This is a genomic window from Kouleothrix sp. 19917, from assembly GCF_057073505.1.
On record NZ_CP097099.1, the window covers coordinates 6,975,808 to 7,091,150 of the forward strand.

General features: G+C 56.5%; 95 protein-coding genes and 1 pseudogene (1 of these 96 running past the window's edge). 59 read left to right on the forward strand and 37 right to left on the reverse strand.

Going from position 1 to position 115,343, the window contains the following annotated elements:
- The 7 genes from M1P90_RS28185 to M1P90_RS28215 all read right to left on the reverse strand — a co-directional run.
- Window positions 1-273 carry the start of a c-type cytochrome gene (locus M1P90_RS28185; RefSeq protein ID WP_483699022.1) on the reverse strand. The gene continues 1,464 nt to the left of window position 1, outside the view, so 273 of the gene's 1,737 nt are visible here — the first part of the coding sequence; it begins with the start codon at window positions 271-273; its stop codon lies off the left edge, out of view.
- Window positions 274-563: 290 nt separating this feature from the next.
- Window positions 564-1,319 (reverse strand): gamma-glutamyl-gamma-aminobutyrate hydrolase family protein, encoded by a 756-nt coding sequence (locus M1P90_RS28190; protein WP_483699023.1) that lies wholly within the window; start codon window positions 1,317-1,319, stop codon window positions 564-566.
- Between the two features lie 144 nt (window positions 1,320-1,463).
- Window positions 1,464-2,207 (reverse strand): gamma-glutamyl-gamma-aminobutyrate hydrolase family protein, encoded by a 744-nt coding sequence (locus tag M1P90_RS28195; RefSeq protein ID WP_483699025.1) that lies wholly within the window; start codon window positions 2,205-2,207, stop codon window positions 1,464-1,466.
- Window positions 2,208-2,313: 106 nt separating this feature from the next.
- On the reverse strand, window positions 2,314-3,345 hold the full coding sequence (locus M1P90_RS28200; protein ID WP_483699026.1) for a fatty acid desaturase: 1,032 nt from the start codon (window positions 3,343-3,345) through the stop codon (window positions 2,314-2,316).
- A 148-nt stretch (window positions 3,346-3,493) separates the two neighbouring features.
- On the reverse strand, window positions 3,494-4,669 hold the full coding sequence (locus M1P90_RS28205) for a hypothetical protein (protein WP_483699027.1): 1,176 nt from the start codon (window positions 4,667-4,669) through the stop codon (window positions 3,494-3,496).
- Window position 4,670: 1 nt separating this feature from the next.
- Window positions 4,671-6,479, reverse strand: coding sequence for a recombinase family protein (locus M1P90_RS28210; protein ID WP_483699028.1), 1,809 nt, complete (start codon window positions 6,477-6,479; stop codon window positions 4,671-4,673).
- A gap of 906 nt (window positions 6,480-7,385) precedes the next feature.
- Complete coding sequence (locus M1P90_RS28215) at window positions 7,386-8,438, reverse strand: hypothetical protein (RefSeq protein ID WP_483699030.1); 1,053 nt, start codon at window positions 8,436-8,438, stop codon at window positions 7,386-7,388.
- A gap of 190 nt (window positions 8,439-8,628) precedes the next feature.
- On the opposite strand from M1P90_RS28215, the gene M1P90_RS28220 reads away from it, so the two are divergent.
- The 4 genes from M1P90_RS28220 (at window position 8,629) to M1P90_RS28235 (ending at window position 13,843) form a co-directional block, all read left to right on the forward strand.
- Window positions 8,629-8,862: a helix-turn-helix domain-containing protein gene (locus tag M1P90_RS28220; RefSeq protein WP_483699031.1), complete on the forward strand. Its 234-nt coding sequence runs from the start codon at window positions 8,629-8,631 to the stop codon at window positions 8,860-8,862.
- A 589-nt stretch (window positions 8,863-9,451) separates the two neighbouring features.
- Entirely contained in the window at window positions 9,452-11,323 is a 1,872-nt protein-coding gene (locus M1P90_RS28225; RefSeq protein WP_483699033.1) for a type I restriction-modification system subunit M, read from the forward strand.
- Window positions 11,320-12,513 (forward strand): restriction endonuclease subunit S domain-containing protein, encoded by a 1,194-nt coding sequence (locus M1P90_RS28230; RefSeq protein ID WP_483699034.1) that lies wholly within the window; start codon window positions 11,320-11,322, stop codon window positions 12,511-12,513. The genes M1P90_RS28225 and M1P90_RS28230 overlap by 4 nt, the downstream gene beginning before the upstream one ends.
- 616 nt (window positions 12,514-13,129) lie before the next feature.
- Entirely contained in the window at window positions 13,130-13,843 is a 714-nt protein-coding gene (locus M1P90_RS28235) for a hypothetical protein (RefSeq protein WP_483699036.1), read from the forward strand.
- Between the two features lie 68 nt (window positions 13,844-13,911).
- Here the strand turns inward: M1P90_RS28235 and M1P90_RS28240 are convergent, their stop codons facing one another.
- Window positions 13,912-14,241, reverse strand: coding sequence for a hypothetical protein (locus M1P90_RS28240; RefSeq protein ID WP_483699038.1), 330 nt, complete (start codon window positions 14,239-14,241; stop codon window positions 13,912-13,914).
- Between the two features lie 289 nt (window positions 14,242-14,530).
- Between M1P90_RS28240 and M1P90_RS28245 the strand changes: the two genes are divergently transcribed.
- The 3 genes from M1P90_RS28245 to M1P90_RS28255 all read left to right on the forward strand — a co-directional run bounded on the left by M1P90_RS28245 (window position 14,531) and on the right by M1P90_RS28255 (window position 17,920).
- On the forward strand, window positions 14,531-15,907 hold the full coding sequence (locus M1P90_RS28245) for a hypothetical protein (RefSeq protein ID WP_483699039.1): 1,377 nt from the start codon (window positions 14,531-14,533) through the stop codon (window positions 15,905-15,907).
- Between the two features lie 35 nt (window positions 15,908-15,942).
- A complete protein-coding gene (locus M1P90_RS28250; protein WP_483699040.1) occupies window positions 15,943-16,788 on the forward strand; it encodes a macro domain-containing protein in 846 nt (281 codons plus the stop codon).
- A gap of 229 nt (window positions 16,789-17,017) precedes the next feature.
- Complete coding sequence (locus M1P90_RS28255) at window positions 17,018-17,920, forward strand: tyrosine-type recombinase/integrase (protein ID WP_483699041.1); 903 nt, start codon at window positions 17,018-17,020, stop codon at window positions 17,918-17,920.
- Window positions 17,921-18,305: 385 nt separating this feature from the next.
- Here the strand turns inward: M1P90_RS28255 and M1P90_RS28260 are convergent, their stop codons facing one another.
- Both M1P90_RS28260 and M1P90_RS28265 read right to left on the reverse strand, forming a co-directional pair.
- Window positions 18,306-20,750, reverse strand: coding sequence for a hypothetical protein (locus M1P90_RS28260; protein WP_483699042.1), 2,445 nt, complete (start codon window positions 20,748-20,750; stop codon window positions 18,306-18,308).
- 602 nt (window positions 20,751-21,352) lie between these two features.
- Window positions 21,353-22,081: a hypothetical protein gene (locus M1P90_RS28265; protein ID WP_483699044.1), complete on the reverse strand. Its 729-nt coding sequence runs from the start codon at window positions 22,079-22,081 to the stop codon at window positions 21,353-21,355.
- A 187-nt stretch (window positions 22,082-22,268) separates the two neighbouring features.
- On the opposite strand from M1P90_RS28265, the gene M1P90_RS28270 reads away from it, so the two are divergent.
- Both M1P90_RS28270 and M1P90_RS28275 read left to right on the forward strand, forming a co-directional pair.
- A complete protein-coding gene (locus tag M1P90_RS28270) occupies window positions 22,269-22,640 on the forward strand; it encodes a hypothetical protein (RefSeq protein ID WP_483704699.1) in 372 nt (123 codons plus the stop codon).
- The gene (locus M1P90_RS28275) at window positions 22,531-25,014 is read left to right on the forward strand and encodes a hypothetical protein (RefSeq protein ID WP_483699045.1); all 2,484 of its coding nucleotides are present in this window, start codon (window positions 22,531-22,533) and stop codon (window positions 25,012-25,014) included. Before M1P90_RS28270 ends, M1P90_RS28275 begins: the two co-directional genes overlap by 110 nt.
- Before the next feature lie 8 nt (window positions 25,015-25,022).
- Here the strand turns inward: M1P90_RS28275 and M1P90_RS28280 are convergent, their stop codons facing one another.
- A complete protein-coding gene (locus M1P90_RS28280; protein WP_483696970.1) occupies window positions 25,023-26,237 on the reverse strand; it encodes an IS701 family transposase in 1,215 nt (404 codons plus the stop codon).
- A 750-nt stretch (window positions 26,238-26,987) separates the two neighbouring features.
- Between M1P90_RS28280 and M1P90_RS28285 the strand changes: the two genes are divergently transcribed.
- A complete protein-coding gene (locus M1P90_RS28285; RefSeq protein ID WP_483699046.1) occupies window positions 26,988-27,497 on the forward strand; it encodes a DUF2726 domain-containing protein in 510 nt (169 codons plus the stop codon).
- 172 nt (window positions 27,498-27,669) lie between these two features.
- Here the strand turns inward: M1P90_RS28285 and M1P90_RS28290 are convergent, their stop codons facing one another.
- The 6 genes from M1P90_RS28290 to M1P90_RS28315 all read right to left on the reverse strand — a co-directional run bounded on the left by M1P90_RS28290 (window position 27,670) and on the right by M1P90_RS28315 (window position 33,592).
- Window positions 27,670-28,395: a hypothetical protein gene (locus M1P90_RS28290; RefSeq protein WP_483699048.1), complete on the reverse strand. Its 726-nt coding sequence runs from the start codon at window positions 28,393-28,395 to the stop codon at window positions 27,670-27,672.
- Window positions 28,396-28,519: 124 nt separating this feature from the next.
- Complete coding sequence (locus tag M1P90_RS28295; RefSeq protein WP_483699049.1) at window positions 28,520-28,702, reverse strand: short coiled-coil protein; 183 nt, start codon at window positions 28,700-28,702, stop codon at window positions 28,520-28,522.
- A gap of 78 nt (window positions 28,703-28,780) precedes the next feature.
- On the reverse strand, window positions 28,781-29,335 hold the full coding sequence (locus M1P90_RS28300) for a hypothetical protein (protein ID WP_483699050.1): 555 nt from the start codon (window positions 29,333-29,335) through the stop codon (window positions 28,781-28,783).
- Window positions 29,336-29,492: 157 nt separating this feature from the next.
- Window positions 29,493-30,398: an IS982 family transposase gene (locus M1P90_RS28305; protein WP_483699052.1), complete on the reverse strand. Its 906-nt coding sequence runs from the start codon at window positions 30,396-30,398 to the stop codon at window positions 29,493-29,495.
- Between the two features lie 851 nt (window positions 30,399-31,249).
- On the reverse strand, window positions 31,250-31,615 hold the full coding sequence (locus M1P90_RS28310) for a hypothetical protein (RefSeq protein WP_483699054.1): 366 nt from the start codon (window positions 31,613-31,615) through the stop codon (window positions 31,250-31,252).
- A 15-nt stretch (window positions 31,616-31,630) separates the two neighbouring features.
- On the reverse strand, window positions 31,631-33,592 hold the full coding sequence (locus M1P90_RS28315) for a PA14 domain-containing protein (protein WP_483699055.1): 1,962 nt from the start codon (window positions 33,590-33,592) through the stop codon (window positions 31,631-31,633).
- 331 nt (window positions 33,593-33,923) lie between these two features.
- On the opposite strand from M1P90_RS28315, the gene M1P90_RS28320 reads away from it, so the two are divergent.
- The 5 genes and pseudogenes from M1P90_RS28320 (at window position 33,924) to M1P90_RS28340 (ending at window position 37,588) form a co-directional block, all read left to right on the forward strand.
- Window positions 33,924-34,325 (forward strand): transposase, encoded by a 402-nt coding sequence (locus tag M1P90_RS28320; protein ID WP_483699057.1) that lies wholly within the window; start codon window positions 33,924-33,926, stop codon window positions 34,323-34,325.
- The gene (locus M1P90_RS28325; RefSeq protein ID WP_483699058.1) at window positions 34,264-34,704 is read left to right on the forward strand and encodes a transposase; all 441 of its coding nucleotides are present in this window, start codon (window positions 34,264-34,266) and stop codon (window positions 34,702-34,704) included. The genes M1P90_RS28320 and M1P90_RS28325 overlap by 62 nt, the downstream gene beginning before the upstream one ends.
- A 381-nt stretch (window positions 34,705-35,085) precedes the next feature.
- A pseudogene (locus M1P90_RS28330) lies at window positions 35,086-35,304 on the forward strand (tyrosine-type recombinase/integrase); the annotation flags it as partial.
- Between the two features lie 132 nt (window positions 35,305-35,436).
- On the forward strand, window positions 35,437-36,324 hold the full coding sequence (locus M1P90_RS28335) for a hypothetical protein (protein WP_483699059.1): 888 nt from the start codon (window positions 35,437-35,439) through the stop codon (window positions 36,322-36,324).
- A 733-nt stretch (window positions 36,325-37,057) separates the two neighbouring features.
- Window positions 37,058-37,588, forward strand: a complete 531-nt coding sequence (locus tag M1P90_RS28340) for a DUF2726 domain-containing protein (protein WP_483699060.1) — start codon at window positions 37,058-37,060, stop codon at window positions 37,586-37,588.
- Between the two features lie 8 nt (window positions 37,589-37,596).
- On the opposite strand, the gene M1P90_RS28345 is transcribed toward M1P90_RS28340, so the two are convergent.
- The 3 genes from M1P90_RS28345 to M1P90_RS28355 form a co-directional block, all read right to left on the reverse strand.
- Window positions 37,597-38,247: a JAB domain-containing protein gene (locus tag M1P90_RS28345; RefSeq protein ID WP_483699061.1), complete on the reverse strand. Its 651-nt coding sequence runs from the start codon at window positions 38,245-38,247 to the stop codon at window positions 37,597-37,599.
- 67 nt (window positions 38,248-38,314) lie between these two features.
- The gene (locus M1P90_RS28350; RefSeq protein ID WP_483699062.1) at window positions 38,315-38,818 is read right to left on the reverse strand and encodes a type II toxin-antitoxin system VapC family toxin; all 504 of its coding nucleotides are present in this window, start codon (window positions 38,816-38,818) and stop codon (window positions 38,315-38,317) included.
- Window positions 38,784-39,032 carry a ribbon-helix-helix domain-containing protein gene (locus M1P90_RS28355; protein WP_483699063.1) on the reverse strand — a complete coding sequence of 83 codons (249 nt, stop codon included), beginning with the start codon at window positions 39,030-39,032 and terminating at the stop codon, window positions 38,784-38,786. The genes M1P90_RS28350 and M1P90_RS28355 overlap by 35 nt, the downstream gene beginning before the upstream one ends.
- Before the next feature lie 175 nt (window positions 39,033-39,207).
- On the opposite strand from M1P90_RS28355, the gene M1P90_RS28360 reads away from it, so the two are divergent.
- On the forward strand, window positions 39,208-39,681 hold the full coding sequence (locus M1P90_RS28360; protein WP_483699064.1) for a hypothetical protein: 474 nt from the start codon (window positions 39,208-39,210) through the stop codon (window positions 39,679-39,681).
- A 54-nt stretch (window positions 39,682-39,735) separates the two neighbouring features.
- Here M1P90_RS28360 and M1P90_RS28365 read toward each other — a convergent pair whose 3' ends face one another.
- The 6 genes from M1P90_RS28365 to M1P90_RS28390 form a co-directional block, all read right to left on the reverse strand.
- Window positions 39,736-41,241: a M48 family metalloprotease gene (locus tag M1P90_RS28365; RefSeq protein ID WP_483699065.1), complete on the reverse strand. Its 1,506-nt coding sequence runs from the start codon at window positions 41,239-41,241 to the stop codon at window positions 39,736-39,738.
- A 217-nt stretch (window positions 41,242-41,458) separates the two neighbouring features.
- The gene (locus M1P90_RS28370) at window positions 41,459-42,406 is read right to left on the reverse strand and encodes a replication-relaxation family protein (RefSeq protein ID WP_483699066.1); all 948 of its coding nucleotides are present in this window, start codon (window positions 42,404-42,406) and stop codon (window positions 41,459-41,461) included.
- A 3-nt stretch (window positions 42,407-42,409) separates the two neighbouring features.
- Entirely contained in the window at window positions 42,410-44,677 is a 2,268-nt protein-coding gene (locus M1P90_RS28375; RefSeq protein ID WP_483699067.1) for a type IV secretory system conjugative DNA transfer family protein, read from the reverse strand.
- Between the two features lie 1,460 nt (window positions 44,678-46,137).
- Entirely contained in the window at window positions 46,138-46,551 is a 414-nt protein-coding gene (locus M1P90_RS28380; protein ID WP_483699068.1) for a JAB domain-containing protein, read from the reverse strand.
- Window positions 46,548-47,015 carry a hypothetical protein gene (locus tag M1P90_RS28385; RefSeq protein ID WP_483699069.1) on the reverse strand — a complete coding sequence of 156 codons (468 nt, stop codon included), beginning with the start codon at window positions 47,013-47,015 and terminating at the stop codon, window positions 46,548-46,550. The genes M1P90_RS28380 and M1P90_RS28385 overlap by 4 nt, the downstream gene beginning before the upstream one ends.
- Before the next feature lie 749 nt (window positions 47,016-47,764).
- On the reverse strand, window positions 47,765-48,661 hold the full coding sequence (locus M1P90_RS28390) for a helix-turn-helix domain-containing protein (protein WP_483699070.1): 897 nt from the start codon (window positions 48,659-48,661) through the stop codon (window positions 47,765-47,767).
- A 315-nt stretch (window positions 48,662-48,976) separates the two neighbouring features.
- Here M1P90_RS28390 and tnpC point away from each other — a divergent pair, with 315 nt between their 5' ends.
- Both tnpC and M1P90_RS28400 read left to right on the forward strand, forming a co-directional pair.
- On the forward strand, window positions 48,977-50,365 hold the full coding sequence (gene tnpC / locus M1P90_RS28395) for an IS66 family transposase (RefSeq protein WP_409569855.1): 1,389 nt from the start codon (window positions 48,977-48,979) through the stop codon (window positions 50,363-50,365).
- Between the two features lie 244 nt (window positions 50,366-50,609).
- Window positions 50,610-50,879 carry a hypothetical protein gene (locus M1P90_RS28400; RefSeq protein WP_483699071.1) on the forward strand — a complete coding sequence of 90 codons (270 nt, stop codon included), beginning with the start codon at window positions 50,610-50,612 and terminating at the stop codon, window positions 50,877-50,879.
- A 141-nt stretch (window positions 50,880-51,020) separates the two neighbouring features.
- On the opposite strand, the gene M1P90_RS28405 is transcribed toward M1P90_RS28400, so the two are convergent.
- The gene (locus M1P90_RS28405) at window positions 51,021-51,485 is read right to left on the reverse strand and encodes a hypothetical protein (protein WP_483699073.1); all 465 of its coding nucleotides are present in this window, start codon (window positions 51,483-51,485) and stop codon (window positions 51,021-51,023) included.
- Window positions 51,466-52,230 (reverse strand): ParA family protein, encoded by a 765-nt coding sequence (locus M1P90_RS28410; RefSeq protein ID WP_483699074.1) that lies wholly within the window; start codon window positions 52,228-52,230, stop codon window positions 51,466-51,468. The genes M1P90_RS28405 and M1P90_RS28410 overlap by 20 nt, the downstream gene beginning before the upstream one ends.
- 274 nt (window positions 52,231-52,504) lie before the next feature.
- Between M1P90_RS28410 and M1P90_RS28415 the strand changes: the two genes are divergently transcribed.
- The 17 genes from M1P90_RS28415 to M1P90_RS28495 all read left to right on the forward strand — a co-directional run bounded on the left by M1P90_RS28415 (window position 52,505) and on the right by M1P90_RS28495 (window position 76,195).
- Window positions 52,505-53,284 carry a double zinc ribbon domain-containing protein gene (locus M1P90_RS28415; protein WP_483699076.1) on the forward strand — a complete coding sequence of 260 codons (780 nt, stop codon included), beginning with the start codon at window positions 52,505-52,507 and terminating at the stop codon, window positions 53,282-53,284.
- A gap of 72 nt (window positions 53,285-53,356) precedes the next feature.
- Window positions 53,357-54,886, forward strand: a complete 1,530-nt coding sequence (locus M1P90_RS28420) for a DnaJ domain-containing protein (RefSeq protein WP_483699077.1) — start codon at window positions 53,357-53,359, stop codon at window positions 54,884-54,886.
- 360 nt (window positions 54,887-55,246) lie between these two features.
- Complete coding sequence (locus tag M1P90_RS28425; protein ID WP_483699078.1) at window positions 55,247-56,725, forward strand: VanW family protein; 1,479 nt, start codon at window positions 55,247-55,249, stop codon at window positions 56,723-56,725.
- Window positions 56,726-56,904: 179 nt separating this feature from the next.
- Window positions 56,905-57,510, forward strand: a complete 606-nt coding sequence (locus M1P90_RS28430; RefSeq protein WP_483699079.1) for a Yip1 family protein — start codon at window positions 56,905-56,907, stop codon at window positions 57,508-57,510.
- A gap of 303 nt (window positions 57,511-57,813) precedes the next feature.
- Window positions 57,814-60,891: a preprotein translocase subunit SecA gene (gene secA / locus M1P90_RS28435; protein ID WP_483699080.1), complete on the forward strand. Its 3,078-nt coding sequence runs from the start codon at window positions 57,814-57,816 to the stop codon at window positions 60,889-60,891.
- 297 nt (window positions 60,892-61,188) lie between these two features.
- Window positions 61,189-62,415, forward strand: coding sequence for a S8 family peptidase (locus M1P90_RS28440; RefSeq protein ID WP_483699081.1), 1,227 nt, complete (start codon window positions 61,189-61,191; stop codon window positions 62,413-62,415).
- 520 nt (window positions 62,416-62,935) lie between these two features.
- The gene (locus tag M1P90_RS28445) at window positions 62,936-63,223 is read left to right on the forward strand and encodes a hypothetical protein (RefSeq protein WP_483699082.1); all 288 of its coding nucleotides are present in this window, start codon (window positions 62,936-62,938) and stop codon (window positions 63,221-63,223) included.
- 238 nt (window positions 63,224-63,461) lie between these two features.
- On the forward strand, window positions 63,462-65,003 hold the full coding sequence (gpmI, locus tag M1P90_RS28450; RefSeq protein WP_483704701.1) for a 2,3-bisphosphoglycerate-independent phosphoglycerate mutase: 1,542 nt from the start codon (window positions 63,462-63,464) through the stop codon (window positions 65,001-65,003).
- A gap of 57 nt (window positions 65,004-65,060) precedes the next feature.
- A complete protein-coding gene (locus M1P90_RS28455; RefSeq protein WP_483699083.1) occupies window positions 65,061-65,651 on the forward strand; it encodes a YdeI/OmpD-associated family protein in 591 nt (196 codons plus the stop codon).
- Between the two features lie 724 nt (window positions 65,652-66,375).
- Window positions 66,376-67,053: a hypothetical protein gene (locus M1P90_RS28460; protein ID WP_483699085.1), complete on the forward strand. Its 678-nt coding sequence runs from the start codon at window positions 66,376-66,378 to the stop codon at window positions 67,051-67,053.
- A gap of 744 nt (window positions 67,054-67,797) precedes the next feature.
- Entirely contained in the window at window positions 67,798-68,451 is a 654-nt protein-coding gene (locus M1P90_RS28465) for an N-6 DNA methylase (RefSeq protein WP_483699086.1), read from the forward strand.
- Between the two features lie 341 nt (window positions 68,452-68,792).
- Window positions 68,793-69,854 carry an Eco57I restriction-modification methylase domain-containing protein gene (locus M1P90_RS28470; protein WP_483699087.1) on the forward strand — a complete coding sequence of 354 codons (1,062 nt, stop codon included), beginning with the start codon at window positions 68,793-68,795 and terminating at the stop codon, window positions 69,852-69,854.
- On the forward strand, window positions 69,781-70,995 hold the full coding sequence (locus M1P90_RS28475; RefSeq protein ID WP_483699088.1) for an IS701 family transposase: 1,215 nt from the start codon (window positions 69,781-69,783) through the stop codon (window positions 70,993-70,995). Before M1P90_RS28470 ends, M1P90_RS28475 begins: the two co-directional genes overlap by 74 nt.
- A 68-nt stretch (window positions 70,996-71,063) precedes the next feature.
- Window positions 71,064-71,711 carry a hypothetical protein gene (locus tag M1P90_RS28480; RefSeq protein WP_483699089.1) on the forward strand — a complete coding sequence of 216 codons (648 nt, stop codon included), beginning with the start codon at window positions 71,064-71,066 and terminating at the stop codon, window positions 71,709-71,711.
- Window positions 71,704-74,241 carry a DEAD/DEAH box helicase family protein gene (locus M1P90_RS28485; RefSeq protein ID WP_483699090.1) on the forward strand — a complete coding sequence of 846 codons (2,538 nt, stop codon included), beginning with the start codon at window positions 71,704-71,706 and terminating at the stop codon, window positions 74,239-74,241. Before M1P90_RS28480 ends, M1P90_RS28485 begins: the two co-directional genes overlap by 8 nt.
- Window positions 74,242-74,607: 366 nt before the next feature.
- The gene (locus M1P90_RS28490) at window positions 74,608-75,336 is read left to right on the forward strand and encodes a hypothetical protein (protein WP_483699091.1); all 729 of its coding nucleotides are present in this window, start codon (window positions 74,608-74,610) and stop codon (window positions 75,334-75,336) included.
- A 259-nt stretch (window positions 75,337-75,595) separates the two neighbouring features.
- Entirely contained in the window at window positions 75,596-76,195 is a 600-nt protein-coding gene (locus M1P90_RS28495; RefSeq protein WP_483699092.1) for a nucleotidyltransferase domain-containing protein, read from the forward strand.
- Window positions 76,196-76,312: 117 nt separating this feature from the next.
- Here M1P90_RS28495 and M1P90_RS28500 read toward each other — a convergent pair whose 3' ends face one another.
- Window positions 76,313-76,906 carry a DinB family protein gene (locus M1P90_RS28500; protein ID WP_483699093.1) on the reverse strand — a complete coding sequence of 198 codons (594 nt, stop codon included), beginning with the start codon at window positions 76,904-76,906 and terminating at the stop codon, window positions 76,313-76,315.
- Window positions 76,907-77,345: 439 nt separating this feature from the next.
- On the opposite strand from M1P90_RS28500, the gene M1P90_RS28505 reads away from it, so the two are divergent.
- From M1P90_RS28505 to M1P90_RS28555, 11 genes are all read left to right on the forward strand, one after another.
- The gene (locus tag M1P90_RS28505) at window positions 77,346-78,059 is read left to right on the forward strand and encodes a hypothetical protein (RefSeq protein ID WP_483699094.1); all 714 of its coding nucleotides are present in this window, start codon (window positions 77,346-77,348) and stop codon (window positions 78,057-78,059) included.
- A 391-nt stretch (window positions 78,060-78,450) separates the two neighbouring features.
- Complete coding sequence (locus tag M1P90_RS28510; RefSeq protein ID WP_483699095.1) at window positions 78,451-79,455, forward strand: NHL repeat-containing protein; 1,005 nt, start codon at window positions 78,451-78,453, stop codon at window positions 79,453-79,455.
- A 347-nt stretch (window positions 79,456-79,802) separates the two neighbouring features.
- Window positions 79,803-80,654: an SDR family NAD(P)-dependent oxidoreductase gene (locus M1P90_RS28515; protein WP_483699096.1), complete on the forward strand. Its 852-nt coding sequence runs from the start codon at window positions 79,803-79,805 to the stop codon at window positions 80,652-80,654.
- Window positions 80,651-82,162: a flavin-containing monooxygenase gene (locus M1P90_RS28520; protein ID WP_483699097.1), complete on the forward strand. Its 1,512-nt coding sequence runs from the start codon at window positions 80,651-80,653 to the stop codon at window positions 82,160-82,162. Before M1P90_RS28515 ends, M1P90_RS28520 begins: the two co-directional genes overlap by 4 nt.
- A 36-nt stretch (window positions 82,163-82,198) precedes the next feature.
- On the forward strand, window positions 82,199-83,254 hold the full coding sequence (locus M1P90_RS28525; RefSeq protein WP_483699098.1) for an NAD(P)/FAD-dependent oxidoreductase: 1,056 nt from the start codon (window positions 82,199-82,201) through the stop codon (window positions 83,252-83,254).
- A gap of 112 nt (window positions 83,255-83,366) precedes the next feature.
- Window positions 83,367-84,287, forward strand: coding sequence for a cytochrome c biogenesis CcdA family protein (locus M1P90_RS28530; protein WP_483699099.1), 921 nt, complete (start codon window positions 83,367-83,369; stop codon window positions 84,285-84,287).
- 296 nt (window positions 84,288-84,583) lie between these two features.
- The gene (locus M1P90_RS28535; protein WP_483699100.1) at window positions 84,584-85,663 is read left to right on the forward strand and encodes an NAD(P)-binding domain-containing protein; all 1,080 of its coding nucleotides are present in this window, start codon (window positions 84,584-84,586) and stop codon (window positions 85,661-85,663) included.
- Window positions 85,664-85,706: 43 nt separating this feature from the next.
- The gene (locus M1P90_RS28540; RefSeq protein ID WP_483699101.1) at window positions 85,707-86,144 is read left to right on the forward strand and encodes an NUDIX hydrolase; all 438 of its coding nucleotides are present in this window, start codon (window positions 85,707-85,709) and stop codon (window positions 86,142-86,144) included.
- 389 nt (window positions 86,145-86,533) lie between these two features.
- Complete coding sequence (locus M1P90_RS28545) at window positions 86,534-87,016, forward strand: hypothetical protein (protein ID WP_483699102.1); 483 nt, start codon at window positions 86,534-86,536, stop codon at window positions 87,014-87,016.
- Between the two features lie 2 nt (window positions 87,017-87,018).
- Window positions 87,019-87,432 carry a phage holin family protein gene (locus M1P90_RS28550; RefSeq protein ID WP_483699103.1) on the forward strand — a complete coding sequence of 138 codons (414 nt, stop codon included), beginning with the start codon at window positions 87,019-87,021 and terminating at the stop codon, window positions 87,430-87,432.
- The gene (locus M1P90_RS28555) at window positions 87,396-88,034 is read left to right on the forward strand and encodes a hypothetical protein (RefSeq protein ID WP_483699104.1); all 639 of its coding nucleotides are present in this window, start codon (window positions 87,396-87,398) and stop codon (window positions 88,032-88,034) included. Before M1P90_RS28550 ends, M1P90_RS28555 begins: the two co-directional genes overlap by 37 nt.
- Window positions 88,035-88,197: 163 nt before the next feature.
- Here M1P90_RS28555 and M1P90_RS28560 read toward each other — a convergent pair whose 3' ends face one another.
- Window positions 88,198-91,092: a hypothetical protein gene (locus M1P90_RS28560; RefSeq protein ID WP_483699105.1), complete on the reverse strand. Its 2,895-nt coding sequence runs from the start codon at window positions 91,090-91,092 to the stop codon at window positions 88,198-88,200.
- A gap of 259 nt (window positions 91,093-91,351) precedes the next feature.
- Here M1P90_RS28560 and M1P90_RS28565 point away from each other — a divergent pair, with 259 nt between their 5' ends.
- From M1P90_RS28565 to menD, 3 genes are all read left to right on the forward strand, one after another.
- Complete coding sequence (locus M1P90_RS28565) at window positions 91,352-91,876, forward strand: GNAT family N-acetyltransferase (RefSeq protein WP_483699106.1); 525 nt, start codon at window positions 91,352-91,354, stop codon at window positions 91,874-91,876.
- Window positions 91,877-91,979: 103 nt separating this feature from the next.
- Entirely contained in the window at window positions 91,980-93,398 is a 1,419-nt protein-coding gene (locus M1P90_RS28570) for an isochorismate synthase (RefSeq protein ID WP_483699107.1), read from the forward strand.
- A 109-nt stretch (window positions 93,399-93,507) separates the two neighbouring features.
- A complete protein-coding gene (menD, locus tag M1P90_RS28575) occupies window positions 93,508-95,271 on the forward strand; it encodes a 2-succinyl-5-enolpyruvyl-6-hydroxy-3-cyclohexene-1-carboxylic-acid synthase (protein WP_483699108.1) in 1,764 nt (587 codons plus the stop codon).
- A gap of 177 nt (window positions 95,272-95,448) precedes the next feature.
- On the opposite strand, the gene M1P90_RS28580 is transcribed toward menD, so the two are convergent.
- On the reverse strand, window positions 95,449-95,787 hold the full coding sequence (locus M1P90_RS28580; RefSeq protein ID WP_483699109.1) for a hypothetical protein: 339 nt from the start codon (window positions 95,785-95,787) through the stop codon (window positions 95,449-95,451).
- 70 nt (window positions 95,788-95,857) lie between these two features.
- Between M1P90_RS28580 and menH the strand changes: the two genes are divergently transcribed.
- The 7 genes from menH to M1P90_RS28615 all read left to right on the forward strand — a co-directional run bounded on the left by menH (window position 95,858) and on the right by M1P90_RS28615 (window position 104,031).
- Window positions 95,858-96,691, forward strand: a complete 834-nt coding sequence (gene menH / locus M1P90_RS28585; protein ID WP_483699110.1) for a 2-succinyl-6-hydroxy-2,4-cyclohexadiene-1-carboxylate synthase — start codon at window positions 95,858-95,860, stop codon at window positions 96,689-96,691.
- Between the two features lie 173 nt (window positions 96,692-96,864).
- On the forward strand, window positions 96,865-97,692 hold the full coding sequence (gene menB, locus M1P90_RS28590; RefSeq protein ID WP_483699111.1) for a 1,4-dihydroxy-2-naphthoyl-CoA synthase: 828 nt from the start codon (window positions 96,865-96,867) through the stop codon (window positions 97,690-97,692).
- A gap of 183 nt (window positions 97,693-97,875) precedes the next feature.
- Complete coding sequence (locus tag M1P90_RS28595) at window positions 97,876-98,781, forward strand: 1,4-dihydroxy-2-naphthoate polyprenyltransferase (RefSeq protein WP_483699112.1); 906 nt, start codon at window positions 97,876-97,878, stop codon at window positions 98,779-98,781.
- A gap of 216 nt (window positions 98,782-98,997) precedes the next feature.
- Window positions 98,998-100,152, forward strand: a complete 1,155-nt coding sequence (locus tag M1P90_RS28600) for a mandelate racemase/muconate lactonizing enzyme family protein (RefSeq protein ID WP_483699113.1) — start codon at window positions 98,998-99,000, stop codon at window positions 100,150-100,152.
- Window positions 100,153-100,231: 79 nt separating this feature from the next.
- Window positions 100,232-101,653, forward strand: a complete 1,422-nt coding sequence (locus tag M1P90_RS28605) for a glutamine synthetase family protein (protein WP_483699114.1) — start codon at window positions 100,232-100,234, stop codon at window positions 101,651-101,653.
- Between the two features lie 791 nt (window positions 101,654-102,444).
- On the forward strand, window positions 102,445-103,761 hold the full coding sequence (gene aspS / locus M1P90_RS28610; RefSeq protein ID WP_483699115.1) for an aspartate--tRNA(Asn) ligase: 1,317 nt from the start codon (window positions 102,445-102,447) through the stop codon (window positions 103,759-103,761).
- A 114-nt stretch (window positions 103,762-103,875) separates the two neighbouring features.
- On the forward strand, window positions 103,876-104,031 hold the full coding sequence (locus M1P90_RS28615; RefSeq protein WP_483699116.1) for a hypothetical protein: 156 nt from the start codon (window positions 103,876-103,878) through the stop codon (window positions 104,029-104,031).
- Here M1P90_RS28615 and M1P90_RS28620 read toward each other — a convergent pair.
- The 5 genes from M1P90_RS28620 to M1P90_RS28640 form a co-directional block, all read right to left on the reverse strand.
- On the reverse strand, window positions 104,028-104,282 hold the full coding sequence (locus tag M1P90_RS28620; RefSeq protein WP_483699117.1) for a hypothetical protein: 255 nt from the start codon (window positions 104,280-104,282) through the stop codon (window positions 104,028-104,030). The genes M1P90_RS28615 and M1P90_RS28620 overlap by 4 nt on opposite strands.
- A gap of 206 nt (window positions 104,283-104,488) precedes the next feature.
- Window positions 104,489-105,973, reverse strand: coding sequence for an o-succinylbenzoate--CoA ligase (locus tag M1P90_RS28625; RefSeq protein WP_483699118.1), 1,485 nt, complete (start codon window positions 105,971-105,973; stop codon window positions 104,489-104,491).
- Window positions 105,970-106,995 carry an MraY family glycosyltransferase gene (locus M1P90_RS28630; protein WP_483699119.1) on the reverse strand — a complete coding sequence of 342 codons (1,026 nt, stop codon included), beginning with the start codon at window positions 106,993-106,995 and terminating at the stop codon, window positions 105,970-105,972. Before M1P90_RS28630 ends, M1P90_RS28625 begins: the two co-directional genes overlap by 4 nt.
- Window positions 106,996-107,071: 76 nt before the next feature.
- Window positions 107,072-107,731, reverse strand: a complete 660-nt coding sequence (locus M1P90_RS28635) for a uracil-DNA glycosylase (protein ID WP_483699120.1) — start codon at window positions 107,729-107,731, stop codon at window positions 107,072-107,074.
- 122 nt (window positions 107,732-107,853) lie between these two features.
- A complete protein-coding gene (locus tag M1P90_RS28640) occupies window positions 107,854-107,934 on the reverse strand; it encodes a hypothetical protein (RefSeq protein ID WP_483704703.1) in 81 nt (26 codons plus the stop codon).
- Between the two features lie 233 nt (window positions 107,935-108,167).
- On the opposite strand from M1P90_RS28640, the gene M1P90_RS28645 reads away from it, so the two are divergent.
- Both M1P90_RS28645 and M1P90_RS28650 read left to right on the forward strand, forming a co-directional pair.
- A complete protein-coding gene (locus M1P90_RS28645; protein WP_483699121.1) occupies window positions 108,168-108,608 on the forward strand; it encodes a Fur family transcriptional regulator in 441 nt (146 codons plus the stop codon).
- A 162-nt stretch (window positions 108,609-108,770) separates the two neighbouring features.
- Complete coding sequence (locus M1P90_RS28650) at window positions 108,771-110,819, forward strand: heavy metal translocating P-type ATPase (RefSeq protein ID WP_483699122.1); 2,049 nt, start codon at window positions 108,771-108,773, stop codon at window positions 110,817-110,819.
- A gap of 207 nt (window positions 110,820-111,026) precedes the next feature.
- Here the strand turns inward: M1P90_RS28650 and M1P90_RS28655 are convergent, their stop codons facing one another.
- Complete coding sequence (locus M1P90_RS28655) at window positions 111,027-113,495, reverse strand: helix-turn-helix domain-containing protein (RefSeq protein ID WP_483699123.1); 2,469 nt, start codon at window positions 113,493-113,495, stop codon at window positions 111,027-111,029.
- Between the two features lie 255 nt (window positions 113,496-113,750).
- Between M1P90_RS28655 and M1P90_RS28660 the strand changes: the two genes are divergently transcribed.
- Entirely contained in the window at window positions 113,751-115,028 is a 1,278-nt protein-coding gene (locus tag M1P90_RS28660) for a glycoside hydrolase family 16 protein (protein ID WP_483699124.1), read from the forward strand.
- The last annotated feature ends 315 nt before the right edge of the window (window positions 115,029-115,343 follow it).

Genomic DNA, 115,343 nt, shown 5'->3' on the forward strand with positions numbered 1-115,343 from the left:
AACTTCGCTGATGCCCATATCCATATCCACCATCGAGAAGCGCAGGCGCAGGTCGGTGATGTCGGTGGGCTGGCCGGCTTCGTCGGTGACGGTCACATTCAGCACGCGCTGGCCAATCGACTGCTCGTCAATACGCAGCGTGACAGTGAGCCCATCGGTTTGCACGGTTTGCGTGCTGCCCGCCACAGGCTGCGACCGATCCGCCAGCCAGCCGCTGATGGCGATGCCGGCAATGACAATGGCGGCGATTGCGAAAAGGTGCCAGGAGCGCATGAACTTCCTCTTGGGTTTACGAGTTTACACGTTGCAGGTTGCAGCCGGGGCGTATCGCATACGCCTGCGTGTTGCAGGTTGCAGGTTTGCAGGTTTACAAGTTGTAGGTTTACAGGTTTACAGGTTGCACTCTGGACCCATAGGGTAGCCCGGCCGTATCGAAGGGTGCGGGTCTTGGTTCTGTGGTTCTTTGAAAGTTGCGGTTTATTGCCCAATCCCAAGACCCTAGACCCTAAACCCCTATGCTGTTGCAGGGTTTGAGTCCGCCCAACCTGTAACTTTCGAACATTTCAACTTTCTAACCAATACTCAGCTGCCAATGTAACAAAGCGAGCGAACACGCGGCCCCAGCGCGGGTCGGCCTGTTCCCACAGCTCCTCGGGGTGGCACTGCACGCCCAGCACAAAGCCGCGCCCGGTGCCTTCCACGGCCTCGACAATGCCGTCGGGCGCGCGCCCAACCACGCGCAGGCCCGGCGCGATGTCGCGCAGCGCCTGGTGGTGCAGCGTGTTGACGGTCAGATCGGCGGCGCCCAGGCACTCGGCCAGCCACGAATCCTCGGCCAGAGCAAGCGGGTGCGCAAGAAAACTCATGTCGCGCTGGTCGGTGGAAAGGCTGTGATTGAGCGTGTTTGGGCACTCGCTTGGGATGTCTTGAAACAGCGTGCCGCCCAGCGCGACATTCAGCAGCTGCACACCGCGGCAGATTCCAAACACCGGCTTGCCTTCGGCCACGGCGCGGCGCGCCAGCGCGATTTCGTTTTCATCCTGTATTGGGTTGGTCGGGCCGAGCTTGGGGTGCGGCGCGGCGCCATAGTGCTGCGGCCCAACGTCTTCACCGCCCGCGAACAGAAGCGCGTCGCAGTGCTCGTAGTGCGCCGCCAGCACCGCCGCGTCACGCGTCTGGTGGATCAGCGCGGGGATTGCGCCGGCCGCCTCAAGCGCGCGCAGGTAGCTGATCGCATTGCCGTTGGCGGGGGTGAACCACGAATCGGGGTAGCTGCTGCACGGAATGCCGACAATCGGGCGTGGGTTGGGCTGTGCCATTGCGCACCTCGGAAGTTGAGAGGATATGGCTCATGATACCATAGACATAGATACCCGCCCACCAACGCACGCGAGCCGTCGATATCGACGGCTCGCGCAGCGCATGAAGCACCCATCAGCGGGTTCTGAACTTGTTGGGTGGCGCTAGAGTGCTGGCGCGCCTACGGTGCAGCTTTCCACAAAATCGCGGAACAGCGCCTGCCAGCGTGTGTCGGCCGCGCCTTGTAGCGCCTCGGGGTGGCACTGCACGCCCACCAGGAAGCCCTCGCCCGCGCCCTCAATCGCCTCGACGACACCGTCGGGCGCCCAGCCCACCGCGCGCAGCCCGGGAGCAAGGTCTTTCAGCGACTGGTGGTGCAGCGAGTTGGTCATGATGCAGTTCGAGCCGAACAGATTTGCCAGCTTCGAGTCTGGCTCGAGCCGCAGCTCATGCGCCATGTACGTCCAGTCCTGGCGGGTGAACGAGCTGTCGTGCACAAGCTGTGTGTGGATCTGCGAAGGAATGTCCTGGAACAGCGTGCCGCCCATCGCCACGTTAATTACCTGCGAGCCACGGCAGATGCCCAGCAGCGGCTTGCCTTCCTCGATCGCCCAGCGCGCCAGCGGCAGCTCGATCTCGTCGCGCATCGGGTCGGTTGGGCCAAGGCCGGCCTGCGGCTGCTCGTTGTAGAAGCGCGGGTCGATGTCGCCGCCGCCCGAGATCAGAATGCCGTCCATGCGATCATAGAGTGCGCGCAGCACCTCAATGTCTTCGAGCACCGGGATGATCAGCGGCAGGCCGCCAGCGGTGATAATGGCGTCGGTGTAGTTTTTCCGCAGGAAATTCGCGGGTGGGCACCAGTCGCGGTCGCGAAATGCGCCGCACGAAATACCGATGTAGGGCTTCATGCACCCTCCTCGTCCAATACGATTTGCCCCGGCCCGATGGGCCAGGGCAATGTTTGTGATATATTATACCACGCGTCTTTCTTCACAGAATGACAATGCCGTCACCTCATGCGATGCGCTGCTGAGCAACCTGCTTCAGCGCGCCAAAGCTCACCAGCTGGCGCTGTTCTTCGTCCCACAGGTTCAGCCGCAACGACTTAAAGCTCGACCACAGCGTGATCGTCGTAACGTCCATAAACTCGGGGTTTTCCTGCATGCAGCGTTGCAGCGCGTAGTTCGGGATGCGCGAGCTGAGGTGGTGAATGTGGTGGAAGCCGATATTGCCGGTGAACCACTGCAGCACCTTGGGCAGCTTGAAGTAGGAGCTGCCACGCAGCGCGGCGGTGGCGTAATCCCATTCTTCGTGCTCGGCCCAGTAGGTGCCTTCGAACTGATGCTGGATGTAGAACATCCAGATGCCACCCAGGCCGGCGAAAAACGCCACTGGCAGCTGAATCATCAGGTAGGCCGGGATGCCGATTGTGGCCCACATCACCAGCAGAATCACGAGGATCGCCAGGTTCGAGAAGTACACGCTCAGGCGCTCGCGGCGGCGCGAGATCGGGTTGACAAAGCGCTGTGAGATCAGGAAGGTGTACCACGGGCCAATGCCCAGCATCACCACCGGGCTGCGGTACAGGCGGTATTTCAGGCGGTCCCAGCGCGACAGCTCAAGGTATTCGCGCACGGTCAGCGTGTAGATATCGCCAACCCCGCGCCGGTCGAGGTCGCCCGAGGTGGCATGATGCACGGCGTGCTCGAAGCGCCACTGGTAGTAGGGTGTGAACACGCACAGCCCACAGATGATGCCAAGAATATTGTTTGCGCGCTGGCTCTTGAAGAACGAGCCGTGGCCGCAATCGTGGAACAGAATAAAGATGCGGGTGAGCAGGCCGCCGGCCGGCACCGCCAGCAGCAGCGTCAGCCAGTACGACACGCCAAGCGACAAGTACATGACGTAGAGAAGCACTACGTAGGGAATAAACGTGTTCGCGACCTGCCAGAGGCTGCGGCTCAGCTTGGGTTGCTGATACGGCGCGACGACTTCCTGCCAATTCTTTTTACGTGTGGGGGGGCTAGCGTCTGCGGAACTATGCATGTTTCCTCCACTATACTTGGGACATTGCATCATCAATTGAATGCAGGCGCATTGTACTATAGTTATGCCCAGACGATTTGTTCAGTGTGTGGGCAATCGATTGGCGCTTGCGGCGCGCGGCTGGCAACCCATCTCACGCAGGCCACGCTCAGGGAATAGTCGTTCCTGGCGCGACAAAACCCGATTCCTGAATGGTCGGGTGGCGCCGGAGAATGCTGGCGATCTCGTTGTGCTGCTCGGCGCTCAACCGTAGTGCGTTCCCTTCGCCGGGCTTCTCGCGGGCTAAAAACGTCCCTGCCTGCGAATCCCGCGCAAACACGCCGAGCGTTTCCTTCACCTTTGCGGGGGATAAGCCGCAGTAGGCGAAAATGCTGGTGAGAACTTCTTCGCGGTGGGCGTTCAGGTCGACATAGCGCGCGGCGAGCACGGGGTAGCCTTGCGCATGTTTTGCCAGATACCACTCCATCGTCGCAAGCCACCAGAGCGCAAGGAACTGCACCATCGTAATTTCGGTCGTGCCCGGCTCAAGCAGATCAATCAAGTGCGTGCCGTCGTAGGCATACAGCACCTCAAATGCCCAGCGCAGTTCTTCGATTGGAATGAGGCTTGGTGGCCCATTCTGCGTGAAGACGCGGTAGAACGAGGTGACCCACCCAACGGCATCGCGGTAGAGAAAGAGGTTGCGCACCTGTGGAAAGGTTACCTGGAACAGATCGAGTATCTGCGTGCCTTCGCTGCGGAGTTTCAAGGCAGCAGTTGCGGGCGTCTTCCGTGCAGTGGGCTTGAACAGAACGCGCACCGTACAATCCAACAGCTCGCGCAGCGTACTCTCGTCATAGACACCTCGCAAATGCACAAACTGCGTCGCCACGTCCGGCTCCGATAGGCTGAGCAAGCTATCAAGTTCGTTTAAAACATGGCTCAGCAGAGTCGAGCCGCAGCGCCCAGTCATGGAGATCATGATCAAGTTCTCGACTTTTGGCAGGTCGTGCGCGAGGTGGATGAAGCTGTCGTAGGGCACGGCAATCAGGCGCTGGGCCTGTTCGTACTGGGTCTGGTAGACGAACGGAACCCGGGAGAGGTCAACGTCTGGCGGTAGCTCAGCAAAGATTGCGCGCTTTGATGCATCGTCAAGGCAATACAGGCTGATATTTGGGCTGGCGCGCACCGCTTCTGGGCTGACCTCATCGCCTTCTGAAACGCTGAAATCCGCCAGACTGGCAAGGAAACCCGCGCCGCGCCGCTCGCGCTTCTCGATGGTGAGGGAGTGTGCGGTCATATGTACCTCTGCTATCTCATCGCTGCGCCTCATGATACGGAACATGTCAACGCGCTTCGCAACAAGCGCGCATTATTTGGCGTATAATTTGGGTAGCTTCTGGATCGAGTGCGAACGATAAGAAAGGTGCCTGGCATGCCTTTTTGCCCGCAGAATGGGGATATCTCTTAACTCCGTTCCCATTGCTCCCATTGGGTTCCACTGGCTTCGGCCCTGAGTCCGGTCCCTGCCCATCTGGTGTATCATCCTCAAGAGCAAGCGGTGTATCTATTCCCCACCAGTGCAAGGTAGCCTTCGGTTTTCCCGCATCGCCATGAACACTCACTGTAACGTTAAGCGCGTCAATCACCCTGCGCTTCTTCTCGACGGTATCGGCATTTTGTAAGCCTTCCCGAACCTGGTCTCGGTACTCCCAGAATATTACAAGTGACTCGTCATCGGGAACGGGTAAGAGCGTTGAACTTAAAACCCTGACCTTCTCGACACCTTCCGCAATGGCCTCGTCCAAGCGAGCCAAGACGTTGTGTAGCGCCGTCTTCGCGCTCGTTGCTTCCTTTGGCAGACTGGCCATCTCTAACCACAGATTTTCCTGCTTGGTGCGCTGGTCGGCAAGAGTGTGCTCCAGATCGGCAATCTTAGCCTCTGTTGCCGCGTTCTCGCGTCGGCGCTCTGCTTGTGCTTCTTGGAAGCTTGCTAGAATTGCATCAGGGTTCTCGTAAAGTGCCTCGACAAAGCGCCAGACCGCGTTATCCAGCTTATCTCGGGGAACCGATGGTAACGGGCATCGTTCCTCTTTTGCTAGATAGCTAAGGATGCTCTTTGAACAGATATAATAGGCAAAAGGACGCCCTTTTGAGCTGCGCATCGAGGGGGTGACAATATTATTTCCGGGTCGCCCTCGATTGGCGCAATGCTCACATCGTATGATGCCGGCCATAAGGAAGGTTTGCCGATACGCTCCACCGTCACGAAGTACCGAGACATGACCGGCAAGAGCTTCTTGCGCTGCATCAAAGAGAGCGCGGTCAACAATCGCAGGCAGGGGAACGGGTATCCATTTCTCGCGGGGATTGTACTGGAGATCTTTGCCGTGCGTTCCGGTCGTGCGATTTAGCCAAAGTGTGCCGGCATACGCTTCATTCTTTAAGATGCGGTGAAGGATTTTTGGTGTCCAGATGCCGTAATCTTTTCGTTTGCCCTTCTGCATATTAGCTGCTTGGGATGGGGTAGGAACACCCTCTTTCGTAAGGTCACGGGCAATAGCAAGGATTGCGCACCCATCAGCTACTTCTTTGAAGATGCGGCGGATAGTGACCGCTGCCTCCTCGACAATATGATAGCGGGTCTCCTTGCGGTCTCCGCTTTTAACATAGCCGTAGAGAGTCGGACCCTGGCCCGGCTTGATACCGTCTTGAACCAAGGCTCGCCGCCCGTTTTTCATAACTTCCTTGGCTTTGGTCCCCCAATATTGATTGCCCACAGCCTCCATGAGCATAATAAACTCGCCCTCGGGGGAGTCATAGTCAACCCGGCCACGGCTGACAAAGTGCAGGTTAACCCGATAGCGCCGCAGTAACTCACTGCTTATCCGGCCGACCACGAAGACGGTACGTGCAAGCCGGTCGCCCGAGAGGCAGACAAGGGTATCAGCCTCTCTATTGGCGATCATCTGGCGGACTTTGTCAAAGCCTGGGCGCTCGAACTCATAGCCGGTGTAATCGTCACGTATTTCCGCAACGACCGTAAACCCTTGCGTCCTTGCGTACTCGGCGCAGCGGCGTATCTGGTCGTCGGGGGATGACCCCTTGTTCTGCTCGTCAGATGAAACCCTGGCATAGAGAATAGCTCGCGTCATGAGTTTCCCTCCATAGATGCACGCATTAGACGTATCGTGCGACACGGTAGTTGCTTATGACGAATGGCTTTTCGTCTCCTGATGCGCGTGAAAAGAGCGGAGCGCCGGCGCTATACAGGTTTTTCGCCGCGAACGCTTTTATCCATAGTGGGGAGTCTCTTGAAGATGGGCGGCGAAAGCCGTGACGCGAAGTCCCGCTTATGCGGGATCTGAGCGGCATATTCACCCTTCTCAAGAGGGGGACCCGCTATAGTAGCGTGAAGCGAAAGCGAAAAACCCTAAAAGCCAAGCGAAGCGACAGTGCTCCTTAGCGTGTCACAGTCGCCTTGAGTGCTTGTGCTGTAGCTTGTCCGTTGGTGTTGACCTCGTCCATTGCAGCATCAGCCAGTGCATCGGCATCTGCCTGTGTTGAGGCACACTGATAGACACGGCCATAGAGCGAACTTCGCTCGGCACAGAATGTGAGTACTGGTGGCGGCGGAGGAAGCGGAGTTGGTAACGGCACTGCGTCTGTGGGAACTTCTGTAGGCCGCGGCGTGGCTGTTGGTTCAATGGTCGGCGATGGGGTGCTGGTTGCACTCGCTGCGGCAGTTGCCGTCTGAGTTGTGGTAGCAGCTAGCATAGGCGCTCCCCTTGGCGCTGGTTGTGTTCTTCCTGCTAAGAGGACAAGCGCAATCGCCCAAGCCGTAACGACAACCGCCCCGACGACAATTCGCAAAAGGGATGGCGGCTTGAAATCACGCTTAGGATTAGTTGCAGGATGGGGCGCTTCCTCGACGCTACTTGGTGCACCAACCGCTTTCATAGATGCGTCAAGCGTGGCTTGTACGGGGTCAGGCTCATTCTCGTCCCGAAGGCCAATGATTTTTCCGGCCAAGTCGCGGATTGGTATTGAACGGCTCATAGCTACCTCACTTCGGTAAACCGGTAGTGCCACTTTGGGTCGTCAACTGACACAACAAGCCCGGCTGCCTTCCATTCCCTGATGCGCTCTGAGGCTTCGCTGTGCTGGCATGAAAGGGCCGTCTCAAGGTCTCGGCGCATCCAAGCACCCTCTCCCAAAACATTGCGCGCGGCGATATAGTTCTGGCGAGCAGGCGTAGAGAGGCGAGTAAGAGCTGATTGGCTACCTGCTTCAACTCCTGCTTTTACCTGGGCTCTGGATTGCACAGCTACAGGCTCTGGCTGTGGCAAAGCAGCTTGTGATAAGTTGGGTATTTCGTTGTATGCTGCGATCAGTTGATTAACCGTGCCTCGGTAGCGTTCCTCAATCTCAGGCTCACTCTCAAGCCCAAGCCTAAGTTCTGCGTTGTACATCGCACTGTAGCCTTGGGACACTTGATAGAGTGCCTGGTGCGTAAGCTTCTCAGAGGTCATCAGAAGCCCTGCAAGCTCTGGAATACGCGAGACCGCACTACCAGCTAGTTCCGCGTTGAGAATGGCCCTTGCGCGGGCGATCATCGCCTTATACGACAAATCTTCAAGCTGTTGCATCCGCTCGATTTTCCTCACCTCCCGTGCTTGATGAATCTGGATAAGCCATCGCTCGGGCGTTACGACCGTCCAGGCAAGGGATGGAACGAGGATGAAGCCGATCAGACAAAAGACAGTGACAGGGCCTGCAAGGCCGTTATCTGCAACAACTGTTTGACTTGCCCACCATGAACCTATCCAGAGCCTGGCGTACCACGTCATATAGAGCGCAGCCCCGAGTATGAACCAGAAGCCGACAGTACCCCATTGGGTTTTTTGAAGAAGTTGGCCAGCTGGTGTTGTCGGAACGAGGATCGACCAGAAAAGTGGAATGATAAGCGCACTCATCACAGTAAGTGCGAGGGCCACAAAGGTCTGCGGCGCAAGCTGTGGAAGGGGAGGAGCTATTAGGCTGAAGTACAGGACACCCCAAAACACTAGGGACGCTCCCAGACAAAAAAGCGCAATCCAGTCAAGGATGCTCATTGACGTTGTGCGCCGACGTGTATCACTCCAGTTTGGAACCTGCGATACCACATGTCACCTCCGCTGCCCACATACGAGGTTTCATTAATGAGGGTTTATTAGCGGTTAATTCTACCACCACTTGTAGAGAAGATCAAATATTAGTGAGACTTCGCTAATGAGCGTTTGGTATTATGCTAAGATTGGGGTTATGAGCGTGCGGCTTCGTGTGCGTGAACTAGCAGAAGAACGCGGAATGAACCTTGCGACATTTCAGCGCGAGGCTAAGCTTGGTGTATCTACGGCGCGTCGGTTGTGGCATAACACGAGTGATGGGAACCCAAAGGGGCCGCCGCTTCGGCGATTAGACTACGATTCACTCGAAGCCCTGTGCCGCTTTTTTGAAGTTACTCCAAGCGAACTTATAGAAATCGCCGACGACTAGGTCAGCGCACGCGCCGACGTAGGTATCTGCGCTCCACCCACGGGCCTCCCCCTGACTGCTCTAGGCGGCGCGCGTTAAATGCCCTCCAGACATCTTCTGGTAGCTCTACAGTTTCGCCGGAAGCGAGGGCCTGGTCTATGCGTTCCCTGAGCGGCTCTGATGGTTGCTGCCCCAAGACCAGGATGTACCAGTCCATAGCCGGCATGAGGGCTGTACGGTACAAAGAAAGTTCGCATGGTTCGGTATGGATAATATCGCGGGTGGTTTCATAGGCGATGTTCGAGGTCAGTTCATTGGGGAAGCGAGCAGCCTTACGATACTCAGGTAGCTGCGTTTGTTTCTCTTTCGGACGGTCTGAGTCTCTCCCTCGAGGGCGTTCGGACATATCTTTTGAGTATATCACTCCCGAACAGCGCGTTGCCAATCTACCACTACCCGCGTGGGGATCCTGCTTTTTCTTTCTGTTGTATCTGATAGCGAATTGCACCACACCTCATGATTTTGTTGTAGAATTCGGGCGTTAGCGAAATGACATCTCTTCGTTGAGCCTCCAAGTTATCTAAGGCCTCGCCACTACAAAAGGTAATACATGCCACGCGTCACCAAGCTTAGCTCAGAAGAAATGGTTGATGAGAAGGTTCAGTCTCCCGTAAATGGCCCGGAAGAGGGTGACCAGCCGACGGGGTACATACGGGACTATATTACAGGTCGGCAAGTACGTGCGACTCCTGAAGAGGTCGAGGCGGTTCAAGTGTTTGCACGGCGTCTGGTTGAGGATTTTGGATATCCGAAAGAAAACATCATTACACGACCACAATATCGTGTACGCCGAAGACCGTCAGAGACAAAGAAATCATACCCTGTTGATATTGCTGTCTTTAGCAATTCGGGCAGGCATGATGACGACCTACTTATGGTGGTTGAATGTAAAGCAGAGTCTGTGAAAGAGGGTAGAAAGCAACTAGAGCTTTACTTGAGTATGAGTGAGGCTCAGATTGGGGTGTGGTTTAATGGTGATGAACACTTATATCTTAGGAAAGATTATGTGCAGGGCGGCAAGATAGTATTCACTATCCTTCCTACACTCCCGCGCTTTGGGCAGAGAGTAGAGGATATTGGTCGTTATCTCCGCAGCCAGCTTGCCAAGACCGAACAACTCAAATCTGTTCTAAAAGACCTACGAAACCACTTATCCCAAAGTGTTAAGGGTATAACTAAGGATGAGCGCCTTGCGGAACAGATTATCAATCTTCTTTTCTGTAAAGTCTTTGATGAAGTGCGTAAGGGTCCTGATGAATTCATGGATTTTCGGGCCGGGATCAATGAACGACCGGAATCGGTCCGTGAGCGTATCCTGGATTTATTCGCAAGTGTGAAAAGACGTTATCCGGATGTGTTTGAACCATCTGACAGCTTAGAGTTGGACGATGATAGCATCGCTTATGCTGTGGGAGAACTTCAAACATATTCTATAACTGATGCTAAACGAGACGTTATTGGCGATGCTTTCGAGGTATTCATGGGACCAGCGTTACGTGGAGAAGAGGGTCAGTTCTTCACACCACGTAACGTTATCCATATGATTGTTGATATCCTTGACCCAGACCCTGAAGAAACAATAATCGATCCTGCCTGTGGTAGTGGTGGGTTTCTTTTGGCAGCTTTGGATTATGTGTGGAGGAAAATAGAGGCATACGGAAAGGATAAAAAGTGGAGTGATCAACGTATCAGAGAGGAGCAATCGCATGTAGCTTCTCAGTATTTTCGAGGTATAGACAAAGACAGATTTCTTGCCAAAGTCACTAAGGCTTATATGGCTATTCTCGGTGACGGACGTGGAGGTATCTTCTGTGATAACAGCCTCGTTGCCCCTGCCAAATGGGACCCAGTTTTGAGGTCAAAGGTAGCACTTGGGTCATTTGACGTAGTCATGACGAATCCTCCTTTTGGCACAAAAATACCTGTGAAAGGGCAAGAAATCCTGTCCCAATTCAAATTGGGTCATAGGGAAAAATTGAACAAACAGACAGGGCAGTATGAATGGACCGACGCGCTCCACGAAAAACAGCCACCTCAACTTCTATTTATTGAGCGTTGCTTACAACTTTTGAAGCCAGGTGGCCGTATGGGTATAGTTATTCCCGAGAGCATCCTCGGGATGCCTACCTATACACACATTGTACAGTTCCTTCGTGCACGGGTTAGGATTGTGGGCGTAATTTCGATGCCTGAAGAACTATTCCAACCACATACACATGCGAAAGTCGCTGTATTGTTCGTGAAGAACGTTCCCCCACAAGCTGACAATGACATATTTATGAGTGTGGTTGATTGGTGTGGCCATGACTCTCGTGGCAATCCGACTATACGAACCAATCCAGACGGTTCCGAGGAGCTTCTAGACGATGTTCCAAGGGTTGCCCCTGCCTTTCATAGTTTGATTAAGGATTTTAAGAAATGATTGCGGCACGTAATCAAGGATTTCTGCTCGATATTTCAGATATACAGCGAGATATACTAATTCCTCGCTATTATGACCCTCGGCTTAAGTCTTCGTTGGAGGCACTAGCAGATGCCTGTGATTTCGTCACACTGGATGATTTAACAAAGGCAGGTGAACTAAGCCACGACCATGGAAGTTATGTACCGAAGATATACTACGGTACAGGGCCATATCCTTATATCAGAACAAGTGATCTTGCTAATTGGGAAATAAAGGCGTCACCTAAGCATGGTGTTCCGGAGAGTGTTTATCAAGAGTATGTAGAAAAACAGGGTGTGCAACCGGGCGATATATTTTTTGTGCATGAGGGAACATACCTCATTGGTACGACTGCAATGGTAACGCCATATGATGGACCACTGTTGTACCAGCATCACCTGGCCAAGTTTCGTATGAACCAAGGAGCAATTTTCAATTCATTCTTCCTATTAGCAGCACTAGAAAATAGTATTATCCATTCACAAATTCGTTCCAAGCAATTTTCGGCAGATATTATCGATTCGGTTGTAGGCAGATTGGACGAGGTTGTTATTCCTTACCACAAAAGCACTACACAGTTACGGAAAATCGAGAAGCAAGTTGAGAAGATAGTGCTTCGAAGGGCGGAAATCCGTGAGACTCTGTCTTTTATCATACATGAAATAGACCTCTTTCTTCGCAATGAAAGCACCTTCAATCTTGCAGAATTGTTTAAGTGGAAACCTTCTATTGATGAATATCGGGGAAGACCTGCGTTTCTTGGCGGCAGAAAGAGCTTTTTGGCGTTTAATCAACGCTCCACCGATATTGTTAAGGATGTCTTACTTCCAAAATACTATGATCCATCTGTTGATAATACAGCAAAGCTGTATAACGAAGTTTGTAGAGTAGTGTCTGTTGGCGAGTTAGTGAAAGAGGGGGTATTACAGCTCGACACAGGAGATGAGATTGGCCGTCTTAATTACGGTACAGGGCAAATACCCTTTGTTCGAACGTCCGACTTTGGTAGCTGGGAAGTAAAGCGAGAAGCCAAACAGGGGGTTAGCGAAGAGGTCTATGATATATGGAGCAAAAAGCAAGATGTTAAACCCAATAGAGATTATCACGATTTAAGTATAAAATGGCATCAGAGAGCCTTAAACGGCTTGCCTGAGAAACGCTTGTGCTAATGCCTTTTCTGGCGTCCTAAAGAGCCAGATAGTATTTGCGAATTTAAATCGTGATGATCTCTAATGATATCCTCTTAGTACGAGACGGAACCTATCTTGTGGGTACTTCGGTTTTAGTACAAGAGCAAGATTTGCCGCTTCTATATTGTGGCGGTATTATAAAGATTCGTTCTTTGAAGCCTGATATATTACCTCCAAGTCTTCTCTTTACGCTACTTAACACGCCGTTTGCGCGCAGGCAGATGCGTAATAAACAATTCACGCGTGATGTTATTGACACACTCGGCAGGAGAATTACAGAAATTTTGTTGCCGATACCAGTCGATAACAATATCCAGTCACAAATAGCGGTTAGCATGAGTAAGTTGCTAAGCGAGCGGATCTCTCTTCGGGTGAGTTTGCAGAATATTAGTCAGAATCTTTATTCGGTCCCGATACATATACCAAACGATTGCTAAAGGAATTTATTAAATCCATATTAGTACGGTCGTATCTTTACGATTACCTCAACCCGCCTCCCCTTGATAGTACGTGGCCACTTCGATATAAAACAAAAGGTAGCAAGTTTGAGGAAAACACCTGTTGAACCTGCACTTTGTAGCCAAGGACAAGCGATATGGCGCTTAATCATTTATGGTGGGAAGGTTATTTTGAGCGTGTCTTTGGCGCGCAGGTGAGGACATTCGTTTCTGCTGTGCAGCACAAATTGTTGCCAGCTTTTGACGATATCAACAAGGAGGCGGACAAGGTTGCTGAGGAGGAGTACGAGCGGCTCGGTAGTATGCCGGCCGATGAATACTCAGGCTATGATTTGGCCGATGCCGCCGACAGTGCCTTTAATGCCGGTCTTGTGTATTATGAGCTTATGTCGGGTGTGAAGCAAGGAATAGTGAATGTTCTTGCTGTGTCCTTATATCACCTGTTTGAGCAGCAAATATATTCCTTCCATCGGAAGGAACTTCTCAATATCTACGAAGAGCATGACGCAAAGTTATTTACATGGAAGATAGTACAACAACGGCTGCAAGAACACGCCATAGATATCACAGCCTTTTCGTCATGGACGAAGATACAAGAATTGCGACTGGCCGCCAATACGGTGAAACATGCCGAGGGACCTTCAAGTAAGGATCTGCAAGCATTGCGTCCCGATATGTTCCTTCATCCTGACCTTGACCCGAATTTCATGAACACCATCAATAACCCCGGGCCTGTGTACAACCCGCTTGCGGGAGATGACTTCTATGTGACCATGAAGGACTTCATTGCCTACGCTGATATTATTCTTTTGTTCTGGAAAGAGCTTAGTGAAGCAATGGGAAGAGCCTAACATTTACGCTAAGCAGTTGCCATATTCTCAATTTCATTCTCGTTGTGGCAATCCTTAAACTGCGCACCTCAGATATAGCGATCCAATTGCTTTAAGAAGGAAATAATCGCGCCTCCGCTAAAGTCAGCTTTGTTCAAGCCTTGCTTATCCCATAATTCAATAACCGTCTGTTCTTGTGTCGTTGCTGGTCGCCCACCTCCACCACTTCTCGCACATGTCGGCGTAATAAACCCGACATTGATAGCTCCGTGATTGACGGTTACGCGGACACATACTGTCTCTCCAGCTGCACGCCGTCGGTTGACTTGCTGAGTAATCCAACTTTCCTCAACCTCACGTAGGGTATTCCAGTGTTGCTCAGCACCGCCACTACTACTTTCGACACGAACAGTGATCATGGCTATCCTCCTCGTAGTGGTTCTTCTTCCTATGAACGCAAGTCAGCTCATGTCGAATTTCGTATACCACGAATGTGTGACATCTACTGTCACAATTAGTGGCTGTGCAAGTAATATGCACCAAAATTCTTTACACTCCCATCTAACGAAAAGAGCCCTATGCTCAACAGACATCACGAGGGTGTGCTATAATCTTTCGTCAAATGTTTATCTGGTTATGTCGTAACGAGCACAGTAGCGTCACTGAAAGGCCGCAGGTAATAAAAGACCTTTGGCGGCGAACACTGTAATGCCACAAGTAGAGCAGCTTAAAATTTTTCTAGCATCTCCGAGTGATGTCTCCGTTGAGCGTCGCTATGTGGAAGATGTTGTAGCGGAAATTAATAGGACTGTTGGCAAGGCTATGGGAATAGTTCTTGTGGTTGTCAGTTCAAGGAATGCTATTCCAGGTCACGGCAAGGACGGCCAAACCGTGATTAACAAGCAAATTGCCAGGATGAAGGATTATGTTCTTTTTGTCGGTATTATGTGGAATCGCATTGGTACGCCTACAGCGCGTGCCAAGTCGGGAACAGTAGAAGAATATAATCGAGCTGTCCGGGCGTTCAATTTTCATGGCAATCCAGAAATTTGGTTTTACTTTCGTGATACTTCAGCTCACCCTGTTTCACAAGACCTGCTAAACCAACGCAAAGCAGTATCAGCATTTAGGAAGAGGGTTCAACGCAAATCATTTAGTCCGAGTTACAAGAATTCTGCCGACTTTCGTAATAAATTTCGCGAACATTTAACCATCTGGTTACATAAGCGCAAGAAAACGCGATCAAATTCTACTGAGAAGAAACCGGAGAACAAGACCCAAACATCAAGTAGCGAGTTGTTGTCACTAGCCAGTACCAAAAAAGGCACGAAGGCTCCTCTCAAGAATTTAGCGCGCAAAAGCAGAGTGGCCGGCAATACTGGTATTGTGAAGGACCCAGGTACTTGGATAATGCTTGATGAAAAGTATTTTCAAACCAAGTCTGCTATAACTCAGTCGGATCAAAGTCTCGTTCTTCGAATTTCGCCAAGGAATATGGAAGAGGCCGCCGACTTACGCGCTTTCAGTCCTGATATGTACCATAACAGAAAGCAAATAGCCTATGCAGATAACCATTATGCCGGTGTGATGCAGGTCACATCTGTGTTGCCCGAATTGATTGCTGGAAAAACAAGCTTCAACGTTACATTGACACCAATTCAGCGGTCACAAGGTGGTGGATATACAATGAATATGTATTCTAACAACTATAGCTCGAATGATATTGCCGAGTTATATGCCCGACAAATATTATTGGGACAACCACTTCCTACTGAACTTGCCCGTTATACTACTACAGTTCAGTTCGGCAACTCATTCAAGCGAACAAGCAGTATTGAAAGAGGGACTTTTTCAGAGCTATGGTCGCGTTTAAATACATCAGCAACCTCATTTTTGCCAAAAGCATGGTTGACTGCGGCGTATTATTTGAAGATGACGCAAATAGTCGAGGATATATTAGAATTAGAACTTGGTCCAGTCAAGAATAAAGTGATGTCCGTGAGATTTCGAGGTCGTAGAAGGGTTCAATCTGCTCAAGAAGCGAGCATTATAAAAGTTATTGGCAATTGTGATCTCAATACGTGATCAGTTCCCACCTAGCTTGTTACGAGAGTAATCTGATGTTCTTTGAACTCTTAGCATCCATCAGTATCAGAAAAATTATCTTGAGCTTCGTAAGCATTTTTGGCGTTATCTGGTTGTTTATTGAACCAGGTGGCCTTTTCTTTCCAGAATGGTTGAATTGGGGATGGCGTGGATATATAGGACTTGCTATTTTCTCTTTACTATTAGCACTTCTATTAAATCGTCCACGAAGGTCTGTTTCTAGGTCTTTGTCTTCACCTGATTCAATTGTAGAAATTAAGATTGGGGATTTGTTTGATGAGCCTGAGCATTTAGTAATCGGTGCCAACGATGTTTTTGATACTGAATTAGGAGAAGTGATCAAGCCATCAAGTGTTCAGGGGCAATTCTTAAATCGTATCTACCATAGTGACCAAAGGCAATTAGATGCTGATATCGATTCAGCATTAGAGCCTCTGAAAAATAAACGGAAACAGGAAATTAATAAGCGTAAAGGGAAAAATTGGCGATATCCAATTGGCACAACTATTGTATTAGGCTCTTCACAGAGAAGATATTTCTTAACCGCCTATGGCTTTATGAGTAATGATTTAAGAGTTAAGTCGACAGCTGATTATATTTGGCTTTCGCTTAGTTGCCTATGGGAACAGGTGCGATTAAAAGGTCACGGTTTATCAATTGCTATTCCAGTTGTAGGTTCAGATCTTGCTCGTACTAATCTTCCGCGCATGGCTCTTATTAAGCTAATAATAATTTCGTTTATTGCTGCATCGAAGCAGGGATTTGTTTCAAAAAAACTAACCGTAGTTGTTTATCCAAAAGATTCACATACTATAGATCTGTATGCGTTGGAAGATTTTTTAGATTCCACTTGCTTTTAATATAAAATTTTCAAGTATTCTTATTTTATAGGTTCCCATAATCCCTCTTCTCGGTCCCACCTCTGACCAATCCGTGCTCGGCCTCCCTCTATTATGGTTCCAGATAATTTGCTACACTACACGTTATCGGAACCAGATTTAACGAAGCTAGTTGGCTTGTAAGGGATGTCAGGCAAAGAGTAGCATAGGGGCATATCAGCAACGTTTGTGGAAAAGTTAGGAGGTGTCTATGGATACAGCACAGTTTGGAAGTAAGGAACCGATTGTTCAAAGCATTGATGCGTTTCTGCGCTGCCTCGAAGGGAAAAACCGCAGTGAAGCAACACGCCATGCCTATGAGACTGACCTCTTACAGTTCTATCTCTGGCTCAAAGACAATAACAGTTACGCGACCTCTCCTGAAAAGATTGCCAAGACTGATGTCACCGAATTCCTGACGGCATGTGCTCGCCGTGGCCTCTCCGGCGTCTCACGAGCGCGCAAGCTCGCCGCCATACGCGAGTACTACCGCTTCCTCGTTGACCATGAATTCATCGTCAAGTCGCCGACGGCCGGCGTTGCTACTCCCAAGCGAGAGCAGAATATTAGAAAGCACCTCGCGCCACACGAGTACCATAGTATGCTCGTGGCCGCCGCTGGCAACAGCCGCGACTATGCTATCTTGCAGGTATTCTTGCAAACAGGTCTGCGGGTCTCGGAGCTATGCGCCTTGCGTCTTTCAGATTTAGAAATGATCGCTCGTCCATACCCCTTGTTGCATGTGCGTCTCGGCAAAGGGATGCGCGCTCGTACAATAGCCCTTGAGAAGAAAGTCGCCCAGGCACTCAAAAACTACCTGGCACAGCGCCCAGACAGCTTGAGTGATGCTGTATTCCTCAACTACTACGGCGAACCCATTGGAGAGCGGGGGGTGAGAAAGATTGTGGCCAAGTATGTCCGGGTATCGGGTATCACAAAGCGGATAAGCCCCCACAGTCTGCGCCACACCTTCGCCACACAGAAAGCTGAGAAGGGTGTCAGCACCTACCAGCTGCAAGAGTGGCTCGGCCACGCCAATCTCAATACAACACAAGTGTATGTTCACCTTGCCAAACAAAGCGGGGGAAAGGTTATGGAGCAGACGAGTTTATAGCAGTGGTCAGATGCAACCGGAGCCTTTGAAGAGTTACTAGGATAGTCTGCTTAAAAAACTGCGATCTTTACTGTATACTGCAAGAATGACAAACAATCTCCAGAGAAAGAAGCAACTGGATGTAAGACTGCTCGCAATTGCACTGACTGCATTATGCTTCATCGGCACAATGTATTATCTTCAATATCAAGAACAAGAATGCCAAGCCCAAGTTGAACGAACACATAGTTCGCTTAATCTTTGCTCAATAAATACTCAATGGGGCTTGCCAACAGCACTAATTTTTTACGGCATCATAATAACCGCAGTGCTAATTATTATTAAATACACGAACAAGGAATGATTAGATAGGTAGAACATGAATGCCATCCTTAGCTACATCTATCTACCGAGATAGCTTTTGAGCGGCAAGATCTACATAATACGCATATTGCTGCGCACCCTTATCGTTTGGGTGGAAGCAATCACCCTTCCAGTCAACGAGTATCAAGTTATATGGTGCCGGAATAGGAGGATTAGAGTTTGCATATTCCAAGGAAGGGGATTCGACCCATGTATCATTCTCAGAAGGGCCTGTAAAGCCACAGGTTCGAATTGGTCCGGGAATTCCGTTTGTAACACCAGGCGAGGGGTGTTTGAGAAAATTCTTGTAGAGATCATCCGATATTGCGACTACTCGCTTAGAAGATCCCACTAATGATACCGACTTCTTGATCGCCTTGTTTAGTTCCGTGACGATAAGATTAGTTCTATCATAACAGTTCATTTCTCCCTTCTTATCGCGGCAAGTAAGACGTGTTGGGTATGCCTGCCATAGTACACTTTTTGGATTAAAAGGGTTATGGTATTGTGTAACAACAATTCGCACGTTGGGATGAGCCGCCAATAATTTGTTAATGTCAGCCACGAGACTTGTCTGTACATTTCCCGTTATACTTTTCACAAGTGACTTAAGGTTTACTGTGCTCATATCGAACAGTTTAACCATTGTGGAGTAATCCGCCCATCCAAAGTTATTTGCGCCGATAGAAATACTCACAAGAATCTGGTGTGAATTTGTTAATAGTTTAACCCTATTCACAGTTTCGGTAACTTGTTCGTTAAACTGCTTGTACAATGAACCTGTAGGCTGTTGCAAACCAAGTAACGGGTCAGGTAATCCAATAATTGCACCTGAACATGCCAAGAAATTATCAACAGATGTACGGCCAAACACATCCCCAGGAAGCACGACAAAGTTAACTGCACCTAGACCGTATCGCTGTTCTAGTTTAGATGCTATTTGAAATGGATAAGAGGGGTGAGCGCTTGTTCGTGCTTGTCTACAAGCAGTACCATTATCACTTAAACCGTGCCCAGAGGCAATAGAATCACCAAGAGCAAAGTAGTCAATGGTTAAAGTCGAAGGGATATAGACAGTGAAATCCGGAGCAGTTGCATCCGCAGTTGATATGGTTACAGTTTGCTCGTTGGGTAGAAATCTGACAGTGGTGTTTGTAGTAGATGGAGCAAGAGTATAAATATCAGCAGGTAGATTTGATATCTTATAGTTTCCAGCTCTATCGGTTGTTGCACTCCCTGTGATAAGTCGAGAAATGGAGACCGCGGTAATTGTAATACCGCTCAAATCGGTAATAGTGGTACTGCCAGAAACAACGCGCCCGGAGATAGAGTAGGTTGCAGTAGTTCCTTCTCGAACTTGCACTACTGAAACAGAGCGAGGTGTCAATCCGTTGACTATATGGTCAATGAAATAGGCTCGACCTGTTACTGTATTGAATACGAACTCCTGTTTCGGTATGAATTGGCCAGCCGTAGGCAGGTAATCTGAAAGAGACGCAGTAACGCTGTAGTCGTGAGTAGCGGCATTTGCATTTCTGATTTCAAAAGTCTGGTAAACTACATTGTCCGGTGGATTACTGTTTGGTGTAAATGTTTCGTTCGTTGTGCCAACAAGCAGTTTGTTGGTCGTACTGTCAAATGCAATATCATTTGGCAAACTTCTTTGATACTTGCCCGTTGCAGTATCTAAGCCATACGGGTACGTAATTGTGTCTATTATGTGGTTGTCCGAACCGTCTATCACATAGATTACATTTGTGTCGGTATTTGCTACGTAGACAATGTTATTCTGTGTATCTACCGCTCCCTTTAAATATCCATCATTGTACGGCAATATACCTAACGGTCCTGAAACTTCCACCGGAGTAACCGGCGTGATATCAAAAACGCGAAGCCTATCAACCCCTGTGCCATCATTGTATGCGGCATACAGCTTCATGCTTTTAGTGTTAATCGCGGAAATATATGAAGCAAATCCAACACTCACCGGGTCGGAAATTACTGTGTGTGTATTAGCATCGAGCACTTTGAGCAACTCGTTATCTAGCACATATATACGATTGTTGTCTGGATTTACCGCTATAGTTTTTGGCCTAGTCATGCCAATTGTATCAACAATAGCACCAGTTTGTCCGTCACGAACGTAAAGACCACCAAATCCATTTGATACATAAACTTGATTGGTAGCCTCATTGACGGCCATTGCTTCAAATCCAGTTCCAATATCAATGGTCACAATGCTATTAGTATTGCCGTTAATAATACTTAGTGTCTCGTTCGTGGTGCCATCAGCAGGCGATTGGGCAACATAGAGTGTATTCGTTTTAGTGTTAATGGCGACTTGTCGAGGTATCCCGCTTAATGCAATAGAAGGGAGAGCACTTGGGGAGAGTGCAGCCTGTGCCTTCACCGAAGGTACAACGGCGAGCGCCGCCAACTGAGAAAACAGTATTACCACAACCAGGATAAGACCAAAACGTGATTTCATCCTGTCTCTCCCAAGCTATGTATGTGAGTGGCAACCTTGTGATAAGGGAAGAAGCTTCACCTGAAGCAGCTTTCGAACTCTACCATAGTGACTGCTACCGAGTATGAGAGCTATTGGTCTGATAGGCTACGTGGTAGCGCACTCTATTTACACCTAGAGCAGCTTTATCATCCTGATACTGAGCGGGTGTCTTTACTATACCAGCGTTGTCAATTAAAAATCTGTCATAGTCAAAAAAGCTAAGATGTTGAAGCGTGTAAGGGCCTACAATAAACAAGGCTGGTCATTCAGCCCTCTTTTGGGGGGAGCGGAATAACCTCGCCCGGCAGAGGCGCAGGAAGACCCTCCATAAGCGGCTGTGACGAGACAAGAGCTGAGCCGGGAGTTGGCTTCTCAAGGGCAATACGAATGGCTTCAGCGACCTCGTTGATACGCCGACGCTCGCCCGGCGATAACACCACTTCGGCTCCAAGAGCGCCGTATCGCTCTGCGACTGCTCCAAGGTCTTCACTGGCAGCAAGCAATCCCTCATGAAGTGATGGTCTCTGTCCCTCAGTCATAGGGACAGCATAGACTATCTGGCGTCCAATGCGCAAGAAGTCCTATTCTTTAGAAAAGCTTACATCTTCAATAATTACAGTATGTTGTCCGGCAACATAGTTCGTGTTTGCTTGAAATCCTACTTGTTTTATACTGCCGGCAGATAGATTCTCAAATTTTGATAATGGTATAAGAATGGTTCGTATAGAGCCATTATCAACCACCTTAATTTGGTCGTCGGTATAATGCCCATCGAGCCTAAAGTTACGAACAACCCCGTTAAAATCTGTAAGGAAAACCTCGCATTTGGCTTCAGGATCGTTGAAGGCAACCACAACTCGTAGATAGCGATAGTCCGAGACGTTTTCAGGATTATCACTTTCAAGAAGAAAACCTGAAAAAAGGTTAGCTTCATTTGTAGGGAGGTTATACTCAAAGACGTAAGACACCTTGTTAGTCGCTATATCTAAACGGGTCACACGTGGAGCTAATTCATTTCTGGATTGAAATGGGCCATATGAATTGAAGAGGAAATTGGGCCTGTAATAAGTATCCGTAGCAAGAGCTTCTAGTCGTTGGAAACGAGTATAGGTCAACCAGACGAAACCTAACAGTACTATAGCAATTATGATAATCCGTACTCTTCGCCTCGCGATAAATCTTTTAAGAGAATTAGCCGAAGTGTTCCAGTTCAAAGTAAATTCAAAGACATCTCTCAGAAGAGCCAGGAGAGCTATAAATACACCGGTGACTGCTAATATATCCAGCCAGGATACTCTGTTGATATTCATAGCTGTGACTCTCTTGGCTAGTAGTCCGGTTTCCGTGCAACTGACATGCCCGAGCACCTTGCTAGTAAGAGCCGTACTTCTATGTTGGACATCAGCCTGGATACACTTGTACTCACCATGATAAACGTGCAAGATCTAATTTCTGGTACATGGCGAGGATCATTGGAGCACACTTCAGGCGCTCGCACTGTGCCATGCCTTTGCCATATACAAAGCAGAGAAGGGTGTGAGCACCTACCAGCTCCAGGAATGGTTAGGACACGCCAATTTGAACACCACCCAAGTCTATGTTCACTTGGCCAAGCAGAGCGGGGGGAAAAGTCATGGAGCAGACAAGTTTATAGGGCAGCATATTACGGCTCTTGTCGCTTCTTTAGTTGACAACAATGCTATACTCTTGACCATCAGCATCAGGTATATTGCGAAATACACGGCACAAAGGAAGCAGTATGTTCCGCATTGCCCGCGCGATTCTCTTTCTGGTAACGGTCATCGGAGTTGTCAACTTGCTTGTACCCGCCTCGCACGTCGCGGCACAGTCCCCGTCACTTCCTACTAGTCTCCCATCTCTATTAGTACCGACTAATAGCAGCGCTGCATTAGGCTTAACCGTCGATGCCGAGAGCAGTCGTCTGTATACCACTGACAGCCAGTCTATTTGGATGTTCAACACCATAAATGGCAAACTACTCAAGACCAATGATGTAACCGGACAGACAGAATCAGGTGTCGGCAAACTGGTGGTAAATCCAGCTACACACAACCTGTATGCCTCAGTAAGTGCAGGACTCCCACCATCAGGCCACCTCGTCATAATAGATAGCACCACTAACACGACCACGGATAAGCAGATAAGTGGTCTTAGCGGTGGGCTTATTGGAGATATTCAATTAAATCCGAAAAGCAAAAGAATATATCTCACTTCGTCACCCATATTTGACGGATTTACTGATACTATGCTTACTCCGAGCCGGATTGATGTTGTCGATGAAGCCTCCTTGAAGGCGATAAAGAGCATTGACTTTAACAATGATGTCATCGGAAGCATTGCAGTCAATAGTAAGGCGGAAACCATTTATGCAACCAATATAGCAGAAGCCGGAACATATACATCGAAAATCTGGTCAATCAATGAAACCTCATTCGCGGTTGAAAAACCGCGACAAATCAAAATGGCTGTGTTTGGGATGAAATATAGTGAGAAGGCTGACAAAATATTCGTTATCGGCATCAAGGAAGACACAAGTTTGTGGATGCAAGCTCTAAACGCGTCACTTGTTCCTGAGCCTGAAGTGCTGGTCGCCAAGACCTCTGAGCCGTATACATACATTGGGATCGACATGGAATTAAGTCCATTGATAGACAGAATGTATGCAAGTAACGGCAAAGAACTTTTTGTAGTCGATACATCGAATAATACTGTGCTTGGTTCCCTCAATGTCACAGCAGGCAATATTGCTGTAGATACGCTAACGGGCAAAATTTATGTACCCAAAGGGAATACAAACGAGATAGCTGTTTTTCAAGACGTACTACCCGACTCTGATGGTGATGGCTTACCTGATTTATGGGAAATCAGAGGGGTTACTATTAATCCGGGCAACGGTTTACCTCCGCAATTCATTGATTTACCAAAGATGGGAGCTAACCCAAATAAGCCAGACATTTTTATACAGGCTGATTGGATGGAGAACTCCACCTTGGGCATCACTCGACGACCTTCTCCTGAAGGGCTCAAAATAGTGTACGACGCCTTCGCGAGTTCTCCGTATAAGAGCCCGACTGGCTCTATCGGTATTGAAGTTCATATTGATAATGGAGCGGACAGTATTCTGAACTACAGCACAGGAGCTAAATGGGGAAACTTGAGCCAAGCGCAAAAGCGCTCTTATGTGCATGTGCTTACGGCTGACGAGCTCAACAAAAATTACTTGCCTGATTTTATGAAAACCGGTAGAGCAACTATTTTCCACTATGTATTGTTTGCTGATAGTATTCCTAATGGATCGACGGGTTCATCTCCCACACCAGGAACACTCATGATTGTAAGCCTGGGTGTTGTCCGAGATGCGGTACGTAATGCTTTTGGGATAAGCTATGCTCGTCAGGAGGGCGGGACGCTTATGCATGAGCTTGGGCATAATTTAGGCTTAGATCACGGTGGTGATGAGGATGTAAGGTGGAAGCCAAATTATCTTAGTGTCATGAATTACGCTTTTCAACTTAGTGGTTTAACACGGAATGGAAAGTCAGGTATATATGATTACTCGCGTTCAGAATTGCCGCCCCTTAGGGAAAACGATCTCGATGAAGTAAAAGGTATTATCGGAGGCGCAGCTAGTGAAGAGTACGGCACAGTGCATTATTGTAAGAGAGGTGGTATTTTTGATTTTCGCAGCGAGAGTGATTTGCATGCTGCTGTACCTCATGCGAATGGCCCAATAGATTGGAATTGCACGGCGATACCTTTAGTTAATGATGGTATTGATAAAGGTATTACTGTGCGGGCCGATGTAAATGGCGATGAAGATTTCGGTATACTACACGGATATAATGATTGGGAGCACATTTCATTTACCAAGAACGGAGTAATTGGCAAAAATGGCGTTACGATAAATTTATCCATGGATTTTAGCCATACAGACATGACGCTTGAAGATGCTCTTCAAGCTCCACCGTTAGAATGGGTCGAGCAGCGCCACACACAAGATGTATCTACTGCAACTGCCGCAGCCATTCCTACCACTATAGCCCAGATAACCCCCACTGTGGCTAATGCAAACGCTACTATTCCAACACAAATTGAACCAACCACTACTGAACTCAGCAGTAGTCCTCCAACCGAGTCTTCTCAGAACGATTCTCGATTCCGTAGTTATCTTCTAATTTCAGGTGGGATACTAGCCATATTAACTAAGGTTTTGCAGAAATAGGCGAAAGCTCAGGGTAAAGCCAAACGGAGCTTGATATCGGACAGAGTCATGCCTTGGTGCGATTGTTCGATGGCCCAAGCAAGCGTTTTGCCCAAGGTCTCGCGAGCGATGGTGCGACAGGACTCGCCAATGGTCATCAGGCGTGTGTGAGCCCATTCGAAGGCACGATCATGCTTCAATTGGCGCATCAGAGCCGTGTACGCCAGGACGACGAGGTGCATGTGCCTGGTCTGGCCCATCCCGTCCCTGAGCTGACACTCGCCCATGCCCAAATGCTGCTTCCCGTCCCGATGAAAGGTCTCCGTCCCTGTCCAGCGCTTTTTGTAGACCTTCAAAATGCGATGAGCTTCCCACTGGGTTCGGTTGCTGATCAGGATCTTGCGTGGCGTCGCAGCTTCTGCTTCTGACCACAACACCAGAATACGCACTGGGTGGTTGACATTGGGCAGACGAACGGACTTGGTGAAGTACCATTGCGTGTGACCGCCGACCGTAAACTTGGTGCGAACAAGCGGCGTGAGCGTTTTGACCCACTCAGTCACGCTGGTCTGCTTCCCGCTGACTACAATCACTCGGTTGGCTTTCAAATCACCGATGTAGCTGCGACCTTTGGCGTGGAGGGTGTTCATAATTGGCGCGTTGGTGAAGTAACTGTCGAAGGTGAAGTCGCCCGGTATGTCCTCAGCGACAACCCAATCGATCAGTTCCTTAGCGAGGTCGGTGTGATTCTTGAACGGGCGCTCGTCGTCGCACTGCTCGCGCTTGCGGAAGCGCCGGAAATCGAGCGGATAATGCTTCCCACTCGGGTTGACGTAGTTGGCAAACAGGTAATCGTGGGCGATCAGGTGGCGTTTGTCGGCATGGTCCCAGAAATAGCCGACATCCTCTATCAGTTTGCCGTCATGATCTATCAAAGTGTTATCGATCGCGATAACGCCGTCGTGACGATAGCGCGTTGCAGCGTCCTGTTGAAGCCATTCGAGCCGGTGCGCGTTGATGCGCTGGACATCCCAGGGCGCTTCAGTCAACCATCGATTGAGAGTGGATTGGTCGGGTGGGGCGGCAAACTCTCGCGTGATACCGCTCACGGTCTTGTGCTCCGCTACAAACAGCCCGGTCAGGTATTCGGCAAAGTGGCGGCGTGAAGGCTCATTTGGAAACAGGTCGGCGAACTGGACCAGCAGTTCCTCGACCACCTGTGGTATCGCGACAATTGCTGGCACCTGTGCCTCCCAACTGGTAGACCAACGCTCGCCTGATCATATGCTCAGAAGCTTGTTGCCGCAAATCTGCAAAAGTCCAGATATTAATTGCCCTTGCATTATTAATAATGTTGAGAAAATCAAGCAGCAGATAGAACTGCCCGAATGGAACACCACCATACTGCAACCAAGGTTTACAAGTATCGGAATTATCTCTATTATGTTCTATATGAACTTTATTGGAAGAGGTAAATTATTACCCGCTACTTTGCTTTTAGTTGTCATCTTGTGTGTACCTGCTATATACGACGTTTTCAATCTCTTACATAAATGTACCACCAATATCTTTGTGCCGTGTGTTCAAATACAAGGGGTGTTGGTCTCAAAATGGATAACCTACTACGGTTTACTCTTGGCACTTAACATTGCCGCGTACTTGATATTGAGTATAGCATTTCATAAGTATAATTCGTTCAGTTGGTTGGTTTTCTTTGGCTTATTCCTCGTTATAATAAGTTCTACAGCCTATTGGCATGTTGTAAAACCTTCAATGATAGGGCATTTTTGTGATGATACTGTCGGAAAAGGGATAAATGATGAGTGGAAAAGATGGGAAGCTGACAGCACCTGCTTTAACTGGTATATAGAGTAGATAACAGCTAATCATTGAGCAATGCGGGCACCAAGCATCTTCAAAACCGTACAATATTGCAATTCACAAGTACATCTCTCGGATTGGGAGCGAAAACCTAACCCTGATACACTATAGGAATGGACCCCCTCACTATCATTATCTCGACCAGCTTTTTCATCCTTGTCCTCGGCGGCGGCCTTCTCCTCTTCTTCCTCTCAAAGTTCTACCAAGCGAAGCCGCAGCTCTCGCCTTATGTAGCTGTGCCGCTTCTAACTGACGCTGAGCGCCGATTTTTCCAGGTGCTGATAGATATTCTCCCCAACGATTGCTACCTTCTGGCGCAGGTTCGCCTTGCTAACTTGGTCCAAGTAAAGTCAGGAAGTGGGCCATTTTGGAAGAACTTTAGTCCTATCGGGATGAAGTGCGTGGATTTCGCTGTCGTAAGACGCGACACGATGAGGCTCTTGCTTGTTATCGAACTGGATGACCGGACGCATGCCAGAACGGAACGGCGGCAGCGGGATCACTTCCTAGACCAGGTGCTTACCACTGTAGATATCGTGGTTCTTCATTGGCCGGTGTCAGCCTCCTACAATAGAACAGAGCTATCACAAGCCATCCGTTCTAAGCTGAACACTAGGGAGTGATATGGTTCCCCGACAGGCGGCACAAGAAAGCGGAAAAGAGACCAGTCCCAAGAGTGGCTCGGCCACGCCAATCTCAACACGGCACACCTCTATATCCACCTTGCTAAGCAGAGCGCGGGGAAGGTCATGGAGCAGACAAGTTTATAATATCCTAGTTGAGAACAGCTCCTACTTACCTTTGTAATCGTATAGACCGCCTAATCAGCGAGATTACCCAAGAAGCCAATGGCAGAACACTCAGTAGAAAAGCTAAGTCAGGTATATCTCTTCCAAAAATCGATTCCGCCACACTCAACCATATCCCTTGCCACAATGATCGTGTGAGATCTAAAGTGATCCATATCGCTAGAGAAAGAAAAGCGGCACCAATAAAATCTATGACTACCCCTCCGATTATACGCCACAGTGCAGGAGCTAATAGAAGCGCAAGTATAGCAATCATCCATTTGACTAAACCAGATTGCTGGTACCACCAAATCCTCAATGAAATAAAAATATTCGGCTTCGGTTGAGATGTTGAGCTGCCTTGCCCGGTATTAGGACCTGTCCCTTGGCTAGGTGCAACGCCATTGCTGCAATCCTTATCAGTTTGATCTTCGGTTACCCACCCTGTTCCACCACTCGGATCTCCTGCGGCTCGTCGGCTTGTATCCCACCATGTATGTCCATTAGCCACACGAGGACCATCGATGACCTTTACTGCCCAATCGTTTTCTGGTACGCGAGTATGTGCTCGATAACCTAGACCTGGCCCCTCGCGTATGCATGTTCCAGCTCGAAGACCTACAATCTTTCCTCGCTCCCACTCGGCCTGCGCAAAAACAGAAGTGACAGATGTCAAACAAGTAATAGTTACATAGGCAATAGCCATTGTAATTATTTTTCTATTAGTGGACATCGTGAGATTCCTATAAACTGTTTTCGGAGAGAATTCTTAATCAGTTAGCGTGATTATAGGTTCTATAATCACGCTAACTGATTGTGGTAGGAATATATTCGATCATCGTGTAAAAACAGTTTGACTACTTACTGAAAACTCCCAGGAAAAATAAACAGGCACATATCATCACGAAGAGGAAGACGGCGCCCGCAACCAGGTACATCTTTCCAAGCATCTTGAAACCTTCTTTGGCCTGCGTCTTCAGCCGAATACGTTCCTCTTCCGCAATACGTTCTCGGTCTTCTGGAGTCAATCCTTGAGACATAGCTGTCCTCCTTTTGCCAAAAGATTATATAAAATGCACACGTTTAATGCATATTCAGACAACTTCTTATTATTCCTTTCATCTCTCTGGGCAATCTAACTTATAGATATCCCAATGCTTATTATCTTCATCGTAGAGAATGAAATAGGAAGGCGGTTTTTTCTCCGAGTCTAGCACTGTCCCATTACGCACGTCAAAGAGAAGCACTTCGAGCGACACAGTCTGCCCTGGACCAGCTTTTACTTCTCGGTCACCGAAAGAAATATATTGATACTCCAGTATGCCGCTTGGGTAGTAAGAAATTAAATAAAAATCTACATTGTCTTTCTCTTCATCAAGTTGGTTGGCGTTGATAATGGAGTATGGAAGGTGAGTTGCTTTATCACTAAATCCAGAAACACTTCCATGGAAACAGTTACCACTGAAAGCAACTTTTAGTTTGCCTGGAACATCCAACAAAGGTAAGTTAGCAAGATCTGATATAGGTTTTACTTGGTAATGACTGAGATCCGGAGCGGGAATTTCGTTGGAGATATTTTCAAGACTGATAAATATGTCAGGATAATCTTGATCGGAAGCAGGTTTGATTACCAGGCGTATAGGATGAGCAGCCTTTGCTACACGAAATGTCACCTTTACCCCTGTGTCAAACGGGAAACCTGGTGGGGATGGAATCTTCGGATTGTTGAACTGCACTCCATTGAAACCCCATCCGTCTGATGCTGTATAAGTCTTTCCCTCGCGAGTCTCCACTTCAGTGGTATTAATAGGGCGATGTGCTAGTTAAAACTCAGGTCGGAAAAGCAAGTTGCTTGATACGCAACCAGTCTGGGTTGCCGAGCAAGCGATTGATATAGATGCACAGCGTGTGAGCGGTCAGCTTGGTGTACAGCCGTGCGCACAAGCCCCAGAAACTATGCGCGTGGTTGCTCTCAATCTGAAACTGCTCAGTCAATTGCCCATTCACTGTTTCGATGATTTGGCGCACCTGGTTGAGCAATCGGCGCACCTCAGACGACACCTGCTGTTTCTGGTTGGCTCGCGGCAAGGTCAGCAATCGTATGCCACAGCGTTCGAGCAACTCTTTGGCCAGTTCGGCTTTGATAAAGCCTTTGTCGCCAATCACGGTCAGGTCACGTTTGTCTTCAAGCAGGTCACGAGCGGCATCACGCTCATCACAATTGGCACTCATCAACTCGAAGTCGAGTATCGTGCCGCCGACGGTGACCAGCAGATTGAGCCGATAGCCGTAGATCGTTCGTTTCTTGGTCGGGCAGCGGCCATAAGTTGCACCATAGGCGTCCCAATCACCCGAAGACGATGGTACCAAATGGAACTGAACGACTTCGATCGGGAGACTATCAATCACGCAGTGCGTATCCTGGGCGACATCCATCACGGCAAGCGTGATCAGACGAATATGGTTGATTGCGGCCATCAAGTTGCGTCGACGTCGATTGAAGCGCGAGCGTTCGGGTTGAACGGGAAACAGATGGGTGTAGTTGCGCCATTCGCCAATGAGATTGGTTTCCTTGTCCCACTCGCGGCATTCGCCCACAATCGCCATGGTGATCAGTTCGGCATCCGAGCAGCCTGGCTCGGGACCGGGTCGCGGATAGAGATGCCGAATCTGGAGCCAGATGTCGTCAATTAGTACGTACATGCACGTCACAAAGTCATCGAAATCGGTTATCATCACAATCCTCCAGGTGTGAAAGAGCTGACCGTCAGAGAGTCTCTCTGTAGCACCTGGAGGCTCGAATGTCAAACCATTTTAACTAGCACATCGCCCTAATAGTGACTCGTCTAGCATCTAAACAGTGTTGGTTAAGGAAGTCCGTGTCCATCTGTGTTAGACCTACCCGAGTGATAAGACATAGAGGTGACACCGCTGGGTCTCCAGTATTCTCAGATGCAATGCTCACAGTTACGTCGTTCCAGCCTTCACCTGCGTCTTGAATTACATAATTGAAGGGTATTAACATCAATTTGGGAGGAGGTTGTTGAGTTGGCTTGGTGGTTATTTCGGTGGGTTGAAGCGGTATTGAGGTTAGAGCAATCTCTGTAGATTGTATCGGTGTCAAAAGAGGCGTCGTATTGGTGGACTGTACCGGTGCAAGAGGAATAATAGTAGCGTTGGATGGCGACGATACTGAGGTGTTTGGTGCAGAAGCACAGCCAACAATCACAAGTATCATAAGTAGATTAATCAGGATGCGGAAGAACGAAGCAACTATCGTTAGCTTATGGCGATACATTTGTTCTTTCCTTGTGAACTCTAAGTGTTCTAACCGTAGAAAACAACTGGACATTATTTGTAATAAGCGCTATTTGGCTTCGAGTCAACAGGCGACACGCATTTGGTGAATATAACTGAGGTTTTGCAGATTTGCGCGGCGGAGCCGAGCGGCGTATGATTTGACCGACGAAAGCGTACGGGTCGGAGGGTCGCATGCCAGCCTAGCTCAAGGCATCTTGCCGCAAGTTAAGAGTTTGGCCGCCGATCTTATTAAGATCGGCATGTTTCCATTTCGTACAAACAAGCTTCTAATTGCGCCTAATTTGTACCTTATCACAACTAACCTTTACTAGGCCATACCGTCGGCCAAATAATGTGTATAACTCAACATTTGCCTCATATCTATTATGTACTAAAAAAGGTTCGTATCCACAACTCTCATTAGTACTAATTACTTTTATCTCATCTACATGACGAGATAAAACCACAAAAGGCTCTATAGATCCGCTAAGCAACAGGTCCGTTTGTTTGAGCGCATAACGAGCAAAAATCTTTTCTTCACCCTCGTATTGCTCAACACCAGAAGTTATAGATATCTTAGGCCATATAACCGCAATCAAAACTACAATGATTAGAATGACCAGAATCAATATATATATAGGAATTCGTTTCATAATTTTCGCAATTTCTCACCTCGGTATCCATGCAATAGCATCAAACCCAATATGAATGCCACACGACGGTGTCTCACCGGTAGCATCTGTCAGACGAACATAACCAGTATTATCTGATGCAAAAGCATACGTGCCTAGGGTAACCCACTGATCATAGTATGGAACCTGTGACAGTGCAACTGTTGTAACACCATACTGATGATGTATTTCATATCTAGCATTCGTCGTGTTCGTATGATAGTTCGGAATAAACGCGATTAGTTGGTAATTACGAGTAGTCGACAAACTTGGTCGCCATTCTCCCCAGCTGTCAACTGTATTACCATTAGCACAGGTCCAATACATGTGATTATTCACGCCCCTCGACCAATCATCCCACCAATATACTCCCCCTTTTGTAAATCCAGAACTCATCTCATCTACAACAACTGGTTGTGTTGATACATACCTTTGCCATCGAACCTGAGCTATAGCAAGACCACCACCCTCAAAATACTCGATTTTAACTTTATGGTTACCGGCACTCATTCTGTGATTAACTGTATACTGAGTGGGCGCCTGGTCAAACCACTTGTCCAAAATTAAGCTGTCATCAATCCATATGCGAACACCATCATCAATGTAAGCAATAAATGTATATTCATCTTCAGCAAAGTAAAATTCACCTTCCCATCGGACAGAAAAGTTATCTGGTTCGACATCATAAGAAGGGCCGTCATATCCCCAATTCTTATTTATTGCCCCCTCGCAGCGTGAGAATTTTGGTGTACCTTCGAGAGAGCGGTTATTGAAGTATTGTGATAGGAATAATCCCGAACATGATGCTGCTGTTCGCGCCCACCACCATCTGGTTCCGGGAACAAAGCTGCTCCAAGCTGGCACAAGGGTTCTACTATCATCGCCAAAACTGCACCAAGTTGTATAACACCATGATGGAGTTCTATGTCCCAGTTGAGCACTCAGCTTAAACTTATCATTATCTACATTGCCATCTGTTGTATGAATATATGTGTAATGCCATGTATTAGCTGTTAATTTGTCTGCTTGTGCTGCACCAATAGTATATGCCACTTCGTCTCGTTCACAGCTCACGTAGTTTGCTGCAAAACGCGTATCCAAATAAGGCTTTGATTCTGCCGGCCACGTCGTAGCAGCATATTCTATTACAGGAAAACACCCTGGATATCCTGTATCATCTCCATTTAGATACGTCCCATCATTATCATAGTTATATAGGAAGTAATCATGCTCATATGTTTGATCACTGGAAAAAGGTATTTCATTCCACCACATCCATTGATAGGTATACCGACCACCATTTTGACTTGGGTATACATACGACACACCCACTTCTGGATTCCATCTAGAATCATCAGATATACTTCCGCTATTTGCAGGCTGCACAATATCATTTGATTCCTGCTTTTTCTGCGGATCTGTTTTAGAAAGAGAATTCTCGTCGGCAATCGCAATAACTGTTCCAGGCCTATCAACGCCGAATCTATTGATATTGCTAGAGTCACCCCTCAATATTAGTTTGGAAATAGTTATCAGCTGATTCTTTTCTTGGAAAGCAGATGAATTTATTGCCTTAGCTTGATTCTCCATCATATTCTGGAGTTCCGCTGAATGCTTCTCGCTAGAGTTTAGCGCTTTGTCTAAAGACATTGAAATGTCAGCAAAGAAAGCCATTCGCTGCTTTAAATAATCAGATTCTATCGCTTTGATATCGATGCGGGAGGGAATAATATAGAAATCATGCAATTTCCTGCTTCCAATGGTAAAATCTCCTTCTAACATCAATGCTGTGAGTTCATATTTTTTTGCTAATCGAACCGCTTCTTGAACAGGAAGAGGTTGATTTAATGTAATGGAGGCAATTGCAGTATTACCAGGCTGAACTGTTTGTGCAGCGGCAGATGTAATACTGACTAGTATTATCGAAAGTAACAATGAAAAACATACTGCTTTGCGCATGTTGAACCTCGTTGAAATTGAGTTACAACTTACACCTGATTTTAAGAAATACCCAAGGTGAGTTACCCTAGAGTAATGTTTGTACAGTAAACTTCGAGCATAGCTAAGTCCACAATGCGCACCAAAATAAACCTAGCGTAAGGTCACTAAGAGCGTCAAAGAGTACTCTCGTGAGATATGCAATGGAAAATTGCATGTCGCGGGATGTATTCCCGATAGATCTAAATCAGGATGCGCGTTATCAGAAGCTATCCGGAAAGTGGAAGCGAGATATGGTATAGTTCCTCCTTTATCTGAGTAAAGGCATTCAGACGAAGCGGGGAGAAAGAACATGGGCTACCCAACCGACGCCACCGACCAGGAATGGGAGATTGTGGCTCCAGAATTGAGCCGAAAAGCACCGACCGGCCGACCGCGCACGGTCGATCTCCGCCAGGTATTTAATGCTATTCGCTACAAAAAGAAGACAGGCTGCCAGTGGGATATGTTGCCCGAAGGCTTTCCGCCCAAGAGTACCGTGTTCGACTACTACAAAAAGTGGAATGAGGACGGAAGTTGGATACGCATCAACGACTTTCTCCACGAGCGTGTCCGTCAAGCCCTCGGCAGAGACCCACACCCTCATATCGCAGTGATTGACAGCCAGAGCGTCAAGACCACAGAAGCCGGCGGTGATTGTGGTTTTGACGCGGGAAAAAAATATCAAAGGTCGCAAGCGCCAGTTGATTGTTGACACGAACGGTTTTGTGATACGGGTGCTGGTGCATGCAGCCGATATCAGCGAGAGCGAAGGTGGGATTTGGCTGCTGAACGAGCACAGTGATGCGCTTACGAGCCTGGAGAGCATACGTGTCGATCAAGGCTACAAACGGATGTTTGTCGACTGGGTCAATCAGTACCTTTCGTGTGCGGTCGAGGTGGTCGAGAAGGCGGCTGATCAGGTTGGTTTTGCGCTCTTGCCAAAGCGCTGGGTGGTCGAGCGAACGTTCGCGTGGTTGGGTCGCTATCGACAGCTGAGTAAAGAATACGACCGCCGTCCGGAAAGCACTGAAGGCTGGATCTATCTTGCCTCCATCGATATCTTACTCAAACGCCTCTTTCGTACCGAGTAGTTTCCGGATAGCTTCTCAGAAACGAGTGAACCATGTTCCAGAAAGCATACATGGCGGTAAAACAATGGGGTGGACATTTGCGATAAATTAACTTATCTATATCCTATAGTATTATAGCATGGATGTCAACAAAAAAACACTGGGATACTGGGGATGAAGCTACGTTCGAAGTTGAGATTTCATAACCCTCTATATTTCTAGTTATGAGAATGCCATACCGCTCCTACATGTTCGCCTGGGGAAAGGGGGTTACGCTCATACCATTGCACTTGAAAAGAAAGGCGCCCAGGCGCTCAAGAACTACCGGGCACAGCGACCCGATAGTCCTAATGATGAGGTGTTCTTGAATTACTATGGTGAGCCTATCGGGAGCGGAGGGTACGAAAAATTGTGGCAAAGTATATCCAACCGTCAGGTATTACCAAACGCATAAGCCCGCACAGTCTGCGCCATACCTTCGCCACACAGAAAGCAGAGAAGGGGGTGAGCACCTACCAGCTCCAGGAATGGTTAGGACACGCCAATTTGAACACCACCCAAGTCTATATTCACTTGGCCAAGCAGAGCGGGGGAAAGGTCATGGAGCAGACGAGCTTGTAATAGTGCGAGATAAGGCGTCATAAGCTCTCAGACAAGCTGTGCAACTTCAGGAGGATATCTGCGTATAATCTACACTAAGAACGCTTTGTGCTCAGCCTCATCGCTGACACAAAATAGTTGTGGAGAAATTTCATGAAAGCCCAGGATATAAAGTCAATTAAAGCCTTTTTCATGACGGCAGGCGTTATATCATTTGTCGCGAACTGTATTTCAATTTTCCAACTATTACGTGAACTATACAACGATACTAGCGATTTTCCATCAGATAAATTTGCAAGCCTATTTGTAAGCATCCTAATAACATTTGTTTTCGGGGCACTATTTCTTTATATCGGAAAAGACATTCATAAAAACATACTACTTCTATTCGGTTATATATATGTTATCTATGCCTCTTTCTTTCTTGTGATAGGCGGTTATTACGCGATGGAGGGTCTAATTATAGGATACGATCAGCTTATGTCATTCTTAATTCCAAGTATTATTACATCAGCCTTTGGATTTGCATTGATACATTTTTCGGAAGCAAGAACAAAGATTGTTATTTTCCCGTTTGTATTGTCGGAACTTTTCCTTGTCTCCTGGCTTCTTTTTAAAGGCTTCAACCGTGTTTTTCCTCAAATACACTCGTTCATATTCTTTATTATAATGTTTGGGTTGATGATATTATTTTATCAACAATCAGAAATGAGCGGCGCAAAAATTAGAAGTGAAAGCACTAGTAACCCAATAAAATTACTAAGAGATGTGCTGTCAAAAGCAGCGGTTGGTATCGCACTAGGAGCATTGTGGGGAATACCTATCGGCTTTATCTTCGGAGCATTTTTTGGTGCAGTATTTCGTAATTCTACCAGTAACAATTTGTGGTCGATGGTAAATTATGCCGTAGATGGCGCTGGTATAGTAGCAATAATTGCGGCAATGATAAACGGTGTATATGCTGCGACCCAAAAACGACTTTCGGATGTGTTCTCGTTGCCACGCAGTATTATAGATTTTCTATTTCGAAATAAATACTAAGTCTTGTATTGAAGACAACGAGAGATTTAGTTTAAGAAGCAAGGAACTACAAATAAGTAAGCAGGGGTCAGCCGTATGCTGGCCTTTTTGTATCTCCAAGTGGAGCCCTGCTTACTTACCTACTGGCATATCCTTTCTATCTGACAAGTCGCTTTAGCATAGCAAGCACTTCCTTTTTCCAGTTAGCGACCTGCACTAGCAAAAAGAATAGGAACCACGCAAATACTGCGAGTGGACCAATAAATCCAGTCAGGTTCATTAGCAAACCAGCGAGCACACATGTTATGGTCATGGAGGAGGAGAACCACACAATAAGTCCCACGAAGTAATCAGCACCAGTCTTGCCTTCAGTGAAATAGCGACTCCACATATCACCCCCGCCTCACTATAAGTATGGTCATGCAGAACTTAACCTGCACGCTTTGTTGAATCTGCTCATTAGCAGTTCAACCATACTCTTTTCAGAGGCTTACAAGACACATATTTCTACCTGTGCTGTAAGCCTCTGAAAACATGAGGCGTAACAATCTCTCGTTGTCAAAGTGCTAACTGAGCTAATTTAGCTCAGGCTCGGCTAAGTTTAATAACTCTCAAACGAATTATAAACTCATTGAGCAGCAATATAATAGCATTTGTAGGAGAAAAAGTAAATACTATAGGACAGACGATGGGCAACACTGTTTTGAACCCATCTATGGTGGGGATAGGGCTGGTGGTCTGATACACTACAAGTATGGACTTCCTTTATGTCCTCATCTGGAGTAGCTTTATCCTTCTCGTTCTTGGTGGTGGCCTACTCCTCTTCTTCCTCTCGAAGTTTTACCACGCTCAGCCTCAAGTCTTGCCCTATGTAGCAGTGCCGCTTTTGACTGATACAGAGTGTCGGTTTTTTCAGGTACTTCAAGATTCTCTCCCAAGAGATTGTTACTTACTGGCGCAAGTACGGCTTGCTAACTTAGTTCATGTGAAGCCAGGAAGTGGAACGTCTTTCTGGAAGAACTTCAGCCCTATTGGAATGAAGTGTGTAGATTTCGTCATCGTCAGACACGACACAATGAAGCCCATACTCGTTATCGAACTGGATGACCGGACGCATGCCAGAACGGAACGGCGGCAGCGGGATCACTTCGTAGACCAGGTGCTTGCCGCAGTAGCTATCCCTGTTCTTCATTGGCCTGCGTCGGCTTCCTACAATAGTACCGAGCTTTCCCAAGCTATTAGTTCTAAACTCAGCAGTAGGGCAAAGACCAGAAGTGCGTTATAAAAGGTATACTACCCCGAAAAGCCTAATCCCCGTTCGCGCATACTTACCCATCGGCCCTGCCCTACCACGAGATGGTCTAGCACCTCAACGTCAAGTAACTTTCCGGCGTCAACTATCTGGCGAGTCACGAATACATCCTCTGGGCTTGGGGTTGGGTCTGAGGATGGATGATTGTGTGCCACAATGAGTGCTGCACTATTCCACCTGATAGCGGCTTTAAAAACTTCACCGACGCGAACCATGGAAGCATTGAGCGAACCTTGATACACGGTCACAATGTCTTGTATGCGGTTCTTGGTATCTAGAAGTACCGTGCGCAACTCCTCTTGGTCAAGGTGTCCCATATCTACCATGAGAAGCGCCGCTGCGTCCATCGGGCTTCTTATCTGTTCTCTGCCTACCGGTCGTAGAATAGCAACAAGCGTGTCCAAGAGCGCTCGTAGCTCCTTTGGTGGCTTGTCCACTCGCAACGCCTCATAGATATCCCTTCCAGAAGCGGCAAAGGTACGAAGCTCTGCAAGGTCAACAAACGGCTCAAGTGCTCGGTGCAGCTCGTAGAGTTCGTTGGTAGTGTAGATCCGGCGTGCTGGCCGTTTGAGGCCGGGGAGGTCAAATGACCGCTGCTCATAGTGCTGGTCGTGCTCCTTAGCCTTACCCATTCACTATGTATAGCCGATTACCAAAAAGGTGTAAACAGTGAGTTATGGAACTCTGCTAGTAGCGGTGTCAGGAATGGGAGGATAGTTCGCTACGACTTTCTAAGAAGTCTTCAATAAGCGTGAAGCCGTTTGTTTTGTACGCAGCATCAAAACTAAAGATGCAGAGGCAGTTATGCTCTTTCAACACTGCCATATTGATGCAATCAACAAAGCTCACATTCTTAGATTTTTGGCTCTTAAATAGAGGAATGGCTTTCTTGCGGACGAATGTATTATCAATGTCGAGGATAGTTATTGGGCTTGGTTCTGCTGTTACGGTGGCGATAAAATCAACCGCAACTTCGTGACTTACTCGCTGGCTAATTACCGTGATAGCTTCGGCTATCACATAATTTGTGGTTATAAGGTTCACTGGAAGTGTATCAATACGAGAGTAATACTGCCGTGCTTTCTCATGGTTAGCATCGTCTTCTTTAACAATCGCAACAAACCCATCTGCGTCAACGAGTATGTTCTGATTAGATATATCAACTAACTTACTTCTTTGGTCCTCCATAAAGATAATGGTCAAGGTTTGTAGACAAATCCGTTGGCCCTCCGGTTGCACGTATTTTGAATAAGTTTTTCATGGCAGTCTTACCAGAGATGTCTTTACCTACATTCTCATGTAAACCCTTAGCAAGAAGCTCGCGCACCAATTCAGCCATCGGCTGATTACGCACTTTAGCTAAATGAGTTAACGTTTTGTGTTGTTCTTCGGTAAGATACACTTGTGTTCTAACCATATAATCTCCAATGTTATATGTCAACATATAACATATACATTGTATACTAGTGGCTAGAATGCGTCAATATAGCAAAATACATCATCAAGTACAGATTGCGAGATATATTCTCGGAAGAATGATATTAGCCTATAGTATTGACATATATAACCGTTTATAGTATATATGTCAGTATATGAACCATATCGAGAAAATTAACACTATTAAGAACTATAAGCGACTACGTGACCAACAGTATGACAAGACGCTTGAACATCTAGGTGGGGTGTTTAAGAAAGAAAATTTCTTTATCCCAGAAACTCCAGACGAACGGCGAAAGCTGTTACCACTACGCCGAATAATAGATAATGTTAGGCCACACTTTCAGCAAGCAGATGCAGCATATGAGGAAGCTGCCTGGGAAAGCTTGTACGGACGCCTAGCAAAACGACAGATACGCCGTGATGTTATTGTGGGAGGTATAGTAGACAGAATACCTATTGCAGCGCCTGTCTTTTATGCAATTGAAATGGTTACTGAGAGCGATATGTGGCGGGGAGTGGGCGACATAGTTGAGGATATAACGCGTAAGCCGCATCGGTATATCACAAACAATGCCGTGCGATTCGTTGACTTCACCAGCTACCTTATTCGCCGTACAATTTCATAGATTCTCGCTGAGAAGGAAGCATAGCCCTTCAAGTTGTCATTTGCATAGTATCCTCTATAGTCGCTTCAACGTCATCCTTTTAGCAGGATCGCTCTTGTTGACAAGAGTAACGGTGTTGTTGTCTGATGACACCTCGACAGTGTATTCGCTATCCCTGCTGCCAAGAGGCCAATAAAACTGTTTTTTCTTCATGTAATACAAAAAATTGTCGTAAATTTCGCGACCCTCACCACTTTTGAGACCAACTCTGCCATTGTCAAGAAATATCATAATAGTTTCGGGCTGCTCCACAACAGACCATTTCCCTACTAGAAAAGCTGTACCTGCATCTATATCAGCGTCGTTTGCCGCTTCTGTTGCCCGTATCGCTTGTGCAGTTGCCTGACCTTGGGGTGTATATGTATACAGTTGGTCGCGCGTTGAAGGTATGATCAATAACACTCCTAAAGTGAGTGCGGCTAAAACAACAAAAAAGAGAATAACCCCAATCAAGCTTTGGTAGGATGGCCACACATCCTCCCCGCCATCTCCTTGCCCACGTAACCTCAGTCGCTCAAGTCGATGCTCAGAATATGGCATAGCTAAAAGGAATTCGGGAGTTGCAATATCATAGACCTTATATTTTTGCACATACTCAGTGAGCGCCTCTCCTTGTCCGCACGCTTGCGCAAGTCGATCAGCGTCAAACTCCCGTTCGCGTCGAAAATTATTCCACTTACCACAAAAAGCTGCTACACCTAATTCGCCACCTGCAAGTATCATGAGCAATACGACAAGACACCCAAGTGCGGTTGTCGCCTGCGTACGTCCCCCATCTGAAGCATAAAAAAACTGCTTAGTGACGTGCGGCCCTGCCGCCTTGGCACCCTGTAAGACAGGTGCGGTGGGGTACAATCTAAACCGCGCGAGTGCACGCTCAACTTGACTATCAAAGCTGAGAACGTGTGATAACTCACGCGCTAAGAGTGCTCCCAAGTACTTGCTCTCAAGCAGCGCTGTAGTGATATAGATTTTGTCTCCGAAACGGGTTATTTCCTCCTCTTGCGAATTCGGGATCATCCTAATTTCAAATCGCTTTCCCAGCTTAGCGCGTCGCCTATGTATCTCCTGTTGGTGCTTCTCAGGAAAGGTCTTAATAATGTCGTCAATAATTTCTTCTTGCCTATCAGAAAGCTTTCCAGCTTCGGTCTTTATCCACCACGGCCAAATTACATCTGGCAGAATTCGCGTACCAAAAAGCGCCGGCACAATCGTGAGAACACTTAAGATGATAGGAAAAATACTTATGACAGCAACAAACTTAGCCACGGATACAAGATACTCTACTCTTCCCTCTCCAGTGAGCGTATATATTGGATTATGTATTCTGTAGCCAGAAAGAATTGCATCAACGAACGTGTTTACTAAGACGAATATGCCCAGAAAGAGCACGGCTCGTGCAACTGCGCATATAATCTCTACAAGCAATGTCCCAAAATAAAGCGACCACACGACTCGGGTATATTTACGCATCGGCTTATTAATAAGCTTTTGCCTGGCAAGCTTGTTGTCGGAAAACATGTGTATCACCGTTTCCTGATATGTTATACTAACGTCACGCTAGCATAAGCCTGAGTTGCTGCCCCCTGACCGTATTCGCCGTCTATTGAATACGGGAAGAAAGTCTATTATTTGCCCAATAGACTTATTCTCTCCTGACCTCGGGGCAAATCGAGGTCACGCTACACAGTAACTACACAAGAGAAAAGCGGGCGGCCAGGCGTTATTTGACTTATTCCTATTCACCTGCCCCGAGAAGAGAATATTGTCCATTCCTTGTCGCAATTTCCCAAATAGGCTCAGTAAGCACTTTGGTTAGTGGCTCACCTTTGCGGGCAAAAATCCGGTCAATACTCGTAAACCAGTATCGATGTTTCCCACCGACTTCTTCCGTTATTTTTTTTAGATTGGCAAGGCGCTCTTCTGATAAAGTAATGGTTAAAATAGCAACACCAGGCGCTTGATATCGGTTTTGATAGGCGCCATCCCTTTTTACATATTCTCGATATTTCAGGATCTTTCGGACCCAGTCGTTATAGTCAGCATTACTCCTGCCTATTTCTGTTCCACGGTCAACCTCAACAAACCGGTGATAATCCCAGGGTTGCGCCTCCCGCACTCTCAAGCAGAAATATCCATCAGGAACGAGGACTACATTACTTTCAGTCTTGCCACCGGGCAAGGTGATGGTAAGCCTGTCGCTACTGTGCCTGCTTTTGAGGTCCATGTCGTCGTAATAGGTCATTATGCGAGCATCATTTCCAAGCTCAAAAACTGCGCGCATCAGGACAACACGGAAATCGTTAATAAGGGTGAAGTGCTCGATGTACTCTTTACTCAGCCGCTTATCCTTTTGACGGCACGGAAGCTCGACCATAGAGACCTTGCGCCAAGCAGCAAGTGTTTGTCGCCCTTTTTGAGAAAGGCGATACACGTAGGCTTTCTTGCCTTCGCTTTTCAGTTGGTACCGCTCGATTTCCTCAATAAGCCCAGCTTCTCTGAGCTTTTTGAGAAGCTCCAAGCAATAGGAATCGCGGTAGGGCTCTCCTTTGTTGTACCGTAGAGGAAAGCAAAGCAGAGAGATTTGGAGTGAGGTCAGTGCGCCGCATTCGCAGATGGCACTGAGAACCTCCATCGCCCGAGGAGTAAGCGGCTGCCCGTTTTGTTCGGAAGCACTGCTCTTCATACTTTATTCTATCACCGGCGTCCTAAGCGGACCCTCTTCGTCATAGGGATCATCGTCCGGCACTTGCGTATCTGGTATCGCTGGTGCTGCCGGTGGTTCATCAGTAGGCGACGGAGCGCTCTGAGGACTGCCCAGAGGACTACCCCCGCCTTCTCCAAGCCGCCTCCTGATTTCAGCTTCAACCTCGTGTCGGTCACGTCCAAACGTCATACGTGAATGCGTGCGTATCTCTTCACTCAGACTTTTTTCTTGTGCTGTGATTGGCTGCTTTGGCTCAAGCGTATACTGAACCGGCACACGGTTGGCAACAACACTACAGAGTGCGACATATTGCGGCAGATTTGAAAGCATGTTGGCTACTTCATTGGCAACGTCACTGTATACACGCTCCCTTTCTTGCACCTTCTCAAGCTGCCCGACGGGAGCGTAACACGGATTGTGGTGCAACAGGTATCCGAGCACAAAGACAAGCGTGTGGAGCCTTGTCTCCCACGCATCAAGAGAATACGCGGTGCTCCAACGCAGCGTTAAAGTCTCTGGTGATGGCGCGCTCTGCCTCAACCAACTCACATCACTTTCTGCCTGTGTTGCCAGATTCACACGAAACTCTTGCTGACACCTCTCTAGCTCGCTTCGTGTCCACTCCCACAGGCCGGCTTCTCCCCCTTTGGTAATCTGCTCCAGCAGTGTGCGATTGTAACCGTCGCCGACTTTTCCGCGCTCGCGTCGAAAGGCGCGAAGCTTGCCTACCTGGAAGACATATCCAAGGTGTCCACTACCAAACCATTCTCTGTCCAAGTTGGAAAGGCTGTAGAGCCGATCAAGCGCTTCACAGAGCCGGTCTAGCCCTCCCTCAACTTTCTCGTCCCGCGTAGCTACCTGTTCGTCACCTTGAGCACCCATCATGAAAAATAGAATGCGGTTAAGAAGGCGCTCAAGTTCCTGTTTTTGTAGTTCAAACTGCTCTTTTTGTCTGTCGTACCCAGCGCGGTCAAAGGCTCGCTCACTGGAACGCTTACCAGCAACCAGCTTGGGCCGAAGCTCAACAGCACCCACGCGAGCTGCGTTCAAAATCCGAGCATAGAGTTCGTCTAGATGCATCCGCAGTTTTTCGTAGGTATCAAGAACTGCCCGGTTCTCGTGCCGCCCACTGGATAAAAACTCAAGGACATTTGAAACAAGCGCGTATCTCGGGCGCTCTGTAGTCTTCCCTTCCGGGATAGTTAGCCTAAATTCAGGGGCAAGCTCGCCACCATCTTTTCCGCTTACTCGAAAGACAATTTTGTTCCCAACAGCCAGTGTGCTGCCTTTGAGCTTATCGTCGTCAATTTGGTCCCGGTTTTGATGCGCAATAACGACATCAACTCCGTATTTACTGCCTTCGTCCTGTACGCGCGCAAACGTTGTGGTCATGAAGCGCGAGAACTCATCAGCAAGAATGTGAAACTTTCGCCGCCCCTCTTCTCGTGGTCGGTCAAACATCGCTCGGGCAATATCCCACATGAGGTACGCCCCAATAAAGGACGCATCGTCACGCCCAATCCTGTCCGGTAGCTTGACGATTATAATTTTTCCTGCGTCCATTGCTTCGCGAAAGTTAATGGAGTTTTTCGGTTGGCCAAAGATTGCGCGCATGGTTCTGCTACTCTCAAAGCGCCTGAGTTTATTCAGAGCTGGAGCAAAATCCTCGCGCTGCGCAGCGTCGCGTGCGTCATAACTCTTCCAAAAGCGCCAATCTTGCGAGTAATCCGGTAATAGCTTGTCGTAGAATTGCTGGCGGAAGTTGGCGTTTTGAAGAAAAAGCGGAGCGTCGGCCAAGGTATATCCCTGGTTCACGACAAACGTCGTTGCGAGTTTTCTTAGCACCTCGTTCATGCGAGGTGCATTCTTGAATGCTTCGCGAAACTCTTCGAGGTTATGGAGAAAGTCAAGGAATTGACTAGCAACGGCACCGGCGTCGTCAACGCCTGGTGCGTAAAACGGGTTAAAGCCAAAGGGACGCTCGGTATCTGAAGCGTCCCAGAAGATGACATCGCCGGCCCGCTCTTTGGGGATTGCGTGCAGGAGCTTTTCAGCACTGTCGCCGTGCGGGTCCAGAAAACATAGACCGTCGCCGTTTAGGATGTCGCCGAGTGCAATGTGCTCAAGGAGTGTACTTTTACCTGAGCGCTTGATGCCGATGATATACGTAGACAGCTCCCTCGCTTCCTGGGAGAGTGCGATCTCTTGCCCGCTTGCTTTGTCTTTCCCAATAATGACTGATGCACTCATAGAGAACACTCTTTTCGAGGGCTACCACGAAAACACACCCGCAAGGACGCGGGTAGTCTTTTCACTCACGTTTTCACAAGCACCAGGAGCGCGATTAACAGTATAACGTTTCGGTCAAGACCCGCCGCACGGCGGGCAATAAAATTCTGCCTGAAAGGCAGTACCTTTTAGCAGCGAGCCGGAAGGAAGTCCAGAGGGAAAGCCGGCGAAGCTGCGCGCCGTCGGGTGAGCCAAGCGTAGCGCAGGCGAGTCCGACTCCATCCGTCCATCCCGAAGTGAGGCGTAAGCCGAAACGTAGCCCGGAGGTCACGCCCGCACAAGCGGTGAGCGTGGCCGTAGGGTTCAGACCGTGTTTCCTATAGGACGAAAGCACATCTTTCTTTTCACAGATTTTGCCAGGCAGTTTTGCTTAGAGGATGATGAGAACACGGGCTGAAGGTGGACGGATGGAGTCGGACTCGCAAGGGCAGTCGAATGTGTGCTGCTAGTTAGCCCACGAAGTGGGAAAACGAAGCAAGAACGCACATGAAGGGTGACCGCAGTGAGGACGACGGCGCATCATAGGCGCGATTGCCCCGACGGTCGAGCCGAAGGCGAAGGACGGAGGGGTATGAGCGCCTTGATATCTTCCCTCTGGGTCGCTTGCGAGGCTCGATGCCGACGCAAGTGACAACATACTGCATTGATAAGCCAACCTGCTTTATTGAAAAGCAGGGGTTAAAGCAGGTATTCAAGCAGGTGGTTTGCCACTACTCACGACATTTTCACACGCTTTTTGTAAAGTGTTACAGGGTATTATCGCCGGAAGAGAACATGCGCTCTACTCTTTTGCGCTTTACAGCCAGTACTGAGCCAGTTGGCACAGTAAGTGTAGAGGTATGGGAACAAGAGACCGGTGGCTTAGGGGATGAAGATCGAGTGACGTGAAGCGGTACCTCTCACCTTCTCAGATCGCCTGTGCTGGACGATAACTACTAGCCCTACTAAGTTCCCTATCCAACCAGTTCCGCTGCCATCCTAGGAAGCTCAGCGCCTCAGAAGGAACATCTAAAAGCGCGGGTCGTAGCATCTCGTTCGACTAACTTTATGAAATATTTCACAATAACAGGCAAAAAAACAGGAGGGTGTTGCACTCAACCCACCTGCTGTGATAAAGTGTAAGAGCAGCCTACCCTTTGTAATGCTTGGTAGCTGCATTCCACACACTCTTTATGTAGGCTTGATGGCCGTCATTGTAACCCTTACGATGACCGGCCTCGTAGCCTTCTCGTAAGCCAATTTTGTACCCATCGCTATACCCCAAAACGAACAAGCGGCACCGTAATTTGTGCCAAAAACTTTTTGGTTTGTGAGACATTTAGCTTCACCTCCTTTACCTTTTCAAGCACTGGCCCTACGTGCTTTGCTAATTACTATGGATTAGGCCTCGATGTCTTAATGTATAACTTCTACCTCTTAGACTAAATGAGATTTCGCTCTCTGAACGAGTAAAATCCGCTGCGGCTGAAGATAATGTGGTCAAGTAGCTCAATCCCAACGACACGGCCAGCTTCAACAAGAAGATTGGTAATCTGGCAGTCTTCATCAGATGGAGTACAATCGCCCGAGAGGTGGTTGTGAGCAATTACAATGCTTGCGGCACTAAGGGTGATCGCTCGGCGGTACACCTCACGGGGATGTAGGATTGACGCATTGAGAATACCGATGCTAATCACGTCCACAACCTTTACGCGGTTTCTCACGTCAAGAATGAGCACAAAGCCATGCTCCTGGTCGCGCTCAAGTGGGTCAATTTTCAAGAACCACCGTTGCAACGCTCTGGCGACAACTCGTGGCTGTGTGGCATAAAGCCGCGTGTTTTCAAGAAGGATCATAGCGCTGCCTCCCCTTCCGAGTTGATGTAGTCAACAAAGCGCTTGAAACTGAAGTAGGGGTTCTCCGCTTTAAGCATTTCCATCTCAATCTTGAGAGCCGCATAGAGGTGCGGGCTATCCTCTATCTTTGCAAGTCCAAGCTTGATGCGCACCCTGCGGTACACCTCGGCTTTTCGCTGAAAGTCCACCGTGAACATGCGTCGTCGCCCTTTTTGGAGTTCTGAGAGGTCACGGATAACGACTTGTGCTCGACGTACTTCGTCCTGGGCCTGGCGTATCAGACTGTCTGTCTTGGTGCTTGGTTCCTTACTTCCGGAAAGAGCCGCGCTTTCACTGCGGTACATCTCAATTTTTGCCTGCCAGTCGCTAATGCAATAGTTGGGATAGACCCTCAACAGCTCAAATGCTTCAAGTGTAAAGTCAACTCCGCTTTTGGTTGAATGGAATAATAGATTTTCGCTCATAAATTTTGCCTTTTTGTAAAGTTAATAATCATTCCCCCTTTTCTTCTGAGGACTGTGGTCTTGGTCTCAACGACAAAAGCACACGGTAGGCACGGCCCAAACTTTCGCGAACATCTTTTCGGGTAAAGTCAACTTCGGAGAAATCAAAGGTTTGCTCTACTGGTAGGCTAGCTACTCTTCGTCGCTCTAGGGGTTGAACCACTTCCTCACATCGTCTGCGCTCTACTTGCTCTTGAGTGGTAAACAGGTCCTGCTGGACATAGACTTCCTGCATATATGGTTTCTTTCACCTCCTTTCCACAACCCGAGGAATGCGCTAATAGGTGGCTCTCTGGTCGTGAAGTACAGGTGCAAGCTGGGGATATAGCAAGGGATCTAGGTGATGAGGTAGAAGCACTACGAGGTCAAAAAGGGATTACAGGTGACGCTATGGCCAATCGAGAATTTTGACATGCCAAGCGCGTTCTAACCTGGTAAATACACTAAGTTAAAGCGGATTTTCAAGAGGATTGAGAGAAAAGGGTTTTTGAGCAAGAGAGGTGTACCAACGAAAACAACCGCCGAGCGGGGGAATGCTGACGGTTTCTATTCGTTACTGCTATTCAGTTGGTCTAGGAAAAGGTGTGCGCTCCTGTTTTTGGCTACGGTGGTTTTTACTTCTCAGGTTTTCTTGTTTCGTGCTTTGGCTAAAAGTATACCATGAAATAAGCTCATTTCAAGAGGATTTCTCTTAGAGTTCCCTTAACAGACTACCCCACACACGGATACTCAAGAACCTCGTACACGACCTCGCCGGTTGGCAGTAGTCGCTCGTGTCCTAAGCTTCTGCGCCGCTTCGAACTTGGCCCTGAAGGTACTGCCGGAATGTCGCCAAAGGTGTAGTCACGCTCTATCGCCCGGTAGAGCCAGCGTGGGTAGCTCTGGACGTGGACACCGCTTTGCAACGCACGGCAAAGATTGGTTATCTGCTCGTCGATGCGCTCGGGACTATATCGCAGGGCGAATTGTCGGGCAAGGCTTTGGTCAAATCCTAGCTTTCTTAGCTTCTCAACAACAAGTTTTCTTTCCCTTTCCCCTGCTTCGGAGTATTGGTATTGTTTTGTTTCTTGGTTCTCTTCTTCCTCCATTATTAGCCGTCCAGATTTCTGGAAAGTGAGCGTGGAACTTGTCGCCGATTCTTCTCCCCTTGATATATCGTCAGATGCGCGACGAGAAGGGCTCTGCGACCCGCTGTGGCTGGCTGTAGCAGCTGTTTGGGAGGTTGATGGACAAAGACGCCGATCTTCACTCATCTCCCCTTCTAGCGGGTTGTACAGGCGTATGCCTTCACCGATCAGAACCTCGGCAAGCCCGTGCTTCTCTAGCTCGGCAAGGTGGGCGTAGATAGTGCTTTTGCCCTTGCCGCGTATGGCCATCAGGGTTTCAATCGAGGGGTACACAATCCCCTTGTGTGCGTCGCTCTCGGCGTCGAGGTAGTCAAACGACAAGAGCACCAGGTAGGTTAGCTTTGCGCCATCGGACAACTGAGGATAGCCGCGCAAAAGGACTTGCGGCGTCTGAACAAAATGTTTTTGTAAACGCGGTCTTTGATATTGTACTTTATGGTTTGATACAGTTCTTTTTGTGGCAGGGGCAGAATGTAGCATGGTTAATCCGTTTCCGATTGACACGCCCCGGAGAATTTGATACTTTACTCATAGTTTGCGAAACTAAAATTTGGTTGGTGTTCTATCAGGGGCAGCAACCATTTTTTATTGCTAATTTCCCCCACTATATCAACAGAAAAAAGAGCATTGCAATAGGCAATTCGTGGTACCATGGTATCGTGGTTGCATGGCATCATGGTTTCATGGTTGCAACCATGGTACCATGGTGTCTTGGTATCATGGTATCATGATACCATTAACTCGATTAAGCGTAACTGTTCACAGTTATCCTAAGCTTATGCTATACTCGGCTGCATGACGCTTGAAGACGAAGTTGAGCGCCTGCGCGCAGTCAATAGCGATTTGCACGCTCGCGTCGGCGAGCTAGAGCAGGCCTTAGCGGCTGCTCTGGCTCGGATTGCCGAACTGGAACAGCACCACGACGAGCCACCACCCTTCGTCAAACCTAATCGACCCAAACCAGCCTCGCCAAAATCGCCGCGCAAGAAGCGAGCACCTCAGCACAATCACAACCGCAAGCGAATGACCCCGACCCGCTCGGTCGAGCATGCGCTTGAGCGCTGTCCCGACTGCCTCTACCGCTTACAAGGCGATAGCCTCGATTATTCGCGTGAGGTGATTGAACTGCCTCAACCGCAGCCGGTCGAGGTCGTCGAACATCGGGTAATCAAACGCTTCTGTCCGCACTGCCAGCGCTGGCACAGCCCCAAGCTCGATCTGAGTGGTCAGGTGCTGGGGCAAGGGCGTATCGGCGTGCGCATCATCAGCCTGCTCGGCTACTTGCGTACCACGCTGCGCTTGCCCATCCGCCGCATCCAGGCGTATCTGCACAGCGTTCATCAATTGCTGCTCAGCACAGGCGAAATCGTGGAATTACTCCATCAGTTGCGGCAGAGGTTGCAAGCCGAGCTCGAGGCGCTCAAGGCACAGGCGCGTGCCAGTCCGATCCTGCACGGCGACGAAACGTCGTGGCGCGAGGATGGAATGAACGGCTACATCTGGGCGTTTTCAACCCCAGGCGAGCAAGCTGTGCGCTACTACGACTACGACCACTCACGTGGACAGGCCGTTGTGAAACGCATGCTGGCTGGTCAGTTTGAGGGCCACCTGGTGAGCGATTTCTACTGCGGCTACAACATCTATGCCGGCAAGCATCAGCGCTGCTGGGTTCATCTGCTGCGCGCGCTGCGGGAGCTGAAGCAGCAGCACGCCGACGATGCGGGGGTACTGCAGTGGGCGCAGCAGGTACGAGCGCTCTACGACGATGCCCAAAGCTGGCTGCGTGAGCACGAGCAGCCGATACGCGAGCAGCGCGAGCAGCAGTACGTGCAACTGACGGCACGGGCGCACGCACTCGGGTTCGCCTATGCGCGGGTCAAAAAGCATGCCTGCCAGGCGCTGGCGAAACGGTTGCTGCGGCACGAGGAAGAGTTGTTCCAGTTTGTGCTGATCGATGGCTTGAGTGCGGATAACAATCTGGCCGAACGCAGCATCCGGCCGCTGGTTGTCATGCGCAAGATCAGCGGCGGCTCGCGCAGCCAGCAGGGAACCAAGACTCGGCTGGGCTTGGCAAGTCTGTTCGAGACCTGGCAGGCACGCAAGTGCAACCCGTTTGAGGAATGCGTCAAGCTGTTGAGCCAAGGCGCAACCTCTTCGACCGAATGTTCTTTACCCCAACAGTGAACAGTTACGATTAAGCCTATAGTATTGATTATTTACTATAAATGTGGTATAACTATACATAGTAAGCGCGATAACGCTTATGTATTAGTACATAAGTTGAGTTCCGCTTACTAAGTTAAAACTGTTCTTTGAAATGCGACAAATTGATAATCATCTCCACTCCTGATAGGTATCCACGGTTTTGGGCACAATATTGCGCCTGAAGCCGTGGATATTTATAGCCGAAAGGCACAAGGAGGGTGAGATGATTATTCTTACAGAAGCTCGGAAACGAGGAATGCGAAGCATCACGAGGGACTACGTCATTGGCATGATTGATTGGGATGAATGTGTCGAGATTCTGGGACTTCAAATGGAGGCCGCCCGCGAGGAGACGCCCGGTATCATCTTCGAAGGCGTAGTCTTGCTCTTCTATGTATCGTTCTTCCTGTCGGGAATTCTCTCGTTTATCTTCCTGGTGATCTACGACCTAGCCGGTGGCTACGTCCCTTGGTATCAAATGTTTCCTTGGTAATTCGTCGCAGTTTCAAAGACAGTCTGGCACCGTGGAGGGTGAGTAAATTAAAAAGCTTCAACGCTTTCTAATTATAAATCTCTCCTCCCGGTGCCAATTGTCGTTTTAGGTGTTTCTTTACCCTGAAAGTATTCGGCTGGACTACGAATTCAGAAGCTCAACGACGCGAGCAAGTACACTTTTCTCGCCATTACTTCGGTAATCTTCAACCATGTAGTTAATCGCGATGCGTGTAATCTCATTTTCACTTGTCCGAATACCTTTCTCTGAATACTCGTGCTCAATAGCTTTCAGTGCTCGTTTCTCCTCAAGAGTAAAGCGGTGTGTTGCCGCCTCTTTCCCAAACTGCTTGACCGCACGTCTCGTGGTCTCAATGATGGTGTCATGGTGTCGTGGTATCACGGTATCACGGTAACGTGGTGTCGTGGTATCGCGTGCCGACGCTGGCTCAATAGCTGGTGCAGGTTTCTTTACTTCAAGAGGTGGAGTGACGACGGGAGTAAGGGAGGGCTGCTCGCTTTCTTGAGCCTCCTTCTTTGGCTTGAAAAAGAGCGATTGTCCGTGCAACTCATTCAGGATGGCATCTTCATTTAATTTCTTCGGCATAGAAAATTTCATCAATCAAACGGTTATACTCCTCGGCTGCCCGTGACTGCGGGCGATACCCAAAGATGTCCTGCTTGGAAAAATGGGCGTCACGAATATCAGTATTTCTTGGGATGACGGTTGTTAAAACGCTATCGGGGTAAGCTTGCCGCAGCAGCTTCAGGGAGGTCTTACTGTTGACTGTCGAGTCGCTCATGGTGAATAAAAACCCGAGCAGGGAAAGTGTCGGATTAAAGTAGTCCTGCACCTCTTTGATGCTTTTTGAAATCTGTACCACCGAGTCCAGTTCAAAGTATCCCGGCGCGATAACGACGATAATGCCGTCTGATGCCGTGAATGCGTTGATAGTCAGCCACGAGAGCGCCGGGGGACAGTCAATGAACACGTAGTCGTAGAGCGCGCGTACCTCGTCAAGCTGGCGCTTGAGACGAGCTTCCCGGTGGTCAAGCGCCGTTGTTAAAGCCATGTCAGTGTCAGCAAGTAAGATATGTGCCGGCACGACCGAGAGGTTCGGCACAGTTGTAGGGTGAATGATAAGCGGCTTACTCTCAAGGATAGTCTGGTAAAGAGTTTGCTCTTTTCTAAGGCTCTGGTAGTCGGGGAGAAGCACCTTGGACGAATTGGCCTGGCTGTCAGTGTCGATAAGGAGAACTTTCTTGCCGCGCCGTGCAAGGCCGGCAGCGAGGGCGAGACTGGTTGTTGTTTTACCAGTGCCGCCTTTTTGAGAGGCGATTGAGATAACCATACGTCCGTTTCATTCGCTGAAATCCGTTGAGGCGGGTGTTTCGCGGAATGAGGTAACTACTAAGTCCTTCGATTATGTACTGTTACCCTACAAATTGCAACAGGCTCAGCGCTTCCACGATTGCGCCGCCCTTTCTGCTGGGGCAGAAGCGAGCGGCGCTCAAAAGACTTAAGACGATACAAAGAAAGCAAGTTCACGCAACCACCGTGCCATTCATGGCGTATAATTCATGCAGTTTCTAAATCGAGCACGAATGACAAAAGAGGTTTTGGATATGCCCCCATTTTGCCCACAATGTGGTGTTGATAACCCGGCCAATGCGCGCTTCTGCGATCAGTGCGGCGCGGCGCTGATCCCCGTCGCCGCGCAAGCCGCCCCAACCAGCCCGTCCATCCCCGCGCCCGTCGCGCCGCCGCCGCAGCAGCCCGTCACAGCCGCGCCGGCGGTGTCGGCAGGTTCGGCTGGCCTGACCTGCCCGCAGTGCGGCGCGGCCGCCATCCCGGGCGAGGCCTTTTGCGATAACTGCGGCGCGCCGCTGAATGCGCCCGCGCGCCCAGTTGCCCAGGCTCCCACGCCGCCTTACAGCACCGGCGTGCCGCCGCAGCCATCCTACCCGCCGCCCCAGGCGTCATACACGCCGCCGCCAGTGGCGCAGCAGCCCGCGTACACACCACCGCCCGCGTACACACCACCGGCTCAGCCGGCCTACACGCCGCCTGCGCGCACCACGCTCGCACCCGCGCAGCTTGTTGTGGCGTCGAGCGGGACATCGCTGCCGCTGCCGGCCGCCGCGCAGGCTGTGGTTGGGCGTGGCGACCCGGTGAGCAATTTCTACCCCGATGTCGACCTGAACCCGCACGGCGCGCTCGACAACGGCGTGGGCCGCCGCCACATGCGCCTGTCGGTGCAAAACGGCCAGGTCGTGGTCGAAGACATGGATAGCACCAATGGCACGGTTCTCAACGGCCAGAAGCTGCTGCCGCGCCAGCCCCAGCCGCTGCGCAGTGGCGACCAGCTGGTGGTTGGCAAGCTGCTGCTGCGCTATAGCGAGTAATCAGTGCTGCGTTTTGCGTGAGCCTGCGCTCGTGAAACTCAATATTCAGCACTCAAAACTCACAATTTTGCTATGCATTCCTGCCCTTCCTGCGCTGCTCCACTCGACGACGAGGGCATTTGCACCTCGTGCGGCGCGCTGACGCGCGGGCTGTTTCGCGGCCTCGACCTGGGCACGCCACAGCTCGCGCGCGCCGCCGCGAATGGCCTCGATTTCTACCTGCTGCTTGGCGTGCCAGCCGACGCCGACACGCGCGCGATTGCGCGGCGCTTTCGCCAGTTGCGCGTGCTGTTTCCCGACGATCCGCGCCACCTTGCGACCGAGCCGGCCCGCCGCCTGGAGCTGCTGGAGCTGGCTGGCCGCACGCTCACCGACCCACGCCTGCGCGCCACCTACGACGAGCTGCGCGCCGGCAGCCCTTCCGAGCTGCGCAATACCGTCCAGCGCTGCGCCGGCTGTGCCGCGCCGCTTCCACAGGAAGCCACGCGCTGCGCGTTTTGCGGAACCCCGCGCCCGCCAGTGCCGCAGCCGCCTGCCGCGCCACCAAACGACGCTGGCCCGCCGCCCGCCGAGCCGGTTGACTACTACGCGGTGTTGGGCCTGAACGCCGGGCACCTGCTGGCCCCAAACGGCGGGGCCGCTGCGCCGCCTCGTTCGTCATTTGGAAGCATTGGTGGCGGCTTGCTCCGAATGGCGAGCCGCGCCGCCGATGCACCACTGCTGCCGGAAGGACCGCCCAGCCCTGCCGATGTCGATGCTGCGTGCCTGGAGCGCCAGAAGGCGATTCTGCTGATGCCGGGCTACACGCCTGCTGAGCGCGAAGCGCGCATGGACGATCTGGAAATGGCGCGCCGCATTTTGCGCGACGAGCGCCGCCGCGCGCAGTACGACATGCTGCTGGTGCATTTTCGCCAGGGCCTGCTTGGTGCCGGGCGGCTGGATGGTCTGCGCCACCTGCAAGACCTTGTGCGCGCCGACATGGCCGAGGAGCGCGGCGAAGCCCCGCCTGCCGGGCAGGGCGCGGCGCTGCTGAAACAGGGCCAGGGCTTGCTCGATGCGCGCCTGCCGCGTGAGGCGCTTGACCCACTGCGCCGCGCCGTCGCCGCGCTGCCACAATCGGCTGACGCGCACAATGCGTATGTGCGCGCCGTGCTCGCCGCCGACGACCCGCTTGCCTTAGGTGGGCACGCTCTCCGAATGCTTGCGCGCAGCCTCGACACGCTGGCGAACCTCCAGCCGGCAACGCCGCAGCAAGGGGCCGTAGTGGCGCTCTGCCAGGGCCTGATTGCGCGCGACGATGGCCAGCCCGCCGCTGCGCGATCGGCGCTTCAGCAGGCAGTTGCGCTGGACCCGCAGCTCGCCCCGGCGTGGCGTGGGCTGGCCGCGCTGGCGCTTGTGCGGGGCGATCTGCCCGATGCCGTTGCAGCCTGCCAGCGCGCCATCGCGCTGGATGCCCGCGATGAGCGCGCACTTTTGATGCTGGGCGCGACTTTGCTGCGTGGCGGCAGGCACCGCGAGGCACGCGATGTTGCCGCCCAGCTCGCCGCACTCCGCGCCGACGGCAGCAGCGCCGAAAGTATCCTGCGCGAGATCGGCGGCTGAAAAGTGTTGACATCACCATTCGGCAATCGTATATCGTCTGCTGCGTGTTGGAGCAGGCTCACGTCCATCGCAGCGTGTTTTATTTCTGCCCCGCACATGCCATTGTGGAGCAATAAATCTCCGCATGGTCACATAAGCAGAACGATCTGCGCTGGTACGATTGCGCGATAGTAAACGCCAGTTTGATCTTACATTTGCTCTTTGTAATGTATAGATTAAGGCGCTGGTAGTTTCGTTCTATCTGTGCTATACTCGAATCAGCGCCGCCAAGCGCGCCATACCCAGTGCCCGCCTTATCACAGTGCTTTCCTGAACAACGCCCGCCACCCGACTGTGCATTTCCACATGCTGAGGATCGCCATGCACCGACGTTTCTTGCTCGTGCTTGCCGCGTTGGCCGCCTGCCAGCTCATCGCCCCCGCGCCCACGCAGGCCGCCCCGGCTCCCGCCCCCCTCGCGGAAGGCACTGCCTTCGCATATTTCCCCGAAACCGGCCATAACATCGGCCTTGCCGTCAAGCGTTTTTACGACACGCATGGCGGCCTCGATATTTTTGGCCTGCCGCTCACCGAGGTGTTTACTGAGGATGGGCAGCAGGTGCAGTATTTCGAGCGGGCGCGCTTTGAGCTGCACCCCGAGCTGCCGGCCGAGTTCTATGTGTCGCTCTCGCTGCTGGGCCGCCACTTCACCGAAGGCCGCAGCGAGCCGGGCTTTCAGTGGCTCGCAGGCAACCCCGGCGGCGACCGCACCTTTTTCAGCGAAAGCGGGCACACCCTGGGCGGTGCGTTTCGCGGCTTCTGGCAGGGGCGCGGCGGCCTTGCAGCATTTGGCTACCCGATCTCGGAAGAGTTTGGCGAGATCAACCCGCAGGATGGGCAGTTTTACGTCGTTCAGTATTTCGAGCGGGCGCGCTTCGAGATGCACCCCGAGCATGTCGGCACGCCCTACGAAGTGCAGCTTAGCCAGCTTGGCCGCCAGCTGCTGAACGAGCGCCCGGCCGCGCAGGCCGCCACAGCGCCGGCCCAGCCGCTGGTGCTGCTTGGCAAGGCCACCACCGGCTTCCGCACGTCGGCCAGCGAGCGGCGCGAAAATATTGCCCGCGCCACCGCGATGTTCGATGGCGTGGTGGTGCAGCCGGGGCAGGAACATTCCTTCCTGAGCGCGGGCAACTTCAGCGAAGCTGAAGGTTTTGTCGAGGGCTACGCGATTGTGGGCGGCAAGCTCGAAAAAGTAGTTGGCGGCGGGCTGTGCCAGGTCGCCACAACACTTTTCCGTGCTGCCTCGAACGCGGGCATGGACATTACCGACCGCGCCGGGCACACGTATGTGGTGTATTTCTATGAAAATATCCTGGGCTTTGACGCGACGGTGTTCAGCCCAACGCGCGACTTCAAATGGCGCAACGACTCGCCCGGCCCAGTCACCATCGCCGCAACATCCGACCTGAGCAACTCCACGGTGACGTTTGAGATGTGGGGCACCTCGGATGGGCGGCAGGTCAGCTATCAGGGGCCGTTCACCAAGAACGTGGTGCAGCCCGGCAGAGCTACCTGGCAGTACGACAAGCAGCTTGGCAAGGGGCAGGTGAAGCAGCTGGTGCATGGCCGGCCGGGCATGCAGGTCAGCCTGATCCGCACGGTGACAATGCCTGATGGTTCGGTGAAGCACTACGACAACTACCTGACGCGCTACCAGCCGTGGAATGATTTCTACACCTACGGCGCGGGCGTGCAGCCGCCATCTGGTGCAGACGTGATCGATCCGCGCGTCAACTACACGCCGCCCCCGTCAACCGCGCCGAGCGCGCCGCCGCGCCGCCAGCCCGGCTATGATCTGTAAATAACGCCCAGATGGCCGTTATGCGAATGTAACCGAAACGCAAACATTGCCATCGAAGCATAGGTGTACAATCGCCGAAGAAAGGAGATAAACCCCAGAAATTCCGTTTGTTTGACCACTGTAACTTTTCGTGGTGCCCGCTCGTAGCAGTATTGTACGTTACAAAGGAGAACACAGCTATGATCGTTCAGGGCGTATCAATTGGCGACATGCTCAACCAGAGCATGACAGTGTTGACGAAACCAAGTGTGCAGACGTTCGAGCAGTTCGAGCGGCGCGGTGGCCAGCGTGAAGCGCTGACATACGTGGGTGTGGCGGCTGCCGTAGGCGCAGTTCTTTCGGCGGTCTTTGGCTTCTTTGGTGGCGGCGTGACCGGAGCAATCGGTGGTTTGCTTGGCGGCTTGCTGCTTCCGCTGATTTCGTACTACGTTTCGGCCTTCCTGATCTACACAGTTGGCAAATCGCAGGGCGGCACCGGCACGCAGGACGAAGTCTTCTACACCATCGCGTTGTACCTCGCGCCAATTCTGGCGATCAATGGCATTATTGGCAGCAATGTGCTCTTTGCCTGCCTGGCCTTCCCGGTTTCGATCGCGCTCAGCCTGTATGGCATCTACCTGGGCTACCTGGCGGTGCGCGCGAGCATGAACCTGGATCAGAACAAGGCAATTATTACAATGGTTGTAGCCTTTATTGCCCAACTGGTGATTGGCTTCATCGTGACGGCCATTCTTGGGGCGATCGGCCTGGGCGCTGCCGCTGCCTCGGGTGCGCTGAACAACTAAACCAGACCGAACAAGCGGGATTTCAGGCGGGCTGCGCAGTGCGTGGCCCGCTTTGTTGTGCCAAACAGTAACCTTTGCACTTGCCGAAGGCGCCGCGTGTCGGGTATAATACCGTCATTGCGCTGCATTGTGCTGCGCTTTGCCCGCTTTCGCCGCTCCTCGCGCACAATTTGCCGGGGGGCGTTTTACGAAATGGGAGTAGTCAGCAGTCAGGTATCAGCGTCATTGGAATTCCGAGAATTTCACTGTTCTGCTCACTTCCGGCTACCGGCTACCGGCTACTGACTACCGGAGAAATGATAGATGTTTAATTTTCTCAAGAAGATTGTTGGCGATAGCAACGACCGCGAGGTCAAGCATATCAACCCGGTCGCCGATGAGATCGAGGCGCTGGAAGGCGAGTTCAAGGCATTAAGCGACGAGCAGCTTGCCGCCAAGACGGCCGAGTTCAAGGAGCGCCTGGCGCAGGGCGATGATCTCGACGATATTCTGCCCGAAGCCTTTGCCACCGTGCGCGAGGCCGCCCGCCGCGAGATCGGCCAGTTCCACTACCGCGTGCAGCTGATTGGCGGCATTGTGCTGCACCAGGGCAAGATCGCGGAGATGAAAACCGGCGAAGGCAAGACACTGGTTGCCACGCTGCCGCTCTACCTCAACGCGCTTGAGGGCAAGGGCTGCCACCTTGTGACAGTGAACGACTACCTGGCGAAGGTCGGCGCGGGCTGGATGGGCCCGATCTACCATCGCCTGGGCCTGAGCGTGGGTTTTATTGCGCACGACTATTCGGCGCGCTTCGACCCCGACTTTATCGACCCGGACGCGAACCCCGAGGATCAGCGCCTGGTGCACTGGCGGCCCTGCACGCGCCACGAGGCCTACGCCGCCGACATCACCTACGGCACCAACAACGAGTTCGGCTTCGACTACCTGCGCGACAATATGGTCGTCGAGCTGAGCCAGCTGGCGCAGCGCCCGCTGCACTACGCAATCGTCGACGAGGTCGATAACATCCTGATTGACGAAGCGCGTACGCCGCTGATTATTTCTGGCCCGTCGCAGGAAAGCAGCGCCGAGTACAAGAACTTCGCGCGTTTGGTGCCGATGCTCAAGGCCAGCAGCATCACGCCCGACGAGGCCAAGAAGGAAGGCCTTGAGCCCGACGGCGATTTCATGATCGACCCGCGCAGCAAGGGCATTCAGCTCACCGATTCGGGCATTGCGAAGATGGAGCAGGCGCTTGGTATCCCCGACGACGAGAGCCTGTACGACCCAAGATATTACGAGATGACGCACTTTCTCGACAATGCCATGAAGGCGCAGTTCGTCTACCATCGGGACCACGACTATGTGGTGGAAAACGGCGAGGTCGTGATTGTCGATGAGTTCACCGGGCGCAAGATGCCTGGGCGGCGCTGGAGCGACGGCCTGCACCAGGCGGTTGAGGCCAAGGAGAATGTGCCGGTCAAGCAGGAAAATGTGACACTGGCGACGATCACCTTCCAGAATTACTTCCGCATGTACAAGAAGCTCGGCGGCATGACCGGCACAGCCTTCACCGAGCGCGAAGAGCTGGGCAAGATCTACAACCTTGACGTGGTGGTGATCCCAACCAACCGCGGCATGGTGCGCAAAGACCTCGACGACCAGATTTACCGCACCGAGCCGGCCAAGTTCGATGCGGTGCTGCGCGAGATCAAGGAGATGCAGGAGCTTGGCCGGCCGGTGCTGGTTGGCACCACGTCGGTCGAAACCTCTGAGCGGCTGAGCAACCTGCTGCAGCGCAATGGTGTGAAGCACGCGGTGCTGAACGCCAAGCAGCACGAGCGCGAGGCGCACATTGTTGCGCAGGCCGGCCGCATGGGCGCGGTGACAATCGCTACCAACATGGCTGGTCGCGGTACCGACATTCTGCTCGGTGGCAACCCCGATGGCCTGATCGAAGAGATTCTCGAGCGCCAGAAGATCAAGATCGAAGAAGCCACGCCCGAGCAGATCAAGGAAGCACTGGCCGAGGCCAAGCAGATTACTGAGGCCGAGCGCAAGAAAGTGCTCGACCTGGGCGGCCTGCATATTGTCGGCACCGAGCGCCACGAGGCGCGCCGCATCGACAACCAGCTGCGTGGCCGCGCCGGCCGCCAGGGTGACCCCGGCTCGTCGCGCTTCTACCTTTCGCTGGAAGACGAGCTGATGCGCCGCTTCGGCCCGATGGGGCGCGTGAAGGGCATCATGGAGCGGCTGGGCGTCGAGGATGATGTGCCGATCGAGGCGCGGCTGATCAACCGCTCGATCGAGGGCGCGCAAACCCGCGTCGAGGGCCAGAACTTCGACTATCGCAAGCACACCGTCGAGTTCGACGACGTGATGAACAAGCAGCGCACGATCATCTACGCCGACCGGCGCGCCATTCTGGAAGGGCAGGATATGCGCGAACGCATCCTGCAGATGATTGGCGAAGAAGTCGGCAGCCTGATCGACCAGCACCTGCCCGAAGCCGAGGGCGAGGAGTGGGACGCCGAGGCACTGCTGCGCGCCGTGCGCACAATCGACCCGATGCTGCCCGCCGATATCACGCCCGAGTCGTTGCTGGAAACGCCACGCGAAGAGATCGAGTCGATGCTGCTTGAGCAGATCGAGGACGATTATATTGCGCGTGAGGAAGCGATCACGCCTGAGAATATGCGCTACGCCGAGCGGCGCATGATGCTGGGCGCGATCGACCGCCAGTGGATCGATTACCTGACCGGCATGGAAGACCTGCGCCAGGAGATTGGCATGCAGGCGATTGCGCAGCGCGACCCGCTGCTGGAGTATCAGCGCAACGCCTACGGCATGTTCGACGAGCTGAAGCGTAACATCCAGCGCGACATCGTTTACCAGATCATTCAGGTCTCGTTCCAGTACGAGGCGTATATGCGCCAGGTGCTGGCCGAGCAGCAGCAGCGCCTGGCCCAGGCACAGCACGCTGGCGAGAGCGAAGAGCAGGCCAAGGCCGCTAAGACGGTGCGCAAGCCTACGGCGGCGAAGATTGGCCGCAACGATCCGTGCCCGTGCGGCAGTGGCAAGAAGTTCAAGCAGTGCCACGAGGGCCGCGAGGGCGAGCTGTTCGCGCTGTTGCAGGGTCGCGGCGGTGCTGCGCCAGCATCCGCACCTGCCGCACAGCCCGCGCAACCTGTTGCGCCCGCCGCACCCGCGTCGGTGTCGGCGCAGCTTGCCACGGGCGGCTCGGGCCTGAACCGACCGGCTGCACCAGCGCAGGCTGCCCCGCGTGGACGCGCCGCCCCGCCTGCCAGCAATACGCCAAGCGCGCCCACCAGCAAGCCTGCGAATGGCAAGGGCGGCAAAACCGCGCCACAGGCGCAGCGCGGCAAAGCCAAAAAGTAGCCAGAACTACGTTCTTTATAGCAGGCGGCTTGCATCAAGTCGCCTGCTATCTTATTGTTTACAGAATGTGCCCGGGGCACTTCCTCGCTGGGAGGTTTGGAGGGCGCTAGCCCTCCAAGATCTTTCCTTTTTTGGCGCACTCGGCCACAAAGTGGCCGAGTGCGCCAAAAAGGGGATTTTCGGGGGCGGCGAGCCGCCCCCGAACCCCCACCGAGCGAACCCTCGCCAGGGCGAATACGCAGGCGCGTTTGCATTTTGTGCGCCTGCGGCCAGCACACAAGAAAGAAGAGCAGAGCGATGGCATCAGATACCACATTGCAGGAACAGCTCGACCGCTATGGTTTTAGCCAGGTTCTGGTGGTGCATCGCCAGGTGGCGGTGCTAACGACCAGCCGCCCTGATTTCGAGCAGATCGACAATCATTTTCTGCCCGCGCCGATTGTGCTGCAAAGCCGCGAGCGCGGCAGCGTGCCCCATGCCGGCCAGCCGGCCGTGCGCCACTTCCCGCGCCTGGGCATCACCCTCGGCTATGTCGACCACGACGGCCTTGCGGGCTTGCAGTCGCACCCCGAGATCGAGTCGATCTATGCGACGCACACCGTGGGCATTGTGCGGCCTGTGCGCACCACCACTGCTTCCCTGCGCCGCCGCCTGACCTGGGGCTTGCAGTCGATGCAGATCGACCAGTTCTGGGATCAGGGGCTGACGGGCAAGGGCGTGCGCGTGGGCCACCTCGACACGGGCGTGGATGCGAACCACCCGGCGCTGAAGGGGCGCGTGGCAGGCTTCGCCGAGTGGGATATGCTTGGCAACCGCGTGGCCGACGCCAAGCCGCACGACAGTGATGTGCATGGCACGCACACCGCCGGCACGATCGCGGGCAGGCTGGTGGGCGACCGGGCGATTGGCGTTGCGCCCGAGTGCGAGTTTTACTCAGGTCTGGTGGTGGAGGGCGGCGCGGTGCTGGCGCGCGTGCTTGGCGGGATGGAGTGGATGCTGGAAAGTGGCATCAAGGTGCTGAGCATGAGCCTGGGCTGGCGCGGCTACGACCCCAGCTTCCTGGTGATCACACGGCGATTGCGCCAGCAGGGTGTGCTGCCCGTGTTTGCGATTGGCAACGAGGGCATTGGCACCAGCCGCTCGCCGGGCAACTACCCCGAGACACTGTCGGTTGGGGCGATTGACCGCGCGCGCCACGTTGCGGCGTTTAGTGGCAGCGTGCGTTTCAACCGCGATCAGGACCCCATTCAGCCCGACATTGTTGCCCCAGGCGTGAGTATTATTTCGGCCAAGCCGGGCAATGGCTACCAGTCGATGGATGGCACGTCCATGGCGACACCACACGTTGCCGGGGTGGCGGCGCTGCTCTGGCAGGCCCGCCCCGACGCGACGGTCGATCAGATCGAGCTTGCGATCCGCCAGACATGCACGCGCCTAGAGGATGACCCACTGCGCTATGGCGATGGGCTGATCAACCCGCTGGCCGCGCTCGCTGCGCTCACGAATGATGCGAAGACGGTGTAGCGATTGACGATTGACGACTGACGACCGAGAAGTTCACCACAGAGGCACAGAGGGCGCAGAGATGTTTGTAGGTTGAATGTTTACAGGTTGCAGGTTAGACCACGGACGAATGACGAAGGACGAACGACGAAGGGAGAGGTTTCTTCTTCGGTCGTTCGTCTTTGTCATTATGAGCCGACTGAGTAATTCACCACGGAGACACGGAGGCACGGAGACAAAGGACGAAGACCGAATACGACCGCAAAGAGCGCAAAGGGCGCAAAGGTTTTGAGTTCTAGTGTGCAGCTTGCAAGCTCATGTCCCGTGTCCCTTGTCTCGTGCTTGAAGGACGACTGACGAAGGTTTAGCTTCTTCGTCCTTCGTCCTTCGTCGTTCGTCCGTCGTCGGTGGTCGTCTCTCGCAGGCACGGTAGTTGCAGGACCCCTAGCCAGAGTATCGATCGCTGTGTATAATAGCTGCGAGTTATGTACATTCTGGCGCGCACCCTGCCTGGCCCATAGCTCCAACGCGAAAGGGATGTATGAAAGCAGATGTTGACCCGACGCTGGCCCGCCAGCTCGATGCGGCCCGCGCAACCGAGCGGGTTGAGGCCGTGCTGATGCTGCGCGACGGAGCGCCACAGGGCGATAGCGCCGCCGCGCTGATGCAACAGGCCAGCGACGAAGACGCCGACGCCGAGATGAACTACATGCCCCGCATTGGGGCGCTGGTTGTGCGGGCGCAGTCGCAGGTAATCCGCATGTTGATCAGCCAGCCCACGGTTGAGGTTGCCAGCGCGAATGCGCTTGCGGAGGGCTACTACCTCTAGCGCAATTCCATGCGAGGTTTTCGGGCAGCGAAAAGCCTTGTTGCGCATCGCAATCGCCAAACCCTAACCCCCAACCCCTAGCCCCTGCGCGTTCACGCGCACAAGCGCTCGTTGCGCGTCCTTCACTCAAACACCAGTGCGCCAGGTAGTATAATACGCCTGGCGCACTGGTGTTTTTTCTTGCCTTTGTATAGATGGGAGAAGCGACGTGACGGAACACAAGCGACCACGTCCGGTGATGCTGGCGATTATGGACGGCTGGGGCGAACGCGCTGAGGTCGAGGGCAACGGCATCAAGCTGGCGCGAACACCCAACATCGACCACTGGCGGGCAACACGCCCCTGGACGCTGCTTGGCGCGGCTGAGAAGAATGTTGGCTTGCCAACCGGCCAGATGGGCAACTCCGAAGTGGGCCACCTGAACCTCGGCGCGGGCTTTGTGGTGATGCAGGACATCACGCTGATCGACAACAGCATCGAGGATGGCAGCTTTTTCGAGAACGACGCGCTGAACAACGCGATTGCGCACGTAAAAACCAATGGCTCGCAGCTCCATATCATTGGTCTGCTGGGCACGGGCGGCGTACACAGCCACATGAACCACGAGAAGGCGCTGCTTGAGCTTGCCAAGCGCCACGATCTCAGCAATGTGTTCATTCACGCCTTTACCGACGGGCGCGATACCATGCCGCAAAGCGGGATCGGCTACCTCGCCGATTTGGAAAGCTATACTGGCGCGCTCGGTGTGGGCCAGGTAGCGACGGTGACGGGCCGCTACTACGCAATGGATCGCGACAACCGCTGGGAGCGCACTAAACTGGCCTACGATGCTCTGGTTTCGGGCGTGGGCCGGCCCGCTGCAACTGCGCGCGAGGCGATTCAGCGCTCGTATGACGAAGGCGTGACCGACGAATTCATTCTGCCGGCGGTGGTGACGGTCGATGGCGCGCCGGTTGCGACGATCAAGGGCGGCGATTCGATCATCTGCTTCAACTTCCGCGCCGACCGCGCGCGCCAGATCACCAAGGCCTTCGTGCTGCAAGACTTCAATGGCTTTGCGCGCGACATGCTGCGCGACCTGATCTACGTGACCATGACCGAGTATGAGAAGGGTCTGCCGGTGCAGATTGCCTTTGAGAACGCCGACGTGGAGGTGCCGCTTGCGCAGGTGGTGAGCAGCGCGGGCATGCGCCAGTTGCACGTTGCCGAGACCGAGAAGTACGCACATGTCACCTTCTTCTTCAATGGTGGCCGCGAAGAGCCCTTTCCCGGCGAAGATCGGTTCCTGGCACCTTCGCCCAAGGAGGTCGCAACCTACGACCTCAAGCCCGAGATGAATGCCTACGGCATTCGCGACGGCATTCTGAAGGCGCTGGCCGACGACACCTACGACTTTATTATTGTGAACTTCGCCAACGCCGACATGGTCGGCCACACCGGCGTCATCCCGGCGGTGATTACGGCTGTTGAGACGGTGGATACCTGCATTGGCGCGATTGTCGATGCGGTGGTGGCGAAGGGCGGCGCGGCGTTGATCACTGCCGACCACGGCAATGCCGAGCTGCTGATCGACCCGGCGACGGGCGGGCCGCACACTGCCCACACTACCAACCCGGTGCCGTGCATTCTGGTGGCTGCGCCGGGCGTGGGCCTCGACCATGCGACGCTGCGGGATGGTGGGCGGCTTTCGGATGTTGCGCCAACCATTTTGCAGATGCTGGGGATTGGCCTTGCGCCGCAGATGACGGGCAAGAGCTTGCTTGTGAGGGCGGACACGTAGGTCCGCCCGAACATGTCTGGGCGAACCTATGTGTTCGCCCACCCGGAGAATGCATCAATGCCGCAAATAAACCCAAAGGCAGAAGCATTTGTGCGCCGCTCGGCGCAGTGGCAGGATGAACTGGCCAGCCTGCGCGCGATCATTCTCGATTGCGGGCTGGACGAGGCGCTGAAGTGGGGCGTGCCGTGCTATGCGCTTGCGGGCAGTAATATCGTACTTATCCACGAGTTCAAGGAATACTGCGCGATCTTATTTTTCAAGGGCGCGCTGCTGAGCGACCCGCATGGCCTGCTCATCCAGCAGACTGAGAATGTCCAGGCGACCCGCCAGATGCGCTTTACGAACGTCGACGAGGTGAGTGAGCGCGAGGATATTATCAAGGAGTACGTTCACGAAGCGATTGCGGCGGAACGCGCGGGCCTGAAGGTGCCAATGAAGGAGACATCCGAGTTCAGGGTGCCAAAGGAGTTTCGGGAGAAGCTCGACGAGATCCCTGAGCTGAAGACTGCCTTTGAAGCGCTGACCCCCGGCCGCCAGCGCGGCTACCTGCTGTATTTCGCTGCGCCCAAACAATCGAAGACGCGTGAGGCACGGATTGAGAAGTGCATGCAGCAGATTTTCGCGGGCAAGGGTTTGAACGACGAGTAGAACACAGTGGGCGGGCCGGTGTTGATGCGCACCTTTCGATACGCGGCTGCGCGCGGGGAACCCTTTGGGTTCAGGATGCTCACTTCTCAGGATGCGCTTGCGAATGGTCGAACAGGTGTTGGCCCTCACCCCCAACCCCTCTCCCAGGCGCGGGAGAGGGGAGTAACACTCTTCAAACGTTCCTCTCGTTCTGGGAGAAAGGTGCCGCATCGCGGCGGGATGAGGGTAAGCAGCGCGCTAATCGAATGATACAAGAGCATAACGAACACCTGCATTGCCCAGAGCGCAGGACGAAGCCGCTGTGCAACACAGCGGCTTCGTTGTTTGTGCAGCAATACGGAGCGCGGACCGTCCGGCTCTGGGCTCTCGGTGCTCTCTGTGGCTCGGTAGGAGTTGATCCGCGCGTCAGTTGAGTTGATCCGCGCGTCAGTCGAGTTGATCACGTTGAGCCTCAGACCACTGTAGCAGGAGGCAGTCGGCAGTTGGCAGGTGGCAAGAGGCAGTCGGCAGTTGGCAGGTGGCAGGTTTACGGGTTCGCAAGCACAGCTCACTGCCCACTGCCAACTGCTTGCTTCTCGGTTCGCGGTTCTCGGTTCGCGGTTCTCGGTTCGCTGGCTCAATCCCAAACCCCCAGACCCCAATCCCAAAACCCCAGACCCCAATCCCAAAGTACACACAGGTGCGATACAATAGAACAAGTGTTGCATTTGTGATAGGAGGAGCTGTGGCGAACGATCTTCGGGTTATGCTGGAAATTGGGCCGAAGGGCAAGAAGGTTGTGGCGGTTGCGCCGGACTGGCCCGGCCTCGCGCGCGGGGCGAAGACCGGCGAGGACGCAATCGAGAAGCTGCGTTCCTACCTTGCGCGCTATGCGCCCGTGGCAAAGCGCGCTGCCATGAGCGCGGACTTCGACGCGCTCACGGGCATCGATGTGGTCGAGCAGTATCCGGGAACAGGCTCAACTGATTTCTGGGGCATCTCGTTCGCGTTTTCGAGCATCGACAGGCAAGGCATGTCTGAGGGCGAGCTGGAACGCGAGCTGACGCTGTTGCAGGCATGCTGGGCGTTTTTCGACGATGTGCGCGGGCGGGTTTCGGCTGAGCTGCAGAAGGGTCCACGCGGGGGAGGGCGCGATCGCGACCGGATCGTGCTGCATATCTTTGCCAACGAGCAGGATTGGGCGAAGGGGCTGGGCGTACACACCCCCGACGATGCGATGCTGACGGGCGCGGGGATGAAAACGCATCGCGATGCCTACTGCCAGGGCATCCGCGACTATCATGCACAGGGGAAACAGGCCGGCAAGTGGCCGCTGCGCTACATGATTCGGCACACTGCCTTTCACACACTCGATCATGCCTGGGAGATGGAAGACAAGGATCTGACTGGCAAAGGGGCGTGAGGCGCAGGACTTTGCTTCGATAGGCACTCTGCGCTATTCGTCGGCGTTTGTCGGCGTCCTGTCTGTCTCGATTGCGCTGGGGTTGAATGGGACGCGGATGGACGCGGAGGACGCGGAGGAGGAAGCTATTCGTCGGCGTTTGTCGGTGTCCTGTCTATATGATTAGTGTGCCTGGAGCGCAGGGGATGGGAGATGGGGAACAGGGGGTGGAAGAAGGCATTGATTGCTCGAAGCGTTTGCCAAGCATATTCGCAGCGGGTTGATGCGCGTAGGAAAGCTCAGCTTGTAAAGCAAACCTAAAATTAGCTTTTGGCTGTGCAAGTGACAGGAAATTATGAAAACAGGAGTGAGAAACATATCGAGACATCACGCCGTTCTGGCGATGTATTACGACGAACTCCAAATCCTTCCGCTCTGAGCTGGTATCACATTTCAAGTGTTACCAACCCAGAGCGGAAGGGTTTCGTCGTCGAAGTATATCCGGCGCGTTCTGCGCCCTCATTGATTGCTGTGCGTATCCAAATATGCGCTGCGGTCGTTGTGTTCATTAACACGCTGTTGCAGTGGACTGGCATCGTCGTTTGGAAAAGCATCAGCACGCCAAAGCAATTCTGACTACCGACTCCTGACTTCTGAATACTGCCCGAAGCTCCAAAAATTGCCCACCTGTCATCTCGATACTATAATGGCATCGCAGCCGAGCGGGCGGATGTTGGCCCGCGATGACAGGAAGCATGGCCGGAGATGCAGCAGCCCAAGAAGTATGTCAGGTCCAAGCAGCGCGTTGCCGATCACGGCGAAGTGTTTACACCCGAGTGGATGGTCGAGGCCATGCTCGATCTCGTGAAGGACGAAACCGAGCGCATCGACTCGCGTTTTCTGGAGCCAGCGTGTGGCAGCGGCAATTTCCTCGTGCAGATTGTGCGCCGCAAGCTTGCCGCCGTCGAACTCAAGTATGGCAAGTCGGACTTCGAGAAAAAACAGTATGCATTGCTTGCGCTGATGTGCATTTATGGCGTCGAGTTGCTGGTGGACAACATCGCCGAATGCCGCGCAAATGTCCTGGAGATTTTCGCCGCGTATCTGCGGCTCCAGGCATCGGATGATTTGTATCGCGCTGCGTCCTATGTGCTGTCACAGAATATCGTCCACGGCGATGCGCTGACGATGCGCACGCACGACGACAAGCCGATTATGTTTGCGGAGTGGGGTTATTCGGGCAAGGGCAAGTTTCAACGGCGCGATTTCCATCTCAACACGCTGACCCTTTCGTCGACATTTAGCGAACAAGGCTCGCTGTTTGCCGGGCTGGGGAAACACGAACTGTTTATGCCAGCGAAGACGTATCCGCCAATGACGGCAAGCGAGCTGGCCGCCTGTCTTGACGAGCATCTATAGCAACGTGCAAATCAAATAAGAAAGAGAAAAACGTTTACCACCAAGACACGAAGTACTCTGGAGAATACGTTCTTTCATACAACAGGCAAGCTTCCAGGAAGCTCATCTGAGTATCAGGTTGAAACAAAACTGGCTTAAGCTTCCTGGAAGCTGAGTACAGGGAAATTAATTTCCAGAGTACGAAGACACAAAGAGCTTTATGATGCCATAAAATCTTGGTGACTTGGTGGTTATTTGAACAGTATTGGGCTTGACTCGGTGGCCGTTCGGCTGAGCTCACGACGAAGCCTCTGTGATCTCTGTGGCCGAACTGATATGCTCGTTGCTTCAAAGGAAACCGGATGAACGACCAGGCACGCTTTTCGCTTCGCGGACGCAACCCGGACGTATTGACCTGTATCGCCAACCTCTCCAACGACGAGGTGTTTACCCCGCCCGACTTTGCCAACCGGATGCTGGACACTTTGGCCGATGCGTGGGCGTCTAGCCACAATGGGGCAAACATCTGGGCCGACAAAACGGTGCGTTTCCTCGACCCCTGCACCAAGTCCGGCGTGTTTCTGCGCGAAATCACCAGCCGCCTGAACGATGGCCTCGCCCACGAAATACCCAACCGCGCAGAACGAGTCAATCACATCCTCACCAAGCAGGTGTTTGGCATCGGCATAACGAATCTAACGAGCCTGCTTGCACGCCGCAGTTTATATTGCTCTAAATATGCCAATGGTCAACATTCCATCGCCAAAGGATTTAATAGCGCGTCGGGCAACATCTGGTTTGAACGCGTCGAGCATACTTGGGATGGCGACAAATGCAGGTACTGTGGTGCTAATCGCAGAGACTATGACCGTGGTGATGCTCTCGAAACTCACGCCTATACCTTTATCCACACTGAGCATATCAAGACTCGGATTGCCGAGTTGTTTGGAGGCAATATGCAGTTCGATGTGATTATTGGAAATCCACCGTATCAACTTGGTCAGAGTGGCGGCAGCGCTGTAGGCAGCTTCGCAATGCCAATTTACCATAAGTTCGTCCAAGCCGCTAAGAGACTTGATCCGCGTTTTGTGATAATGGTTACTCCGTCCCGATGGTTCGCTGGTGGCCGGGGATTAGACGAGTATCGCAAGGAGATGCTTTCGGACAAGCGACTGCGATCTCTTGTGGATTTTCCTAATGCGGCAGAAGCGTTTCCCGGAATAGACATCGCCGGAGGTGTTTCTTATTTCCTTTGGGATCGATCTTATAACTGGACTTTTGCAGATTTGCGGCAACAAGCTTCTGAGCATATGATCAGGCGAGCGTTGGTCTACCAGTTGGGAGGCACAGGTGCCAGCAATTGTCGCGATACCACAGGTGGTCGAGGAACTGCTGGTCCAGTTCGCCGACCTGTTTCCAAATGAGCCTTCACGCCGCCACTTTGCCGAATACCTGACCGGGCTGTTTGTAGCGGAGCACAAGACCGTGAGCGGTATCACGCGAGAGTTTGCCGCCCCACCCGACCAATCCACTCTCAATCGATGGTTGACTGAAGCGCCCTGGGATGTCCAGCGCATCAACGCGCACCGGCTCGAATGGCTTCAACAGGACGCTGCAACGCGCTATCGTCACGACGGCGTTATCGCGATCGATAACACTTTGATAGATCATGACGGCAAACTGATAGAGGATGTCGGCTATTTCTGGGACCATGCCGACAAACGCCACCTGATCGCCCACGATTACCTGTTTGCCAACTACGTCAACCCGAGTGGGAAGCATTATCCGCTCGATTTCCGGCGCTTCCGCAAGCGCGAGCAGTGCGACGACGAGCGCCCGTTCAAGAATCACACCGACCTCGCTAAGGAACTGATCGATTGGGTTGTCGCTGAGGACATACCGGGCGACTTCACCTTCGACAGTTACTTCACCAACGCGCCAATTATGAACACCCTCCACGCCAAAGGTCGCAGCTACATCGGTGATTTGAAAGCCAACCGAGTGATTGTAGTCAGCGGGAAGCAGACCAGCGTGACTGAGTGGGTCAAAACGCTCACGCCGCTTGTTCGCACCAAGTTTACGGTCGGCGGTCACACGCAATGGTACCTCACCAAGTCCGTTCGTCTGCCCAATGTCAACCACCCAGTGCGTATTCTGGTGTTGTGGTCAGAAGCAGAAGCTGCGACGCCACGCAAGATCCTGATCAGCAACCGAACCCAGTGGGAAGCTCATCGCATTTTGAAGGTCTACAAAAAGCGCTGGACAGGGACGGAGACCTTTCATCGGGACGGGAAGCAGCATTTGGGCATGGGCGAGTGTCAGCTCAGGGACGGGATGGGCCAGACCAGGCACATGCACCTCGTCGTCCTGGCGTACACGGCTCTGATGCGCCAATTGAAGCATGATCGTGCCTTCGAATGGGCTCACACACGCCTGATGACCATTGGCGAGTCCTGTCGCACCATCGCTCGCGAGACCTTGGGCAAAACGCTTGCTTGGGCCATCGAACAATCGCACCAAGGCATGACTCTGTCCGATATCAAGCTCCGTTTGGCTTTACCCTGAGCTTTCGCCTATTTCTGCAAAACCTTAGTTATAATGGCCCTTGTGAGATCCGTACTGTTGCTCCAGGAGTGCCAGCAGAATCGGCAACTCGTCGGCTTGACGCTTATGATATTTTTGTACGCTACAACATCGGCGTGGCTATATTAGAGAAGGTGTGGCCGAAAGGAGTTGATTCTAGTAAGTCGCTGGCAGCGAAAGTATCTCCAACACAACCGTTTGGTCTGCGAACGTCCTACCGTGGTCTACCTACTCCAAAAGATCTTGCGCAACCTGTCGCGATACGATCTAGCGAAGGCTTATCATGGATTGGTCGCGCCGACATTCCACGAAATGATTCATGGATTGATAGATGGAAGGTCATTCTTGGCCTTGCTTATGGTGAGCGTGGATCATTTCCCTACTGGATTACTTCATCACCAGAAATTCTTGAACCAGGAATGGCATGCACAGAGACATATTTGGTTATTGACCTATTTGATAGTGAGGATCAAGCCAAATTATTTGCACAATATCTCAAAACTCGATTTACAAGATTCTTGATATCGCTTCAGAAATACACACAGCACTTATATAGCGACCGATTTTCATTTATACCGGATCTTGCCATGGATCGTGAATGGACAGATGAGATGCTTTACGAAAAGTATAGCATCACGGAAGATGAGATCGCTTTTATTAACAGCATGATCCGACCGATGGGGCAAGGCGATGACTAAGACCATCGAAGAAATCCTCGCGCCCAGGCCCGAAGCCCGGCCACGTATTTACGCCTACGCAATCGACGACGCGGCGCACAACAATCTGCTCAAGGTGGGCCAGACCACGCGCGATGTGAAGACGCGCATTGCCGAACAACTCAAGACCGCCGCGATCAAGAACTACACGATTGTGTTAGATGAGCCTGCCGAGCGCAACGATGGCACGATCTTCACCGATCACGAGGTTCGCGCCGCACTCGTCAAGAAGGGGTTCGACAACACCGAGCTAGAATGGATGCGCTGCACAGTCGCGGACGTCAAGACCGTACTCACGGCGCTTCGCACCGGGCAACAGTTCAGCGGCACGCATCACGAAACGTTCCCGATGCGTCGCGAACAGCGCGAAGCGGTCAACAAAACGCATGATTATTTCCATTCGATCTGGCGGGAAGATATGCACGCCGTTCCGCGCTTTTTGTGGAACGCAAAGATGCGCTTTGGCAAAACCTTCACCACCTACCAGCTTGCCAGAAAGCTTGGCGCAAAACGCGTGCTGGTGGTGACATTCAAGCCCGCCGTCGAAGATGCATGGCAGACCGACCTCGAATCGCACATCGATTTCGATGGCTGGCAATATCTTTCCCGCAGCAATGGCGGCGACCCAAGAACGATCAGCCGCAACAAGCCAGTGGTGTATTTTGGCTCCTTTCAAGACCTGCTCGGTCGTGACAATGCGGGCAACATCAAACCCAAGAACGAATGGATTCATACGGTCAATTGGGATCTGGTCGTTTTCGACGAGTACCACTTCGGCGCGTGGCGCGACACCGCGAAAGAATTGTTCGAGGGCGAAGAGAAAACCGTCGCTATCAAGGAAACCAAGCTTGAATACGCCGCCGGATTGGAGAACGTGAACGAAGACCTGACGGTGCTTTCCGAAAAAGAAATTGAATTTCTGCCGATCACCACCAAAGCATACCTGTATCTTTCCGGCACGCCGTTCCGGGCGCTGTCGACGGGTGAGTTCATCGAGGAACAGATCTTCAACTGGACGTACACCGACGAGCAGCGTGCCAAAGAAGAATATGCCGCCAAACATCCTGACAAGCGCAACCCCTACGGCGCGCTGCCGCAGATGCGTTTGCTCACGTACCAGATGCCGGACGAATTGCTGGCGGTTGCGAGCGCCGGGGAGTTCGACGAGTTCGACCTGAACACGTTCTTCGAGGCATCGGGCACAGGCATGCTCGCCCAGTTCAAGCACAAGGACGATGTGCAGAAGTGGCTGGACATCATTCGCGGCGGCTACCTGCCCAAGTCGGTCGAGCATTTGAAAACCGGCACGCGCCCACCGTTTCCGTATTCGGATGTGCGCCTGTTGCCGTATCTCCAGCACTCATTCTGGTTCCTGCCCAGCGTCGCGGCCTGCCACGCAATGGATAATCTGCTCGACGAACGACAAAACACCTTCTGGCACGACTACAAGGTTGTCGTCGCGGCGGGAACATCGGCGGGCATCGGGCTGGAAGCCCTGCCGCCGGTTCGCAAAGCGATTGGGAGCGGCTTCGAAACCAAGACGATCACGCTGTCGTGTGGCAAGCTGACCACCGGCGTCACCGTGGCGCAATGGTCGTCGATTCTGATGCTGCGCAACCTCAAATCGCCGGAAACATACTTCCAGTCGGCATTTCGCGTGCAATCGCCGTGGTCGATCAAAAACCCCAACGGCGACAATCCGAACGAGGAAGAAATTCTCAAGCCGGTCTGCTTTGTGTTCGACTTCGCGCCCACGCGGGCGCTGCGGCAGCTTTCGGAATATGGCATCGGCCTGTCGCCCAACGAGGCGAACCCGGAAAACGCCGTCAGGGAGCTGGTGTCGTTTCTGCCGGTGCTGGCCTACGATGGCGCAAACATGACGCAGATCGACGCGGGCGGCATCCTCGACATCGCGATGGCGGGAACCTCGGCGACGTTGCTGGCGCGCAAGTGGGAATCGGCGCTGCTCGTCAACGTCGACAACGACACCCTGCGCCGCGTGCTGAACAACGCCGAAGCCATGGCCGCCGTCGAGCGCATCGAGGGCTGGCGCACCCTCGGCGACAACATCATCGAAACGATCATCAACAAAAGCGAAAAGGTCAAGGCGCTCAAAGGCAAAGCCAAGGGCGGGGATTTGACGGACAAAGAGAAAAAGGAACTCACCGACGAGGAACGCGAATACAAATCCAAGCGCAAGATGGTTCAGGAAAAACTGATCAAATTCGCAACGCGCATCCCTGCATTCATGTACCTGACTGATTTCCGCGAGAACACGCTGCAAGATGTAATCACCAAGCTCGAACCCGATTTGTTTCTTACAGTCACGGGATTGACGGTGCAGGACTTCCATCTGCTTGTTCGCCTGAAAGTGTTCAACACCGAGCAAATGAACGGGGCGGTCTTTGCCTTCCGCCGCTACGAAGATGCCTCGCTGCGCTACACCGGCATCGAAAGCCACGAAGGGCTAACGCACTACGGCCTGTACGACACTGTTGTTGCGAGGGAGTAATGTGGTGTTGTACATCGTGCGCCAGGGCGACATCCGCACCGCGCTTGGCCTCCACGAAGGCGCTGTGTCGCGCAGAGACGCGGGGAAGTAGCGGTGTATGCGCCCACGCGGGGCTAAAGCCAATACCATCTTAACCACCAAGACACCAAGACACCAAAATTTTGTAGTATTCTAAAGCCCTCCGTGCCTCCGTGCCTCCGTGGTAAACGTTTCTGGCGGCTTTATTGAATATGCTTACCCGTTCACGGGCCGGGCGCGTGGCGGGATGAGGGCAAACAGCATCGGGTTAGAAACCTTTATGCGCGGGCGAGCGTCAAGATAGCTGATCCCTGACTCCTGCCTCCTGAATACTGCACAAGGTGCCCCATGCTCTACCCGCCTTCGTTCTTTGCCCTGCAGCTGGAGTTTGCCCTGCGCATTGCCACGCGCTTTGCGCTGCCGCTCACCGACGCGCTGCACCGCTACACCACCTACGCCGTGACTTTGAAAGTTGAAGATGGCTGGGAAGCGTTTGCCCAGGAATTTGTGCGCGCCAGCGACCCGGTCGAGCTGGCGTACCGTGTGTATGCCGAGAACAATGCCGACGAGCATATCCCCGCGCCCGATGATACGGAGTTTGGTGGCCGCCCCTTGTTTGGCTGCTTCTACTACGCCGTGCGCGACACGACGATCATCAACCCGCACTACCTCAACAACGACCTGCCCGGCATGCGCCCGCTGAGCCATGCGCGGCAGGCGGCACGGCGCGACGAGCTGCGGCGCATGTTTACGTATATTCGCCAGGCCCACCCCGAAGCAGACATCGTATCGGGCCACTCGTGGCTCTACAACCTGCCGGCCTACACGCGCCTGTTCCCGCCGCACTTCACCGATGGCATGCTCGAAAACCCCGACGGCGTGCTAAACCAGATGGTGCTGTGGTACCAGTGCTATGATCGCTTCTGGGAGCCTGCGCCAGCCGTTGCCAACGAGCTGCTGCGCCGCGCCGAGCGCGCCACCGACCTGGGCGAGCTGCGGCATTGCTTCCCATACCAGCGCTTCCGCACCCGCGCGCCAATCCGCGACTTCTACGAGTTCTATGGCGTGGGCGCGTAGTTTTGCCACGAAGACTCAAAGACGCGAAGATTTTATGTACCACGAAGACACGAAGGCAAAACTGAAGTCAGGATTCAGGTCATTTGGGATAGCAATATAGCACCCTGAGTGCGGCATAGCCGCGTATCGAAGGGTGCGCGCATACTCGTTTGAGCCTCTTGATATGCGTTTTGCGTGACTCGGAGCGGTTCTTTCTGACTCCTGACTTCTGACTTCTGACCCTTGACTCCTGACCCCTGCTCAAGAAAGGTGCCCGCCCATGACCTTTCCCTACACGCACTGGAAGCCACTTTCGCTCGCCGAGGTCACGCAGCTCTTTCGCGACGCGCCATTCACCTGGGGCGTTGCGGGCGGCTACGCGGTCGAGCAGTTTCTTGGCGCGCCGATACGCGAGCACGACGACGTTGACCTGGTAGTGTTTCGCGAAGATCAGCGCGAGGTGCAGGGCTGGCTACGTGGCTGGCACCTTTTTGCCGCTGACCCGCCCGGCACGCTGCGCCCGTGGCTTGCGGGCGAATGGCTCGCCTTTGGCATTCACGACATCTGGGGGCATCGCGCTGGCGCCGATGCGTGGGAATTGCAGCTCATGCTGCTCGAAGCCGATGGCGACGAGTGGTTTAGCCGCCGCGATGCGCGCATTCGTGGGGCGCGGAAGGAGCTGCTGGTGGATTATGGCGGCCGGCCCTGTGTGCGCATCGAGGTGCAGCTGATGTACAAAGCCAGGGGCAATCGCCCAAAAGACCAGCTCGACTTTCAGGCAAGCCTGCCGCTGCTTACACCCGAAGCGCGAGCCTGGCTTGCACAGGCATTGCGCTATGAACACCCCGCCGGGCATCCTTGGCTTGCTGCACTTGAGTAAGACGAATGACGCGGTGGGGGTTTGGGGGCGGCTTGCCGCCCCAAATGTTCCGTTTCAGGTGCTGCGCCCCAACGAAGCCGGAGCGCAGCACCTGAAACAAAATGAGCGGATTTGCGATTAGCCGATCTCGACGGGCGTCAGACCATGCACGCCAAGCGCGGTCGAAATCTCACTGCCGTGATGAATGTCGTGCTCAAGCGTGTCCCAGATGATCCACTGGCATGAACGCGCTGGCTTGATTTCCCCGGCCTCGCGCTCGGCCGCCAGCCACATATGCGCATAGGGCTGAAGCCTTGGCTCAACCAGGCTTGCGCGATACTCACGCTCGGCCTCATTGAGCCCTGGAAAGAGCTTCCCGAGGTCGGCAGGTGTCATGCCCGCAAGCACCCCCTCGATCATCGCCCAGGTCTTCTCCAGCGCGGCTACAAGCTCCCCCGCCGTGTGGCCCGGGTCGATCTCCGCCTCACACACATCCAGTGCCCATAGCTCGTACGGCGTAATATCGTCGCCGCCCTCGCCCATACGCACATGGAACCACCATGCACGGCTGGCGACAATGTGCGTCACATACATGCGAATTGTCCAGTGCTGGGGCGTAGCGCGCAGGGAAAGCTGCTCGGGCGTGAGCGGCGCAATCGCCGCGATGAGCCGCTGGTTATAGCTCCGCCACCCCTCATAGAAGGGCAGCAGCGAAAGCTGACTGGTTTCCATGAAAGAAACTCCTTGTTGAAGAAAAACACACAATGCCAGCGCAAGCAGAATACTGCCAGGTGTGAAACCCGACAGCAGTTCAGGCAGAAACGGCAAAACGCCGCTGCCTGATGCGAGGCGCGATCGATGAGGGAAGATTGTGGGCCTGCTCCGCTGGTGAAACAGCAGGCAGAAAGGAGTTACTTGTGCGTGTGCATGAGTGTTTCAACCTCTCCAAGCATACAGGAGTGCGCGATGACTATACATGCAGAAGCGGGATTGTGTCAACCGAGAACCAGGGTTTAGGGTCTGGGGTTTTGGGAGTGGTTTATTTCCAAACATCTTTGCCGAGCCGTATTTGCTGCATAGCAACATTGGCAGATCGTGAGCGTATAAGCAAGAGCGACCGTCGCGGCAACGGAGCGACTATGAAGACATTTCCTGCCGACCGAGGAGCCTTGTGGACACCGATACTCTGCAAAACACGCTCACGGAGCTTGTGCAATCTGGCTCAGCTTCCAACCCAGCCTACGCCACGCTCCTGCGCGATTACGCCACCTACCACGCCGTACTTGTGCTCGAAGGCGGCATCGTTGCGCTGCTGCTCGTTGCGCTCAGCATCTATTGCTGGCGGCACTTTGCGCGGGCGCGGGCAAATAGAAGCCGCGCATGGACCTTTGAAACAAAAGCATTCTTGAGCTCCAGCCTGGTCAGCACACTGCTTGCCGCGCTCATGCTGCTGATTGTGGCCGCGAACTTCAGCAATGTCGTGAACCCGCAGGCAGGCTTTGCGCACGCTATTCCTGATCTTGGCACGCCACCGGCTGGCACGCACCGGGCTGCGCTGCACGAGGCCGTGAATGCCTGGGCGCAATCGGGCCGCGCCGAAAGGCCAGCGCTGCTGCGCGATGCAGTGCGCGCCCGGCTGGCCTGGCAGCAACCCAAAGCAATCGCGTGCAGCATTGTGTTTGTGGCGCTGGCCGTGCTCACGGCGCGTCTCTGGCGCAGATTGCTCGATGCGCGGGCTGGCGCGGGCGCGTGGAGCCTGCGCGACCGGGCGCTGCTTGCAGCAGGAGTGCTCGCCGTTCCTGCAACGTTCTTGCTCATGATTATGGCGCTGGCAAACACCCAAGCCTCGTTCGCGCCCATCACGCTGACGCTGCTGTTTGGGTAGGAATTGCAGAACCGAGAAGCAAGCAGTTGGCAGTTGGCAGTGAGCTGTGCTTGCGAACCTGCGAACCTGAAACAGGCGTATGCGATACGCCCCGGCGGCAACCTGCGAACCTGCAACCTGAAACAGGCGTATGCGATACGCCCCGGCGGCAACCTGCGAACCTGCGAACCTGCAACCTGAAACAGGCGTATGCGATACGCCCCGGCGGCAACCTGCGAACCTGCAACCTGAAACAGGCGTATGCGATATGCCCCGGCGGCAACCTGCAACTTGCGAACCTGCAAACCTGCGAACCCGCAAACCTGCAACCCCGCACTCATCCAAACCCTGCCCTACCCGCGAATCACATTCCAACGTGAATGAAATTGCAGGACAACAAAGGGGGGCGGCGATGCGCTGGCAACGATTGGTGTGTGTGGTGGGGATGGCGGCGCTGTTGGCGGGCTGTGGCGGCGCGGCGACGAATAATGGGGCGGCGCAGGCGTCGCTGCCGTTGCGCAACGAAGTGTTGAGCGATGTGCGCCTGGTCGCGCAGCCGGGCGGATTTGCGACACCGTGGGATGCAACGCCCGACCCTGACGGTCAGCAGGTCTTCTTTACTGCCAGCGGCACGGATGGCGTGGGCGTCTTGCGCGTGCCAGCGGCCGGCGGCGCTGATGCGGTGGTGCTTGCCAAAGGCGCGCCCTTTGTTGCGCCGCGTGGGCTGGCGATCAGTAGCGACGGGCAGCAGATCTACGTCGCTGACGCCGAGGCGAAGGGCGACGATGGCATGACCGGGCGCGTGTTTGCTTTGCCGGCGGCGGGTGGCACGCCTGTGCCTCTGGCTGGCACGGCGGGCACCGCGCCACGTGGCCTGGAGATCGCGCGCGAAGCGAACGGCGACGTGCTGTACCTGGCGGGCAATGTTGCTGGCAGCAGCGAGCCAGCGGTTCTGAAGATTGCGCTTGCCGGTGGGGCCGCGCCCGAGGTCGTTGCGAAGGGCGCGCCGCTGATCGAGCCAACCGGCCTTGCGATCACCAAAGACGGAACCGTGCTGGTAGCCGATCGCGCTGCGGCTGGTGCGGGCAAGGGCAGTGTGTTCCGCATCCGCGCGGGCGGCAAGGCCGAGCAGATCGCGGGGCCGGTGCGCACTGGCACGCCCGTGGTTGGCGCGGCCCTCACGCTCGAAGAATCGGCGCTGCTGGTATCTGCCCTCGCGCCCGACCGCGACAGCGCGCAGGTGCTGCTGGTCGAGACGGGCTCGCTCAAGCAGGGCATTGTGAACAAAGTGATCGAGGCGAATACGGGCTCGGGCGGCGTACACCGCGCGCACAACCGCAACGTCTTCGCCTGGGCGGACTCGACGCTGCCCGGGCCGGGGCGCAAGGGCGGCGGGGTGTACCTGCTGACGCCGTAGCGCGCTTGTAGCGCAGTAGGGGTTGGGGAATAGGAATTGGCGGCCGTGATTGAGGCTTCTGCTCTGTGCAGAAGCCTCAACTTTTGCACCTCCAGCGGACGGCGGCCAGCGGTTCAATTACGCCGTCGCGGGTTGCGTTTGGCCGAAGCTCGATCCATTCGGGACTTTCGCTTGCAGCGACGCATAGCATCAATCCTTGTCACTTTTTTGCGCCGCGGCGCAAAAAAGTGACAAGAAAAAGAGAGTCTTCCTTGCTCGCCGCAGGCGTAAAATCCGTCTGAACGAAAGTCTTGGCATTCGACAATGTGGTATCATCCCAATCGCGTTTTCAGTGCGAGGAGTGATACATGACCGCCGTTCAGCAGGTTGCCATTGTCACGGGTGGCGCGTCGGGCATTGGCGCGGCGCTGTGTCGTGCGCTGGCTGCGCGTGGCCTCGCCGTGGTGGTTGCCGACATCAACGCCGACGGCGCGGAAGCCGTGGCGGCCGCGATACGTCAGCGTGGCGGCACAGCTGTGGCGCAGCACGCCGACGTGGCCGATGCCAGCAGTGTGACGCAGCTTGTGCAGCATACGGTCGCGACGCACCGGCGCATCGACTACATGTTCAACAATGCTGGAATTGCTGTTACTGCCGACGCGCGCGACTTGCGGGCCGAACACTGGCGCCGGCTGATCGACGTCAACCTGCTGGGCGTGATCCACGGTGTGCAGGCTGCCTACCCGTTCATGGCGCAACAAGGCCACGGCCATATCGTCAACACCGCGTCGCTGGCGGGCCTGCTGCCCTACCCAACCAATCTGCCCTACGCAACCACCAAACACGCCGTCGTTGGCTTGTCGCTTGCGCTGCGCATCGAAGCCGCCGATCTTGGCGTCAGGGTCAGCGTTGTGTGCCCGGGCTTTGTGCAAACCGGCATTGGCGCGGCCTCGCCAACGCTGAATGTGAACGATGAGCCAATGCAGCACGAGCTGCCATTCAAATTCATGGATGCGGATGACGCGGCGCAGCGCATTCTCGCTGGCGTGTGGCGCAATCAGCCGGTGATCGTTTTCCCCTTCTACGCGCGCGTGCTGTGGTGGGCGTACCGTCTGCGCGTCACCTGGCTCAGCCCGATTGGGCTTGGCCTGATTCGCGAGCTGCGGCAGCGGCGATTGCCCGTGCCTGCTGGGCGCCAGCGCGAGGAGCAAGTACGATGACAGCCGAACATTTCGATGTGCTGATCGTCGGCGCGGGCCTTGCGGGCATCGCTGCCGCCTATTATCTCCAGACGCGCTGCCCGGCAAAGCGCTTTGCCATGCTCGAAGGGCGCGATGCACTTGGCGGAACCTGGGATTTGTTTCGCTACCCGGGCGTGCGCTCTGATTCGCATATGCACACCTTTGGCTACGCCTTTCGGCCCTGGCAAGCAAGCGGCACAATCGCCGAAGGCCCGGCGATTTTGAACTACCTGCGCGAAACCGCCGAAGCATACGGCATCGACCGCGCGATCCGGTATGGCCATCGTGTGCAGAATGCGGCGTGGTCGTCGGCTGATGCGCGCTGGACGGTGGAGGCCGAGCGCGGGCCGAACGCCGAGCCGGTTCAGTTCACCTGCAATTTTCTGTATATGTGCAGCGGCTACTACGACTACGAGGCTGGCTACACGCCCGAATGGCCGGGTGCCGAACGCTTCGCGGGCCGCACCGTGCATCCGCAATTCTGGCCGAACGACCTCGACTATGCGGGCAAGCGCGTGGTTGTGATCGGCAGCGGCGCAACGGCAGTGACGCTCATTCCCGCGCTGGCCGAGCGGGCCGCGCACGTCACCATGCTGCAGCGCTCCCCGACGTATATTGTGCCGTCGCCATCGCACGACGCGCCAACCGAGTGGCTGCACCGGCACCTGCCCGAGCGACTTGCCTATGCGGTTGCGCGCTGGCGATTGATCCTGCTCGATATGTACTACTACCGGGTCATACGGCGCAAGCCCGCGCTTGCGAAACAGATGATACTGCAATTCGTTCAGCAGGAGCTTGGGCCGGGCTATGATGTCGCAACGCACTTTTCGCCCGCCTACAACCCGTGGGATCAGCGCCTCTGCCTCGCGCCGGATGGGGATTTGTTTGCGGCGATCAGGTCGGGGAAGGCGTCGGTGGTGACCGACCAGATCGCGACATTTACGGAAACCGGCATTCGGCTCGTTTCCGGGCAGGAGCTTGCGGCCGACATCGTTGTGACGGCCACGGGGCTGAGCCTGAAGCTGCTGGGTGGCGTGCAGCTCGCCCTTGATGGCGAGCCGGTTGAGCTGTCGCAGACAATGAGCTACAAGGGCGTGATGTACACCGGCATCCCCAACCTTGCGTCGGCGATTGGCTACACCAACGCCTCGTGGACGCTCAAATGCGAACTCACGGCAACCTACATCTGCCGCCTGCTGAACTACATGGATCGCCACGGCTTCGTGCAGTGCATTCCCCGGCGGCAGGAAGGGGTGGAAGCGAATACGCCGATTGTCGACCTGACCTCGGGCTATGTGCAGCGCGCGGCCAGGATGCTGCCCCGGCAGGGCTCGCGCAGGCCGTGGAAAATGAACCAGAACTTCCTGCATGACCTCCGCAGCATCCGCTTCAGCCGCGTCGACGACGGCACCATGGCGTTTGCGCGGCGCGGCGAACGTGTGGCGCAACCGGCAAGCGCAGATCGCGCCCTGACGCCATTGGGATAGGGAAACCGGGGCGCAGAATATCGAACGGAGTTTCGCATGACGCACCTGGCAATTATTGGCGCGGGCATGGCCGGGCTGGCGGCGGCGCGGAAGCTCAGGCAGCGCCGCCCAGATATGACAATTACTGTGTTTGAAAAAAGCCGTGGGCTGGGCGGGCGGGTAGCCACGCGCCGCCGCGATGGCTTTATATTCGACCATGGCGCGCAAAACCTGCGCGCGCCCACGCCCGCCATACAGCATCTGCTCACCGCCGAGCTGCCCGCCGACCTGCTGCACGATATTGGCCTGCCCGTGTGGCTGTTCGACACAGCGGGCGCGCTGGCGCAGGGCGACCCGGCGCAGAATGCCGAAGCGAAATGGATCTATCGCGATGGCTTGAATCGCCTGGGCAAGCTGCTGGCCGATGGCATCGACGTGCGGCGCGAAGTACGGGTCGGGCGCATTGCTGGCGCAGCGGGCGGGCGCGCGCCTTTCACATTATTCGACACGAATGGCGCGCCGCTTGGCAGCGCCGACATGGTTTTGTTCAGCGCGCCCGCGCCGCAAAGCGCCGACATCCTGGCGGCCAGCGCGCTCGACGAAAGCGTGAAAACGGCGCTGCTGGCCGAATTGGGTCGCGCGCGTTACCGGCGCTGCATCTCGCTGGCGCTGGCCTACCCGTGCCGCATCGAGCGGCCCTTCTATGCGCTGCTGAACAGCGACCGCGCCCACCCGATCAGCTGGCTGGCGCTGGAGCACAGCAAAGCCCCCGAGCGCTGCCCGCCCGGCAAGAGCCTGATCATTGCGCAGATGGCGCCCGCGTGGAGCACCGAACACTGGGAAACGCCACCCGACGCCTTGCAGGAACAGATTGCGCCACTGGTGGCCGCGCTGCTGGGCGAGGGGCTGGGCGCGCCGCTGTGGAGCGACCCGCAGCGCTGGCGCTACGCCCTGCCCGATGCCACCGCCGATTTCGAGACGTTAAACGCAAGCGCCAGCGGCTTGTTCTTTGCGGGCGATTTTGCCGCCGGGCAGGGGCGCGTGCACCTCGCGATCGAGAGCGGCTGGCGCGTGGCCGAGCTGATTGCGCGCACGAATATTTCGGAAAGCTGAACAAACGTTTAGTCAACCTTAAGACTCTCGCCAGCGCGCCCGATGTATAATACGCTGGTAGCAAACGTTCAATCTACAGTACGATTGCGCCCAAAGACACAAGAGGATGCGTATGTCTGCTCCTGAGATCGACGCCACGCCCGCAGCGGCGCGCACATTTCCATATCGCGGCCTGCTGATCGGCCTGGGCATTGCGCTCGCGCTGGGCGCAATTGCCCTGCTCAGCCTGCGCGGCGCGTCCGCCGGGCTGACGCCGGCCGGTAATGGCAGCGTGCTGGTGCTTGCGCCGGCGGCCTTTCTGGCGGGCGTGTTCAGCTTTCTTTCGCCGTGTACGCTGCCCATTCTGCCGGCCTACTTCGCCTTCACCTTTCAGGCTAGCCGCGAGCGCATTGTGGTGATGACAATCGCTTTCTTCCTGGGTTTGGCGACCACGATGGTGGTGCTGGGCGCGAGTGCCACCGCGCTGAGCCAGCTGCTGTTCAGCCACCTCGGCGCGCTCACAACCGTGGGCGGGCTGGTGGTGATTGCGTTTGGCATTATGAGCATGCTCGGCAAGGGCTTTGCGGGCGCGCAGCTGCTGAACCGCCCAACTGCGAGCATCGCTGGCTCGTATGTGTATGGCGCGACTTTTGCGCTGGGCTGGACGGCATGCGTCGGGCCGATTTTAGGCGCGCTGCTGACCCTGCTGGCGACGCAAGGGATTGCGGTGCTGCAGGGCGCAGTGCTGGCGTTTGTCTACGCGCTGGGCCTGGGCATGCCGCTGATCCTGATGGCGACCTTCTTCAGCCGGCTCGGGCGTGGCTCGCGCTTCTGGCAGTTTATGCGCGGGCGCGGCATTGATCTGAACCTCGGCTTCACCACCCTGCACCTCCATACCACCAGCCTGGCAAGCGGCTTGCTGTTAGTGGTTGTGGGCGTGCTGCTGGCGAGCGGGCAGCTCACTCTGCTGAGCCAGTGGTCGCAGCAGACCAGCATGGGCGAGTGGGCGGTGAGCCTTGAGCAAAGCATCGAACGGCTGTTTTTTGGCCGCTAGGCGTGAACAGGCCGATCTTGCCGGTGCCGGTGTCGCTCGCTGCGATGCCGGCATCTGCTTTTATACGAGTAGTCAAGAGACAGAAGTCAGGATTCAGAAGCTTGCACTTCCCTGAACGTGGTATAGTGCCCGTGTTTTGTGGCGCGATTTGTGGAGAGAACGCAAGCACGAAGACACGAAGGGTAGCGAAAACCACGAAGGCACGAAGACACGAAGGAAAAATGCACGTTTCTAATGCTAGTATTCTGACTCCTGACTTCTGACACCTGACACCTGACACGAACATTGAGGATCTAATGAGCGAATCTCCTACGGGCGCGGGCCCAAACTACGACGTCGCAATTATCGGCGCTGGCCCAATTGGCATCGAGCTGGCGGTGTGCCTGCAACAGGCCGGTGTGCGCTATATTCACTTCGACGCGCAGCAGATCGGCTACACCATGACGTGGTGGCCGCGCAATACTAACTTCTTCAGCACCACCGAGCGGCTGGCAATCGCGGGTGTGCCTATTCAGAACAACCACCAGCAGCGCATCACCGGCGAAGACTACCTGGCCTACCTGCGCGGCGTGGTCGAGCAGTTCGACCTCGCCATTCACAGCTACGAGCCGGTGACGCAGATTGCGCGCGATGGCGAGGGTTTTGTGCTGGAAACCGCGCCGCTGGCCGGCGCGCGCCGCTACCGCGCGCGGCGCGTGGTGGTGGCCCTGGGCGACATGCAGTGGCCCAATAAGATCGGCGTGCCCGGCGAAGACCTGCCGCATGTCTCGCACTATTTCCGCGACCCGCACGACTATTTTCGCCGCCGGCTGCTGATTGTGGGCGGCAAGAACTCGGCAGCCGAGGCCGCGCTGCGCTGTTGGCGTGCCGGCGCGGAAGTGACGATCAGCTACCGCCGGCCGCGCCTCGATTCCCAGCGGATCAAGCACTGGCTGATGCCCGACCTGGAAGCGCAGATCGAGGCTGGCGTGATCGGCTTCCTGCCCTCGACGGCGGTGCAGGAGATCACGCCCTCGCATGTGCTGCTGGCCCCGGCCGAGGGCGGCGCGCCTTTCGCGCACCCAACCGATTTTGTGCTGCTCAACACCGGCTTCCACGGCGACCAGAGCCTCCTGCGCATGGCGGGCGTCGAGCTGGTGGGCGAGAATCGTGTGCCCGTGTTCGACCCGGCCACGATGGAAACGAACGTGCCCGGCCTGTACCTGGCTGGCACGGTTGCGGCGGGCGTGCAGCAGCGCTACACCCTGTTCATCGAGAACTGCCACGAGCACGCCGGCAAGATCACGCAGGCGATTACCGGGCGCTGGCCGGCCCGGCTGGGCGGCGTGGCCTCGCGCAACTACGAGCTGTCATTTGAGCAGATTCAAGCGAATTAAACGCGCATTCAAGCGCATTCGGCGCTGGGCGCGGAGCAAAGGTATGACTGAAAATAACAGCAAACTGAAAATGCGGCGCGCGGCCGGCTGTGTGGTGTATCAACATAACGCGAGTGGCGCGCTTGAGCTGCTGCTGATCAACGACCGCTATGGCGCGTGGTCGCTGCCGAAGGGCCACCTTGAGAGCGGCGAGTGCGACGAAGAAGCGGCTGTGCGCGAGGTGTGGGAAGAAACCGGCGTGCGCGGCGCGCTTGGTCCGCTGGTTGGGCGGATCGAGTACATGGTGCGTACCAAAAAGGGCCAGCCGCGCCTGAAGCGCGTTGCCTTCTTTCTGCTGGAGGCCGCACCGGGCGTGATCACGCCGCGCGCCGAAGAAGGCATCTGCGCGGCCGAGTGGTTCGCGCCCGAGCCAGCGCTGGCTCGCCTGAGCTACCCGCAGGTGCGCACCATTGTCGAGCAGGCGCTGCGCCTCCTGGCGTAGCCGGGTGTCGGCCAAAGGAACGAGGGCGAATCGCCCGGGCGGCGGATGTGACGCACACGGTTTTAGCCTATACTAGCGCTGTAAACCTTGATATATACACGGTCGCACGGCCCGCCTTCATCCGCCGCCCGGTGTGCAGCGGTTTCACAACACAACTTGCGCCGTCCGATCTTCTTCCCTCTTCCAGGCCGCCCCCGCAGGCGGCCTTTTTGATTCCCTGTGGCACGCTCTGTGCTATAGAATAAATATCTAGATAACGGTGGAAGTGGGGCGGTTGAGAAGAGAAACGCCACTTTCCGCTGTTTTTTATTTCTGTTGGGCGATGATGCCTAACGCAATTGGGCCGTGCCGCGTGTGGCACTGCCCGGCAGGAGCAAGGAGGCAACTTCATGACCTATGACCCCAACAACACCCGCGGCGCATTCGAGCGCGAAGTGGACCGCACCAGCGACAAAGCGCACGACACCGTTGATCGCGCTACAGAAAAAGTCCACGACGCAGTCGATACGGTCGCCGACAAGGCGCAAAATGTCGCTGACACCGTGCAGGACAAGGCGCAGCAGGCCGGCGAAAAGGCCCAGGAACTGGGCCAGCAGGCGCTCGACCGCGCCGACGCAGCTACCACTACGGTAGGCGAGAAGATGACGGATGCCGCCCAGACCATTCGGCAAAATGCGCCGGCCAGCGGCACGCTTGGCAACGTGGCCGACACGGCTGCCACCACCCTCGACCGCGCCGGCACCTATCTTCAGCAGCAAGACCTGGCCGACATGCGATCCGATCTGGAAGGCATTATTCGCCGCCACCCAATCGAGTCGCTGCTGGTGGGCCTGGGCGTTGGCTACCTGCTGGCGCGTAGCACGCGGAGGTAGGCATGGCCTTCGAGCGTGAGCGCGACGTTTCGATCGCACAGCTGGTGGGCGGCATTGTTTCCGACGCGCAAGTGCTTGTGCGCCAGGAAATCGCGCTGGCCCGGCAGGAAGTTCGCGAAGAGCTTGGCCAGGCGAAAAGCGGCGCGATTAAGCTGGCGATTGCTGGCAGCGTGCTGGCGGTGGGCGGGCTGCTGCTCGTCCTCGCGCTGGCGCAGGGCGTTGCCGATTTGTTCGACTGGCCGACATGGGCTGGCTATGCGCTTGTTGGCGTGCTGGCGGCGATCGTGGGGGGCGTGCTGCTGAGCACGGCGCAGAAACAGCTCAAGGCGGTGAAACCAGTTCCTGAGAAAACCGTTGAAACGCTGAAGGAGAATGTCGAATGGATCAAAGATCGGACGACATCCGACAAAACATAGACCACACCCGCGATGCACTGACCGAAAAGCTTGACGCGCTGGAAGTTCGTGCGCGCGAAACATTTGATATCAAGCATCAGGTGGCCGAGCGCCCGTGGGTGGCGCTTGGCGCGGCGGTGGCGGCGGGCTATATGCTTGGCAGCATGGGCGGCGAAAGCGAACCGCGCTACGAAAACAGCGCGCAGCAGCAGCCGGCGGCCGGCACTGCCACACACTACTATCAATCGGAACCGCGCACGCGCGACAGCTTTTTGTCGCAGTTCGACGACGAGATTGATATGCTGAAAGGGGCGGCAATGGCAACCCTAACGAGTTTTATCCGCGACGCGATCCGTGAGTTTATACCCTCGCTTCAGGCGCAAGCCAGCACGAGCACGCCTGTACGCGGCACGCCATCCACGGCGCAGGGTGTCTCGATGCACGAAGCGCGCGACCAGCCGACGATCAACAGCGAGGCCATCCCCATGACAACCAGCTATGGCTCGAACGAGGTTGATCGCAGCGCCGAGCACGCAACGCCCTACTACCCACCGGTTTCGAAGGCCGACGAGTACCAGGCCGAGCGCGAAGCGGCGGTTGGCGCGACGCGCGCGAATCATTAGGGACGGACAGAAGTCCACAGATTACGCAGATTACACAGATCAGGCTTTACACATCTGGAGTAATCCTAGTTTCTTAATAATGCCCGAAGCAGCGTAAACAATGGTGTTTGCGCTGCTTTTATTTGTGGAAGAAAAAACTTTCCCTCTCTCATCCCCTCGCTTCCTACGCCCACCAGCTATCGATCTCGTCGATGGCGCTGGCGGCGGCGAGCAGCAGATCTGGCCCACCAAGCTGCGCGAGCGTTGGCGCGGCCCATTCCAGGCAGCGCAGCATTTCGGCGCGCCCAAGCCGGGCGGCTTGCTGAAAGGCATGTGCCAGCGCCTGCTGCGCCAGTGCTGCATCGGTGGGGGCGGCTGCGCGCGCGACTGCCGCCAGCGCACGCGTCTGATCGAGTGGGCGGGCGATGCCACGCGCTAATGCGAACGCTTCGCCCAGCTCGCCGTGGGTAGCGAGCGCGCCGGCGACCGCACCCTGGTAGCGGCTGCGCTGGTCGGGGTCGCCGAGCAGGGAGATTTGTTCTTCTGCGCGCAGCAGCAAGCCCTGGCCGAGTAGCGGCTCGGCAATCGCCATCAGGGCACGCAGCCGTTCGCCGGGCAGCTCGATGCGCTGGGCCAGGGCGTGCGCGTGGGCGGAATGGCCGGCGCGCGCCTGGGCAAGCGCAAGATCGGCGGTGGTGCGGGCGCGCTGCTCCGCCGACACGATCTGCTGGGCCAGCGCCAGCGCCTCGTCCCAATCGGCGGTGCTGGCCGCCAGGCGCGTCAGCTCGTCGAAGGCCCAGTCGCGCTCGTCGTCGTCGCCAATTGCCTCGGCCACGATTCGCGCGTCTTCGGCGTTGCCAGCGCGGGCCAGCGCCACCGCCACGCGCGACTGGGCGCGGTCGCGCTCTTCGTCTTCTTCCAGCAGCTCGGCGGTGCGCAGCGCCACCTCAAGCTGGCCGAACATGGCCTGCGCGGCCGCCAGCTCGGCTACCAGCGGCGCGCGCTCGTCGCCCGAAAGTGCGGGCAGCTCGGCGGCAGCGGTAGCCAGCGCCTCACTGGCGTTGGGTGGCCGCAGCAGCGCCAGATCGATCAGGGCGCGCGTGCGAATGGCGCGATCTTCGGCGGTGCCGATTGCTTCCAGCGCGGCCTCGTGATGCCCGCCCGCCGCCAGCGCCGGGGCCACCAGCGCCAGTGCCCGGTCGAGCAGGCTGGCATTCGTGACGGGCGCGAGGTGGCCGATGGCGTGGGCCGCACCGTGGCGGGCGGCGTCGCAAGCCAGCTCGGTGCGCGCCCACGCGATGGCTGTTTCGGTCTTGAGCGTGCTCAGCACCGTTTCGCCGCGCTCGCTGTCGCCGGCACGCGCATGCCCAACGGCAACTTCGGCCATGGCCCACTCGTGCATGGCGGCGTGGCCGACCGCATAAGCGACTTCTTCGGCGCGGGTGCGCTCGCCACGCGCCAGCAGCCAGCGCACCACCTCGGTTTCGACCATGCCGCGCCGCTCGGCGTGCCCGATGCGCGTGGCAATGCCGAGCGCGGTTGGCGGCATGTTAATCGCCAGAGCGGCGCGGGCAAAGGCGGCCAGCGTTTCTTCGCGCTCGTCGCGCCACTGGCGCGAAGGCCCGGGCGTCTCGAGATCGAGCGCTTCCGACAGCATGCGCATGGCCGAGGCGCGCATTCTGTGCGCGTAGCAAACCTCGCCAAGGCGGCGCAGGGCCTGGGCTTTGGCGTGGCCGTCGGGCACCTGCGCCAAAATCTCACGCACACGGCGAAGGGTTGGCTCGCGCGCGCCGCCCGCCGCCACTGCCGCTTCAAACACCTCGGCGGGCGCGTCGGCGGGGATTTGGCGGCCCAGGTGGGCCAGCACGCCGGCCAGCGTGGCGTGGCGCACCAGCCGCAGCAGGTCGCCGCCCGCCGAGGCGCGCAGCACCCAGGCAATGTCGCCGGCCGCGTCATGGAGTGTGCCGCTCTGACGCTCGCGTGCAACCGCCCAGCTGCGCGTAGCCAGAACCGGAAGTGCGGCCTCGCTGATGGCGGGCGTAGCCAGCGCAGCGTGGCGCGCAAGCGCGTCGAGCAGCGGTCGGTGGGCAGAATCGAGCGCGCCAGCGAAGTGATCGCCGGCCTGTTTTTGCACAAAGCGCACGAACGCGCCATGCGCCTCGGCCAGGTCGTCGTCGCGCTGGGCGCGCACAAATGCGCGCGTGACGGGGTGGTAGAGCTGCACTTGCTCGTCGACCAGCTCGAAAAACGGCTCCCAGCGCTGCAGCCAGCGCTCAACTGTTCGCAGCGGCGAGCCAGCGATTTCGGCCAGCAGCTCGGGCGCGAGTGGCGCGGCGCTGGCGGCCAGCAGCATGGCAAGCTGGCGGCCCGTTGCATCCATCTTTTCCCACCAATAGCGCTGCAGCGCCGCGATGCCGGTGGGCAGTTTCGCGGGGGTGAGCACGCCAGCCTGGCACAAGCCCGCCGCGAGGCGCGCAAACAGTGGCGAGCCGCCCGCCTTGCTGGCAATCGCTTCGGCCTGCTCGGGGCGGCTGCCCCAGGCGCGCGCAATCGCCGCCAGCGACTGCTCGGTTTCGTTGCCGACGCGCACAGCGGCGTGCGGGGGCAGGGGCAGCGCCGCGTCGGGCGCAGTGGCCTGAATAATCACAACGCCGGGCGGAACCTGTGCCGGCCAGATCGGCGGAAGGGCCAGGGCGTGGTCGTCGGGCGGGCGGCCAAGCAGCAGCACCAGCGGGTCGGCGGCGGGGCGGGACGCGCCAGCTTCGGCCAGCAAGCGCTCCAGCGTGATCGTGTCGCGGCCAGCGGCGGGCGGCAGCAGGGCGGGCTGAAGCTTGCCAAGCGCAAGCACCTGCGCGCAGGCCGCCATCACGCCCGCGCCGGCATCGTCGGCGGGGAGCCAGACCGCATAGGGGCGCTGGGCTGCCAGCATGCACAGCAGGGTCGTCAACCCGCTGCCGGGCGTGCCAAGCAGGGCAATGCGGCGCCCGCCGCCCGCTGCTATCTGCTCGTCGAGCTGGCGCAATGCGCCAAGGCGCGGCACGGCCGTTGCAACACGTTCGGCAATGCGCCGCGTCTCCATAGCCAGGGCGGGCGCGCATTGGGCGTGGAGATGCGGAAAATCGGCAACGGCGCTGATGGCTGGCGGCAGTGGTGCTATGCTCGTTCCTTGCTCGGTTCGGCGCGGTACTCGCTGCCGCGCGGCGTGCAGATGAGACTCTACCGCAGCCGGAAGGCGCGGTCAAGCGCCATGCTATACTGCATCCCGATCGCGAGCCGGTATCGTAGGTATAGACAGAGGTGGTATGAGCGATTCAGTGCTTCTTCAAACGGAACGTTTTGTGCTGACAACCCTGGACGAAAGCTGGGCCGACGAGCTGCTGGACTACCAGATGCGCAATCGTGAGTTCTGGCGCGAGTGGAACCCGCTGACGCCCGATGATTTCTACACGGTTGCCACGCAGCGCGCGCGCCTGCGCACCGACGCCGAGCTGCTGCGCCAGGGCCTGGGGCTGCGGCTGTATGTGCTGCGCAAAGCGGCCGAGCAGGGGCCGATTGTGGCCGATTTTGCCTTTAATAATATCGTGCGTGGCGCGTTTCAATCGTGCTACCTGGGCTATAAAACCGATGCTGGCGCAATCAACCAGGGCGTGATGACCGAGGCTCTACGCGCCGGGATTGCCTACGCCTTTGAGGAAATGAAACTCCACCGCATTGAAGCGAATGTGATGCCACACAACGCCCGCTCGCGCCGCGTGGTGAGCAAGCTGGGTTTTGCCGAAGAAGGGCTGGCGCGTCAGTACCTCAAGATTCACGGGGTGTGGGAAGACCATATTCACTATGTGCTGCTGAACGACGCTGTGTAGGCGTGGCAGCCGGCCTGTGGCCCGGCCCTGGGCGGTGCCGGCTTGAAAAAGTTGTGATTTTTGGTACAATTACTGCTGTAATCTGCCTTAGAAAGGCATAGTGATGATACTCGACACCGCAATTACCATCCAGGAGCATCGTCTGGCGTCGCTGCTTGCCGAAGGCGTGCGGCAGGCGCGGGAACGCAAACGCCCCGTGCTGGTGAGCACCGTGCTGCGTGCCCCGCAGTACGACCCGCTGGTGTTTTTCGATCACGGCGCGCGGCTGGCCGACGAGCGGGTGTTTTGGTCCTCGCCGAGCGGCGACATGGTGCTGGCAGGCGTGGATCGCGCCTGGGATGTCAGCGCCAGCGGCAGTGCGCGCTTTACACATATTGCCACCGCTTGGGCGGATCTGTGTGGCGGAGCATTGCTCGACGATCCGTTTGGTATGATGGGCACTGGCCCGATTTTGATGGGCGGCTTTTCTTTCGACCCCTTACGCCCTTCCACCGAGCTGTGGGCCGGCTTCCCCGACGGCCTGATGCTGCTGCCGCGCTTTCTGCTGACGCGCGCCGACGGCGCAAGCTGGCTGACGATTAATAGCGTGATTACGCCCGAAAGCACGCTGGCCGCCGAAACCGAAAAGGCGCAGCGCGTCTACGAGCTGTTTGACGGCGACGGCGAGCTTGCGCCCATTCCGCCCGGCACCATCCGCCACGCCGAAGATGTGCCCGAGGCGGCTGCGTGGCAGGAAATCGTGCGCGAGGTCGAGCGCAATTTGCGTGGCGACGGCGAGCTTGGCAAGGTCGTTCTGGCGCGGCAGTATCGTGTGCAGGGCCGCACGGTGTTTAACCCGGCGCGCGTGCTGAACCGGCTGCGCGTGCAGTATAACGATTGCTTTCTGTTTGCGGTGGCGCGCGGCGAGCGCTGCTTCCTGGGCGCGTCGCCCGAGCGGCTGGTGCGGCTGCGCCACGAAAATGTGCGCGCCACCTGCCTGGCCGGCTCGATTGCGCGCGGCGCAACGCCCGAAGAAGATGCGCAGCTTGGCGAGGAATTGCTGGCCAGCGCGAAAGACCGCGCCGAGCACGAGTTTGTGGTGCGCGCGATCTGCGACAACCTGGCCGAAGTCTGCGGCGGGCGGCTTTCAACTGGCCCGCTTTCGCTGATGAAGCTGCGCAACATTCAGCACCTGTTTACGCCAATCGTCGGGCGGGTGTCGCGCGGGCGCAATATTCTCGATCTGGTCGAGCGCCTGCACCCAACGCCGGCAATGGGCGGCACGCCCCGCGAGCCAGCCATGGCGATGATTCGTGAATACGAAGGCATGGATCGCGGCTGGTATGCTGCGCCGGTGGGCTGGATCGACGCCCGCGGCGAAGGCGAGTTTGCGGTCGCCATCCGCTCGGCGCTGCTGCGTGGCACGCAGGCGGTGCTGTTCGCCGGCTGCGGCATCGTCGCCGGCTCCGACCCGGCCCGCGAATACGCTGAGTCGTGCCTGAAGCTGCGCCCGATGCTCTCGGTGCTGGGCGGCGGCGCGTAACGCACAAATCAAGACGGAACGGCGTTGTTGCCCCACAGAGGCGCGGAGCGCACAGGAGATCAACCCTGGTCTCGGTGTTCTCTGTGCCTCTGTGGTTAGGAGAATGGGAATGGCTGCGAACGAGGCTCTTTCGGCAACGGTTGGCGCGCTGGTGGACGAACTGGTGCGCGCGGGCGTGCGCCACTTCTGTGTCTGCCCCGGCTCGCGCTCGACGCCGCTGGCGCTGACGATTGCGCGCCACCCGGCGGCGCGGCTGTGGCTGCATATCGACGAGCGCTCGGCCGGTTTTTTTGCGCTGGGTATGGCGAAAGCGCAGCGCGCGCCTGTGGCGCTGGTCTGCACCTCGGGCACGGCGGCGGCGAACTTCATGCCGGCTGTGGTCGAGGCGTTCTATGCGCGCGTGCCGCTCGTGGTGCTCACCGCCGACCGCCCGCACGAGCTGCGCGACGTGGGCGCGCCGCAGACAATCGACCAGATCGACCTGTATGGCAAGCACGCCAAGTGGTTTGTCGACATGGCCGAGCCGGCCGAAACGCCCGACCTGCTGCGCTATGTCCGCACTGTGGCGGGCCGCGCGGTCGCCACGGCTGTGCGCGGGCCAGCCGGCCCGGTGCACCTGAACTGCCCGTTCCGCGAGCCGCTTATGCCCGACCCGGCGCTGGCTGCCCAGGCCGCCGTTGCCCGCCCCGACGACGCGCCTTATGTGCGCGCCAGCACGGGCCTGCGCGCCCCCAGCGCCGAAACCGTGGCGCAGCTGGCCGCGCGCGCCCAAGCCGCCGAGCGCGGCCTGATCGTCTGCGGCGCGTACGATGATCCGGCGCTGGCCGGTCCGCTCACGCAGCTCGCTGCCGCGCTGGGCTTTCCCATCCTGGCCGATCCGCTTTCTGGGCTGCGCGGCGGCCCGCACGACCACGCGCTGATCGTCGATAGCTACGACGCCTTTTTGCGCGACGCCGCCTGGGTCGAGCGCTACGCGCCCGATCTGGTGCTACGCATTGGCGCGATGCCAGTGGCGAAACCGCTCTTGCTCTACCTTCAGCGCCACGGGAGCGCCCACCAGATCGTGATCGACGGCGACGGCGGCTGGAACGAGCCGACCCTGCTGGCGGCTGAGCTTGTGCATTCCGACGCGCGGCTGCTGTGCGAGGCGCTACTTGCGGCTTTAGGAAACGCCACGTCGCGAACGAGCGAATGGGCACGAAGCTGGCAGGCCGCGCAGCGCGCTACCCGCGCCGCCATTGGCGCGCATATGCGCGAGATCGACGGCTTGTTCGAGGGCAAGGTCTTTGCCGAATTGCGCGAGTTGCTGCCGGAAGGCGCGCTGCTCTACGCCGGCAACAGCATGCCCATCCGCGACCTCGACACCTTTTTCGCGGGCGGCGAGCACGCCGTGCGCCTGCTGGGCAATCGCGGCGCGAACGGCATCGACGGCGTGGTGTCGAGCGCGCTGGGCGCGGCCGCGACTGGGCAGGGTCCGACCGTTCTGGCAATTGGCGATCTGTCCTTCTACCACGACTCGAATGGCCTGCTCGCCACCAAGCTCCACCAGCTCGACGCGACGATTGTGCTGCTGAATAATGACGGCGGCGGCATCTTTTCGTTTCTGCCCCAGGCCAGCGACCCCGAGCACTTCGAGGCGCTGTTTGGCACGCCCACCGGGCTGGATTTCGCGCAGTTCGCCGCGCTGTATGGCGCGCGCTACACCCGCGTCAGCGGCTGGGATGAGTTTCGTGCCGCCGTGGGGGCGGGCGTGGGCGGGCGCGGCCTGCACATCGTCGAAGTGCCAACCGAGCGCGCGAGCAATGTCGCGCTGCACCGCGAGTTCTGGCCGCGCGTTGGCGCTGCGCTGCGCGACGCCGGGCTGGTGGAGTAGGAAAATCCGCAGATTGGAGAGTGAGATTAACCACGAAGACACGAAGACACGAAGATTCCTGAATTCTTTGTGCCTTCGTGGTTAATCGGTTCTCACCCTAACTTTTACAACTTTGCGTTCTTTGCGTCTTTGCGGTGAAAATCAGGCTACCACCTGCGTCTTTGTGGTGAAATCAGGCTACTCACTCAGCCACAGGCTCTGTGGGATGCCAAGCTGCTGGTAGGTGTCGCTGTCGAAGGCCGTGCCGAAGATCACGCCCTGCCATGCGCCATTCTCGCGGTGCAGAAACACAAACACCGGGTCGGTGGTGGTGCCGTCGGCGGGCGTGGCGTAGGCGCGGGCAAAGTCGCCATCGACCTTCTGCACCTCGACGGTCACCTTCTTCACGGCGCTGTCGGGGCTGGTGGTAATATACTGCGACGTCGCGTCGATAATCGCCTGCTGCTCGTTCGCGGCACCGCAGCCCGCCAGCGCCAGCACGGCCAGCGACGCCAGCACAACAACAATAAAGCGCATTGCATGTCCTTTCTACGTTTGGGCGTAGTATCGCACATTGCGCGCGCTTGCGTTTCGGCAGGGCATTACGATGAATGCAACAACTGAATGCATGTTCGAAATCAACGGCCTGCGCATGCACGCCTCGCTTGCCGGCGCGGGCCGGCCCTTGCTGCTGCTGCACGGCTTCACTGGCAGCGCGGCCACGTGGGCGGGCCTGATGGCGCGGCTTGCGCCGCGTCGTCAGTGCATCGCGCTTGATTTGATCGGGCATGGCAGCTCGGGTGCGCCAGCCGACCCGGCGCGCTACACCATGGAGTGCGCAGTAGCTGATATTGCGGGAATACTTGATGCCCTGGGCGTGCCGAGCGTTGATCTGCTGGGCTACTCACTCGGTGGGCGGCTGGCCCTGCAATTCGCTGCTGCCCAGCCCCGTCGCGTTCGCGCCCTCGTCCTCGAAAGCGCATCGCCCGGCCTTGCCAGCGCCGCCGAGCGCGCCGCCCGCGTCGCCGCCGACGAATCGCTGGCCAGCGCAATCGAGCGCGACGGGCTCGAAACGTTTGTCGCGCGCTGGGAGGCGCTGCCATTGTGGGCCTCGCAGGCAGCATTGCCCGAGGCCACCCGCGAGCGTTTGCGCACCCAGCGCCTGCGCAACAATCCGCAGGGCCTTGCAAACAGCCTGCGCGGCATGGGCACCGGCAGCCAGCGCGCCCTGTGGGACGATCTGCTGCGCCTGGACATGCCCGCGCTGCTGCTGGCCGGCGCGCTCGACGCCAAGTTCAGCGCGATTGCGCAGGAAATGGCCGATGCCCTGCCGCACGCCGAGCTGGCGATCATAGCGAATGCCGGCCACGCCATTCACTTGGAGCAGCCCGAGATCTTTGCCGGGCGCGTGGCCGTATTTCTTGAACAGCATGCGCGCTAATGCGCAACGAGCGATTGAGCGAAGAGCGCAGAGCAAGTCGTTTCGCCATTGCACTTGTTATCATCGTCTGTTTTATTATCCCTGTATGCAATTTTCCGTGCGGAGCGCAGAAAATTGCATACAAAATGATCATCAGTACCTTGCTGCCGCAGGCATATACAAAGGAGAAACCCATGCCAATCGAGTGGAAATCCGTTCAGGAATACAGCGACATCATCTACGAGCACGACGCGGCGGGCGAAGGCATCGCCAAAATCACGATCAACCGCCCCGAAAAGCGCAACGCCTTTCGCCCCGAAACGGTCGAGCAGCTGATCGACGCCTTCTCGCACGCCCGCGACGACGAGAGCGTTGGCGTGATTCTATTCACCGGCGCGGGCGATAAGGCCTTCTGCTCGGGTGGCGACCAGAGCGTGCGCGGCGATGGCGGCTATGTCGGCAAAGACAAAGTGCCGCGCCTGAATGTGCTTGATCTGCAGCGCCTGATCCGCATCCTGCCCAAGCCAGTCGTCGCGATGGTGGCGGGCTACGCGATTGGCGGCGGCCACGTGCTCCACGTCGTCTGCGACCTGACGATCGCCGCCGAGAATGCGATCTTCGGCCAGACCGGCCCAAAAGTCGGCAGTTTCGACGGCGGCTATGGCTCGAACCTGCTGGCGCGCATGGTTGGCGACAAAAAGGCACGCGAAATCTGGTATCTGTGCCGGCAGTACAACGCCCAGCAGGCGCTCGACATGGGCCTGGTGAACACGGTGGTGCCGCTGGAGCAGCTCGAAGACGAGGCAGTGCAGTGGGCTCGCGAGATGCTCGAAAAAAGCCCGATGGCGTTGCGCTTCCTGAAGGCCAGCATCAACGCCGCCGCCGATGGGCATGCCGGCCTGCAGCAGCTTGCTGGCGATGCGACCCTGCTCTACTACCTGTCGGAAGAAGCGCAGGAAGGCAAAAAAGCCTTTCTCGAAAAGCGCCGCCCGAACTTCCGCAAATTCCGCCGCTTCCCGTAGAAAGCACCAAAAACCGAGAACCAGGGATCAAAAATAAGATAGCGGTTCTTGGTTCTCAGTTCTTGGTTCTACAGCGCTTTGCAGAACAATTGACCACTCATGTATCGGCGAGCAACGCGTTGTAGCGCGGAAATTGCATCCTGCATCCTGCCAACTGCAGACTGCTTTATTGAGGTACATCCAATGTCGATGCAAGCCAGCCCTGCCCGCCCCAGCCCCGCCCGCGCCTGGGTGATGGCCGCCCGCCCGCCGACGCTGCCCGCCGCCGTGGTGCCGGTGCTGGTCGGCACGGCCGCTGTCTACCGGCTGGGTTTTCGCCCGCTGCCGTTTCTGGCCGCGCTGCTGGCCTCGGTGCTGATCCAGATCGGCACGAACTTCGCCAACGACTACTTCGACTTCCACAAGGGCGCCGACACTGCCGAGCGCCTTGGCCCGGTGCGCGTGACGCAAAGTGGCCTGATCGCGCCCGACACCGTGCGCAACGCCATGATCGGCACATTCGCGCTGGCCGCGCTGGTTGGGTTATACCTCGTAATTGTCGGCGGCTGGCCGATTCTGATCATTGGCTTGCTCTCGATTGCGGCGGGCGTGCTCTACACCGGCGGGCCGTTCCCGCTGGCCTACAACGGCCTGGGCGACGTGTTTGTGTTTCTGTTCTTCGGGCTGGTGGCAGTGTGTGGCACGGCCTTTCTGCATGTCGGCACGGTGCCGGCGGTGGCGGCTTTCGCGGCCCTGCCAGTAGCCCTGATCGTCACCGCAATTATTGTGGTGAACAACCTGCGCGACATCGACACCGACCGGGCCGCGCGCAAGCGCACGCTGGCGGTGCTGATGGGCCGCCGCGCCACCCGCATCGAGTACCTGCTGCTGGTTGGCGGCGCGTACCTGCTGCTGCCGCTGGGCTTGCTGCTTGGCCTCACGGGCGCGTGGTCGCTGCTGCCGCTGCTGACCATTCCGCTGGCGGTGCAGCAGGCCCGCACAGTGCTGAACGAGCAAGGGCGACCGCTGAACCGGGCGCTGGGTGGCACTGGCCGCCTGCACCTCCTTTTTGGTGTGCTCTTTGCCATTGGCTTGATGCTGCCATTCTAGTCGCAGCAGGCTGTGCTGGTTCAGTAGCACGATAGTGATGCGGACATCAGGGGCGAACATCAGCATTGTCATCGCCAATCCCTATTCCCCATCCCCCAACCCTGCGCTGCAAGCGCACTTGGATACAAGTTTGTTATTTTTATCTCATTTGCGCTGCTGAGATTCGGCGTTTTATACAAAGACTCATGCGGCTAACCTTTTGTATACTATTTCAGCGTGCACTACCATTGGCAACCTATAAAAACACCTGTCGTCCATGTTGACTGGTTGCCGTTTCATCTTCCGTATGCAGCGGCATTTACGACTGCCCATGGAAGTGAGCTGGCACGCACGGGCGCGATTGTTCGCGTGACGCTGGCCGATGGCCGGGTGGGCCTGGGCGAAGCGTCGCCGCTGCCGGCTTTTGGTGGCGGAACGCTGCACGACACGCTGGCGGGGCTGGCGCAGTTTGCTCCGCTGCTGGTGGGGCGCTCGCTCGCTGAGGCAGCGGCCCTGCTCGACGGGCGCGATCTGACCGGGCCGGGAATGTCGGCGCTGGGCTGCGCAATCGATACAGCCCTGCTCGACCTGGATGCGCAAGTGGCGGGAATGCCGCTGGCGCTGGCGCTCGACGGCGCAGCTGCACGCGTGGTTCCAGCCAATGCCACCGTCGGCGCAGCCGACACGGCGGCGGCCTGCCGGGCGGCAGAAGCAGCTATTGCGGCTGGCTTCGGCTGCGTGAAGCTCAAGGTTGGTGTGGCGGCAACGCCCGCCGCCGAAATCGAGCGGATCGCGGCGGTGCGTGGGGCGATTGGGCCACAGGCGCAGCTTCGGCTCGACGCCAACGCCGCGTGGGACGTGCCGGGCGCGATCGCGATCATCCGCGCCGCCGAGGCATATGGCCTGGCGCTGGTCGAACAGCCGGTTGCCGCGCACGATCTCGCCGGAATGCGAACGGTGCGCGCAGCGGTTCGCACGCCTATCGCCGCCGACGAAGCGGTGAGCGGGCCTGAGCAAGCCGCCCGCGTGCTCGCCGCCGAAGCGGCGGATGTGCTGGTCGTCAAACCAATGATGGCTGGCGGGCTGCGGCGGGGGCGCGAGATCATCGCGCTGGCGCACGCAGCCGGGGTTCAAACACTGGTTACCACAACGATCGACGCTGGGGTCGGCGTTGCCGCGGCACTGCACCTCGCCGCAACATTGCCGCCGCCGCTGCTGCCTTGTGGCCTTGCCACGGGCGCGCTGCTGGCCAGCGACCTACTCGAACAGCCAATAAACCCTTGCAATGGTGCTATCCCGCTGCCTGTTCAGCCTGGACTGGGCGTTCGCCTCGACGAACGACAGCTGGCGCGGCATGCCGGTGGATGGCAGCACAGCGCTACCGATGTTTAGCGTTTGGGCGTATGCGGGCGCATGCGCAGTGCCGCCAATAGAGTCGATGCCTTAAGCATTACTGAAAGGTGTGGAAACCATGACAACCTCCCTGCGCGACTTCCTCGAGATTCCGTATAGCGAGCTGGAAGAGCTCAACCTCGAAGCCAAGGCCAAGCGCTCGGCGCGCACGCCAATGGATCAGCTGGCCGAAGAGCGCCTGCGCTACCTGACCGACCAGAAGGGCATCAAGGCCGTAACCGTGTGCTTCAGCGACCTGGAAGGCCGCCTGCACATGCTCGACTACGACAAGAAATTCCTGATCAAGTCGTACGACAACCTGACCTTCGATGGCTCGTCGATCCGCGGCTTCACCGCCCAGTCCGAGTCCGACCTGCGTCTGGCGATTGACTGGGGCGCGTTCTACTGGCTGCCAGCCGACTTCTTCGGCACCGGCAAGGTGCTGGTGTTCGGCGATGTGCTCGAGAAGGACGGCACGCCCTACGCCGCCGACATGCGCGCCCGCCTGAAAGCCTTCACTGGCGACGCCTACGAGAAGAGCGGCCTGACCTTCAACGCCGCGAACGAGATCGAGGGCTTCCTGTTCCGTGGCCGCGACGCCGAGCGCCGCTACTACGAGACGCGCAAGTTCGATTTCGTGAACGAGGGCGGCTACTACCACTCGCTGCCGGGCGACCCGCTGCGCTCCTTCATCGATACGGTGGCCGAGGTGCAGCGCGCGCTGGGCTTCGCGAACGAGAAGGACCACCCCGAAGTCGCGCCGTCGCAGTTCGAGGTTAACTACTCCTACACCGAGGCCGCCATCGCCGCCGACCAGATTGTGCTCTACAAACTGATCTGCCGCCAGGTGGCCTACTCGCTCGACATGAGCGCCAGCTTCCTGCCCAAGCCCGTCACCGGCGTGAATGGCAACGGTATGCACACCAACCTGTCGATCACCAAGGAAGGCAAGAACCAGTTCTACGGCACCGGCGCGGAGGGCCTGTCCGACAGCGGCTGGTCGTTCATCGACCGCATCCTGACGAGCGCGAACGACATCTGCCTTGCGCTCAACGCCAGCGTAAACGCCTACCGCCGCCTCGACCCCCACTTCGAAGCGCCGAACCAGATCAAGGCCTCGCCGGTCGACCGCGGCTCGATGGTGCGCATCCCGATCGGCAACGAGAAGTCGGCCCGCGTCGAAGTGCGCTCGGTCGGCCCGGATGCGAACCCGTACATGGTCCTCTACACCCTGCTGAAGACCGGCACCGAGGGCCCGGCGAAGGAAGGCGTGCGCCAGGCCGAGAGCTACCTGCCCGACAACATCTACACCGCGATCGACAACTTCCGCGCCAGCTCGTACGTCAAGGAGCTGTACGGCGAGGACGTGGCCGCGCGCTATGCCGACCTCAAGCAGGCCTCGGCCGACCGCTGCCCGCGCCTGCTGGGCTCGCGGATCAAGACGGGCGAAATCCAGTTCCACCACGAGGTCTACAACCAGGCGCTCTGGAACGACTTTTAGGAAATTGCGCTCTAGCGCAGTATTCAGAAGTCAGGAGTCAGAAGTCAGCAAGGTTTTGGCTTCGAATATCCAATTACAACGAGCAAGGATCGATGGGGCTGCGTGCAGAACACACGCAGCCCTTTTTCTGCGCGTACGCCCGGCCGGAAGCGCCGCCAGCTGATGAAGATTTACAAAATTATCTGGCTATCACTTTTGCCCGGCCGCTAAAGCAGCGGGCTAGATTGCGGCGAAGCCCGCCTTCGCGGGCTGTACAGATTAATTTGTGAAAGACCATAAGCGGGCTTGGATGTGGCGCATATGAGCCCGCTTCAGCGGGCGTGGCTCGGTAGCGCGGCGGCTTTAGCTCCGCGCGCGAACAAGCTCCTGTTCCTATCTTCCTGTCTTCGTGGTTCCGTCCCCCCAAACCACTTTGGCGCGTGCCCGACTTTTGGCCGATTGACGCCGCTGCCCGCCTCTGGTATGCTGCCGGGCACAAGCGTTGATGGAGCTGAGTAGCAGCCGATTCTTGGGCGCAGAGAGCCGCCGATGCTGGGAAGGCGGCCCCGAGGCACTGCGAAGACTCTCCTGAGCGCGGGGAAAAACGCTCGCACGGCGCGGCCAATGCCGCCGCTGCTGCCGCAAGTAAGCCCTGCCGGATCGCCCCCGTTAGCGGGCCTCAAGGTCGCTGCCACTCCGATGGCGGCGGCGAAGTGCGGTGGCACCACGAGCAGGGCCTCCCTCGTCCGCGCGGCGAGTGGAGGTCTTTTGTTTTGAGCTTCACGGCTCAGAACTATTCTCGGAGGTGTCCTGTGGAACGAGTCTGGACGACTCAGATTGGCGCGCACATCGGGGAACGTGTGCGCATCGCCGGCTGGCTGCACCGCGTGCGGCAGCTCAGCAACCTCAGTTTCCTCATTCTGCGCGACGCGCAGGGCCTGGCGCAGGTGGTGGTGGAAGACGCGGCTGTGATCGCGCAGCTGGCCGACCTCCACGCCGAAACCGTGCTGGTGATCGAAGGCACGGTCGTCGCGGAGCCGCAGGCGCCCGGTGGCGTCGAGATCCACCAGCCCGCGCTCGAGGTGCTGGCCGCCGCAGACGAGCCGCCGCCCTTCGACCTGTTTCGCCCGACGATCAAAGCGCAATTGCCCACCCTGCTCGACCACGCGCCGGTGGGGCTGCGCCACCCGCGCCAGCGCGCGCTGTTCCGCGTTGCGGCGGCATCCATGGCGGGCTTTCGCGCCGCGCTGTCTGCGCGCGACTTCGTCGAGATCCAAACACCCAAGATCGTCGGCGCGGCAACCGAAGGCGGCGCGAATGTGTTCCGGCTCGACTACTTCGGCCAGCCGGCCTACCTTTCGCAAAGCCCGCAGCTCTACAAGCAGATCATGGTCGGCGTGTTCGAGCGCGTGTTCGAAGTGGGGCCGGCCTTTCGCGCCGAACCGCACGACACGCCGCGCCACGCCAATGAGTTTGTGTCGCTGGACGTCGAGCTGGGCTTTGTTCGCGACCACTTCGACGTGATGGCGGTGCTGAATCGCGCGCTGGAAGGCATGATCGCCGCGATTCACGAGCAGGCTGGCGGCGCGCTGGCCGCGCTGGGCGGCAAAGCTGGCCCGCTGGCATTGCCCGCCGTGCCAGCCGAAATTCCCGCCGTGCACTTCGCCGACGCGCTGGACATGATCAGCCGGGCGACTGGCGAAGATGTGCGCGGCGAGCCCGACCTGGCCCCGGCGCACGAGCGCTGGCTGGGCGAGTGGGCGCGGCGCGAGCACGGCTCGGATTTCCTGTTTGTGTGGGGCTACCCCACCGCCAAGCGCGCCTTCTACACCCACCCCGACCCGGCGCGCCCGGGCTACTCGCGCGGCTTCGACTTGCTGTTTCGCGGCTTGGAGTTGGTGTCGGGCGGGCAGCGCCTGCACCGCTACGAGGATTATCTGGCGGTGCTGGCTGAGCGCGGCATGAACGCGGACTCGTTCACCGGCTACCTGGAAGCCTTCAAGCACGGCATGCCGCCGCACGGCGGCTTCGCAATCGGGCTGGAGCGCTGGGTGGCGCGGCTGGTCGAAGCGCCCAACATCCGCGAGACGACGCTGTTCCCGCGTGACCTTACCCGGTTGACCCCGTAAGGCAAATCATCCGCAGATTACACAGATGGCACAGATTAAATTTCGCTTGCGAAAGCTAAATCTGCGTAATCTGTGTAATCTGCGGATTGATCCCCGCTTCGTGAACGAGCACAAATGGCGGACAAAAAAGCGCCGGTGTTCGCCCAATACCAAGCGGCGAACACCGGCAAAATCTTCTCTTTCTCTTCCCCTTCGGCCGGCCAAAGCCGGTTGTCCATTCCATCCCCAGGAGCCAAAATAATCACTTTTGCAGGGTTGGAGCGCGGCTAAACCACAATGCCCGCGCGCTCCAGCAGGGCCTCGACTTCGGGAAAGTGGCCGCCGGGCTCATCGGCCTGCGGCGTGGTGGTGGCTGCAATGTGCCGCTTGTAGGGCGAGGCAATGCGCTCGGCCTCGGCAAGCATCGCAGCGTAGGTGGCCGCATCCATGGTGGGGCGCGGCGTGTGCGGGCGGCTACGACGAAACGGCGTGCTCAAAATAGTAAATGCGCCGAAACAAACACTTTTGACCAGTGATTTCATTTTCGCCTCGCGTAATAGGAATATTTTTGTGCTTTCCTATACAAACGCAGAACGATACGGAATTGGGTATTGGAAAAGATGAATGTTTCGACATACTACCGGCATTAATATATGGCCGCGCCTGATGCTGATGGAGCGCGGGCGCAGGTTCCCACGTGGCTGTTCGCTTGGCACGTGCTTGGGCGGAAAGGCAGAATAGCGCTTATTTATGCGCCAAAGAGGTCGCGCAGCTCGGCGCGGATGACTTTGCCGCCCGCGTTACGTGGCAGTGCCGGCACAATCTCGATGCGGCGCGGGGTTTTGTAGCCGGCCATTCGCGCCCGACAGGCCGCAATCAGGTCGGCGGAAGTGGCTGTGTGGCCGGCGCGCAGCACCACCGCCGCTGCCGGCACCTGCCCCCACTGCGCGTCGGGCAGGCCCAGCGCCGCCGCCTCGGCCACGGCAGGGTGCGCCAGCAGCGCGGCTTCGATCTCGGCGGGGTATACATTCTCGCCGCCCGAGATGATCAGGTCGGTGCGGCGGCTGACCACGAACAGAAAGCCTTCCTCGTCGCGGTAGCCCAGGTCGCCGGTAAAAAGCCAGCCGTCGCGCAGCGCCGCCGCCGTTGCGTCGGGGCGGTTGACATAGCCGCGCAGCACGGTCGGCCCGCGCACCACGATCTCGCCCACCGCGCCCGGCGGCGCAGCCGCGCCATCGCGCACAATCCGCAGCTCGGTGGGCAGCAGCGGCTGGCCGGCCGAGCCAAGTTTGCGCAGCGCGTCGGCGGGGGCGAGCGTGGCGGCCTGCGAGGTAGTTTCGGTCATGCCGTAGGTTTGCGCCACTGGCAGGCCGCGCGCGGCGCAGGCTTCCAGCAGTGGCTGGGGTGCCGGCCCGCCGCCGAGCAAAAGGCAGCGCAGCGTGGGCGGGTAGGGCGCTGCGCCGCGCGCGTCGAGCATGCGCTGCACCATCGTGCTCACCACCGACACGATTGTTGCGCCATCCGCGTCGATTGCCGCATGGACGCGCGCGGCGTCGAAGCTCGCGTGCAGGAGAATTGGGATGCCGTAGATCGCAGCGCGCAGCGCAATCGACAGCCCACCAACATGGAACAGCGGCAGCACAGCCAGCCAGCGGTCGGTGGCGTGCGTGCCCAGGTTCAGCGCCGAGCCGACCGCGCTCCACCAGTAGTTGCCATAGCTGAGCATCGCGCCTTTGGGGCGGCCAGTGGTGCCCGAGGTGTAGATAATCGTGAAAATCGCGTCGAGGTCGATGCTGGGCTGGAGCGCAATGTCGGTGGCGGGGAGGGCGGCCAGCTCCGTCACATTTAGCGCGTGGGGCGGCTGGGCCAAAGCGGCCAGCGCCTCGTGTGCCACGGCGGCATTTTCTTCATCAAAAACGAGCGTTTGCGCGCCCACATCGTCGATCTGCCAGGCCAGTTCGGGCGCGGCCAGGCGGGTGTTCAGCGGCACAAGCACAACGCCCAGGCGCGGCGCGGCATGCAACAGCGCGACAAATGCCGGTTGGTTGCGCAGCAGCAGCGCCACCCGCTCGCCCGGCTGCGCGCCAGCGGCGGCCAGCTGCCGCGCCAGCGTGCTGGCCCAGCTATCGAGCGCGGCATAGCTCCAGTGCTGGTCTTCAAACTGCAAGGCGAGCGTATTGGGGGCGCTGGCGGCGCGCTGGGCCAGCCAGTTCGGCAGAAGCTGGCCGCTCATTGCTCGCGCGGGACGCCAGCCGGGCAGCGCCGCTCCAGCCAGATGATGCCAGCGATGCCGGCCAGCGCCAGCAGCGCGGCGGCAACATAGCCGTGCGGGAACTGCGACTGCGCAATATAGATCGCGACCATGCCGCACGCGCCGCCAATCAGGTAGCAGGTTAGCACCGCTTCGCGGCGCGTCAGGCCCAGCGCCACCAGCCGGTGCGAGAGGTGATCCTTGCCGGGAGTGGTCAGCGGGTTCTTGCCACGCAAAATGCGCGACACGAACACCAGCGTGGTATCGAAAATTGGCAGCGCCAGCACACACACCGGCACCAGCCATGTGATCCACGGCACATTATTCGGGAAGCGCAGCTTGATGCCGAGCGCGGCCAGCACAAAGCCCAGGAACAGGCTGCCGGTGTCGCCCATGAAGATCGTGGCGGGGTTGAGGTTGTAGCGCAGAAAGCCCACGCACGCACCCACCAGCGCGGCGGCCATCGCCCCAACGAGAACCTGCGGCGGGTTGCCCAGCGCCGCCAGCAGCATAAAAAACGCCGCCGCCACCGTGGTGACGCCGCCCGACAGCCCATCCATGTTGTCGAGCAGATTGAGCGCGTTGGTCATTCCCACCACCCACAGCAGCGTAATCGCCCAGTTGATCCAGGGATGCGATGGGAAGAGGTTGACCTGCGTGCCACCGAGCAGCAGCACCACACCGGCCAGCAGCTGCCCGCCGAGCTTCAGGTAGGCGTGCAGGCCCCAGTGGTCGTCGGCCAGGCCAAACAGCGACACCAGCGTCGCGCCGAGCAGAATGCCGATCAGCTCGCGGATGTAGGCGCGGTCGCCCAGCAGGATGAGGCCGACCATGAAGGAGGCGTAGATCGCGGCGCCACCAAGCAGCGGCACCGGCGCAGCGTGCATTTTGCGCGCGGCGGGCGCATCCACCACGCCCACATACAGGGCGATGCGGCGGGCGATCGGCGTGCCGACGATCGAGAAGATCAGGGCGGTGAGGAAAATAAGAATGATCTGGGTCATGGCGTGTTGTTCGGCTCCTCTTTGGCGCGCAGCGCAGGCGCGTACCCTCGGATGGTAGCACGCGGGCGGGGGTGCGTCAACCGCTACCTGATGCGATCTGTGCGACGAGTGGGCGCATTGTGGCAAGGAATGCTTCGGTGTCGGCGCGGGCGATGCGCGACGGGTGCAGCAGTGGCACAACCAGCGCGCCGCCGGGCGACTGGAACACCTGGGCGTGCACGGCGCGAATGCTGATTGGTGCCGCGCCCAGCTCGCGCAGCCCGACGGCGCGCAGCGCGACCAGACCCACCGGCACAATCAGCAGCGGGTGGAGGGCGTCCAGCTCGGCGTGAAGGAAAGGCGCGCAATTGGCCTGCTCGCGCGGGGTGGGCGTGCGGTTGGCGGGTGGGCAGCAGCGCACCGTATTGGTGATATAGCAGCGCAGCGTGGGCCGCTCGGTTGGTTCGCTTTCGCGCATCAGGCCCAGCGCGATCAGGATGCGCTGCAAGGCACGCCCCGACTTGTCGCCACTGAATGGCACGCCGGTGCGATCCGCGCCGTGGCGGCCGGGTGCCTCGCCCACAAACACGATTCGCGCCGTGGGATCGCCATAGCCGTGCACAATCTGTGTGCGGCTGGCAACCAGCGCCGGGCAGCGCGTGCAGTTCGTGGGCGTGCGTGCGACGCTCGGGCTTGCAGTATCGTTGCCGGAATGCTCAGGCGTTGCAGTGGCGAGGCAGCTGTTTTTCGCTTCCATACGGAATCATATAATCCACAGATTGCGCAGATGCCACAGATTATAACAATCCTGTGAGAACCGCAAAGCCAAGAACCGCAGAACCACGTAGGGGTTTAGGGTCTGGGGTTTTGGGATTGAGCTTAGAACCTGCAACCTGTGAACCTGCAACCTGTAAACCTGCAACCTGTGAACCTGCGAACCTGCAACCTGCAAACCTGCAACCTGCGAACCTGCGAACCTGCGAACCTGCAACCTGTGAACCCGCAACATGCAAATCACAGAACCGGCGTATTGCTTACGCCAGCACAGCATCTATGTCATCTGTGGCTCATGACTATCAAATCTTCGTGCCTTCGTGTCTTCGTGGTTTCGTTCTCATTTTCATGAGAAAGGGTTGACATTCCTACTGAAATAACTTAGAATGATTATAAGTTTGTGAGGAAAGAAACAGCGTATGGCATCGCGCACGCAACAAGTGAATAGCCTGCTGGCCCGGCTCGAAGCTGGCGGCAAGCGCGTTACGGCGCAGCGCGCGGCTGTATGCGAGGCGCTGCTGGCGCAGGGCGGCCACCCAACTGCGTCCGATATCTGGCAGCGCGTGCAGGAGCTGCACCCCTCGGTCAGCCAGGCGACGGTGTATAACACGCTGGGCGCGCTGGTCGAGCTGAACCTGGTGCGGGCGCTCGATATTGGCGGCGAAGATCACGTCCACTACGACATGTGCGTCGATCCGCACGTCAATATCGTGTGCACTGGCTGCGGCGCGATTGCCGACGTGCATACCGACACGCTTGAGGCGCTGCTGGGCCTGGTGGGCGCGCGCAGTGGCTACCAGCTTGCGCCACAGGATGGCATTATTGTCTACGGGCTATGCCCAGATTGCGCGGCCCGGTAGCGCTTTCTTCCCAGGCTGTTATGGACTGATTACGTTGGTTGCTGGCAGGCGCGCTACACTAAAGACACTGGTTTCTTCGATTAAATATTTAGAATCATTCTTAGTATCTACTAACACCGCAGGTTCGATGCTGCGAATACGCTTCGCGAAAGGCAGGTACCCATGACCACACCCGAGCAATCGCTGGCGCTGGGCGAACGCCCGGCCGACCCAATGCGCACTGCCGCGCCCGGCATCTTGCAGCTTTCGGATGAAGAAGCCGAAATCGCCCAGCTTCCCTGGATGATCCGCCTGACTGTCACCTGTCTGCTGGCGACGATTGCGGGCTGGATCAGTGGGCTGCCGTCGCTGGGCCTGCCGGCTGCGGTGCCGTGGGTGCTCTACGCAATCGCCTACGCCTCGGGTGGCTTCTACAGCATTCAGGACGCCTGGCAGACTCTGAAAGAGCGCCAGTTCGATGTGAACTTCCTGATGATCATCGCGGCGCTGGGCGCGGCTGCCATTGGCGAGCCACGCGAAGGCGCGGTGCTCATGTTCCTGTTTTCGCTGTCGAATACGCTCGAAACCTACGCCATGGGCCGCACGCACGCCTCCATCCGCGCCCTGCTCGACATGGCCCCGAAAGAGGCCGATGTTTACCGCAACGGGCAGGTTGTGCGCGTGCCGGTGGACGACGTGCAGGTGAATGAGACTGTGCTGGTGCGGCCGGGTGCGCAAATCCCCGCTGACGGCCTGGTGGTGAAAGGCGACTCGGCGGTGAACGAAGCCTCGATCACTGGCGAGTCGATGCCGGTGGAGAAGCGCGTGGGGCTGAAGGTTTTCGCCGGCACGCTGAACGGCCAGGGCGCGCTGGATGTGCGCGTCACCACGCCAGTGGGCGACTCGACGCTTGCGCGGATTGTGCAGGTGGTGCGCGAGGCGCGCGAGCAGAAGGCGCAGAGCCAGGACTTCACCGACCGCGTGATTGGGCAGTATTACGCCTATGCCGTGGTTGGCATCACGCTGCTGGCAATCGCGATTCCGCTGCTGTTCCTGGGCTGGGATGTGCCAACCACGCTGTATCGCGCCTTTACGCTGATGGTGGTGGCCTCGCCCTGCGCGCTGGTGATCTCGATCCCGGCGGCGCTGCTTTCGGCGCTAGCAAGCGCGGCGCGTGGTGGCGTGCTGTTCAAGGGCGGACGGCACCTCGAAGCGGCGGCGCGCGTGAAGGTTGTGGCCTTCGACAAAACTGGCACGCTGACCACTGGCCGGCCCGGCGTGGTGGCGCTCATTCCGGTGGGTGGGCCCGGCCGCCTGCCAAATAACCTGCCCTGCCTGGCCTGCTACCCGCGCCCGCACGACGACGAGATGGGCGAGTTGACGCCCGAGCAGTTCCGCTTGCTGGCGGTCGCGGCGGCAATTGAGCATGCCTCGGAGCACCCGCTGGCGCGCGCGATTGTGAAAAGCGCCGAAGAGCGCGATGTACCCATTCCCGAGGCCAGCGAGTTTGTGGCGCAGACGGGCGCAGGCGCGAGCGCGCTGGTGTGCGGGCGCACGCTGCGGATCGGCCGGCCGGCGCTGTTCGGCCAGCTTACGCCCGACGTGGCGATTGAGATCCACGCGCAGGAGACGCAGGGCCGCACCGTGGTGGTGCTGGGCGACGACGAGCCGTGGGGCCTGATTTCGATTGCCGACACGGTGCGCCCCGAGGCGGCGGTTGCGGTGCGCCAGCTCAAGGAAGCGGGCGTCGAGCGCGTGGTGCTGCTTACCGGCGACAACACGAGCGTAGCGCAGGCGCTTGGCAATGCGCTTGGCGTCGACGAGATTCGCGCCGAGCTGCTGCCTCAGCAGAAGGTCGAGGCTATCCGCGACCTGCAAGCCAACTATGGCCCGGTGGCGATGGTTGGCGACGGCGTAAACGACGCGCCGGCGCTGGCAACGGCGGCGCTGGGCGTGGCAATGGGCGCGGCTGGCACCGACGTGGCGCTGGAAAGCGCCGATGTGCTGCTGATGGGCGACGATCTGGCGCGCCTGCCGGCCGCGCTTCGTCTGGCCCGCCGCTCGCGCGCGATCATTCGCCAGAACCTGACCTTTGCGTTTGGCGTGATGGCGACGCTGATGCTGCTGGCGATTATTGGCAACATCGCGCTGCCGCTGGGCGTGGTGGGCCACGAGGGCAGCACACTGATCGTTGTGGCGAATGGCCTGCGCTTGCTGGTGCGGCGGATGTAGCGAACAGGATAGTGTACGAGATACACGACTACAACGCTAAGAACGTAGTGCGTAAAGCTATGTCGAAATCCCAAAATTCATCCACAGATTACGCAGATTACGCAGATTGGAGACTCGTATCTGTGGAATCTGCGTAATCTGTGGATCGATCTGGCGGCCCTTCTAACGTTGACATAGTCGTGCGTAGTTGAGCTGACGAACCTCGCCTTACTCCTGAGCGAGCGCGTAGGCAATGGCCTGCGCGCTCGCGAGTTTTTGCCCGGCGGCGCGGGCGGCGGCAAATAACGCGGGCGGCATGCTGGCGCAGATTGTCGCTAGCGTGTCCTCGTAATGCGCCTGGTCGGCCAGCTCCATCGGCCCATCGAAACTGCTGAAAATGCTTTCGGCAGCGCCAACCAGCTGGGCGGCGCGCTCGGGCTGGCCGCGCAGCAGGGCCATGCCGGCGAATTCCACCAGGCCGCGCCCAATTCCCCAGGCGTGGCCGATGCTGCGCGCAAGCTGGAGACTCTCGCCAAACAGCGCGGCGGCCTCGTGCCAGTTGCTGCGCGCCAGCGCAATCCGCCCCAGGTGCTCCAGCAGCCAGGCGCTGCCTTCCTGATCGTGCATGGCGCGGAACAGTGCCAGACTTTCGCTGAGCAGTTGGTGGGCGCGGGCCGTGTCGCCGCGCAGGAGCGCATTGCGGCCCAGATGCTCGAGCGCCCAGGCAATGCCGCGCTGCTCGCCGGTTTGGCGAAACAAGGCCAGGCTTTCGGCAAAATGGCGCTCGGCCTGCTCGTGATCGGCGCGCGCCCAGCTCGCGAGGCCAAGGTTGAGCAGGGTCCAGCCCATGTTCCAGCCGGCCCCTTCGGCGCGAAACAGCGCCAGACTTTCGTCGAAGAGCGTGATGGCGCGGGCGGTATGCTCATAGGCAAGCTCGACCTGCCCGAGGTGGTTGAGCGCCCAGGCGCGGCCGTGTGCATCGCCCAGCGCGGTGAAAGCTGCCAGCGCCTGTTCGAGCAGGGCCGTCGCTGCCCGAAAGTCGTTGCGCGACCAGGCCAGCAGGCCGGCGCCATTGAGTGCGCAGGCGCGTTCGGGCGTTGCGGCAGCGCTGGTTTCGCGTGCCAGCAGCCCGGCGATCCAGCTTCGCCCTTCGCTCACATAGCCGCGCACCAGCCAGAACTGCCACAGCACCGCCACCAGCCGAAAGCCCAGCGCGGCCTGTTCGGCTGCGCCATAGCTCCACGACAGCGCGGCGCGCAGGTTGTCGTGTTCGGTTTCGAGCTGCCGCAACCATGCTGGCTGCGCGGCGTTCCGAAAGGCCGGCTCGCCCGCTTCGGCCAGCGCGACAAAGAACTGCGCGTGGCGGCGCTGCGTTTCTGCCAGCTCGCCAGCTTCGGCCAGTCGCTCCAGCGCAAACTCGCGCAAGGTTTCGAGCATGGCGAAGCGCGCCTGCCCATCCGCGCCAGCGACGATATGCAGCAAACTCTGGCTGGCGAGCGCAGCCAGCTGCGCGGGAAGATCGGCAATGTTGGCGCACACCGCCGCCGCAGCTTCGGCCGTGCCGCCGCCCACAAACACGCCCATGCGGCGAAACACCTGCTGCTGCGTTGCATCGAGCAGCAAATAGCTCCACGCAATCGTCGAGCGCATGGTGCGCTGGCGGTCGGGCAGGTCGTGCGGGGCTTCGCCAAGCACATCGAGCGTGCCTTGCTGGTAGGCACCCGCCAGTCGTGCCAGCAGCGCGGGCGCGGAAAGCGTGGCAATCCGCGCGGCGGCCAGCTCAATCGCCAGCGGCAGGCCATCCAGGCGCGCGCAGATCTGTGCAATCGGGCGGGCGTTGGCCTCGCTGAGCGCGAAGGCCGGCTGCGCGGCGCGGGCGCGCTCGACAAACAAGGCCACGGCGGGCGAGCGCAGCAGGGCGGCCGGCTGCGGCGCTGCTTGCAGATCGGGCAGGGCCAGTGGTGCGACCGCAAATTCGCGCTCGTTCGGCAGGCGCAGCGCCGCCCGGCTGGTGACCAGCAGGCGCAGGCGTGGCGCGGCTTGCAGCAGCGCAGCGATATCGGGCGCGGCCAGGAGCACCTGCTCGAAGTTGTCGAGCACCAGCAGCATCTCGCGCGGGCCCAGCCAGGCCAGCAGCGCCTCGCTGATTGTGCGGTCGCGCTGTTCTTTCACGCCCAGCGCCTGGGCAATGGTTGGCAGCACCAGCGCGGGCGCGGAAATGCTCGCCAGCGAAACAAATGCCGCGCCATCGGCTGGGGGCGGCAGCAGCGCGAGAACCTGCTGACTCAGGCGCGTCTTGCCAATGCCGCCCGGCCCGGTCAGGGTGAGCAGGCGTGTGCTTGCGGCGCGCAGTAAGGCCAGTAGTTGCTCGACTTCGCGCTCGCGGCCAATCAGGGGCGTGGCGCGATGTGCGGGAGGCGACAAGGGTGGCAGCACCAACGCGGGCAGGGGCAGCGGCGGCGCGGCCAGCAGATCGGGGCGAGCGGCATGCAGGAAGGCTTCGTGCTCGGCGGGCGGGATATCGAGAAAGGTGGCCAGCCGCCTGGCGATCTGCACCGACGGGCGGCGCGTGCCGGCTTCGATCTTCTTGATCAGATCGTGCGAGCAGGCCACCTGCTGCGCCAGATCATTTTGCGTCAGCCCAAGCGCGCGCCGCCGCCGTTTCACCCAGCCGCCAAACAGGGAACCGTTGCTCATAGAAAAGCTCCTGACCGACTGGAGTGTGCCGCGTTGCCGCCCCATTGTAACCGATCCACCTGCGCGCTTGTACCTCTTTTGTCCCTCTTTGCTGGCGGGCGGCGGTGGAGTTTGTCCCCTTTTCAGCACCCTGCGCAGGCTTGCAATTCGCGCTTGCGGTGCTTAAATATGCACATCCCTGGCAGCCCAATCTTCATACTCCACAGCCGCTGGCAATGCCGGGGCGGATTCTATGGTGAATCGTGAGGAGGCACTATGAACGTGCGATGGAGAAGCGAGACGTCGGTGTCGCGGTCGGGTTGGTTGCGCTGGCTGGCACTGATGTGTCTGGCGGCGCTGGTTGCAGTGCAGGCTGCCCTGCTGGCGGTGCCGGCCCAGCCGGCCCACGCAGCACTATCGACCTGGACGCAGATCTGGAGCGACGAGTTCAACGCGGCGGCGAACACGGGCGCAAACACCAGCAACTGGCTGTACGACACCGGCACCGGCTATGGCTGCGCAGGCTGCCCGGGTGGCTGGGGCACTGGCGAGATCGAGACCATGACCACCAGCACCGCCAACGTCTACCACGACGGCGCGGGCCACCTTGCGATCAAGCCCATTCGCGCAGCCAACGGCAGCTGGACCAGCGGGCGCATCGAGACGCAGCGCACCAACTTCCAGCCGCCAGCCGGTGGCGGGCTTGCGATCCAAGCGTCGATCAAGCTGCCGAATGTCTCGGGCGCGGGTGCGCAGGGCTACTGGCCGGCCTTCTGGACGCTGGGCGCGCCGTTCCGCGGCAACTACCTCAACTGGCCGGGCATTGGCGAAATCGACATCATGGAAAACATCAACGGCGTCAACACCGAGTATGGCACCCTGCACTGCGGCGTCAGCCCGGGCGGGCCGTGCAACGAAACCTCGGGCCTTGGCGGCAGCACCGTGCCAGGCGGCTCGTCGCTGCAATCGGCCTACCACACCTACCGCATGGAGCTGGACTACAGCACCTCGCCGCAGCAGATCCGCTGGTACCTCGATGGCGTCAATTTCTTCACGGTGCGCAGCAACCAGATGGATGCGACGACCTGGAACAATGCCACCCAGCACGGCTTCTTCATCATTCTGAACGTCGCGATGGGCGGCGGCTGGCCGGGCAACCCCACCGCATCGACCGTCTCAGGCCAGCCCATGCTGGTTGACTATGTGCGCGTGTTTACGGCCAATGGCACCGGCACGCAGCCCACCGCCACGCCTGTGCCGCCCACGGCCACGCCAAGCGGAACGGCCTTCACGCAGGGCGTGAGCAACGTCAACGCCAGCACCGCGCTGGCATGGTTCAAGCCCAACGGCTGGACCGCCGGCTACGTGATCATTCACTACATCCGCCCAGGTATCTCGCAGCAGAACGTGAACATGACCTACAACAGCGGCACGGCGCGCTGGGAATACACCATTACCGGCCTGAGCAGCGGGCAGGTGCTGCAAACCTCATACACCTACCAGCGCAGCGGCTTGCAGTACGATACCGGCTGGTATTCGTGGACGAAGCCATAAAATAGTATTCAGGGTCAGGGGTCAGTTATATTGCCACGAAGGCTCGAAGACTCGAAGGCCGCAGAAATCAAACGTGAAATTACTGTGAGTCTTCGTGCTCTGGAAAAAGTTCTTTTTATACAACTGGCAAGCTTCCAGGAAGCTCATCTGGCTACCAGATTGAAGGAAAACTGGCTTGAGCTTCCTGGAAGCTGAGTACAGGGAAATGCATTTTCCAGAGTACTTCGTGTCTTTGTGGCAAACTCCTGGCTTGTTTCTGGCGGCTTACGCAGGCTTTCTCAAACCCGCCCAAATCTGCGGCATCTGCGTCATCTG

Excerpts from the sequence above, each read along its gene's own strand:
- M1P90_RS28425 (WP_483699078.1), top strand. The coding sequence starts at position 55,247 with ATGCACCGACGTTTCTTGCTCGTGCTTGCCGCGTTGGCCGCCTGCCAG.
- M1P90_RS28550 (WP_483699103.1), top strand. The coding sequence starts at position 87,019 with ATGGCCTTCGAGCGTGAGCGCGACGTTTCGATCGCACAGCTGGTGGGC.
- M1P90_RS28620 (WP_483699117.1), bottom strand. The coding sequence starts at position 104,282 with ATGAAATCACTGGTCAAAAGTGTTTGTTTCGGCGCATTTACTATTTTG.
- M1P90_RS28265 (WP_483699044.1), bottom strand. The coding sequence starts at position 22,081 with ATGAATATCAACAGAGTATCCTGGCTGGATATATTAGCAGTCACCGGT.
- M1P90_RS28510 (WP_483699095.1), top strand. The coding sequence starts at position 78,451 with ATGCGCTGGCAACGATTGGTGTGTGTGGTGGGGATGGCGGCGCTGTTG.
- M1P90_RS28535 (WP_483699100.1), top strand. The coding sequence starts at position 84,584 with ATGAGCGAATCTCCTACGGGCGCGGGCCCAAACTACGACGTCGCAATT.
- M1P90_RS28370 (WP_483699066.1), bottom strand. The coding sequence starts at position 42,406 with ATGAAGAGCAGTGCTTCCGAACAAAACGGGCAGCCGCTTACTCCTCGG.
- M1P90_RS28240 (WP_483699038.1), bottom strand. The coding sequence starts at position 14,241 with ATGATCACTGTTCGTGTCGAAAGTAGTAGTGGCGGTGCTGAGCAACAC.
- M1P90_RS28380 (WP_483699068.1), bottom strand. The coding sequence starts at position 46,551 with ATGATCCTTCTTGAAAACACGCGGCTTTATGCCACACAGCCACGAGTT.
- M1P90_RS28635 (WP_483699120.1), bottom strand. The coding sequence starts at position 107,731 with ATGGAAGCGAAAAACAGCTGCCTCGCCACTGCAACGCCTGAGCATTCC.
- M1P90_RS28220 (WP_483699031.1), top strand. The coding sequence starts at position 8,629 with ATGAGCGTGCGGCTTCGTGTGCGTGAACTAGCAGAAGAACGCGGAATG.
- M1P90_RS28235 (WP_483699036.1), top strand. The coding sequence starts at position 13,130 with ATGGCGCTTAATCATTTATGGTGGGAAGGTTATTTTGAGCGTGTCTTT.
- M1P90_RS28255 (WP_483699041.1), top strand. The coding sequence starts at position 17,018 with ATGGATACAGCACAGTTTGGAAGTAAGGAACCGATTGTTCAAAGCATT.
- M1P90_RS28455 (WP_483699083.1), top strand. The coding sequence starts at position 65,061 with ATGCCGCAAATAAACCCAAAGGCAGAAGCATTTGTGCGCCGCTCGGCG.
- M1P90_RS28315 (WP_483699055.1), bottom strand. The coding sequence starts at position 33,592 with ATGCGCAAAGCAGTATGTTTTTCATTGTTACTTTCGATAATACTAGTC.
- M1P90_RS28655 (WP_483699123.1), bottom strand. The coding sequence starts at position 113,495 with ATGAGCAACGGTTCCCTGTTTGGCGGCTGGGTGAAACGGCGGCGGCGC.
- menH (WP_483699110.1), top strand. The coding sequence starts at position 95,858 with ATGAATGCAACAACTGAATGCATGTTCGAAATCAACGGCCTGCGCATG.
- M1P90_RS28495 (WP_483699092.1), top strand. The coding sequence starts at position 75,596 with ATGACCTTTCCCTACACGCACTGGAAGCCACTTTCGCTCGCCGAGGTC.
- M1P90_RS28250 (WP_483699040.1), top strand. The coding sequence starts at position 15,943 with ATGTTCTTTGAACTCTTAGCATCCATCAGTATCAGAAAAATTATCTTG.
- M1P90_RS28485 (WP_483699090.1), top strand. The coding sequence starts at position 71,704 with ATGACTAAGACCATCGAAGAAATCCTCGCGCCCAGGCCCGAAGCCCGG.
- tnpC (WP_409569855.1), top strand. The coding sequence starts at position 48,977 with ATGACGCTTGAAGACGAAGTTGAGCGCCTGCGCGCAGTCAATAGCGAT.
- M1P90_RS28215 (WP_483699030.1), bottom strand. The coding sequence starts at position 8,438 with ATGAGCATCCTTGACTGGATTGCGCTTTTTTGTCTGGGAGCGTCCCTA.
- M1P90_RS28210 (WP_483699028.1), bottom strand. The coding sequence starts at position 6,479 with ATGACGCGAGCTATTCTCTATGCCAGGGTTTCATCTGACGAGCAGAAC.
- M1P90_RS28205 (WP_483699027.1), bottom strand. The coding sequence starts at position 4,669 with ATGTTCCGTATCATGAGGCGCAGCGATGAGATAGCAGAGGTACATATG.
- M1P90_RS28465 (WP_483699086.1), top strand. The coding sequence starts at position 67,798 with ATGCAGCAGCCCAAGAAGTATGTCAGGTCCAAGCAGCGCGTTGCCGAT.
- M1P90_RS28525 (WP_483699098.1), top strand. The coding sequence starts at position 82,199 with ATGACGCACCTGGCAATTATTGGCGCGGGCATGGCCGGGCTGGCGGCG.
- M1P90_RS28310 (WP_483699054.1), bottom strand. The coding sequence starts at position 31,615 with ATGAAACGAATTCCTATATATATATTGATTCTGGTCATTCTAATCATT.
- M1P90_RS28540 (WP_483699101.1), top strand. The coding sequence starts at position 85,707 with ATGACTGAAAATAACAGCAAACTGAAAATGCGGCGCGCGGCCGGCTGT.
- M1P90_RS28420 (WP_483699077.1), top strand. The coding sequence starts at position 53,357 with ATGCATTCCTGCCCTTCCTGCGCTGCTCCACTCGACGACGAGGGCATT.
- M1P90_RS28530 (WP_483699099.1), top strand. The coding sequence starts at position 83,367 with ATGTCTGCTCCTGAGATCGACGCCACGCCCGCAGCGGCGCGCACATTT.
- M1P90_RS28355 (WP_483699063.1), bottom strand. The coding sequence starts at position 39,032 with ATGGTTAGAACACAAGTGTATCTTACCGAAGAACAACACAAAACGTTA.
- M1P90_RS28195 (WP_483699025.1), bottom strand. The coding sequence starts at position 2,207 with ATGAAGCCCTACATCGGTATTTCGTGCGGCGCATTTCGCGACCGCGAC.
- M1P90_RS28490 (WP_483699091.1), top strand. The coding sequence starts at position 74,608 with ATGCTCTACCCGCCTTCGTTCTTTGCCCTGCAGCTGGAGTTTGCCCTG.
- gpmI (WP_483704701.1), top strand. The coding sequence starts at position 63,462 with ATGCTGGCGATTATGGACGGCTGGGGCGAACGCGCTGAGGTCGAGGGC.
- M1P90_RS28500 (WP_483699093.1), bottom strand. The coding sequence starts at position 76,906 with ATGGAAACCAGTCAGCTTTCGCTGCTGCCCTTCTATGAGGGGTGGCGG.
- M1P90_RS28410 (WP_483699074.1), bottom strand. The coding sequence starts at position 52,230 with ATGGTTATCTCAATCGCCTCTCAAAAAGGCGGCACTGGTAAAACAACA.
- M1P90_RS28390 (WP_483699070.1), bottom strand. The coding sequence starts at position 48,661 with ATGCTACATTCTGCCCCTGCCACAAAAAGAACTGTATCAAACCATAAA.
- M1P90_RS28405 (WP_483699073.1), bottom strand. The coding sequence starts at position 51,485 with ATGCCGAAGAAATTAAATGAAGATGCCATCCTGAATGAGTTGCACGGA.
- M1P90_RS28190 (WP_483699023.1), bottom strand. The coding sequence starts at position 1,319 with ATGGCACAGCCCAACCCACGCCCGATTGTCGGCATTCCGTGCAGCAGC.
- M1P90_RS28260 (WP_483699042.1), bottom strand. The coding sequence starts at position 20,750 with ATGAAATCACGTTTTGGTCTTATCCTGGTTGTGGTAATACTGTTTTCT.
- M1P90_RS28225 (WP_483699033.1), top strand. The coding sequence starts at position 9,452 with ATGCCACGCGTCACCAAGCTTAGCTCAGAAGAAATGGTTGATGAGAAG.
- menD (WP_483699108.1), top strand. The coding sequence starts at position 93,508 with ATGGCTGCGAACGAGGCTCTTTCGGCAACGGTTGGCGCGCTGGTGGAC.
- M1P90_RS28285 (WP_483699046.1), top strand. The coding sequence starts at position 26,988 with ATGGACCCCCTCACTATCATTATCTCGACCAGCTTTTTCATCCTTGTC.
- M1P90_RS28445 (WP_483699082.1), top strand. The coding sequence starts at position 62,936 with ATGAAAGCAGATGTTGACCCGACGCTGGCCCGCCAGCTCGATGCGGCC.
- M1P90_RS28385 (WP_483699069.1), bottom strand. The coding sequence starts at position 47,015 with ATGAGCGAAAATCTATTATTCCATTCAACCAAAAGCGGAGTTGACTTT.
- menB (WP_483699111.1), top strand. The coding sequence starts at position 96,865 with ATGCCAATCGAGTGGAAATCCGTTCAGGAATACAGCGACATCATCTAC.
- M1P90_RS28660 (WP_483699124.1), top strand. The coding sequence starts at position 113,751 with ATGAACGTGCGATGGAGAAGCGAGACGTCGGTGTCGCGGTCGGGTTGG.
- M1P90_RS28570 (WP_483699107.1), top strand. The coding sequence starts at position 91,980 with ATGATACTCGACACCGCAATTACCATCCAGGAGCATCGTCTGGCGTCG.
- M1P90_RS28305 (WP_483699052.1), bottom strand. The coding sequence starts at position 30,398 with ATGATAACCGATTTCGATGACTTTGTGACGTGCATGTACGTACTAATT.
- M1P90_RS28335 (WP_483699059.1), top strand. The coding sequence starts at position 35,437 with ATGAAAGCCCAGGATATAAAGTCAATTAAAGCCTTTTTCATGACGGCA.
- secA (WP_483699080.1), top strand. The coding sequence starts at position 57,814 with ATGTTTAATTTTCTCAAGAAGATTGTTGGCGATAGCAACGACCGCGAG.
- M1P90_RS28470 (WP_483699087.1), top strand. The coding sequence starts at position 68,793 with ATGAACGACCAGGCACGCTTTTCGCTTCGCGGACGCAACCCGGACGTA.
- M1P90_RS28545 (WP_483699102.1), top strand. The coding sequence starts at position 86,534 with ATGACCTATGACCCCAACAACACCCGCGGCGCATTCGAGCGCGAAGTG.
- M1P90_RS28560 (WP_483699105.1), bottom strand. The coding sequence starts at position 91,092 with ATGGAGACGCGGCGCATTGCCGAACGTGTTGCAACGGCCGTGCCGCGC.
- M1P90_RS28340 (WP_483699060.1), top strand. The coding sequence starts at position 37,058 with ATGGACTTCCTTTATGTCCTCATCTGGAGTAGCTTTATCCTTCTCGTT.
- M1P90_RS28320 (WP_483699057.1), top strand. The coding sequence starts at position 33,924 with ATGGGCTACCCAACCGACGCCACCGACCAGGAATGGGAGATTGTGGCT.
- M1P90_RS28230 (WP_483699034.1), top strand. The coding sequence starts at position 11,320 with ATGATTGCGGCACGTAATCAAGGATTTCTGCTCGATATTTCAGATATA.
- M1P90_RS28200 (WP_483699026.1), bottom strand. The coding sequence starts at position 3,345 with ATGCATAGTTCCGCAGACGCTAGCCCCCCCACACGTAAAAAGAATTGG.
- M1P90_RS28440 (WP_483699081.1), top strand. The coding sequence starts at position 61,189 with ATGGCATCAGATACCACATTGCAGGAACAGCTCGACCGCTATGGTTTT.
- M1P90_RS28650 (WP_483699122.1), top strand. The coding sequence starts at position 108,771 with ATGACCACACCCGAGCAATCGCTGGCGCTGGGCGAACGCCCGGCCGAC.
- M1P90_RS28595 (WP_483699112.1), top strand. The coding sequence starts at position 97,876 with ATGTCGATGCAAGCCAGCCCTGCCCGCCCCAGCCCCGCCCGCGCCTGG.
- M1P90_RS28615 (WP_483699116.1), top strand. The coding sequence starts at position 103,876 with ATGGCGGACAAAAAAGCGCCGGTGTTCGCCCAATACCAAGCGGCGAAC.
- M1P90_RS28375 (WP_483699067.1), bottom strand. The coding sequence starts at position 44,677 with ATGAGTGCATCAGTCATTATTGGGAAAGACAAAGCAAGCGGGCAAGAG.
- M1P90_RS28275 (WP_483699045.1), top strand. The coding sequence starts at position 22,531 with ATGTTCCGCATTGCCCGCGCGATTCTCTTTCTGGTAACGGTCATCGGA.
- M1P90_RS28630 (WP_483699119.1), bottom strand. The coding sequence starts at position 106,995 with ATGACCCAGATCATTCTTATTTTCCTCACCGCCCTGATCTTCTCGATC.
- M1P90_RS28295 (WP_483699049.1), bottom strand. The coding sequence starts at position 28,702 with ATGTCTCAAGGATTGACTCCAGAAGACCGAGAACGTATTGCGGAAGAG.
- M1P90_RS28345 (WP_483699061.1), bottom strand. The coding sequence starts at position 38,247 with ATGGGTAAGGCTAAGGAGCACGACCAGCACTATGAGCAGCGGTCATTT.
- M1P90_RS28605 (WP_483699114.1), top strand. The coding sequence starts at position 100,232 with ATGACAACCTCCCTGCGCGACTTCCTCGAGATTCCGTATAGCGAGCTG.
- M1P90_RS28430 (WP_483699079.1), top strand. The coding sequence starts at position 56,905 with ATGATCGTTCAGGGCGTATCAATTGGCGACATGCTCAACCAGAGCATG.
- M1P90_RS28580 (WP_483699109.1), bottom strand. The coding sequence starts at position 95,787 with ATGCGCTTTATTGTTGTTGTGCTGGCGTCGCTGGCCGTGCTGGCGCTG.
- M1P90_RS28290 (WP_483699048.1), bottom strand. The coding sequence starts at position 28,395 with ATGTCCACTAATAGAAAAATAATTACAATGGCTATTGCCTATGTAACT.
- M1P90_RS28365 (WP_483699065.1), bottom strand. The coding sequence starts at position 41,241 with ATGTTTTCCGACAACAAGCTTGCCAGGCAAAAGCTTATTAATAAGCCG.
- M1P90_RS28515 (WP_483699096.1), top strand. The coding sequence starts at position 79,803 with ATGACCGCCGTTCAGCAGGTTGCCATTGTCACGGGTGGCGCGTCGGGC.
- M1P90_RS28645 (WP_483699121.1), top strand. The coding sequence starts at position 108,168 with ATGGCATCGCGCACGCAACAAGTGAATAGCCTGCTGGCCCGGCTCGAA.
- M1P90_RS28520 (WP_483699097.1), top strand. The coding sequence starts at position 80,651 with ATGACAGCCGAACATTTCGATGTGCTGATCGTCGGCGCGGGCCTTGCG.
- M1P90_RS28415 (WP_483699076.1), top strand. The coding sequence starts at position 52,505 with ATGCCCCCATTTTGCCCACAATGTGGTGTTGATAACCCGGCCAATGCG.
- M1P90_RS28400 (WP_483699071.1), top strand. The coding sequence starts at position 50,610 with ATGATTATTCTTACAGAAGCTCGGAAACGAGGAATGCGAAGCATCACG.
- M1P90_RS28245 (WP_483699039.1), top strand. The coding sequence starts at position 14,531 with ATGCCACAAGTAGAGCAGCTTAAAATTTTTCTAGCATCTCCGAGTGAT.
- M1P90_RS28360 (WP_483699064.1), top strand. The coding sequence starts at position 39,208 with ATGAACCATATCGAGAAAATTAACACTATTAAGAACTATAAGCGACTA.
- M1P90_RS28625 (WP_483699118.1), bottom strand. The coding sequence starts at position 105,973 with ATGAGCGGCCAGCTTCTGCCGAACTGGCTGGCCCAGCGCGCCGCCAGC.
- M1P90_RS28555 (WP_483699104.1), top strand. The coding sequence starts at position 87,396 with ATGGATCAAAGATCGGACGACATCCGACAAAACATAGACCACACCCGC.